General features: G+C 61.3%; 93 protein-coding genes and 1 pseudogene (1 of these 94 running past the window's edge). 57 read left to right on the plus strand and 37 right to left on the minus strand.

Features of this window, described 5'->3' with window-relative positions; genetic code table 11:
• The 4 genes from ACD590_RS29135 to ACD590_RS29150 form a co-directional block, all read left to right on the plus strand.
• Nucleotides 1-478: the final stretch of a heparinase II/III domain-containing protein gene (locus ACD590_RS29135; RefSeq protein ID WP_439003985.1), read on the plus strand. The gene continues 1,319 nt to the left of window position 1, outside the view; only the last 478 of its 1,797 coding nucleotides appear in the window; its start codon lies beyond the left edge, outside the window; its stop codon occupies nt 476-478.
• A gap of 124 nt (nt 479-602) precedes the next feature.
• A complete protein-coding gene (locus ACD590_RS29140; protein ID WP_439003986.1) occupies nt 603-1,511 on the plus strand; it encodes a carbohydrate-binding protein in 909 nt (302 codons plus the stop codon).
• A gap of 99 nt (nt 1,512-1,610) precedes the next feature.
• Nucleotides 1,611-2,279, plus strand: coding sequence for a response regulator (locus tag ACD590_RS29145; protein WP_439003987.1), 669 nt, complete (start codon nt 1,611-1,613; stop codon nt 2,277-2,279).
• A complete protein-coding gene (locus ACD590_RS29150; RefSeq protein ID WP_112907240.1) occupies nt 2,269-3,669 on the plus strand; it encodes a sensor histidine kinase in 1,401 nt (466 codons plus the stop codon). Before ACD590_RS29145 ends, ACD590_RS29150 begins: the two co-directional genes overlap by 11 nt.
• An 82-nt stretch (nt 3,670-3,751) precedes the next feature.
• Here the strand turns inward: ACD590_RS29150 and ACD590_RS29155 are convergent, their stop codons facing one another.
• The 7 genes from ACD590_RS29155 to ACD590_RS29185 form a co-directional block, all read right to left on the minus strand.
• A complete protein-coding gene (locus ACD590_RS29155; protein ID WP_003549874.1) occupies nt 3,752-4,633 on the minus strand; it encodes an ABC transporter permease in 882 nt (293 codons plus the stop codon).
• An 11-nt stretch (nt 4,634-4,644) separates the two neighbouring features.
• Entirely contained in the window at nt 4,645-5,463 is an 819-nt protein-coding gene (locus ACD590_RS29160) for an ABC transporter ATP-binding protein (protein ID WP_112907804.1), read from the minus strand.
• Between the two features lie 95 nt (nt 5,464-5,558).
• Nucleotides 5,559-6,572 carry an ABC transporter substrate-binding protein gene (locus ACD590_RS29165; protein WP_210069474.1) on the minus strand — a complete coding sequence of 338 codons (1,014 nt, stop codon included), beginning with the start codon at nt 6,570-6,572 and terminating at the stop codon, nt 5,559-5,561.
• Between the two features lie 346 nt (nt 6,573-6,918).
• Complete coding sequence (locus tag ACD590_RS29170) at nt 6,919-7,929, minus strand: GlxA family transcriptional regulator (RefSeq protein WP_210069473.1); 1,011 nt, start codon at nt 7,927-7,929, stop codon at nt 6,919-6,921.
• Nucleotides 7,926-8,504 carry an isochorismatase family protein gene (locus tag ACD590_RS29175; RefSeq protein ID WP_018245925.1) on the minus strand — a complete coding sequence of 193 codons (579 nt, stop codon included), beginning with the start codon at nt 8,502-8,504 and terminating at the stop codon, nt 7,926-7,928. Before ACD590_RS29175 ends, ACD590_RS29170 begins: the two co-directional genes overlap by 4 nt.
• 123 nt (nt 8,505-8,627) lie before the next feature.
• Nucleotides 8,628-9,410 (minus strand): FadR/GntR family transcriptional regulator, encoded by a 783-nt coding sequence (locus ACD590_RS29180; protein ID WP_020493439.1) that lies wholly within the window; start codon nt 9,408-9,410, stop codon nt 8,628-8,630.
• Nucleotides 9,411-9,550: 140 nt separating this feature from the next.
• Nucleotides 9,551-10,558 carry a LacI family DNA-binding transcriptional regulator gene (locus tag ACD590_RS29185; RefSeq protein ID WP_018517828.1) on the minus strand — a complete coding sequence of 336 codons (1,008 nt, stop codon included), beginning with the start codon at nt 10,556-10,558 and terminating at the stop codon, nt 9,551-9,553.
• A 210-nt stretch (nt 10,559-10,768) separates the two neighbouring features.
• Here ACD590_RS29185 and ACD590_RS29190 point away from each other — a divergent pair, with 210 nt between their 5' ends.
• The 6 genes from ACD590_RS29190 to ACD590_RS29215 all read left to right on the plus strand — a co-directional run bounded on the left by ACD590_RS29190 (nt 10,769) and on the right by ACD590_RS29215 (nt 18,582).
• Nucleotides 10,769-12,088 (plus strand): alpha-L-fucosidase, encoded by a 1,320-nt coding sequence (locus tag ACD590_RS29190; protein ID WP_439003988.1) that lies wholly within the window; start codon nt 10,769-10,771, stop codon nt 12,086-12,088.
• A 50-nt stretch (nt 12,089-12,138) separates the two neighbouring features.
• Nucleotides 12,139-13,362, plus strand: coding sequence for an ABC transporter substrate-binding protein (locus ACD590_RS29195; protein ID WP_182564763.1), 1,224 nt, complete (start codon nt 12,139-12,141; stop codon nt 13,360-13,362).
• Nucleotides 13,363-13,444: 82 nt separating this feature from the next.
• Entirely contained in the window at nt 13,445-14,419 is a 975-nt protein-coding gene (locus ACD590_RS29200; RefSeq protein WP_439021025.1) for a carbohydrate ABC transporter permease, read from the plus strand.
• Nucleotides 14,409-15,293 (plus strand): carbohydrate ABC transporter permease, encoded by an 885-nt coding sequence (locus tag ACD590_RS29205; RefSeq protein WP_018245919.1) that lies wholly within the window; start codon nt 14,409-14,411, stop codon nt 15,291-15,293. The genes ACD590_RS29200 and ACD590_RS29205 overlap by 11 nt, the downstream gene beginning before the upstream one ends.
• Nucleotides 15,294-15,491: 198 nt before the next feature.
• Nucleotides 15,492-16,421, plus strand: coding sequence for a substrate-binding domain-containing protein (locus ACD590_RS29210; protein WP_018245918.1), 930 nt, complete (start codon nt 15,492-15,494; stop codon nt 16,419-16,421).
• 16 nt (nt 16,422-16,437) lie between these two features.
• Nucleotides 16,438-18,582, plus strand: coding sequence for a methyl-accepting chemotaxis protein (locus tag ACD590_RS29215; protein WP_112907228.1), 2,145 nt, complete (start codon nt 16,438-16,440; stop codon nt 18,580-18,582).
• Nucleotides 18,583-18,652: 70 nt separating this feature from the next.
• Here the strand turns inward: ACD590_RS29215 and ACD590_RS29220 are convergent, their stop codons facing one another.
• Both ACD590_RS29220 and ACD590_RS29225 read right to left on the minus strand, forming a co-directional pair.
• On the minus strand, nt 18,653-19,915 hold the full coding sequence (locus ACD590_RS29220) for a DUF3422 domain-containing protein (RefSeq protein WP_439003989.1): 1,263 nt from the start codon (nt 19,913-19,915) through the stop codon (nt 18,653-18,655).
• A gap of 245 nt (nt 19,916-20,160) precedes the next feature.
• Nucleotides 20,161-21,444 (minus strand): ABC transporter substrate-binding protein, encoded by a 1,284-nt coding sequence (locus ACD590_RS29225; protein ID WP_032994176.1) that lies wholly within the window; start codon nt 21,442-21,444, stop codon nt 20,161-20,163.
• A 190-nt stretch (nt 21,445-21,634) separates the two neighbouring features.
• Here ACD590_RS29225 and ACD590_RS29230 point away from each other — a divergent pair, with 190 nt between their 5' ends.
• The 6 genes from ACD590_RS29230 to ACD590_RS29255 are packed head-to-tail and all read left to right on the plus strand — an operon-like array spanning nt 21,635 to nt 29,769.
• Complete coding sequence (locus ACD590_RS29230; RefSeq protein ID WP_439003990.1) at nt 21,635-24,157, plus strand: hypothetical protein; 2,523 nt, start codon at nt 21,635-21,637, stop codon at nt 24,155-24,157.
• 16 nt (nt 24,158-24,173) lie between these two features.
• Complete coding sequence (gene bglB, locus ACD590_RS29235) at nt 24,174-25,268, plus strand: beta-galactosidase BglB (RefSeq protein WP_018445027.1); 1,095 nt, start codon at nt 24,174-24,176, stop codon at nt 25,266-25,268.
• Nucleotides 25,265-26,629 (plus strand): polygalacturonase PglB, encoded by a 1,365-nt coding sequence (gene pglB, locus ACD590_RS29240; protein WP_439003991.1) that lies wholly within the window; start codon nt 25,265-25,267, stop codon nt 26,627-26,629. The genes bglB and pglB overlap by 4 nt, the downstream gene beginning before the upstream one ends.
• Nucleotides 26,617-27,723, plus strand: a complete 1,107-nt coding sequence (locus ACD590_RS29245; RefSeq protein ID WP_439003992.1) for an ABC transporter ATP-binding protein — start codon at nt 26,617-26,619, stop codon at nt 27,721-27,723. Before pglB ends, ACD590_RS29245 begins: the two co-directional genes overlap by 13 nt.
• A gap of 2 nt (nt 27,724-27,725) precedes the next feature.
• A complete protein-coding gene (locus ACD590_RS29250; protein ID WP_439003993.1) occupies nt 27,726-28,721 on the plus strand; it encodes a carbohydrate ABC transporter permease in 996 nt (331 codons plus the stop codon).
• A gap of 1 nt (nt 28,722) precedes the next feature.
• Entirely contained in the window at nt 28,723-29,769 is a 1,047-nt protein-coding gene (locus ACD590_RS29255) for a carbohydrate ABC transporter permease (protein WP_003562795.1), read from the plus strand.
• Between the two features lie 258 nt (nt 29,770-30,027).
• Here the strand turns inward: ACD590_RS29255 and ACD590_RS29260 are convergent, their stop codons facing one another.
• Together ACD590_RS29260 and ACD590_RS29265 are read right to left on the minus strand one after the other, a co-directional pair.
• On the minus strand, nt 30,028-31,065 hold the full coding sequence (locus ACD590_RS29260; RefSeq protein ID WP_047620873.1) for a LacI family DNA-binding transcriptional regulator: 1,038 nt from the start codon (nt 31,063-31,065) through the stop codon (nt 30,028-30,030).
• Nucleotides 31,066-31,179: 114 nt separating this feature from the next.
• Nucleotides 31,180-31,815: a TetR/AcrR family transcriptional regulator gene (locus ACD590_RS29265; protein WP_018245908.1), complete on the minus strand. Its 636-nt coding sequence runs from the start codon at nt 31,813-31,815 to the stop codon at nt 31,180-31,182.
• A 110-nt stretch (nt 31,816-31,925) separates the two neighbouring features.
• Here ACD590_RS29265 and ACD590_RS29270 point away from each other — a divergent pair, with 110 nt between their 5' ends.
• The 5 genes from ACD590_RS29270 to ACD590_RS29290 all read left to right on the plus strand — a co-directional run bounded on the left by ACD590_RS29270 (nt 31,926) and on the right by ACD590_RS29290 (nt 40,002).
• On the plus strand, nt 31,926-32,999 hold the full coding sequence (locus ACD590_RS29270; protein ID WP_439003994.1) for an efflux RND transporter periplasmic adaptor subunit: 1,074 nt from the start codon (nt 31,926-31,928) through the stop codon (nt 32,997-32,999).
• A complete protein-coding gene (locus ACD590_RS29275) occupies nt 32,996-34,081 on the plus strand; it encodes an efflux RND transporter periplasmic adaptor subunit (protein WP_439021026.1) in 1,086 nt (361 codons plus the stop codon). The genes ACD590_RS29270 and ACD590_RS29275 overlap by 4 nt, the downstream gene beginning before the upstream one ends.
• Nucleotides 34,078-37,152, plus strand: a complete 3,075-nt coding sequence (locus ACD590_RS29280; protein ID WP_247265648.1) for an efflux RND transporter permease subunit — start codon at nt 34,078-34,080, stop codon at nt 37,150-37,152. The genes ACD590_RS29275 and ACD590_RS29280 overlap by 4 nt, the downstream gene beginning before the upstream one ends.
• Before the next feature lie 76 nt (nt 37,153-37,228).
• Entirely contained in the window at nt 37,229-38,398 is a 1,170-nt protein-coding gene (locus tag ACD590_RS29285) for an alpha/beta hydrolase (protein WP_439003996.1), read from the plus strand.
• Between the two features lie 152 nt (nt 38,399-38,550).
• Nucleotides 38,551-40,002, plus strand: a complete 1,452-nt coding sequence (locus tag ACD590_RS29290; protein WP_439003997.1) for an NCS1 family nucleobase:cation symporter-1 — start codon at nt 38,551-38,553, stop codon at nt 40,000-40,002.
• 65 nt (nt 40,003-40,067) lie between these two features.
• Here ACD590_RS29290 and ACD590_RS29295 read toward each other — a convergent pair whose 3' ends face one another.
• Nucleotides 40,068-41,951 carry a HAMP domain-containing methyl-accepting chemotaxis protein gene (locus tag ACD590_RS29295; protein WP_439003998.1) on the minus strand — a complete coding sequence of 628 codons (1,884 nt, stop codon included), beginning with the start codon at nt 41,949-41,951 and terminating at the stop codon, nt 40,068-40,070.
• A gap of 199 nt (nt 41,952-42,150) precedes the next feature.
• Here ACD590_RS29295 and ACD590_RS29300 point away from each other — a divergent pair, with 199 nt between their 5' ends.
• Nucleotides 42,151-42,861, plus strand: a complete 711-nt coding sequence (locus ACD590_RS29300; protein WP_439003999.1) for a DUF4272 domain-containing protein — start codon at nt 42,151-42,153, stop codon at nt 42,859-42,861.
• A 162-nt stretch (nt 42,862-43,023) separates the two neighbouring features.
• Complete coding sequence (locus ACD590_RS29305) at nt 43,024-44,067, plus strand: magnesium and cobalt transport protein CorA (protein ID WP_439004000.1); 1,044 nt, start codon at nt 43,024-43,026, stop codon at nt 44,065-44,067.
• A 21-nt stretch (nt 44,068-44,088) separates the two neighbouring features.
• Here ACD590_RS29305 and ACD590_RS29310 read toward each other — a convergent pair whose 3' ends face one another.
• Genes ACD590_RS29310 through ACD590_RS29320 form a run of 3 tightly spaced genes read right to left on the minus strand, consistent with a single transcriptional unit; the run spans nt 44,089 to nt 46,195 of the window.
• Nucleotides 44,089-44,859, minus strand: coding sequence for a phosphotransferase enzyme family protein (locus ACD590_RS29310; protein ID WP_112907194.1), 771 nt, complete (start codon nt 44,857-44,859; stop codon nt 44,089-44,091).
• Nucleotides 44,856-45,734 carry an MBL fold metallo-hydrolase gene (locus tag ACD590_RS29315; protein WP_439004001.1) on the minus strand — a complete coding sequence of 293 codons (879 nt, stop codon included), beginning with the start codon at nt 45,732-45,734 and terminating at the stop codon, nt 44,856-44,858. Before ACD590_RS29315 ends, ACD590_RS29310 begins: the two co-directional genes overlap by 4 nt.
• Nucleotides 45,735-45,766: 32 nt before the next feature.
• Nucleotides 45,767-46,195, minus strand: coding sequence for a hypothetical protein (locus ACD590_RS29320; protein WP_112907800.1), 429 nt, complete (start codon nt 46,193-46,195; stop codon nt 45,767-45,769).
• Between the two features lie 235 nt (nt 46,196-46,430).
• On the opposite strand from ACD590_RS29320, the gene ACD590_RS29325 reads away from it, so the two are divergent.
• Genes ACD590_RS29325 through glgB form a run of 3 tightly spaced genes read left to right on the plus strand, consistent with a single transcriptional unit; the run spans nt 46,431 to nt 55,144 of the window.
• Nucleotides 46,431-49,655, plus strand: a complete 3,225-nt coding sequence (locus tag ACD590_RS29325; RefSeq protein ID WP_439004002.1) for an alpha-1,4-glucan--maltose-1-phosphate maltosyltransferase — start codon at nt 46,431-46,433, stop codon at nt 49,653-49,655.
• Entirely contained in the window at nt 49,656-52,937 is a 3,282-nt protein-coding gene (gene treS / locus ACD590_RS29330) for a maltose alpha-D-glucosyltransferase (protein WP_439004003.1), read from the plus strand.
• On the plus strand, nt 52,934-55,144 hold the full coding sequence (glgB, locus tag ACD590_RS29335; RefSeq protein ID WP_439004004.1) for a 1,4-alpha-glucan branching protein GlgB: 2,211 nt from the start codon (nt 52,934-52,936) through the stop codon (nt 55,142-55,144). Before treS ends, glgB begins: the two co-directional genes overlap by 4 nt.
• Before the next feature lie 75 nt (nt 55,145-55,219).
• Here the strand turns inward: glgB and ACD590_RS29340 are convergent, their stop codons facing one another.
• The 7 genes from ACD590_RS29340 to ACD590_RS29370 form a co-directional block, all read right to left on the minus strand.
• Nucleotides 55,220-55,981, minus strand: coding sequence for an ABC transporter ATP-binding protein (locus tag ACD590_RS29340; protein WP_439004005.1), 762 nt, complete (start codon nt 55,979-55,981; stop codon nt 55,220-55,222).
• Nucleotides 55,978-57,018 carry a FecCD family ABC transporter permease gene (locus ACD590_RS29345; protein WP_018245892.1) on the minus strand — a complete coding sequence of 347 codons (1,041 nt, stop codon included), beginning with the start codon at nt 57,016-57,018 and terminating at the stop codon, nt 55,978-55,980. The genes ACD590_RS29340 and ACD590_RS29345 overlap by 4 nt, the downstream gene beginning before the upstream one ends.
• Nucleotides 57,015-58,040, minus strand: a complete 1,026-nt coding sequence (locus tag ACD590_RS29350) for an ABC transporter substrate-binding protein (protein WP_439004006.1) — start codon at nt 58,038-58,040, stop codon at nt 57,015-57,017. Before ACD590_RS29350 ends, ACD590_RS29345 begins: the two co-directional genes overlap by 4 nt.
• A gap of 153 nt (nt 58,041-58,193) precedes the next feature.
• Nucleotides 58,194-58,832 carry an RES family NAD+ phosphorylase gene (locus ACD590_RS29355; RefSeq protein ID WP_439004007.1) on the minus strand — a complete coding sequence of 213 codons (639 nt, stop codon included), beginning with the start codon at nt 58,830-58,832 and terminating at the stop codon, nt 58,194-58,196.
• The gene (locus ACD590_RS29360) at nt 58,832-59,443 is read right to left on the minus strand and encodes a helix-turn-helix domain-containing protein (protein WP_439004008.1); all 612 of its coding nucleotides are present in this window, start codon (nt 59,441-59,443) and stop codon (nt 58,832-58,834) included. Before ACD590_RS29360 ends, ACD590_RS29355 begins: the two co-directional genes overlap by 1 nt.
• A 156-nt stretch (nt 59,444-59,599) precedes the next feature.
• The gene (locus ACD590_RS29365; protein WP_018245888.1) at nt 59,600-59,881 is read right to left on the minus strand and encodes a hypothetical protein; all 282 of its coding nucleotides are present in this window, start codon (nt 59,879-59,881) and stop codon (nt 59,600-59,602) included.
• Nucleotides 59,882-59,957: 76 nt separating this feature from the next.
• Nucleotides 59,958-60,422, minus strand: coding sequence for a hypothetical protein (locus ACD590_RS29370; RefSeq protein ID WP_439004009.1), 465 nt, complete (start codon nt 60,420-60,422; stop codon nt 59,958-59,960).
• A gap of 209 nt (nt 60,423-60,631) precedes the next feature.
• Between ACD590_RS29370 and ACD590_RS29375 the strand changes: the two genes are divergently transcribed.
• The 5 genes and pseudogenes from ACD590_RS29375 (at nt 60,632) to ACD590_RS29395 (ending at nt 72,768) form a co-directional block, all read left to right on the plus strand.
• A complete protein-coding gene (locus ACD590_RS29375; protein WP_018245886.1) occupies nt 60,632-66,931 on the plus strand; it encodes a HAMP domain-containing protein in 6,300 nt (2,099 codons plus the stop codon).
• A gap of 11 nt (nt 66,932-66,942) precedes the next feature.
• Nucleotides 66,943-68,617, plus strand: a pseudogene (locus ACD590_RS29380) (response regulator).
• 152 nt (nt 68,618-68,769) lie between these two features.
• Nucleotides 68,770-70,530 (plus strand): malto-oligosyltrehalose trehalohydrolase, encoded by a 1,761-nt coding sequence (treZ, locus tag ACD590_RS29385; RefSeq protein ID WP_439004068.1) that lies wholly within the window; start codon nt 68,770-68,772, stop codon nt 70,528-70,530.
• A 29-nt stretch (nt 70,531-70,559) separates the two neighbouring features.
• Nucleotides 70,560-72,413 (plus strand): 4-alpha-glucanotransferase, encoded by a 1,854-nt coding sequence (gene malQ / locus ACD590_RS29390; protein WP_439004010.1) that lies wholly within the window; start codon nt 70,560-70,562, stop codon nt 72,411-72,413.
• A 193-nt stretch (nt 72,414-72,606) separates the two neighbouring features.
• Nucleotides 72,607-72,768, plus strand: a complete 162-nt coding sequence (locus ACD590_RS29395) for a hypothetical protein (protein ID WP_012755472.1) — start codon at nt 72,607-72,609, stop codon at nt 72,766-72,768.
• Nucleotides 72,769-72,862: 94 nt separating this feature from the next.
• Here the strand turns inward: ACD590_RS29395 and ACD590_RS29400 are convergent, their stop codons facing one another.
• The 3 genes from ACD590_RS29400 to ACD590_RS29410 form a co-directional block, all read right to left on the minus strand.
• On the minus strand, nt 72,863-74,050 hold the full coding sequence (locus ACD590_RS29400) for a hypothetical protein (protein WP_439004011.1): 1,188 nt from the start codon (nt 74,048-74,050) through the stop codon (nt 72,863-72,865).
• A gap of 393 nt (nt 74,051-74,443) precedes the next feature.
• Nucleotides 74,444-74,800, minus strand: coding sequence for a hypothetical protein (locus tag ACD590_RS29405; protein WP_439004012.1), 357 nt, complete (start codon nt 74,798-74,800; stop codon nt 74,444-74,446).
• 146 nt (nt 74,801-74,946) lie between these two features.
• A complete protein-coding gene (locus tag ACD590_RS29410; RefSeq protein ID WP_245368994.1) occupies nt 74,947-75,123 on the minus strand; it encodes a DUF5086 family protein in 177 nt (58 codons plus the stop codon).
• 308 nt (nt 75,124-75,431) lie between these two features.
• On the opposite strand from ACD590_RS29410, the gene ACD590_RS29415 reads away from it, so the two are divergent.
• From ACD590_RS29415 to ACD590_RS29435, 5 genes are all read left to right on the plus strand, one after another.
• The gene (locus ACD590_RS29415; RefSeq protein WP_026188716.1) at nt 75,432-75,722 is read left to right on the plus strand and encodes a hypothetical protein; all 291 of its coding nucleotides are present in this window, start codon (nt 75,432-75,434) and stop codon (nt 75,720-75,722) included.
• Between the two features lie 126 nt (nt 75,723-75,848).
• On the plus strand, nt 75,849-76,256 hold the full coding sequence (locus ACD590_RS29420) for a hypothetical protein (RefSeq protein ID WP_026188715.1): 408 nt from the start codon (nt 75,849-75,851) through the stop codon (nt 76,254-76,256).
• A 67-nt stretch (nt 76,257-76,323) separates the two neighbouring features.
• Nucleotides 76,324-76,572 carry a hypothetical protein gene (locus ACD590_RS29425; RefSeq protein ID WP_018245879.1) on the plus strand — a complete coding sequence of 83 codons (249 nt, stop codon included), beginning with the start codon at nt 76,324-76,326 and terminating at the stop codon, nt 76,570-76,572.
• 124 nt (nt 76,573-76,696) lie between these two features.
• Nucleotides 76,697-76,927 (plus strand): hypothetical protein, encoded by a 231-nt coding sequence (locus ACD590_RS29430; protein ID WP_026188714.1) that lies wholly within the window; start codon nt 76,697-76,699, stop codon nt 76,925-76,927.
• A gap of 132 nt (nt 76,928-77,059) precedes the next feature.
• The gene (locus ACD590_RS29435; protein WP_439004013.1) at nt 77,060-77,320 is read left to right on the plus strand and encodes a hypothetical protein; all 261 of its coding nucleotides are present in this window, start codon (nt 77,060-77,062) and stop codon (nt 77,318-77,320) included.
• A 570-nt stretch (nt 77,321-77,890) separates the two neighbouring features.
• Here ACD590_RS29435 and ACD590_RS29440 read toward each other — a convergent pair.
• Together ACD590_RS29440 and ACD590_RS29445 are read right to left on the minus strand one after the other, a co-directional pair.
• A complete protein-coding gene (locus tag ACD590_RS29440) occupies nt 77,891-78,994 on the minus strand; it encodes a LuxR C-terminal-related transcriptional regulator (protein WP_439004014.1) in 1,104 nt (367 codons plus the stop codon).
• A 176-nt stretch (nt 78,995-79,170) separates the two neighbouring features.
• Nucleotides 79,171-80,241 (minus strand): LacI family DNA-binding transcriptional regulator, encoded by a 1,071-nt coding sequence (locus tag ACD590_RS29445; RefSeq protein WP_439004015.1) that lies wholly within the window; start codon nt 80,239-80,241, stop codon nt 79,171-79,173.
• 182 nt (nt 80,242-80,423) lie between these two features.
• Here ACD590_RS29445 and ACD590_RS29450 point away from each other — a divergent pair, with 182 nt between their 5' ends.
• From ACD590_RS29450 to ACD590_RS29460, 3 genes are all read left to right on the plus strand, one after another.
• Nucleotides 80,424-81,251 carry an ABC transporter substrate-binding protein gene (locus ACD590_RS29450; RefSeq protein WP_018444990.1) on the plus strand — a complete coding sequence of 276 codons (828 nt, stop codon included), beginning with the start codon at nt 80,424-80,426 and terminating at the stop codon, nt 81,249-81,251.
• Between the two features lie 90 nt (nt 81,252-81,341).
• Entirely contained in the window at nt 81,342-82,880 is a 1,539-nt protein-coding gene (locus ACD590_RS29455) for an amino acid ABC transporter permease/ATP-binding protein (RefSeq protein ID WP_439004016.1), read from the plus strand.
• Between the two features lie 95 nt (nt 82,881-82,975).
• Nucleotides 82,976-84,112, plus strand: a complete 1,137-nt coding sequence (locus ACD590_RS29460; protein WP_439004017.1) for an NAD(P)/FAD-dependent oxidoreductase — start codon at nt 82,976-82,978, stop codon at nt 84,110-84,112.
• A gap of 47 nt (nt 84,113-84,159) precedes the next feature.
• On the opposite strand, the gene ACD590_RS29465 is transcribed toward ACD590_RS29460, so the two are convergent.
• Nucleotides 84,160-86,667, minus strand: a complete 2,508-nt coding sequence (locus ACD590_RS29465; protein WP_439021027.1) for a methyl-accepting chemotaxis protein — start codon at nt 86,665-86,667, stop codon at nt 84,160-84,162.
• A 424-nt stretch (nt 86,668-87,091) separates the two neighbouring features.
• On the opposite strand from ACD590_RS29465, the gene ACD590_RS29470 reads away from it, so the two are divergent.
• Complete coding sequence (locus ACD590_RS29470; RefSeq protein WP_018444986.1) at nt 87,092-87,598, plus strand: hypothetical protein; 507 nt, start codon at nt 87,092-87,094, stop codon at nt 87,596-87,598.
• A gap of 23 nt (nt 87,599-87,621) precedes the next feature.
• Here ACD590_RS29470 and ACD590_RS29475 read toward each other — a convergent pair whose 3' ends face one another.
• Complete coding sequence (locus tag ACD590_RS29475; protein ID WP_018444985.1) at nt 87,622-88,350, minus strand: endonuclease/exonuclease/phosphatase family protein; 729 nt, start codon at nt 88,348-88,350, stop codon at nt 87,622-87,624.
• A 123-nt stretch (nt 88,351-88,473) separates the two neighbouring features.
• On the opposite strand from ACD590_RS29475, the gene ACD590_RS29480 reads away from it, so the two are divergent.
• Nucleotides 88,474-89,436 carry a lysylphosphatidylglycerol synthase domain-containing protein gene (locus ACD590_RS29480; protein WP_439004020.1) on the plus strand — a complete coding sequence of 321 codons (963 nt, stop codon included), beginning with the start codon at nt 88,474-88,476 and terminating at the stop codon, nt 89,434-89,436.
• Here the strand turns inward: ACD590_RS29480 and ACD590_RS29485 are convergent.
• Complete coding sequence (locus ACD590_RS29485) at nt 89,383-90,909, minus strand: phospholipase (protein WP_439004021.1); 1,527 nt, start codon at nt 90,907-90,909, stop codon at nt 89,383-89,385. The genes ACD590_RS29480 and ACD590_RS29485 overlap by 54 nt on opposite strands.
• A gap of 104 nt (nt 90,910-91,013) precedes the next feature.
• On the opposite strand from ACD590_RS29485, the gene ACD590_RS29490 reads away from it, so the two are divergent.
• Nucleotides 91,014-92,258 carry a DUF763 domain-containing protein gene (locus tag ACD590_RS29490; protein ID WP_439004022.1) on the plus strand — a complete coding sequence of 415 codons (1,245 nt, stop codon included), beginning with the start codon at nt 91,014-91,016 and terminating at the stop codon, nt 92,256-92,258.
• 21 nt (nt 92,259-92,279) lie between these two features.
• Here the strand turns inward: ACD590_RS29490 and ACD590_RS29495 are convergent, their stop codons facing one another.
• The 4 genes from ACD590_RS29495 to ACD590_RS29510 all read right to left on the minus strand — a co-directional run bounded on the left by ACD590_RS29495 (nt 92,280) and on the right by ACD590_RS29510 (nt 95,865).
• Complete coding sequence (locus tag ACD590_RS29495; protein WP_112907127.1) at nt 92,280-92,729, minus strand: pyridoxamine 5'-phosphate oxidase family protein; 450 nt, start codon at nt 92,727-92,729, stop codon at nt 92,280-92,282.
• Between the two features lie 98 nt (nt 92,730-92,827).
• Nucleotides 92,828-93,745: a DMT family transporter gene (locus ACD590_RS29500; protein ID WP_112907125.1), complete on the minus strand. Its 918-nt coding sequence runs from the start codon at nt 93,743-93,745 to the stop codon at nt 92,828-92,830.
• A gap of 183 nt (nt 93,746-93,928) precedes the next feature.
• Nucleotides 93,929-95,230 (minus strand): MFS transporter, encoded by a 1,302-nt coding sequence (locus tag ACD590_RS29505; RefSeq protein WP_204361394.1) that lies wholly within the window; start codon nt 95,228-95,230, stop codon nt 93,929-93,931.
• A gap of 182 nt (nt 95,231-95,412) precedes the next feature.
• Nucleotides 95,413-95,865 carry a MarR family winged helix-turn-helix transcriptional regulator gene (locus ACD590_RS29510; protein WP_018245861.1) on the minus strand — a complete coding sequence of 151 codons (453 nt, stop codon included), beginning with the start codon at nt 95,863-95,865 and terminating at the stop codon, nt 95,413-95,415.
• A gap of 201 nt (nt 95,866-96,066) precedes the next feature.
• Here ACD590_RS29510 and ACD590_RS29515 point away from each other — a divergent pair, with 201 nt between their 5' ends.
• The 15 genes from ACD590_RS29515 (at nt 96,067) to ACD590_RS29585 (ending at nt 112,927) form a co-directional block, all read left to right on the plus strand.
• Nucleotides 96,067-96,606, plus strand: a complete 540-nt coding sequence (locus ACD590_RS29515; RefSeq protein ID WP_018245860.1) for a flavin reductase family protein — start codon at nt 96,067-96,069, stop codon at nt 96,604-96,606.
• Nucleotides 96,607-96,616: 10 nt separating this feature from the next.
• Nucleotides 96,617-97,849 carry a flavin-dependent monooxygenase gene (locus tag ACD590_RS29520; protein ID WP_018245859.1) on the plus strand — a complete coding sequence of 411 codons (1,233 nt, stop codon included), beginning with the start codon at nt 96,617-96,619 and terminating at the stop codon, nt 97,847-97,849.
• A 47-nt stretch (nt 97,850-97,896) separates the two neighbouring features.
• Entirely contained in the window at nt 97,897-98,877 is a 981-nt protein-coding gene (gene tsdA / locus ACD590_RS29525; RefSeq protein WP_018245858.1) for a gamma-resorcylate decarboxylase, read from the plus strand.
• Nucleotide 98,878: 1 nt separating this feature from the next.
• Complete coding sequence (locus ACD590_RS29530) at nt 98,879-99,937, plus strand: maleylacetate reductase (RefSeq protein ID WP_018245857.1); 1,059 nt, start codon at nt 98,879-98,881, stop codon at nt 99,935-99,937.
• A 19-nt stretch (nt 99,938-99,956) separates the two neighbouring features.
• Entirely contained in the window at nt 99,957-100,805 is an 849-nt protein-coding gene (locus ACD590_RS29535; RefSeq protein ID WP_439004023.1) for a dioxygenase, read from the plus strand.
• A complete protein-coding gene (locus ACD590_RS29540; protein WP_018245855.1) occupies nt 100,802-101,098 on the plus strand; it encodes a YciI family protein in 297 nt (98 codons plus the stop codon). Before ACD590_RS29535 ends, ACD590_RS29540 begins: the two co-directional genes overlap by 4 nt.
• Before the next feature lie 414 nt (nt 101,099-101,512).
• Complete coding sequence (locus ACD590_RS29545; RefSeq protein ID WP_018245853.1) at nt 101,513-102,541, plus strand: substrate-binding domain-containing protein; 1,029 nt, start codon at nt 101,513-101,515, stop codon at nt 102,539-102,541.
• 69 nt (nt 102,542-102,610) lie between these two features.
• Entirely contained in the window at nt 102,611-104,149 is a 1,539-nt protein-coding gene (locus tag ACD590_RS29550; protein ID WP_020493436.1) for a sugar ABC transporter ATP-binding protein, read from the plus strand.
• A 28-nt stretch (nt 104,150-104,177) separates the two neighbouring features.
• Nucleotides 104,178-105,170, plus strand: a complete 993-nt coding sequence (locus tag ACD590_RS29555) for an ABC transporter permease (RefSeq protein ID WP_018245851.1) — start codon at nt 104,178-104,180, stop codon at nt 105,168-105,170.
• Nucleotide 105,171: 1 nt separating this feature from the next.
• Entirely contained in the window at nt 105,172-106,176 is a 1,005-nt protein-coding gene (locus ACD590_RS29560) for a sugar-binding transcriptional regulator (RefSeq protein WP_011649510.1), read from the plus strand.
• The gene (locus ACD590_RS29565; RefSeq protein WP_439004024.1) at nt 106,173-107,168 is read left to right on the plus strand and encodes an aldo/keto reductase; all 996 of its coding nucleotides are present in this window, start codon (nt 106,173-106,175) and stop codon (nt 107,166-107,168) included. Before ACD590_RS29560 ends, ACD590_RS29565 begins: the two co-directional genes overlap by 4 nt.
• A gap of 12 nt (nt 107,169-107,180) precedes the next feature.
• Nucleotides 107,181-108,929, plus strand: coding sequence for a glycerol-3-phosphate dehydrogenase/oxidase (locus tag ACD590_RS29570; RefSeq protein ID WP_018245849.1), 1,749 nt, complete (start codon nt 107,181-107,183; stop codon nt 108,927-108,929).
• Entirely contained in the window at nt 108,902-109,744 is an 843-nt protein-coding gene (locus ACD590_RS29575; protein WP_439004025.1) for a class I fructose-bisphosphate aldolase, read from the plus strand. Before ACD590_RS29570 ends, ACD590_RS29575 begins: the two co-directional genes overlap by 28 nt.
• Before the next feature lie 31 nt (nt 109,745-109,775).
• Nucleotides 109,776-111,305, plus strand: coding sequence for an FGGY-family carbohydrate kinase (locus tag ACD590_RS29580; protein WP_131702034.1), 1,530 nt, complete (start codon nt 109,776-109,778; stop codon nt 111,303-111,305).
• A complete protein-coding gene (locus tag ACD590_RS29585) occupies nt 111,302-112,927 on the plus strand; it encodes a GMC family oxidoreductase (protein ID WP_439004026.1) in 1,626 nt (541 codons plus the stop codon). The genes ACD590_RS29580 and ACD590_RS29585 overlap by 4 nt, the downstream gene beginning before the upstream one ends.
• Before the next feature lie 95 nt (nt 112,928-113,022).
• Here the strand turns inward: ACD590_RS29585 and ACD590_RS29590 are convergent, their stop codons facing one another.
• The 3 genes from ACD590_RS29590 to ACD590_RS29600 all read right to left on the minus strand — a co-directional run bounded on the left by ACD590_RS29590 (nt 113,023) and on the right by ACD590_RS29600 (nt 115,295).
• Nucleotides 113,023-113,226 carry a cold-shock protein gene (locus tag ACD590_RS29590; protein ID WP_003550088.1) on the minus strand — a complete coding sequence of 68 codons (204 nt, stop codon included), beginning with the start codon at nt 113,224-113,226 and terminating at the stop codon, nt 113,023-113,025.
• Between the two features lie 112 nt (nt 113,227-113,338).
• Nucleotides 113,339-113,851: a hypothetical protein gene (locus tag ACD590_RS29595; protein ID WP_018245845.1), complete on the minus strand. Its 513-nt coding sequence runs from the start codon at nt 113,849-113,851 to the stop codon at nt 113,339-113,341.
• 520 nt (nt 113,852-114,371) lie between these two features.
• The gene (locus ACD590_RS29600; RefSeq protein ID WP_439004027.1) at nt 114,372-115,295 is read right to left on the minus strand and encodes a LysR family transcriptional regulator; all 924 of its coding nucleotides are present in this window, start codon (nt 115,293-115,295) and stop codon (nt 114,372-114,374) included.
• Nucleotides 115,296-115,343 lie beyond the last annotated feature (48 nt).

Raw genomic sequence — 115,343 nt, forward strand, 5'->3', positions numbered from 1 at the left:
TTCGGCGCGGCGCTACGAGATATGGACGATGCAGTCGGCTTTCCACAACCTGCCGACATTCGCAGGCGTCATGCAGTCGGCCGGCGAAGCCTTTGGCGCGCGCGATGTCGAGGTCGAGTTTGACGAGGAGCACGCGCGCATATCGCTCGATATATCAGGCGCCTATTCCCCCGAGGCGCAGCTGCACAGCTACCGGCGCGTCGTTTCCCTGCTGCGCGGCCGCCACGTCGAGATCGTCGATACCTATGACGGGGGCAAGCCGGCGGTCCTGTCTCTGATGACATGCGTGGTGCCGACTGTCGGCCCCGACAGGATCGATCTGGCCGACCTCGGCAGCATTTTCGTCGATGGCACCGGCGAGATCGAAATTGATGAAATCGTCGTGGACGACGCCCGGCTGAGATCGGCCTGGCCCGAGAAAATCTATCGGCTGCGCCTGCCCTTTGTCGGCAGGCTCCTGAGATTGCGGATCGTCTAGAACAGGATGATTTTAGGCCGGGTCGGCCTGAAATCTGAATCCTGTTCTAAATTAAAGAGTTAGAACATGATGTCGTCCGAAAATCGCTCACACTTTTCGGCATCATGCTCTGGGGAGGACGAGCATGGAATTGACGCTGAAGATCGTGGATGCCGATGGGGCGGTGCTGGCGAGTTCCGCAGGCCGGGACGAGACGTTCCTGGTCTATCGCCAGAGCTATCGCGAAGGCGATCGCGTGGTCGTGGAGGTCTCCGAGCCCGGACATGTCTTCCTCTCCCTTGATGGCGCGATCCAACCCGGCCTGGTCTATATGAAGGAATGTGCCTATTCGCTCGCTGTGCCCTTCGGCGACAAACGCAAGCCCTATTCCCCGAATGCCTTCAGGGGCGATATCCACCGGCTATCGGCGCGAAGCACGCGGCCGGACGAGATCATTCACCGGCGCAATCTCGCTCTCAACCCCTGGGACGATCACGCCAATCGGACGCTGTTTCCGCATGCGCGCGCCAATGTCGAAACCCGGGGCGAAGCGGTCTTTGCCGCGCGCAACGCGATCGACGGTGAAAAGGCCAACGATGATCACGGCTTCTGGCCCTATACGAGCTGGGGCATCAATCGCGATCCGCAAGCGGCATTGACTGTGGAATTCGGCAGGCCGGTCAGGATCGACGAGATCGTTTTCTATCTCCGGGCCGACTTCCCGCATGATTCCTGGTGGGAAAAAGCCAGCGTCACCTTCTCGAACGGCAAGACCTCCTGTTTTCCGTTGGTGAAATCGGGCGTCGCTCAAGCCTTTCCGATAGAGCCCTGCATCGTCGAATGGGTGGAACTGCACGGCCTGATCAAGGCCGAGGACGCCTCGCCCTATCCGGCGCTGACCCAGATCGAAATCTGGGGAATCGAGGCGCCGGGCGCCGGAGACCAGGACGTCCCGGTTGCGGTCGAAAGAGATTCCGGGAGCGCTCATGGGCGCCTGAAAACTTCCGTTCCTGTCAGCGTTCGTCTTGACGACGCGGAGACCGATCGCAGGTGATACCATCTCCTTCTGCTTCGGTCGGGAACAGAGGCCAAGCATCCGCGGTGGAAACTGTGTCACGCTTGTCAGACCGTTTGCACGTGCTAGGAAGGTCAGATGAGACTGCTTGTGGTGGAGGACAACAAGGATCTGGCGGCCTGGCTGGGTAAAGCCCTGCGACAGGCGCAATACGCTATCGACATTGCCCATGACGGCGAGGACGCGGAGCATATGCTCAAGGTGGCGGAGTATTCGGCGATGATCCTCGATCTGGCGCTGCCCAAGCTTGACGGATTGACGCTTTTGAAGCGATTGCGGCAGTCCGGAAACAAGCTGCCGGTCATCATCTTGACCGCGAATGCGAGCCTGGACGGCCGTGTTGCAGGGCTTGACAGCGGCGCCGACGACTATCTCGCCAAACCCTTCGAAATCGCCGAGCTCGAAGCGAGGATTCGTGCGGTGGTCCGCCGCGGCCAGGACCGGGCATCATCCGAGATTACCGTCGGCAACCTGCGCTTCTCCGGCGGGACGCGGCAGTTTTTCGTCGCAGGCGAGCTGCTGCAACTGACGCCGCGTGAATATGCCGTGCTTGAGCAACTCGTCATGAAGCTTGGCAACACAGTCTCGAAAGCCGCCCTTTCCGAAAGCGTGTTCGGTTTCGACGACGAGGCGGATCCGAGCGCCATCGAAATCTACGTCCACAGGCTGCGAAAGAAGCTCGAGGGCAGTTCGGTTCAGATTGCCACGTTGCGCGGGCTTGGCTATCTCCTCAGACATGTCCAGTAGCCTCGTCACAAAGGTCGGAGCGACGATCGCGCGGCTCAGCCAGAGCCTGAGGGTGCAACTGCTCTGCTGGGTGCTGCTGACCCTGTTCGGCGCGATCGGCTTCAATCTTTACGACAGCTTCTGGACGGCTGACGCCACAGCAAAGCTGGTGACGGATCGAACACTTCTGGCATCGGCGCGCGTCATTGCCGAAGCCGTCCGCGTCGACGAGGGCGGCAATGTTCAGGTGGACGTGCCGCCTTCCGCGCTGGAGATGTTTGATACGGGCTTCGGCGACCGAGTGTCTTATCAGGTGATTACCGCATGGGGCAGTCTGGTCAGCGGCTTTCCCGACCTGCCGTTGCCGGCCGTCCAGCGCACCGGTGAGGATCGCACGTTCCACGGTGCCGATGTGCGCGTCATGATGCTCGACCATCCTGTCGTCGGCCTTCCCGATGACGGCGCGATCTCCGTGACCGTCGCCGTTACGCATAACAGCCAGTATGCGATGCGAAGGCAATTGTGGCTCTCAGACTTTTCGAAGCAGTTCGTGCTCGTCTTCGTCGCAAGCCTGGTGACCATCCTCGGCCTTCAGCGTGGCCTGGCCCCTGCGCTGAGGCTACGGGACGCCCTGCGCCAACGCGGGCGCAACCGTCTCGATCCGCTGTCGCCGGAGATGGTGCAGAGCGAGCTGCAGCCGCTCGTTCACGCCCTGAACGACTACATGGAGCGCGTCCAGAACCAGATGGCCGCGCAGCGACGGTTCGTATCGAATGCTGCGCATCAACTGCGAACCCCCCTGGCGCTGATTTCGACGCAGGCGAGCGTGGCGGCCCGCGAAGCCGATGCGGCCCGCCGCGACGAGGCGCTTTTCGCCCTTCGCAGCAGCACGAAGCAGATTTCGCGTCTCGCCAGCCAGCTTCTTACCTTGTCGCGCGCCGAGCCCGGAAGCCGGCGCCCGCGCAGCGATGCGACCGACCTTACGAAGGCTGCCCGCGAGATCCTGGAAGCGCATGCCGAAGAGGCGCTCAAGCGCAACATCGACGTCGGCCTGGAAGCCGTCCGCCCGGTCATTGTCGACGGCGACGCGACGATGTTGCGCGAGATGTTGGTCAACCTCATAGACAATGCGATCCGCTATACCCGCCCGAATGGGCAGGTGACCGTCGCGGTCGGGGAGGCGGACGGCAACGCCGTCGTGACCGTCGAGGACAACGGGCCGGGTATTCCGAGCGGGGAGCGCGAACAGGTTTTCGAACGCTTCTACCGGATCATGGGGACCGAAGCCGAGGGGAGTGGTCTGGGGCTTGCGATCGTTCGGGAGGTCGTCGAAGGCGCTGGAGGTTCAGTCTCGCTCGATGACGCGGAAGGCGGTGGGCTCGTCGTGACGGTGCGGCTGCCGCTCGCTTAGACCTAAGTGCATCAAATGAAAATAAGGCCGGGCATCGCGCCCGGCCTTCTGGTCGATCTGCCTTGGGAGGAGGTCGATTTGATCACTGGGTATCGAGGTGCTGCTGCGGACGCCATTTCGCAAGGCGGTTCTCGATCAATGTCATGATGTATTCGGCAAAAAGCGTGACGACCATGACGAGGAGGATTGCCGCGAACATGCCGGCGGCGTCGAACGTACCCTTGGCGATCGAGATGAGCTGGCCGATACCGAAGCGGGCGCCGACGAATTCGCCGACGATTGCGCCGATGATCGCGAAACCGAAGGACACGTGCAGACTGGCGAAGATCCAGCTCATGGCCGATGGGATGACCACGGTGCGGGTGACCTGCCAGTCCGAGGCGCCGAGGATACGCGCGTTGGCGATCATATTGCGATCGGCCTCGCGCACGCCCTGGAAGGCGTTTGCAAACACCACGAAGAAGACCATGATGAAGGCGAGAGCAACCTTGGAGGGCAGGCCGAGACCCATGATCATGATGAAGATGGGGGCGAGAACGACGCGCGGTATCGAGTTGATCGCCTTGATGTAGACGGAGAAAATGTCCGACAGGAAGCGGTTGCGGCCAAGACCAATGCCGACGAAGACGCCGGTGATCGAACCCGCGAAGAAGCCGATCAGGGCCTCCTCCATCGTCACCCAAAGATTATACCAGAGCGAACCCTCCGTGGTGCCCTCGGTTGCCCATTCGTAGAGGCGCTGAACGACGCCGCTTGGGCTCGAATAGAAGAACGGATCGATCCACTGCATGTTGGAAGACAGCTCCCACATGCCGATCACGAAGACCAGGATGGCGATCTGCCAGAAGCGCACCAGCGTCTTGCGCCGGCGCATCGCCTTCAGCGCCGATGCCTCGATTTCCGTGTCCGACGTGCCCGGCCGAAACATGGTGGCCGAACCGGCCTCAAGTGTGGTGTGTGCCATGATATCCTCCCTCAGGCCGCTTCGCTTGCGCGGCGGTAGCTGGTCTCGACCTCTTCGCGCAGGTCCTCCCAGATCGTCTTGCAGTAGTCGATGAAGCTCTGCTCGTAGCGGATTTCCGATACGACGCGCGGGCGGGGGAGATCGATCGTGTAGACCGACTTTACCGTCGCAGGGCCGGCGGTCAGGACGTAGACCTTGTCGGCAAGGGCGACAGCCTCTTCGAGGTCGTGGGTCACGAACACCACCGAGGCCTTGCGCTCCGCCCAGAGCTTTAAGAGCTCTTCATGCATGACCGTGCGGGTCTGCACGTCGAGAGCCGAAAACGGCTCGTCCATCAGCAGGATTTCCGGCTCGTTGATGAATGTCTGGGCCAGGGAGACGCGCTTGCGCATACCGCCAGAAAGCTGGTGGGGATAGTGATGGAGAAATTTCGAAAGGCCGACGCGGGCCAGCCAGTCGCGTGCGCTCTTTTCCGCTTCAGTGCGCGACTTGCCCCGAAACAGCGGGCCGGCCATGACGTTGTCGATCACGTTCTTCCAGGGAAAGAGTGCGTCGGTCTGGAACGCGAAGCCGACACGCGGGTCAATGCCGGTGATCGGCCCGCCCATCAGCCGGACTTCACCGGCGCTCGGGCGTGCGAGACCCGTCACAAGATTGAGCGTCGTCGATTTACCACAGCCGGTAGGGCCGACGACGGCGACGAACTCTCCGCGGGCGACCGTCATGTTGAAATCGCGCAAGGCCGTAAGGGACTTGCCGGTCGGCGAGACGAAGCGGCGGCTGACGTTGATCAGCTCGATCGCCGGGATCTGGTTCTTGTCATATTGCATGATGATACCTGAGGCGTGCTTTGGGCGCGTGCACGCAATGCCCATGGATCGATCGGGAGGTCGCTTCCGGTTGGGGCCGGAAGCGACGCGACGCCTTACTTGACGTTCTTGACGAACTCCGTCGTATAGGTCTTGGAAAGGTCGATCTGCTTGCCCTTGACGTTCTTGGAGAACTCCGAGAGCACGGCAAGCACGGTCTTCGGACCGTCTTCCGGCATGACGCCATCCGATGTGAACATGCCCTTGCCGTCGTCGAGAGCCTTGATGTAACCGTCCTTGTCGCCGACGTAGAAGTCTTTCGGCATCTTGTCCGCGATCTCGGCAGCTGAATGCGTGTTGATGTAGCGCAGCGTCTTGACGAAGGCGTTGGCGAGCTTCTGCGCTTCTTCCTTGTGTGCATCGACCCAGGAGGCTTCCATGTAGAGCGAGGCGGCCGGATAGGTGCCACCAAGCGCCTGACGGGTCGACTCGACCGTGCGCATGTCGACGAGCACGCTCGCCTCGCCGGTCTTGATCATGCGCGAGATCGTCGGCTCTGTCGTCATGCCGGCCTGGATCTGGTCCTGTTGCATGGCGGCGATGAAGGTGCCGCCGGCGCCGACTGGAACCGTGACGACGTCGCCGGGCTTCAGGCCGGCCTTCGAGGCCATGAAGAGGGTCAGGAAGTTCGTGGACGAGCCGAGACCAGTGACGCCGAGGCTCTTGCCCTTGAAGTCGGCCGGCGACTTGATGTCAGGGTGCTTGCTCGAAACCATCTCGACTTCGCCCGGCGCCTGGCTGAACTGGACGATGGATTCGACGAATTTGCCTTTGGCCTGCAGGTCCACACAATGGTCGTAGAAGCCGACCACGCCCTGGACGGCGCCGGCCAGAAGCTGGTTTTCGGCATCGACGCCGGCGGCTTCATTCAGCAGTTCGACGTCGAGACCCTCGTCCTTGAAGTATCCGAGCGATTCGGCAAGCTTGGCGGGCAGATAGATCTGCTTCTCATAACCGCCGACCATGATGGTGATCTTATCGGCCGCATGTGCGGCGCTGGTAGCCAAAGATGCTGCGGCGAGAAGCGTCGAAAAAGCGACGGTGTGAAAAAGGCTGCGTGAAGAACGCATGGAAATCTCCTCCTGTGGTTTGCTAGCATCGTCGTCTCGCCACCTTGACCGTGTCTCCTCCACGATGCTGCCCCTTCCTATGACGTCGAAGCTTTCAACTAGCTTTCAGTCACGGATGGGTAAGCAGCCCGTGGAATTCCATCGATGCATCCCCCGACAGGACGCAACGGGCGCGCAGTCATTTCATAAGTCAGGTGCGCCGCCCCTTCCACAGATGCGTGCCCAGACGGATCTCATTACGGGGCGCATGCAGCATCGAGCCATCGCGGCAAGAGCTTCAAAGTGAAAATAGGGAGAGAATATGTCCGCGACCGTCATCGCGATCTGGTGACCGGTGGTGAGCAGCCTATGAACCTGCCGGCAGCCTTGCCCGCGCCGCGCTCGGCGGGCCGTCATTCAAACGGTTCCAGGCGCGGCGGAGCTGCCGCGCCGAGCCGAAGCCGGCGCGCATCGCGACGGCCTCCATGTCCAGCCGCGAACCAGAGAGCATCTCGCGGGCAAGAGCCACGCGCATGCGGTTGACGAAATCCGTAACGCTCATGCCCGTCTGCTCGTTGAACAGCCGTGAAAGGTTGCGCGGGCTGGCGCCGCTGAGGCGGGCGAGGGACGCCACCGACCAGTCCTGAGTGGGGTTGGCGACCACCGCATCCTGTGCACGGTGAATGACCGGGTGAATATGGTTGCGACCTTCAAGCCAGGGCGAAAGCTGCGGATCCGAGCCGCCGCGCCTGAGATAGACGACAAGATATCGCGCCACCGCAAGCGCGCAGGCATGCCCCGCCGCTTCGGCGACGATATGCAACATCAGGTCTATGCCGGCGGTGATGCCGGCACTCGTGAGGCGGTCTCCGTCCTCGACATAGAGCCGGTTGTCCCGGACGCGCGCGGTGGGCGCGAGCCTGATCAGATCTTCCATACAGCCGTGATGGGTGGTGCATTCGCGACCGTCGAGCATTCCGGCCTCGGCAGCGAGCAATGCGCCCGAGCAGATCGAAGCCAGTCGAATTCCCGGACGGATGGCGCGCTTCAGCCATGCGATAATGGTAGCCTGGTCAGCGCGTTCCTGTTTGTCCCACGGACGACTGTTTGCCATCGGGGCGTCGGCGCTGCCGGCAATGACGACAAGCGCGCTATCGGGCAAGCGTTCCGGCAATGCGACGACGCCCGTAACGGCAAGACCGATCGAACTGCCGACCGTCGCTGATGGGCCGATATAGGTGACGGTAAAGCGGACTGTGCGCTGTTCGAGGTTCGCCTTGCGCAGCACTTCGATCGGGCCGGCGACGTCGAGCAGCAGCACGCGCGGCGGCACGACGACGAAGACCGGGATATCGAAGGGCTGCGCGGCGTCCGTCATGCGGCGAGTGACTTTTCGCGCCCCGCCAATGCCTGTTCGACGGTCGCGATCCGAGCGAAACGGCCTGAGAGGACCAGTTCGGTCCGGTCCCGGATTTCCCTTGCGCTCCAAGTGCGTCCCGTTGCGTCGGTCATCGGGAAGGTCAGGGTCGCTTCGCCGACATAGTCGACCTGATAGCCGAGATCGGAGGCGTGGCGGGTGGTGGTCTCGCAGCACTGTTCCGTGCGAATGCCGGAGACGAGGATACGACGGACGCCGTTCTCGGTCAGCCACACGTCGAGACCGGAACCGACCAGGGCGCTGTGGCGCCCCTTCCTGAACGTCGCCTTGGGAGTGATCCTGAGCGGGGCGAGTGTGCTGACGAATCCGGATGCTTCCGAAAACGGCCCGTTTTCATCGACATGGAAGATCTGGATGATGGGTATTCCATCGGCTTCCGCGCCGTCGATCAGAGCCTGCTGACGATCGATGTAGGCGGAAGCGAGGTTTTCATCCCAGTAATCGCGTTGTCTGAAAGACTCTTGGGCGTCGATAACGAGAAGGACAGTATCATGGCCGGACATTTTTTGCTCCATGGCGGTTGATCATGAAGCCATATTCGGCAATTTGATGGTACGAGAAAATGCGCGCACCGGACAAATAGCGGGCAATTCGCGCCAATCGCTGCGGACGCTTCCAGACAGTTCCGGGATCAACTATCAGCTCGTAAAGCTTCGCAGATCCTTCAGCAGGTTGCGGTACCTTGCCTGGCTGCCGACCAGGTGCTCACGCATGGCGTTGCGGGCAGCCTGATCGTCCCTGTCGGAGATGGCGATGACGATCGCTTCGTGCTCCCTGTGTATCAGCTTTCGGTAGGCGGTCTGCTCGGCTGTCCTTGTTTCAGGGACCAGCCGCGACTGCGGGATGATCGCCGAGCCCTGGGACTCCAGGAACTGCCGGAAGAGCGGATTGTTCGTGGCTTCGGCGATGGCGGCATGGAGTTCCAGATCCGCCTCGCGAATGGAGTGATCGCTCTCGATGCACAGGAGGATTTTCCGGTGGCATTCGAAAATCGCCTCCTCCTGCGCGGGCGAGCGGCGCAAGGCCGCAAGACCGGCGGCTTCGATTTCGACAGGCGTTCTGATCTCGAGCACTTCCAGATCGGAAACAACGCGGGCCTTGTCGGCTTTCCCAGCGGAGAGAACCGGATCGGCGCCGAGGACGAAGATACCCGCTCCCTGACGCACCTCGACAAGCCCGTCGGAGCGAAGCGCGGCCACGGCCTCGCGCACGACGGTGCGGCTGACGCTGTGCGTTTCGGTCAGTTCATGCTCACTCGGAAGCTTGTCGCCGGCCGAATACTGGCCGCTCAATATGGCTTGCCGGAGGCTTTCGCCGACCTGTGAGACCAGCGACCCGGAGCCTTTGCTGCGATCCTTCATCTGCATAGCCACGCACGCCCCCGCATCGGCTTTGATCCGCATGCCGTTCAAACGCGGCATTGCGAAATTCACAATTCATCACACATGTATGACAAATTTTTCCGACTTTCAATGGATAACGGCCGGCCAGTGAAAATCCGGCACTGCGCTTACATCTCTCGACGCGGCTTTCGCATATGCGTGAGGACCGGTGGAAGCACTCACAGCCGCCTGGTCGATTCCCCGCGCACGAATCTCGGCGTCAGGATGAAATCCTGCGGCGGTGCGGCGGCGCCCTCCGGGCTTGCTATTCTAGCCAGCAGACGCTGCGCCGCCAATTCCCCGAGCTTCTGCGCATCCTGCACCACCATGGTGATGCGGGGCGTGATGACATTGCTCCAGGGCACGTCGTCGACCATCGCTAGCGACACGTCGTCAGGGCAGCGGAAACCCATCTCCTGCATCACCTGAAGTGCTGCGAGGCCTGTCATATTGTTGGCGCCGATGATGGCGGTCGGCCGGTCGCGGCGGGTCAAGAGCCGCATCGCCTGTGCATGGCCGCCGGTCCTGGTGTAGCCGCCTTCGACCACCAGCGAAGGATCGATGTCCACACCGGCGCCGGCCATCGTGTTCATGAAGCCCTTCAGGCGCTCGTCGGCAGTGTGCAGGCCGCTCGGCCCGGAGATGAAGCCGATGCGCCTGTGGCCGAGCTGCAGCAGATGTTCCGTCAGGATGGTGGTGGTCAGCGGATTGTCGGAGCCGACAAAATCACGCTCGGCGCCCTCCACCTTCTGGTCGAACATCACGATCGGAGTTTTGAAGTCGCGCAGGAACGTGGCGTACTCCTCGCCCCGCCCATTTGCCGCCAGCGCAATGCCGGCGATCTTCTGCGCCTCCAGCCGCTCCAGCAGCGCCCGTTCGAGATCGGCCCTGCCGGAGGAGTCGGCGATCAGGACGAAATAGCCGTGGTCGAGCGCCTGGTGCTCGATCTCTCGCCGGATGTCGCCGAAGAACATGTTTCCGAGATTGGCCGAAACGAAACCGATCAGCGAACTGCGTCCGCGCGCCAGCGTCTGGGCCACCGGGTCGATGCGGTAACCGGTCGATTTTATCGCCTGCTGGATGCGGTCAAGCGTCTCGGCGCCGACCCGCTTCGGGCTATTGAGCGCCAGCGAGACGGTCGAGATTGAAACCCCCGCAAGGCGCGCGACATCTCGTATGGTGGTCATAACGATCGAACCGGTTCTAATGTCTTGTTATGTCCGATTTTATTGGTCGGCGCAACATGCATGCTTCAAATCGCCTGTTTTGCAGGGTTTGCTTTTCTGATCTTGTGATCGCGAATTTCGGCTTGACAGATATAGGATCAGGCGAGATGATCATTTACCGAACCGGTTCGATATGACGTTCAGCCGGAAAACAGGGAGGAGAAACCTGTCATGAGTTCGGAACGCCAGCCGGAAAATCCGGCATCGGGAGGGGCGGGCAAACACGCCTGGTTCAGCCAGGATCGCCTGGGCATGTTCATCCATTGGGGCCTCTATGCCTTGGGAGCCCGGCACGAGTGGTTGAAGAACCGCGAAGAGCTGACCGACGACCACTACCAGCGCTATTTCGACAATTTCGATCCCGATCTCTACGATCCCAAGGAGTGGGCGCGGCGGGCACGTCTTGCCGGCATGAAATATGTCGTGGTGACGACCAAGCACCACGAGGGTTTCTGCCTCTGGGACAGCAAGGTGACGGACTACAAGGCGACGAACACGCCCTGTGGCAAAGATCTGCTCACGCCGCTGGTCGACGCCTTCCGCGCCGAAGGGCTGAAGATCGGCTTCTACTATTCGCTGCTTGACTGGCACCATCCCGATTTCCCGATCGACGTTCACCATCCGCTACGCAACCATCCCGACGCCAAGGCGCTGAACGCTGGCCGAAACATAGCCAACTACGCTGCCTATATGCGCGAACAGGTGCGCGAGCTTCTGACCGGCTTCGGCCGCATCGACATCATCTGGTTCGATTTCAGCTATCCCGGGCGCGAATATCGCGGCCTGCCCGGCAAGGGGCGCGCCGACTGGGAGAGCGAGCGCCTGGTCGATGTGGTGCGCGAGCTGCAGCCTGAAATCATTGTCAACAACCGCCTCGACCTGCCGCCCGGCAACCTGCCTGACGTCACGACGCCGGAGCAATATACGCCGCGCGTGGCCCCCGCCATCGCCAGCCAGGGGGTACTCTGGGAAGCCTGCCACACCTTCAGCGGCTCCTGGGGTTATCACCGCGACGAAGATACCTGGAAGAGCCCGGAACAGATTATCCAGCTGCTGATCGATTCCGTCGCGCTCGGCGGCAACCTCCTGATGAATGTCGGCCCGACCGGCCGGGGCACGCTCGATGCGCGCGCCATCAGCGCGCTCGAGGTCTATCAGAACTGGATGGCCGTCAACGGACGTTCCATCTATGGGGCAGGGCCCTCCCGCTATCCGGTGCCGGCTGGCTGCCGTTATACCCAGCGCGGTAACCGCCTTTATCTGCATGTTTACAACTGGCCTTACCGCCACATCCACATCGAAGGTCTCGCCGACAGGATCGCCTATGCGCAGTTCCTGCACGACGCCAGCGAGGTGCACTGGCTGAGCCATGCCAAGGATGTGGATTCCAATATCGGCGTGACGGTGCCGGAAGGCATGATCACGCTCGAACTGCCGGTCCGGCGCCCGGACGTTACCGTGCCGGTGATCGAGATCGTCCTGAAGGCGTGAGCTCGATCGCACTCGCGTGTCCTTTGCGTTCATGGAGGGAGGAGAAACCCATGAAGGTTCTGCAGAAAACGCTTTTGCTTGCCGCTATCGGCAGCAGTCTTTTTGCCACTGCCGCATCGGCGGAACAGGTCACCCTGACCTGGCAGATGTGGACCGGCTCCGAAACCGACACCAAGAGCTGGCAACACCTGGCAGAGATGGTGACCGCCAAGTATCCCGACATCAAGGTAACGCTGACGACGACGGGCTGGGTCGATTATTGGACGAGGCTGCCGGTGCTGGCGGCATCGGGCCAACTCGCCGACATCGTTTCCATGCAGTCGCTGCGCATGCCGAACTTCTATTCGCTGCTCGAGCCCCTGAATGACCGGATCGAGGCTGACAAATTCGACGTCGGCGCCTTTACCCCCTCGATCATTGGCGGCATGTCCGTCGAAAAGCAGCTTTACGGCCTGCCCTACGATGTCGGTCCGTGGGTCATCTATTATAACCAGGACGCGCTCGAAGCCGCCGGCGTTCCGCTGCCGAAGCCGGGCTGGACGCTTGCCGAGTTCACCGATGCCGCCAAGAAGCTGACGAAGGACGGCAAGTATGGCTTCGGCATCACCCCGACCAACTATTCGGTCCTGGCCGCGGCCTGGGGCGATAAATACGTCAACGATGCCGGCGAGCTTGACTTGACCAGTGCGAGTGCAGTTGCCGCCGCCGAGAGAGTGGTCGGTTTCGCCGCCAAGGATAAGATCGCGCCGCTGGTTCCCTCGGGTGGCGCAGATCCCGGTGATGTCATCCAGGGGCGGTTCAATTCGGGCAATGTCGCCATGTATATCGACGGCCCCTGGTCGATCATCGGCATGAAGGATCAGGCCAAGTTCAAGATCGGCCTCACCACCCTGCCGCGCGATGAGGGCGAACTTTCCGCCGTCACCGCAGGCTCCGGTTTCGGCATCGCCACGACGAGCAAGAACAAGGATGCTGCCTGGAAGGCGATCCAGGTGCTGACCAGCCCTGAAGCCTTATCCTATCTCGCCGAGCAGGGCCGTGCCCTGCCGGCGCGCACGGCGTCGCAATCCGCCTGGTACAAGGTGGCGGCCAAGGACATCACCAATGGCGGCGAGGCCATCGACTATTCCCTGGCGCACTCCGTGCCCTACGTGATCACCAACAACTGGGCGGCGGTGGAAAACCTGTTCAACCAGTATTTCCCGCCGGCTTTCGCCGGCAGCGCCGATGCCAAGCAGACGATGGAGTCTATCCAGAGCCTTGCACAGCAATAGAGCCAGCGCGTCCGACAGGACGCGCGGTCGCTTTGAAATCTGCGCATGATCCTATCGGAAAATCGATTCCGATTTTCGGGTCATGCGCCAGCTCGCGCTGCGGCAGGTTCTGCCGCGCATGGAGGAAGACATGTCGCAAAGCGCTGTTGCCGCAGTTCCCTTGCAGCCCGGTCAGCCACGGCGCTTCCTGAAGCCGGAGACGCAGACAGCCATGCTGTTCCTGCTGCCGAGCTTCCTCGGCTTCATGGTCTTCATGGCGCTGCCGATCCTGGCGTCGCTGGCGCTCAGCTTTACCAATTGGCAGCTGATCTCGACGCCATCCTTCGTCGGCTTTCAGAATTATATCAGGCTCTTCACTGTCGATCCGGCCTTCTACACCGTATTGAGCAACACGCTGTTCTTCGCCGTCGAGTATCTGGCGCTGAATATAATCGTCTCGCTGACGCTCGCGGTCTGGATATCGAGCCTGAAGCGCGGCAAGGCGATCTTCCGGGTGATCTTCTTCCTGCCGACCTTCACGCCCACCATCGCCGCATCGGTGGTATGGCTGCTGATCTTCACGCCGGACGGGCTGGCCGAGAGCATCATCCGCGCGCTCGGCCTCGGTCTGCCGAATTTCCTGTTGAGCTCGAGCTGGGCCATGCAGGCGGTCGTGCTCGTCACCCTGTGGGCGAATGTCGGCTACAACGTTGTGATGTTCAACGCCGCGCTCGACCTCGTGCCGAAGCATTACCTCGAGGCGGCGACGATCGACGGTGCCAATGCCTGGCAGCGCTTCTGGCGCATCCGCCTGCCGCTCATATCGCCGACCATCTTCTTTGGCACCGTGATGACGGCGATCACCTCGCTGCAGGTCTTCGACGAGATATTCGCGATGACGCGCGGCGGCCCGGGCTCGGCGACGGCCACGCTCGGTTTCGCCATCTACCAGAAGGGCTTCACCAACTTCCAGATGGGCTATGCCTCCGCATTGGCCTGGGTGATGTTCGTCATGATCATGGCGCTCACCATCCTGCAATTCCACATGCAGCGCAAATGGGTGCATTATGACGATTGATCCGACCTCACGGCATCCGCATTCCGTGTCCCAGCATCGTCACCGCATATTGCGGCGCGTCGGCGCCTTCGTCAGCTACACGGCACTTTCGCTGATCGCGCTGCTTTTCCTCTTCCCCTTCTTCTGGATGGTGTCGAACGCGGTGCGCTCCAATGCCGAGGTGATGGCCGTGCCGGTCCGCATCTTCCCCGAGGAGTATCGTTGGGGAACATTCGTCGAAGCCCTGGTTTCCCTGCCGTTCGGAACCTTCCTGTTGAATTCCTTCGTGGTCGCCTGCGGCGTCACGGCGATCGTGATTGCGGTATCCTGCCTGTCTGCCTACGCTTTTGCCCGGCTAAAGTTTCCCGGCCGGGAGGGGTTGCTGCTCACCTATCTCAGTACGCTGATGATCCCGCAGGTGATGCTGGTCATCCCGCTGTTTCTCATCGTCAGCAAGTTCGGCTGGATCAACACCTATCACGGCATGATCCTGCCGGTCGCCTTCAGCTCCTTCGGCACCTTTCTGCTGCGACAGTTCATCCTCGGCATTCCCAAGGATCTCGACGAGGCGGCGATGATGGACGGGGCTTCGCGCCTGCGCATCCTGGTCACGGTCATCGTTCCACTTGCCATGCCGGCCATCGGCCTCTTGTCGCTGTTCACCTTCATCGCGCAGTGGAAGAGCTTCCTCTGGCCGCTGATCGCCACCAGCGGCGTTGAAAAAGCCACGCTGCCGCTCGGGCTCACCCTGTTCCAGACACAGCAAGGCACCGCGTGGAACTACATCATGGCGGGTGCGACGATCTCCATGCTGCCGGGCGTCGTCCTGGCCATCGTGCTGCAGAGGGTGATCTACAAGGGTATCACCGTCAGCTCCGGCTTTGGTGGACGCTAATAGTTAAAAAACAAAGATTTAAGCGCATCGCATCAAGTTTGTTGTGATGCCCTTCAAGTCCGCTCGGTTGCCGCCCAAGAAGGCGCTCGTGCCGTCGCAATCATAGCCTCGCGTTTAACTTTTGCTTCCGGCCGAAAAGTAAAATTTAACCAAAATTTGAAATAACGCATTTCATATCCGAATTGTGCAGGGGAATTCATGAAAACGGCCACGCTTGCATCCATCGCCTTGGCGATATCGATCTCTGCTGCCCATGCCCAGACGATCGGGGTTTCGATGTCCGATCTCGACAAATTCAGAACGGTGCTTCTCAACGGCGTCGTCTCGCATGGGCAGACGATATCCGGCCTCAAGCTCGTCACCGAGAATGCCAAGGGCGACAACGAAGTCCAGAAGCAGCAGGTGCAGAAGCTCATTGCCGACAAGGTCGACGCGATCATTCTTGCGGTCTCCGATGGCGACCTCGGGCCGCAAATGACCAAGATGGCGGCAGATGCCGGCATTCCGCTGATCTATATCAACAACGTTCCTTCCAACCTGTTGGACCTGCCGGACAATCAGGTGGTGGTCGCCTCCAACGAGAAGGAATCCGGAACGCTGGAGACCAAGCAGGTCTGCGCGCTCCTCAAAGGCAAAGGCCGCGTTGTCGTGCTGATGGGCGAACCCTTCCACGCGGCCGCCCGCGCCCGCACCCAGGACATCTCCGACGTCATCGCCACGCCGGATTGCAAGGGCCTTCAGATCGTCGAGCGGCAGGCCGCCTATTGGTCGCGCGATTATGCCGACCAGCAGATGCAGGAATGGCTGTCGGCCGGCGTCAAGTTCGATGCGGTCATCGCCAATAATGACGAGATGGCGCTCGGCGCGATCCGGGCCATGAAGAAAGCCGGCATGCCGATGAAGGATGTTGTCGTCGCCGGCGTCGATGCGACCGACGACGCGCTCGCCGCGATGGTGGCCGGCGATCTCGACGTCACCATTCTCCAAAGCGCCGTCGGGCAGGGCGCTGCCGCTGTCGATGCCGCCGTCAAGCTTATTCGCAAAGAGAAGGTGCCGCGCGAAAACAACGTTCCCTTCGAACTCGTCACACCTGAGAACATTGCCACCTATCTGCCGAAGAGCCAGTGAGCATAAGAGGACTATGATGTTGCATATCTGGAATAAATTCGGCATTCGCGCGCAGATCACCTCCGGCTTCGTGCCGCTGATCCTGTTGATGAGCCTGCTCACGGTCAGCGCGATCTCGGGCATGAACGGGCTCGCCTCCATCTTCGCGTCCTATCGCGCCACGGCTGGTCAAAGTCTCGCCATCTCGGACTACAGCGACCAGCTGAACGAGATTCAGATGTCGGCGGAAGCCTTCCGCTCCACGCCGACGCAGGATGTCGTCGACCGCTTCCGCGCCGGTGTGAAAGCGTTCGACGCCGACGACCCGCGTTTTGCCGGCAACAAGGACCTGCAGTCCGGCCTTGCGGCGATCCGCCAAGACATTGCCGCCTACGGCATGGCTTTCGAACAGATCGTCTCCCTTCAGGCCAGGCGTGACGCCTTGATTTCCAAGGTCACCGAATTCGGCCCCTGGACCAGCATCGCGCTCAACGACGTCGTGCGCAGCGCCTGGCGCCAGAACGATGTGGCCCTGTTGCAGATGACGGCAGCGACGCTGGAGGCTTTGAACCGCAGCCTCTATTTCTCCGAACGCTTCGTGCATTCCAACGATTTTGCGGCCTATGACACCGCGCAGGCGGCACTCGCCGAGGCGGTCACGCTCAACGAAGCCGCCGCCAAGGCCGCGAAGAACGAGCTGCAGAAGAAGCGCCTGATGGGCGCCGGCCAGCTCATGCAGAACTACACCGCCCGTCTCGGCGACATGAAGGACGTCTTGCAGGCCTCCGGCAATATTCGCCAGACGCAGCTCAGCGTGCTCGCTCCGAAAATATCAGGCGGCTTCAAGGACCTGCAGGCCACCGTCACGGGCGCGCAGAAGACGCTGGACGGTTCGGTGGACGCAACGGTTGCCTCTGCGACCAGCACGACGCTTGTCATCAGCGGGCTGCTGATCGTGATCGGTCTCGTCCTTTCCTATTTCGTCGGCCGGCTGATTTCCTCTGCGGTCCGTAACATGGCACAGTCCATGGAGCAGCTTGCCCGCGGCGAGGAAGGGATCGTGATAACGGGCGTTGAGCACCGCCACGAACTTGGGGCCATGGCGCGTTCGCTGAAGGTTTTCCAGGAAACCGGGCGCGCCAAACTGATCGCGGAAGCCAATGCCGAACGCGCTCGCCTGGCCGCCGAGGAAGAGCGGCTCCGCCAGGAGGCCGAACGGCTCAGCGATGCGCAGGTGATGGAACATGCCTTCCGCCAGATTTCCGTCGGGTTGGACGCGCTTTCCAAGGGCGATCTCACTGTCCGCGTCGGCGAAGTCGACCATCGCTATGTCAGGATTCGGGATCATTTCAACAATTCGGTCGCGAGCCTCGAAGAGGCGGTCGACTCGGTCATTCGCGCCGTCGCCACCATCCGGTCCGGCCTTGCGGAAATCTCCACGGCGTCCAACGATCTCGCCCGCCGCACCGAGCAGCAGGCAGCCTCGCTGGAGGAGACCGTCGCGGCGCTGGGTGACGTCACCCGCGGCGTCAACGGAACGGCGGAGGGCGCAAGCCGCGCCCAGGGTGTCGTGGCAACCGCTCGCACCAATGCCGAAAAGGGCGGCGAGATCGTTGCCCGCGCCATCGACGCGATGACGGAAATTCAAAATTCGTCGTCGAAGATCGGCAACATCATCAGCGTCATCGACGAGATCGCCTTCCAGACCAACCTGCTGGCGCTGAACGCTGGGGTGGAAGCGGCGCGCGCCGGTGAGGCAGGCAAGGGCTTTGCCGTCGTCGCCCAGGAAGTCCGCGAGCTCGCCCAGCGCTCCGCCAACGCGGCAAGGGAGATCAAGCAGCTGATCTCCACCTCCTCTGCGCAGGTCAAGACCGGCGTCCAGCTGGTGGGTGAATCCGGCCTCTCGCTCGAACAGATCGTCGAGCAGGTCACCGCCATGAATGCGACCGTGGCCGAGATCGCCGTTGCCGCCCGCGAGCAGGCGACGAGCCTGCGCGAGGTCTCGGCCGCCGGCGACCAGATGGACAAGGTGACGCAGCAGAACGCCGCGATGGTCGAAGAGACCACGGCGGCCGCCCAGAGCCTGACACATGAAACCGAAAGCCTGGCCGAGCTGCTGCGGCGGTTCAGGACGGGCAGCGGCCGGGCGTCGGAGCATCGCCACTACGCAATGGCATCCTGACGTTCTGCCGATACAGGCAAGCAAACGCCGTCGCCTCGAAAGGGCGGCGGTGAGCGAATGTCTGGCGCCTTCAGTGGCTTCCGGATGCTGGACCGGCGGAGTGGCCGGCAATGCTCTTGCGAACGTGACGAACCGCTGTCCAGACGGCAAAGAGCACGAGCGGGATGGCGCCGAGAACGGCGAGCTTCGCCACGTGCGGATCGACACCCAGTTCGGAAATACTTTCGAGGCAGATCTTCGCCAGGCCGACGGTGTAATAGGTGATGGCGATGACGGAGAAGCCTTCGACCGCCTGCTGGATATGAACCTGGATGCGCGCCCGTTCTTCCATCGACGTCAGCAGCGACGCGTTCTGATCTTCGAGCTGAACCTGCACGGTGGTTCTAAGGAGGTCTCCAGCCAGGCTGACGCGTTCGGCCAGTTCGTCGAGGCGGCGTTCAGCGGCTTCGACCGAGCGAACGGCTGGTTGAAACCGCCGATCGATAAAGGTGCCGAGCCTCTGGCGCTGCTCGACGCGTTCCTCACGAAGCTCCGACACTCTGCTCGCCACGATCTCGGCATAGGCTTTCGTCGCGCCGAAGCGGTGGCGGGCGAGGGCCGAGAAGTTGAGAACGTCCGAAGAGAGCCTGGTCACCTCGGAAAGCAGCGCCTTGTCGACCTTGATCGCACTCTGCATATGCCCGATCAGCAGGTCGAGGCGCCGGTCGAAGATGGAGAGCTTCGACACCGTCTCGCGCGCCATCGGCAATGCCAGCAGCGCCATCATCCGATATGTCTCGATCTCCAGGAAACGCCTGACCATGCGGCCGGTGCGATAGGCATTGAGGTTGCGGTTGAAGAACAGAAATTCGACGAAACCGCTGTCGGTCAGCCGGAAGTTCGAATGCACTTCCGCATCGCCGCCGCCGACCTGAGAGGCGACATAGTCGAGCCTCGGTTTTTCCGGACGCTGCCCGTCCTTCTCGTCCCGCACCAGCACCCGAACGGCCGCGATGATCTTCCCGTCGATCTGGCGGCAGCAGGCCTGAAAGGCTTCAGGCGGATTGCTGCCGGGTTCGGCCGACGCGGGAACGACGAAGGTCAGGGTGAGGAACTCGGTATGCGCCTCCCACTTCAGCCGGCCGTCGCCGATGCGGCCGATGCCGTGGTTGCCCTCGCGGGTCGTGGAGACATCCTCCAGTCCCGGCAGGGAATTCGGTATCTGAGGAGGGGCATTTTCTCCGACGATAGCGACGTGCCACACATCCGTGTCGCCATCGAAGTAAAGCGACGGCCGCGCGTGGAGCTCGTTGTGAAGTTCCCTTCGCAGCGGATGCTCGGAGCCCATCGGCATGGAAATGCACCTCTATAAGGTAGACAGTCGCTGGGTCGCCGGACGTAACCGGGTTGCCGGCATGTGTGAGTTGACCATGGCGCCCGCGAGCCGGCGAAGGCTGACAACGCCTATAGCCTCTCCCGAACCGGATGTCACGACGCCTTCGCCAGCGGAGGCGCCATGCACGAAACGAAAAAGCCACGGCCCTGTTGCGAGGCCGTGGCTGCAGCATGCGCGCATTGTGCGGGACAACGCGTGACCGGTTACTTGGCGGCGAGCGCCTCGTTGACCTTGTCGACGTCGGCACTCATTGCCTTGAAGGTCTCGTCGAGGGAGAGTTCGCCGACGATCAGCTGGCTCATCCTCTGAACGATGAGCTGATAGATGGCGGAGGATCCCTTGAGACGTTCCAGGTCCCGGGCTGCCTGCGGCACGCTATTGCGGCTTCCGAGGAAGACGGCCATCGCCTCCTTGGCATTCTTGCTCTCAAGCTTGTATTGCGGGTCCTTGATGTCGGCGCCCGTCAGGATGACGTAGTTTTCAGCGATTTCACGCTGGACCTTTTCAGAGCCAAGGAATTCGATGAACGCGGCAACGGCCTCCGGAGACTTGGTGCGCTTGAAGCCGACGATCGCGGTGCCGCCCGGCATCGCATAGCAGCCGGCATCGCCGCACGGCGCGCTGATCGCCGTCCAGTCGAAGGCGTCGCCGATCTTCTTCTGGAACGGATTGACCATCCAGTTGCCGGCGAGATAGGTCACGACGTTGCCGTTGACGAACTCGTCACCCATGTTCTTGTACTGGGTTCCGCCGGCAGCACCCCACATTTCCTTCGGGAAGGAGCCGTCCTTCGTCCAGCCGTAGAGATCCGTGACATAGCGCTTGGCGGCATCGTCGGGGAAGAAGAACTTGCCGTCCTTGACGTAGTTCGAGCCGTAGGAGAATGCCGCGCCGGAGAAGCGATGGCCCGAGCGATCCATCGTGAAGGGGATCTGGGCACCGGTCGCCTTGGCAACACGCGCCGAAGCTTCGACGATGTCCTTCAGCGTGGCGGTGGGCTTCGGAAGCGGTTCGCCGGCCTGTTCGAACAGCGTCTTGTTGACGAAAGGCAGGTTGAAGGTCTGCGACGCGATATAGCCGTTGATCGACTGCGGATCGTTGACGCCGGGGAAGCGAAGTGTGTTCAGGCTGTCGCCGTGCAGCTTGGCGAAGCCATCCGGGTCCTTCATGTAGGGACGCATGTCGAGGTAATAGGGGGCAAGCTGCCAGTCGGTGATCTTGGCGATGTCAGGGCCTTCGCCGACGGCAAGCTGTACCGGCAGCTGCTTGGCGACCGCATCATAGCCCGAAGAGACGAAATTGACCTTGATGTCTGGATGCGCCGTCTCGAATTCCTTGCTGAGCGCTTCCATCCGCTCGACGTAAGCCTGGTCGTCGTCGGTGAACAGAAAGGTGATTGTCTTGGTTTCCGCCATGGCCGCGCCGGACCATGCGAAAGAAGCGGTAGCCAGCGCCACTGCGAGGGCACCTGAAAGATAGGTTTTCATTTTCATCCTCCCATGAAAACATTTTCATCAATCGCGGCCTCGGCCATCGATAAATCAACTTCATATACTTGACATTCGTTCCGTCAAGCTATTTTCTGCGGCAATAGCGATGTTTTTGAGCAATATGCAAAAATAGCGCGCACAAAAACCTAATGAAAATATTTTCATAGGATTGCGGAGGAGGCGGTCTGTGAAAACGGAATGCATCAAGCAGCCGGACGATATGGCGCCAGCATACAGCGTGGCTGCGGGGCAAACGATCACGGCATGGGCCGTTTCCGGCCTCATCGCCAGCTATTTTCCCGGCGAGCCCGCGCCGGCCGAAGACCGCGTGAACTATCGTTTCATCAACGGTTTCGTCGATGTCGGCGACCTGCCCTGCCGCAAGGCGTTCTGGTCAACCATGGTGGGCCGGCCGCTCTCGCCCGACAGCTCCTGGCCGACCGAAAGCCTCAATCTTCCTGGCTCGAACCGCCGCGTTGAGTTCACCGGCTTCTGGCATGTGCCGACGCATCTCAGGCGATGGCTGAAGGGCACGTTCAGGACGGAGACTGCGCGAACGCTCAATCTCAGACTGAAGACCTGCGGCGGCGTTCGCATATGGGTCAACGGGCAGGAGGCGGTGCGCTTCGAACCCTTCAAGCGCAATGTCGAGAGCGCGACCGACATAAGCCTGTCCCTTGAAACTGGCGACAACCAGATTCTCGTTCACACCGAAGACCTGGCCGAGCGCGACACGACGTGGTTTTTCGAGCTCGAGATGCTGGACGAGGAGCCGCTCTGCGTATTACTGCCCGTATCGCTGGATCAGAATGAGGTCCGCGAGCTGGAGGCCCTTGCCCGTGGCGTCCGCCCGGCCCGCGACGTCTTCGTCAATCAGCCGCTGGAGATCATATTCGGCACCGCGCCCGAACGCGACTTGCCTGTCGAGATCAAGGTCATCGGCCATGGTCACGAACGGCCCGTTCTCGCGCACTCACGATTGACGCTGCGCGCCCATCAGAGCAGCCTCACGGCCGACGATGTCTGCGGCATTGCGGACGGTTATCACGGCGTCCACATGACGATCGGCTCCGGCACGGGCTCGGTCACCCGCGTCATCGATGCTGCCTTCATGAGCAGCATTTCACCGTTGCCGCCAGAGACCTCGCTCGCCGCCCGCAAGCGGCAGGCGCTGGAATACAGCGCCCGCTTCGGCGCAAACCGCGTCGGGCGCCTCATTGCGATGATGGAAACCGGTCACCACGACCTGGAAAGCTTCGACCGCATCATCGACGCGACGCTCGCCTCCATCGATGCGCGGGAGGATTGCTCGGATTTCATCATGGTGCCGCTCTTGTGGCTGCTCGGCGCCTATGCCGACCGGATGCCCGATGCCGTGGTCGCTCGCATTCGGCATTCCGTTCGCTCCTATCGTTACTGGGTCGACGAGCCGGGCAACGACGCGATGTGGTTCTGGAGTGAGAACCATGTGCTCTGCTTTCACACGAGCCAGCTGCTGGCGGGACTTCTTCTGCCCGACGAGGTGTTTTCAGCCTCGGGCCGGACGGGGCGGCAGCAGGCGGAAATCGCCGGCGAGCGGCTCGGGCGCTGGTTCGACAGCGTCGAAGCCCATGGATTGGCGGAGTGGAACTCGGCGGCCTATTACCCGATCGACTTCATTGGCCTGCTGGCACTGGAGCGCTGGGCCGAGATGGCGATGTCAGCGCGCGCCCGCGCCCAGATCGATCTCATCTTCCGCATGATCGCCCTGCATACGCTCGCAGGCGTTCCGGCCGGATCGCAGGGGCGCGCTTACGACAAGGAACTGCGTGCCGGCCCGCTGACCGAGCTTGCGCCCTTCGCCCAGGTCGCCTTTGGAACCGGCTGGCTGAACAACGGCGTTGCGGCATTGACCATGTTCTGCGCCGGCGGCTACGAGCCGCCCGCCGATCTGGCCGAGCTTGCAGCGCTTGCGCCGGGAAGATGCGTCGAGGCGCGCTACAGCCAGGGGCTCGAGAGCGGAAAACTCGTGCTGTTCAAGAACGAAGCGGCGCAGCTTTCGACGGTCGTCGATCACAAGACCGGCCTGAAGGGGCACCAGCAACATGTCCTCGACATCCGGCTGGCCGGCCACCCGATGGCAAGGTTGTGGGTCAATCATCCCGGCGAGGACGATCCCTGGGGCAATCAAAGGCCATCCTATTGGGCCGGCAACGGCATCCTGCCGCGCGTTGCCCAGCATCGCGACGTCGCTCTGCTGGTCGAGGACACAAGCGACGCACGCCATGCATGGACGCACGCCTATATCGGCCGCGACGGCCTGGACGATCTCATCATCGAAGACAAGTGGCTCATCGCGCGATCGGGCAGGGGATTTTCCGCCCTCTGGGCGTCGAACGGGCTGGAGCTGATCACCGACGGCCCGACCGCCGGCCGCGAGGCACGCTCCCACGGACCGCTTTGCGGCTGGGCTGGTATCGTCGGATGCGGCGATGGCGACGCTTTCAAGGCATTCACCGAACGCCTGTGCCGGACGACGGTTTCCTTCGATCCCGGGCTTCGGCGCCTCTCCCTGACGCCGCCGGGTGGCCCGGCGATCTGCCTGTCCTATGCCGACGGTCTTTCGATCGGCTGCGAGGCGAGGCCCTTCACCCACGATCAGCCGCACCCGATCCTCACACACGACAGTGCTGCCTCCGGCGCCGGCACTGACGGACCCTTCTACTCTTGAAACATAGGTCTCCAGCATGAACACAACATCTGTCGATAACGCCGCGCTCCTGACGACGATCGATCGCGTGGCAACGGCTTTCAGCCGGCTCAGGGGCATCAAGGAAGGTCTCGTGACGGGAAATTCCGCCTCCGGAATCCAGTTCGACGAATGGGACTGGGAAGTCGGCGTCGGTCTCTACGGCTTCCTGCGGCGCGCCATTTCCACCAATGATCAGAAAGCGCTGCAGGAACTGGTGACCTGGTATGCCGGACAGATCGAACGCGGGCTGCCGCCGCGCCAGATCAACAGCACGGCGCCGATGCTGCCGCTAGCGATCCTCGTCCAGCATGTCGACCGTCCCGATTTTCGCGCTCTCGTCGAGGACTGGGCGGAATGGCTCGTCAAGGAACTGCCAAAGACCGAAGACGGTGGCTTTCAGCACGTCGTCAAGGAGCGCCTCAACGACGGCGAATTGTGGGACGATACGCTGTTCATGGCCTGCCTGTTTCTCGCCCGGGCCGGCGTGCTCTGCGAACGCAGTGAATGGATCGACGAGGCCGTCTATCAGTTCGTGATCCACACCCGCTACCTTTCCGATCCGGTCAGCGGGCTCTGGTATCATGGCTGGACCTTCAACGGGCGGCACAATTTCGCCAATGCCTTCTGGGCGCGCGGCAATGCCTGGATCACGGTCGCCATCCCTGAGCTCTTCGATCTCGTTCCGACGCTCGGCGAGAAGGACCGGCGTTTTCTGTCGAACGTCCTCGTCAGCCAAGTGCGCTCCTTGAAAGCATACCAGCGGCCGGATGGCATGTTCACCACGCTTCTGGACGATCCGTCTTCGCCGTTGGAAACCTCGGCCACGGCAGGCATTGCCTATGGCATATTGCGCGCCATCGATGCCGGCATTCTCGACAAGGACGACAGGGCCTATGCGGAGCGCGCGCTTGCGGCGGTGTTGGCGCAGATCGACGAAGAAGGCGTCGTCCACGGCGTCTCGGACGGCACGCCGATGGGCCATGACCTCGATTTCTACAGGCGCATTCCCAACGTGCCGACGCCTTATGGCCAGGCGCTGACCATGCTGCTTCTGACGGAAGTCTTTCTCGAGAACGGCGAGCGCCAATGAGCCCGGTGTCTCTTGTCGCGATCGAGCCGGCGGAGGGCGACGATACGATCCGCCTGCAGGCGGCCATCGACGGCTTGTCGGCTTCGGGCGGCGGACGCGTGGAGCTCATGGCGGGTATCCATGTCTGCCGCGGGCTCCAGCTCAAATCCGGCGTCGACCTTCATCTGGCCGCCGGCGCGATCCTGCGTCCCGTTCCGGATTATGCCGCCTACACGCATACGACCGTTTCGGTGATTGCCGAAAAGTCGGATCGCGGCATGATCGTCGCCAAGGATGCGCGGCGGATCAGCCTGACCGGGGCGGGTCGCATCGAAGCCGGTTGCGATAGCTTCATTGTGGGGGACGACGAGACCGTCGGAACCTTCATCCCGGCCGAATTTCGGCCCCGCGTTGTGGTGTTCGAAGGCTGCGACGAGGTCGAGATCAGCTCCATCCATATCAGCCGCTCGCCGATGTGGACGTTGCACTTCGTCAACTGCACCGATGTCGCCGTCAGGAACGTGACCATCGACAATGACCGCCGCCTTCCCAATACCGACGGCATCGTTCTGGATGCCTGCCGCGGCGCCGTCATCGAGGACTGCCGGATATCGACGGCCGACGATGGCATATGCCTGAAGACGAGCATCGGTCCCGACCGTGTCGCCATCGGGCGATGTGAAAACATTCTCGTCCGCCGCTGCTCCGTTCAGAGCCTCAGCTGCGCGCTGAAGATCGGCACGGAAACGCATGGCGACGTCACCAACGTCGTGTTCGAGGATTGCAGCGTCTCATCCTCCAACAGGGCGCTCGGCGTCTTTTCGCGCGACGGCGGCCGGATATCCAACGTGAGGTTCTCGAGAATTGCGGTAGAGTGCCGCGAGACCCCCGATGGATTCTGGGGCTCGGGGGAGGCGCTGACCGTCAATGTTGTCGACCGTGTCACGGAACGCACGGCGGGCGCCATCGAAAATCTCGTCGTCGAGGACATAACCGGGCGGATGGAGGGGGCGATCACAGTCATCTCGACCTCGTCGGCCGGCATCGGCAACGCATCGCTGGCACGCATCGCCTTGGACCAGCAGCCAGGGCAGCTCGGCACCGCGCGGTCCTACGACCTGCGTCCGACAAACGCGGACCTTTCCCCGAAAGCCGATGGCGGCGGCCGCGCCAATGCCTGGACCCGCGGGTCGGACGGCCGGGTGATCGGTCTTGAGCACTATCCGGGAGGAATGCCGGCCGTCTACGTGGCGGGGGTCACCGGGATCTTGATGAACGAGGTGCGGGTCACAAGGCCGACACCGCTGCCGCAAGGCTGGAACAAAAACGACGCCGTCTTCGAAACGGCGGCACCTGATGGGAGTGGGGCATGGCAGAACTGAAGCTTTCCAACGTCAACAAGTCGTATGGCTCGGTCAAAGTCCTGCATGACGTCGAACTCGATATCAAGGACGGCGAGTTCGTCGTCTTCGTCGGTCCGTCGGGATGCGGCAAGTCTACCCTGCTGCGCGTCATCGCCGGCCTCGAAGAGGTGACGTCGGGCGCAATCGCGATCGGGGCGCGCGACGTCAGCGCGCTCTCGCCGGCCGAGCGCAAGATCGCGATGGTCTTCCAGTCCTACGCGCTCTATCCGCATATGAGCGTTCGCAAGAATCTCGCTTTCGGCCTGGAGAACCTGAAGTTCAAGCGCGCCGAGATTGAGGCGCGGATTGCCGAAGCTGCCAGGATGCTGGCAATCGAGCCCTATCTGGACCGACGCCCGAAGCAGCTTTCGGGCGGCCAGCGCCAGCGCGTGGCGATCGGCCGGGCCATCGTGCGCGAACCTGACATTTTCCTCTTCGACGAGCCGCTGTCCAATCTCGACGCGGCGCTGCGCGTCCAGACCCGGGCCGAGATCACCAAGCTCCACCGCGACATCAAGACGACGATGATCTACGTCACGCATGACCAGGTCGAGGCGATGACGATGGCCGACAAGATCGTCGTGCTGCGCGCCGGGCGGGTCGAGCAGGTTGGGGCACCGCTTGATCTGTTCGACAGCCCGCGCAATCTCTTCGTCGCGGGCTTCCTCGGCTCGCCGCGCATGAACATCATCAAGGGCAAGGTATCAGGCATCGACGAAAGCGGCGTCACCATCGATGTCGGCAATGGCGGCAAGATCGTCAGCGACGTCGATCCTGCCGGCATTGCTGTCGGCCAGGCCGTTCTCGCCGGCATCCGGCCCGCGCATTTTTCACGCTCCAGCGAGCAGGGCCTGCCGTTCATCGTCCAGTATCACGAGGGTCTCGGCACTGAAACCTATGTCTACGGCAACCTTGCAGGACAGGACGAGCAGATCATCATTCATGAGGCCGGCCATTTCGCGCCGGCGCCAGATGATCACATCCTGATCGACGCCGCCCCGGGGCGGGTTCATCTGTTCGATCCCGAAAGCGGCCTGGCTTTTGCCCGGCGGCCCGGACAGGGGAGGCGCTGAATATGGCGGCGCTCAAGACAGGTGCATTGCTGTCCCAGGCAGGCGAAGCGGCGATGAGGGTGGTCGAAGCCCCGATGAATGCGATCGAGCGCATCTTCGGCCGCAAGCGCATGCCATGGCTGTTCCTAGCGCCGAACCTCGTTCTGTTCGCCATCTTCACGTTCCTTCCGATCGCGATTGCGATTGGTTACGCCTTCACCGGCGGCACCAATCTTTTCGTGTCGGAGCGTCCCTTCGTCGGCTTGGACAATTTCCGCACGCTGCTTTCCTGCGGCAATTATCTGCAGCCGGGAACCTGCCAGGAATCGCTGTTCTGGACGGCCGTGTGGAACACGCTCTGGTTCGTGGCGTGCAATGTCGTCGCCACATTGCTGGTGGCGCTGATCACGGCGCTGATCCTCAATCGGGCGATCGTCGCGCGTGGCTTCTTCAGGGCGATGTTCTTCTATCCCGTCTTGCTGTCTCCCGTCGTCATCGGCCTCATCTGGAAATGGTTCCTCGATCGCAACGGGCTGCTGAACGCCTTCTTCCAGATGATCGGCGTTCCCCCTGAAATCTTCCTGCTCGACGTCGGCTGGTCGCGCTTCTTCGTCGTCGTGGTATCGGTCTGGTTTCACATGGGCTTTTACACCCTCATCCTCCTCGCCGGCCTCCAGGCCATTCCGAAGGAGCTCTACGAGGCTGCTTCCATCGATGCCGCCTCGCCACGCCGCACGCTGTTCAGGATCACGCTTCCCCTGCTGGCGCCGAACCTGCTGGTCGTGTTCATTCTGTTGATGATCAAATCCGTCCAGATCTTCGACGAAGCCTGGGTTTTGACCAATGGCGGCGGGCCCGGCACGGCCAACAGCTTCATCGTCCAATATATCTACCAGATGGCGTTCGGCAGCGATCTTCGGCTCTTTGGCCTTGCATCCGCGGCATCGGTTCTCATGGGGCTGGTGCTTCTGGTTCTCACCCTCATACAGCTGCGCATCGGCAAGCGAATGGAGTCCTGAGATGAACCCGATCAGCTTTTTCACGCGCACACGCCGGGCCGGACGCATCGATATAACCGACATATTGTCATGGGTCTGGCTGATCGGCGGAACCTTCGTGGTGTTGCTTCCGGTTCTCTGGGCGGGCCTCTCCTCGCTGAAGCCGGCGGCTGAGATCACCCGGTTTCCGCCGACGCTGCTCCCCCGGGCTGCCGTCGAACAGACCGTGCCCGGCTTCGACAAGCCGCTCAGCCTCTGGCAGGTCACTGTCGACGGCCAGCAGCGTGAAATGGCCATGGTCCGCCGCATCGGCCTCAAGGCCCAGATGGTCGACCCTGCAAATCCGGGACCACCCGTCAGCGTCGACGTCAAGGGGATGACGCCGGTGCAGAAGCTGACGGTCGCCACGCAGAATTACACCGATCCGCTGACGCGCTTCAACTTCCTGACCTTCCTCAAGAATTCGGTGTTCGTCACCTTCGTCGCAACGCTCCTGACGCTGATCGTCAACGCCATGGCGGCCTTCGCCCTGTCGAAATACAAATTTGCTGGTGATACGACGGTCTTCGTCATCATCATTTCGACTTTGATGATCCCGCTCGCCGTCGTCATGGTGCCGGCCTATCTCGTCATCGTCGGGGTCGGGCTTGCCGACAATCTCTGGGGCGTCATCCTGCCGACGGTCGCCTCTCCGACCGCCGTCTTCCTGCTACGGCAATATATGCTGACCATACCAGACGAGCTGATAGAGGCGGCGCGCGTCGATGCGGCGAGCGAATTCTGCATCTTCTGGCGCATCATCCTGCCGCTGACGGCACCGGCTCTCGCGGTGCTGGCGATCTTTTCGGTGCTCTGGCGGTGGAACGATTTCCTCTGGCCGCTCATCGTCCTCAATAGCCGCGAGAATTTCACCCTGCAGGTCGGTCTGAACGCGTTCCAGGGCGAGTTCTCGGTGCAGTGGCACTATATCCTGGCGATGACGTTCCTCAGCCTGCTGCCTGTCACCGTCGTCTTCCTGTTCCTGCAGAAATACATCACCACGGGCATCGCCGGAACAGGCATGAAATGAACGGTGCTGGCGTGGAGAAAGACCTCCTCGCAGCCGCCGAAGAACCATACTGTCTTCCTCCCGGCTGAGGCGCGTCGCATTGAACTTGTTTCATGCGGCGCGCTTCGGTCTTTGTCTTGGACATGCTCTCAAGCGGTCGTCCATTATTGAGTGACATGCGCCCTTGCCTGGGCAGTAAAGTTCACACCTATTCGTCTGAACCGCTCCAATTTTGAGGCAAACGCCGGGAGTTGAGCACAATCCCCGGCACTCAAACATCTAGCGCGGCGGCGCGATGCTGCCGCGCAGGACAAGATGGCATCCGAGTTCCAGGCGATGGGCGGGTCGCTGCGGATCGTTGGCAATCAGCCGCTGTTCGATGAGCGCCAGGGCGGCGGCACCGAGCCTGTCGGTGGGAACGCTGATAGTCGAAAGCGGCGGACGGCTGAATTCGCCGGGGACGATGTCGTCGAAGCCCAGGACGGAGATCGCTTCGGGCACGCGTATGTCGCGATCGGCCAATGCCTTCAGGCAGCCAAGCGCCAGGTTGTCGGCGGCGCAGAAGACGGCGGTCGCCCCTTTCATCGTGGGATCGCGGTCGAGCAGCGTGTTGATGGCAGCCTCGCCGTGCCTGGGCTCATATCCCTCGGCCTCGACGATCATATCGTCCGGCACGGGAAGCTGGGCGGCGAAAAAGGCGTCGGTAAAGCCGTCATATCGGCGCTGGATCGTCGTGCGGCCCTTCCAGGTCAGGTGCAGGATGCGGCGATGCCCGAGTGCGAGCAGGTGCTCGATGCCGAGCCTTGCCCCGAAGCGGTTTTCGGGGGTGACCGTATCGACCAGCATGGCTGGGTCTTCGCCGTTGACGATGACGACGGGCATATCAGGGGAGGCGAGGCTACGGATCAGTTCCGGCTGATCATCGTTCAGAACCACGATGCCGTCGGCGCGCTCGGAGAGCGCGATCTGCCTGACCTGGGCGCCGTCGATGCGCCGGCCGGTGCTGACAAAGGGCACGATCCTGATGCCGCGGCGCTCGCACTCCCTGCGAAGGCCGTTGAGGATCGTCCAGCTCACCAGGTTGAGGTCGCTCTCCGGCGCGGCATCGTCGGGAATGGCGAGAAGCAGGACGCGTAAGGTCGCGATCGTTGCCTTCTTCCTCCGGCGGTCGAGGTAACCCAGGCGTTTTGCCGAATCCAGAACCCTCTCGCGCACCTCGATTGTCAGCGGTGCGGTTCCGTTCAGTGCGTGCGAGGCCGTACTCAGCGATACGTCAGCATCGCGCGCGACATCCTTGAGATTGACTTTGCGTTCCACTTTTTCCGTCACGAATTGAGGCCATACCTTCGAAGGCACAGCTAACTCGATGTTTTTACATAAAAACTTGAGAAAAGCTACGTGCCTTGCGCGGTATTTTTCGTCATTCGGCGATCAGTTCTTGGCAAGCAGGCCGTTGAGCAACAGGTCGAAATAGGCCCGCAGGAAGGCCTCCTTGTTGGGAGTGGGCACGCGGCGGTCGTCGAATATCAGCCGCAGAACTGTTGTCGTCAGGATGGGGGCGACGACGATTTCCGAGAATTCCACCGGAATTTCGCGAAACTCCCCTGACGCCACACCCTCCAGAATGAGAGCGTCGACCTTGGCGATGATCGGCTCAATGAACTGATCGTGGTGGCGGTCGATCAGGTCGGGGAACCGGTGTCCTTCGGCAATGACGAGCCGCGTCAGCTCGCGTGTCGTGCGATCCTCGGCGATTTGGTCGTAGAGCAGGCCGAGAATGGAAAGCAGCCGGTCGGTGGCGCTGCCGCTGAGGCTTGCGGTGATCCCCAGCAGCTCCTGAAACGGCACGGAGAAGTGGTTGATCATGGCTTCGAAAAGCTTCTCCTTCGTCTCGAAGTAGACGTACACCGTACCCTTGGTGACGCCGACCCTGTCGGCGATGTCTTCGACGCGCGTGCCGGTGAAACCGCTTCTCACGAACTCCTCGAAGGCGGCATCCAGGATCTGGATGGGCCGCAGCGCTTTCTGTTCCGCGCGCGTGATCTTCTTCTGATTCTGAGCTGCCATTTGCCTCGCCTCCCGTGTTGCGCACGCCCTCGTTCCTGCGGCACAAAGTTTCATTGACTAATGCGTCAGTCAATTATATAGGAGCTGCCGTTGAGAGCAAGAGGTCAACTATGAGAACCATTCTGGTCGCCACAGCGATCGTATGCGCCATCGGTCTCGGATCATGCAGCGATGAGCGCGGACCGACTGAGCCAACCCCGCGGCAGGTCGGCGTTGTCGTCGCCAAGCCTGAGCCGTTGGTCCAAGGTGGCGCAATCACCGGAGATGTCCGCGCCCGTGTCCAGACCGATCTGTCCTTCCGCGTCAGCGGCAAGATCATCGAGCGGCTGGTGGAGGTCGGGCAGTCCGTGAAGGCGGGGCAACTCCTCGCGCGCATCGATCCGGAAGAGCAGAAGGCTGACCTGGATGTGGCGGCAGCCAATCTTCAGTCGGCTGAGGCGCAACAGACCCAGGCGCAGCTCGCATACGACCGCCAGCAGAGCCTGTTTCGAACGCAGGTGACGACGCGTGCGGCACTCGACCAGGCGCAGGAGGCACTTCTGACCGCGCAGGCATCGACGAAGTCGGCGCAGGCGCTTTTCGAAACCGCCCAGGATACCCTGTCTTATACGGAGCTGAAGGCGGATGCCGACGGGGTGATCACCGCGCGCAACGCCGAGGTCGGGCAGGTGGCGCAGGCCGCCCAGGTCGTCTTCACCCTTGCCCATGACGGCGACCGGGATGCCGTCTTTGAGGTGGTCGAAAGCGCGTTCCTGCGCCCGATCGACGGCGACGGGACCGTGACCCTTCTGTCGAACCCGACGCAGAAGATCGCGGCGAAGGTTCGCGAGATTTCGCCGACGATCGATTCTTCCACCGGAACCATCAAGGTCAAGGTCGCGATATCGAGCGACGCTCCGATCCCTCTCGGCGCTCCCGTCGTCGGAAGATTCAATTACGTCTCGCAGGACGTCATCCAGCTTCCCTGGTCGGCCATGATGTCCAAGGGCGGCAAGCCTGCCATCTGGATCGTCGATCCCGCATCCTCTGCAGTTTCGGCAAGGGCAGTGGATGTCGCTGGCTACGAGACCGGCAGCTTCATCGTGAAGTCGGGCGTGTCGGAAGGAGATGTCGTGGTGACCGACGGGACCAAGTTCCTCAGGGCGGGTGAAATCGTGTCTTATGTCAAGGAAGCTTCCAAGTGAGTATTCGTTTCAACATAGTCGCACTGATGGTGGGCACGGCCCTGATTTCCTCTTGCGCACCGCAGGAGGAAAGCAAGGACGAAGCGCCCCGTCCCGTGCTGTCGATGACAGTCAAGCAGATGGCCGCTACGAGCCTAGGCCTGACCGGTACGATCGAGCCGACGATCGAGACCGAACTCGGCTTCCGGATTCTCGGACGGATGATCGCCCGCAACGTCAATGTCGGAGATCTCGTCAAGAAGGATGATGTCGTTGCCGCGATCGATCCGCTGGCGCTGGAGCTTGCCGTGCGCAACGCGCAGTCGGACGTGGAAAATAGCGACGCCCAGCTCAGAAACGCGGTGACGACGGAGCAGCGCCAGCGCGCGCTGCTGGAGTCGCGCTCCGGCACCGAAGCCTCGCTCGAGGAGGCCGAGCAGGCAAGGCGAACCGCCGCAGCCGCCGTCGCCAAGGCGCAGGCCAATCTCGACAAGGCGAGGGAGCAGCTCGGCTATGCGCAGCTGCGGGCGGAATTCGATGGCGTGGTGACGGCGACCTCGGCCGAGGTCGGCCAGGTGGTGTCGGCCGGCCAAACGGTCGTGACCATCGCCCGGCCGGACAAGCGCGACGCTGTGGTCGACGTGCCCCAGGCCGCCGCCCAGAAACTGAAAATCGGCGCGCCCTTCGAAGTGACGCTGCAGCTCGCCCCGACGATCCGCACGTCGGGCGTCGTGCGCGAGATCGCCCCGGAGGCGGAGACCGCTACCCGCACGAGCAGAACCAAGATCGCGCTCACTGATCCGCCCGAGGCCTTCAGACTCGGCTCGGTCGTCACTGCTTCTGCAACCATCGCTGCAGATCCTGAGATCGTGCTGCCTTCCTCGGCAATCCTTGCCGGCAGCGACGGCCCGAGCGTCTGGATCGTCGATGCTCCCGCCAGGAAGGTATCGCTCCGCCGCGTGAAGATCGACGGCGACGTCGAAGACGGCGGCACCGTTCGCGTCACCGAAGGGCTCGTCCCCGGAGAAAGGGTAGTCGTGGCAGGCGTGCATAAACTTGAAGATGGCCAGACCATCAGGATCGACCAGGAGATCAGCCAGTGAAGTCCTTCAATCTTTCCGACTGGGCGCTCGAACACCGTTCGCTCGTCTGGTACTTCATGATCGTCTTCATTCTCGCAGGCGCCTTCTCCTACGTGAAACTCGGCCGCGAGGAAGATCCGAACTTCACGATCAAGACGATGGTGATCACCGCGCAGTGGCCCGGCGCCTCCGCCGATGAGGTGACGCGGCAGGTGACCGACAGGATCGAGAAAAAGCTCCAGGAACTGGAATCGCTCGACTACACGAAGAGCGAGACCGTTGCCGGCCAGACGACCGTCTTCGTCGAGCTGCTGCCGACCACCAAGGCAAAGGATGTCGCGCCGACCTGGCTGCGCATCCGCAACATGATCGCCGACATCAAGGGCGATTTTCCCACGGGGGTCGTCGGTCCTTTCTTCAACGATCGCTTCGGCGACGTCTTCGGAAACATCTACGCCTTCACCAGCGATGGGCTTACCCAGCGCCAGCTTCGCGATCTGGTGGAAGATGCCCGTTCCAAGGTTCTGACCGTGCCCAACGTTGGCAAGGTCGATGTGGTCGGCGCTCAGGACGAGGCGATCTATCTCGAATTCTCCACACGCCAGATCGCAGCGCTCGGGATCGACCAACAGTCGGTCATCCAGACCCTGCAGGCGCAGAATGCCGTGACTCAATCCGGCTTCGTTGACGCCGGGCCGGAGCGCATCGCGTTGCGGGTCAGCGGACAATTCACCTCCGAGGACAGCCTGAGATCGATCAATCTCCGAATAAACGACCGCTTCTTTCCGCTGAGTGACGTCGCCACGATCAAACGCGGCTACGTGGATCCGCCCTCGTCGCTGTTTCGCTTCGACGGCCAACCGGCGATCGGGCTTGCCATCGGCATGAAGCAGGGCGCCAATCTTCTGGAGTTCGGCGAGGGGCTCGACGCGCAGATGAAGCGTGTTGTCGCTGACCTTCCGATCGGCGTGGACGTCCACCGCGTTTCCGATCAGCCGGCCGTTGTCGACGAAGCGGTGTCCGGATTTACCCGCGCGCTGTTCGAAGCGATCGTCATCGTGCTGATCATCAGCTTCATCAGCCTTGGTCTTCGCGCCGGCATGGTGGTGGCGATCTCTATTCCGCTCGTCCTGGCGATCACCTTCGTGGTGATGGAATATTCCGGCATTTCGCTTCAGCGCATCTCGCTCGGCGCGCTCATCATCGCGCTCGGGCTGCTTGTCGACGACGCCATGATCGCCGTCGAGATGATGGTGGCCCGCCTGGAGGCGGGCGACGATCTGAGGAAGGCCGCCACCCACGTCTATACATCGACCGCCTTCCCGATGCTAACGGGAACGCTCGTCACCGTTGCCGGCTTCATTCCGGTTGGTCTCAACAACAGTGCTGCCGGTGAATTCACCTTCACGCTTTTCGTGGTCATCGCAGTTTCGCTGATCGTTTCCTGGGTGGTGGCGGTGTTGTTCACGCCGCTTCTCGGCGTCACGATCCTGCCGAAGACGATGAAATCGCATCACGAGAAGAAGGGCCGCTTCGCTTCCATCTTCTCCTGGCTTCTGGGGCTGGCAATGCGCTGGCGCTGGGTCACCATCATCCTCACGGTCGGCGTCTTCGGGCTTTCCATTGGCGGCATGGGGCTGGTGCAGCAGCAGTTCTTCCCGAACTCGGACAGGACCGAGCTCGTCATCGACTGGAACCTCCCCCACAACAGCTCGATTGCCGAAACCAACAGGCAGATGGCCAGGTTCGAAAAGGAGATGCTGGCCGACAACAAGGATATCGATCATTGGACGACCTATGTCGGCCAGGGTGCGCCACGCTTCATCTTGTCCTTTGACGTGCAGACGCCCGACGTGTCGTTCGGACAGACGATCATCGTCACCAAAGGGCTGGACGTGCGCGACAAGGTGCGGGCGGAACTGCAGGACTATCTGACGAAAACCTTCCCCGGCACCGACGCCTTCGTCAAGCTTCTCGACATCGGTCCGCCGGTGGGCAAGCCGGTCCAGTACCGGGTCACCGGCCCCGATATTCAAAAGGTCCGCGATCTCTCGCAGCAGTTTGCCGGCGTCATGGGATCACACCCGCTTCTGGCAAACCTGGTCCTGGACTGGAACGAGCCGTCCCGCGTGGTGAAGGTCGATGTCCTGCAGGACAAGGCGCGCCAGCTCGGCGTATCCTCCGAAGACATTGCCACCGCCCTCAACGGCATCGTCGAAGGCTCGACAGCCACCCAGGTTCGAGACGACATCTACCTGGTCAACGTCATCGGCCGCGCCAGGGCATCCGAGCGCGACTCCATCCAGACGCTTGAGAATCTGCAGCTCTCCACCTCCAACGGCAAGGTCGTGCCTCTCTCCGCCGTGGCGAATTTCCGCTACGAGCTCGAGCAGCCGACGATCTGGCGTCGCGACAGGCAACCCACCATAACGGTCAAGGCAGCCGTCGTCGGTCCGACGCAACCGGCCACGATCGTCGACCAGCTCAAGCCCAAGGTGGAAGAGTTCCAGAAAAACCTTCCGGTGGGATACAAGGTGGAAGTGGGCGGCGCGGTCGAATCCAGCGCCGAGGCTCAGGGGCCGATCGCGGCGGTTGCTCCGCTGATGCTGTTTGCGATGGCGACGATCCTGATGATCCAGCTGCAAAGCTTCAGCCGCCTCTTCCTGGTGTTCGCCGTCGCGCCGACGGCGCTGATCGGCGTGGTCGCGGCGCTCTTGCTGAGCAATGCTCCTATGGGCTTCGTCGCGATCCTCGGCGTGCTGGCGCTCATCGGCATCCTGATCCGCAACTCCGTCATTCTGGTCGTCCAGATCGAGCATCTGCGCAGTGAAGGAATGGCGCCCTGGCAGGCCGTCATCGAGGCCACCGAACACCGCATGCGGCCGATCATGCTGACGGCCGCGGCGGCCACGCTGGCGCTGATCCCGATCTCGCGCGAGATCTTCTGGGGCCCGATGGCCTACGCCATGATGGGCGGCATCGTCGTCGGAACGGCGCTCACCCTGCTGTTCCTGCCTGCGCTCTACGTCGCGTGGTTCAGGATCCGGCGGGATGAAGGCGTCGTCCAGGCCGATGCCGTGGCAGAGGCGTGAGCACGGGCTTCGACGTCCATCGCATGCGGCCGTCGCGGCGGCCGCTGCAGGTCCTGGCTTCCAAGGAGAGAACTCGATGACGGGCCAGCGGTTGAATGAGTTTCCGTTGGGGGCCAAGACGATGCTGGCCGCGATCGGCCTGGCGATGCTTGTCGGTTGCGCTACACGACCGTCGCCTGATGTGTTGAACCCGGTCCATCTGCCGGTTCATCTCAATGCATCGCTTCGTTCCGATGAAGCCGCCTCGAGCCGCGTAAACGTGCTCGCTGCGACAAACAGGAACCCCGATACCGCGCGCGGCGGGTTCGGGAGCGCCTGGGCTGACAATCTCACCTACGAGCAATATGCGTTTTCGGTCCCTCCCAACCGGAAGGACACCGCGATCACATATCCGACCTCGAGGCCGGATCCCGAACGCCAATTTGTCGTCATCCAGCGCAAGCAGCTTCCAAGGGACGCATTCGTAGAGGAGGCGCTCCGCTCCACGCAGTCCGATGGCACCGTCGGCATCTTCGTCCATGGCTACAATTATAGTTATCAAGAGGCGTTGTTTCGCACCGCGCAGATCGCCGCGGACGCCAATATTCCGGGCTCTCCGATTCTGTTTTCCTGGCCATCGGCCGCCGCCGTCGCCGGCTATGTCGCCGACCGCGATGCGGCGCTGTCCTCGCGCAGCGACCTCGACTCGCTTGTCACCTCGCTCTCGGCTTCAGGAAAGGTGAAACGCATCATCCTTTTCGGACATAGCATGGGAGGATTCCTGGTCATGGAGACCGTGCGCCAGCTCAAACTGCAGCATCGTGACGACATCATCGATAAACTGGCGGTGATCCTGGCCGCCCCTGACATTGACATCGATGTTTTCCGGTCCCAGCTGAAGGATATCGGGCGGATGCCGATCCCGATATCTCTTGTCGTTTCGAAGGACGACCGGGCGCTGGTGGCCTCGAGCTTCATAGCGGGAGAGCGGGCGCGCGTCGGACGTCTCGATATCGACGATCCCGTCATCAGGGAGGCTGCCTTGAAGGAAAGGCTTCGGGTCATCGACATTACGTCGATCCAGGCGTCCGACGGGTTGGGGCACGACCGCTACGCATCGCTTGCCAAGTTCGGCGCCCAGCTTGCCTCCTTCGAAAGCGGGAGACGGTCGAGCGCCGGCGACGTTGGCGCCTATGTCTTCGATGCCGCCGGCGCCGCAGTCGCAAGTCCGTTTCGCCTGGCCGGACGTGTCGTCGGCTCGCAATGATGAGAACTGGCGTCTCGGGCGAGCGCCCATGGCTAATCCTGAGGCATCGTCAAGAGATGTGTACAATGTGACTATTAAATTGTCAGCTGCACAAATGAAGAGCAGACTTCCGCCTGTGGTCGATTTGGCCTCAAGGATAGGGGAGGGCATTCATGAGCGTACGAAATCCGTCTCCCTCGTTATACAACGAGGATCTTGCACCCGCCGAGGCGCGCAAATGGGGTGCATTCAGCATCTTTAACGTCTGGACATCAGACGTCCACAGCCTGTGGGGCTACTATCTGGCGGCGAGCCTGTTCCTGCTGTGCGGCAGCTTCGTCAATTTCGTCATCGCCATCGGCATCGGATCTCTGGTCATCTTCTTTTTGATGAGCCTGGTCGGCAATGCCGGCGTGCGCACCGGCGTACCCTTTCCGGTCCTGGCGCGCGCCTCCTTCGGCACGTTTGGGGCGAATGTTCCGGCACTGGTCCGGGCGGTGGTCGCCTGCTTCTGGTACGGGGCGCAGACCGCCGCCGCATCCGGCGCCATCGTCGCCTTGCTGATCCGCAACGACAACCTGCTCGCCTTTCACCAGAACAGCCACTTCCTCGGCCACTCGACCCTCGAGGTCATCTGCTACGTCATCGTCTGGGCGCTGCAGCTACTGATCATTCAGCGTGGGATGGAAACGGTTCGCAAGTTCCAGGATTGGGCCGGTCCGGCCGTCTGGATCATGATGCTGGTGCTCGCAGTCTATCTGGTCGCCAAATCAGGCACCTTCTCCTTCGGGTCCGAAATCCCGCGCGACGTGCTGATCGAAAAGACCAAGGATGCAGGCGTGCCGGGTGAGCCTGGTTCGATTGCAGCGCTTGCCGCCGTGGCCGCCACATGGATCACCTATTTCGCGGCTCTCTACCTGAATTTCTGCGATTTCTCGCGCTACGCAACGAATGAAAAGGCTCTCAGGAAAGGCAACCTCTGGGGGCTTCCGATCAACCTTCTGGCGTTCTGCCTGGTCGCAGGTGTTACGACCACCGCCGCCTTTACGGTCTACGGAGAGGTGCTGCTGCATCCGGAACAAATATCGGCGAAATTCGACAGCTGGTTCCTGGCGCTCCTGGCCGCGCTGACATTCGCGATCGCAACGCTCGGCATCAACGTCGTGGCGAACTTCGTGTCGCCGGCCTTCGACTTCGCCAATGTCTTCCCGCGCCAGATCAACTTCAAACGCGGTGGATATATCGCCGCCCTGATCGCTCTCGTGCTTTACCCGTTTGCTCCCTGGGAGACGGGTGCGGCGCATTTCGTCAATTTCATCGGATCGACGATGGGGCCGATCTTCGGCATCATGATGGTGGATTACTATCTCATCCGGAGAAGCCAGTTGAACGTCGAAGCGCTCTATCATGAGAATGGCGAGTTCCGGTTCCAGAACGGATGGCATGGCAATGCCTTCATCGCATTTGCGGTTGGCGTGCTCTTCTCATCGATCCTGCCGACCTTCACCACCATCCTGCCGGACTGGTGGGGAACCTACGGCTGGTTCTTCGGCGTCGCCATCGGCGGGGCGATCTATTTCGTGTTGAGAATGGGCGCGCGGCGCAATCCGGCCTTCGCGGCATGATCGAATGAAAGCGCCCGGCAATCGCCGGGCGCCTTTTCATGTCTGGTTTTCTGCTGCCGCCTGGTTCAACGGCGAGCGGCAACCGCATGCACGGCTGCACGAGCAGCGGGCTGCGCCATCGTTCTCGCCGTCGAGCGAAGGGCCGAGGAATGGCTGGTGGCCACATCGTCGAGCTTGAACTGGGCGATGAGCTCGCGAAGCTTCTGGGCTTCCTGCGCGAGCGAATCGGATGCCGCCGTCGACTGTTGCACCATGGTTGCGTTCTGTTGCGTGGTCTGGTCCATCCGGTTGACCGCGACGTTGACTTCGCTGAGGCCGATGGACTGCTCCTTCGCTGAGGTGGCGATCGAATCCATATGGTGATTGATCTGGGTAATGAAGCCGCCGATGGTCTTCAAGGCCTGGCCGGTATCGCGCACCAGCTTGACCCCGCCTTCCACCTCCTTCGAGGAGTTCTGGATCAGGCCCTTGATTTCCTTGGCCGCACTTGCCGAGCGCTGGGCGAGTTCGCGCACTTCCTGGGCGACGACGGCGAAGCCCTTGCCGGCCTCGCCGGCTCTCGCCGCTTCCACGCCGGCATTCAATGCGAGTAGGTTGGTCTGGAATGCAATTTCGTCGATGACGCTGATGATGTTGGAGATCTGCTGCGACGACGTCTCGATGCGTCCCATCGCCTCTTCGGCGTGGGAAACGACTTCCGCGGAGACCCCGGCGCTGCGATTTGCCTCCGTGGCCACCGTGCGCGTCTCCTCGGTTCGCTTGCTGGAGTTCGACACGTTCGCCGTGATCTCTTCCAGCGCGGCCGCCGTCTCTTCGAGCGAGGCGGCCTGCTGCTCCGTGCGCTTTGCAAGATCGCTCGCCCCGGAAGAAATTTCCCGCGTGCCTTCGTCGATCGTGCCGATGCTGTCGGATATTGCTCTCAGCGTCGCGCCAAGCTGGTTGACGGACTGGTTGAAGTCATGGCGTAGCGCCTCGAAGTCGGGGGCGAAGGTCTCGCTGAGCTGGAAGGCGAGGTCGCCTGCGGCCAGCCGCTTCAAACCGGCGGCGAGACCCGAGGTAGCGATGCGCAGCCGTTCCGAGGCGTCAGCCTCCGCCTGCTGCTGGGCGGCAAGGCGGTCGGCCTCCGCCCTGTTGCGGTTTTCGTCGGCTTCGATTGCCATTCGCTTGTTGGTGATCGCGGCCTGGCGGAAGATCTCCACCGCTCCCGCCATCGATCCGATTTCGTCGGCGCGGTCAGCGAACGGAATCTCTGAACCGGTGTCTCCCTCGGCCAGCCGCCGCATCGAGGCGGTGATGCCGGTAATCGGATTGGCGATGCCCGTCAGAACGAAGACGACGGCGCCGAGAACGAGCAATCCCGCAAAGCCGATCGCGGCAAACAGCTCGAATTCTATCGAGGCGAAGGTCTCCTTGCTGAGTTCGGCGGCCTTGTTGCTGCCGCTGACGTTCAGTTCGACCAGGGCCGCAGTTGCTTCTTTGAGCTTATCCGAATGCGAGCGCATCTCTCCACCCAGATATTGCCCGGCTTCCTCGGTCTTGTTGGCCCGGGAGAGGACGAGCAGTTGCGAGCTGCTGGCGATGTAGCCACCAACGCTCTCCTTGATCGTCTTGATCAGTTCGCGCTCGTGGTCGGACGAAGCCAGCGGGAGATAGGCGTCTACCGCTTTGCCAACTGTATCCTCGGCGACTTTAATGGCCTCTTCGCGCGTTTTCTTTTCTGCATCCGACTGCGCGATGATGTGATCACGATAGGCGAGGCGCAAATTCGTCATGGCGAGATTGATCGCTTGCGACGCCTGCACGCTCGGCAGCCAGTTGGTCGCAATTTCTTCGGTGGAGCCGTTCGTATTTCGAAGACCGTCGACCGCGAGATAAGCGACAAGCCCGAAAAGAAGAGCTATGCCGCTGAAAATCAACAGCAAACTCGATTTTATGTTTGGACGACGCATTGAAAGCCCCCATCGAACATCCGGTTTCATATCGGATTGGCCAAGGACTTTTTTATCCAAAAAAATTTAACGATTTGTTCCATATGTAAAAACGCCGTTTACCAGTTTTCCGGAAAACTGCTGCCGCCTTCGCGCTCCGGCTCCCGCTAAAGCAGCAGAATGCCTATCGATGCTGCGGCACGGATGACAGGAGCCAGAGATGATGAAGCGCATATTTTCCGCCCTTCTTGCATTGATTCTTCCGGTGCAGGCAGCCGTTTCGCAACCCGCTGACGAGGCGGGGGCACGCAAAGCCCGGTCTATCGCCCAGCTTCAGTCGGAAGGCGTGCCGATCATCGATCATCTGCCGACCATCGAGCCCGAGAGCGAGAGCACTCGCCGAAATACAAAGGCTGTCGTTCAGCGCACGATTGCGCTTGCGATCGTTGCCGTGAAAGGCGAGACCGGCGACCACGAAATGGGTCAGGCTCTCATCCGGCAGTTCGACGCCGCAAGTTTTTTCACCCCGAAAGAACGGGTCTTCATGGACGATCCCGATCCCTCGGATCAGGACCGGACCAACTTCGCCTGGCGCTACGAGGGCGTGCACGTCATGTTATGGGCGCTCGGGATCACTTCCGATCTTGAACGCCCCGACCATATTTGCGACGTGCCATTCATTGCCAACACACTTCGCGAACTGGGAACCGACGGCCTGATGCGTCGTGCCAAGCTGCGTCCGCAGAAAGAACTGCTCGACGCTGCCGATCTCATTTACCGCTACGATTGGGCCGCAGTGAACGCGCGGCTGAAGGGAGAGGAGCCACCTGCCGGATTGGACAAGGGCGTGGTTTACGAACGGCATTATGCCCTCAACTGGCTGACCGGCTACATGGATCAGGATTGGGACGATATTTCCAAGGACACATGACGCCGCCCGGCGCCGGGCCACGACGAAGGCGCCTGGTCAGGCCACGTACCGACGCGGATGATGCATGTTTTACGAAATAGCATTATGATCGGCTGAGCGCATGGACTGGCGGAGGGGCTGGCCGCGGATTTGTGATCCGCGCGGAATGGAGGACGGCAGGATTTGGAACGGCTAAAGGATCTGGACAGTATTTCCGCGCAATCAGGTGGCGGTTCCACATCGCTTCCGTATGAACGGCCCGGCGTCGTGGCTGCTGCCGTTTACCAGCATGGGCAACGCATTCGCGACATCAGGATAGAAGAGGCCGGCGAATGGCGAAGCAGGGAGAATGCCATCGTCTGGATCGGCCTGCACGAGCCGGATGAAGTGCTGCTGCACCAGGTCCAGGCCGAGTTCAATCTCCATCCGCTGGCGATCGAGGATGCAGCGCAGCCCCACCAGCGCCCGAAGCTGGAGATTTATGGGGACGCGATGTTCATCGTCGCCCGGACCGCCCACATGAAGGATGACGAAATCATCTTCGGCGAAACGCATTTGTTCGTCGGTCGCGGTTATGTCGTCTCCGTTCGCCACGGGGACTCGTCCTCGTATCTCGCGGTGCGGCAGCGATGCGAGGCCACGCCGACAGCGCTTGCCCACGGCGAGAATTATATTCTCTATTCCATCCTCGATTTCATCGTCGACAATTATATGCCGGTGATCGAGGTCGTGCAGGAGGAGGTCGAGAAGCTCGAGGATCTGGTGCTGCGCGAACAGCTGGCAAAGTCTGACATCGAGCGCCTTTACCTGTTGCGGCGCAAGCTGCTGCGGCTCCGCAATGCCGTGGTGCCGCTGGTAGACGTCTGTCGGCGATACGAGCACATCGATCTTCCCGGCATGGATCCGACGCTCCAGTCGCTGTTTCGCGATGTGACGGATCACGTGCGCCGGGTTCAGGAAGATATCGATGCGCTACGCGAGGTTCTCGCCTTTGCCTTCGAGGCCAGCGTGATGATTGGCCAGACGGAGCAGACGGCGATCGCCCGCCAACTCGCCGCATGGGCGGCGATCCTGGCCGTTCCCACCGCGATCGCCGGTATCTACGGGATGAATTTCAGCGATATGCCCGAACTGAAATTCCAATATGGCTATTTCGTCGTGCTTGGTGTTATCGCCTTCTTGTGCCTGTTTCTCTTCAGTTTCTTCCGTCGGAGGAAGTGGCTCTAGATATGAAGCCTGGCGAAGGCGTCAGCACAGAGCTTCGAGCAGTCGATCCCGATGGCTTCTGATATAGTCGATATCGCTTAGATAGAGCCGGGCATCTCCTGTGGCGACGTCCTCCGCGAATGTCGCCTCTCCAGCCGAGGCGTTCGCCAGCATGAAATCGACCAGCGCCTGAAGCCGCCTGCAGATCATCTCTGGGAGCTGGAGCCGTTCGTCCACCGTCGCCCCATATGCCTCACAGAAGAGTTCCGCTCGCCGCAGCTGTTCGTCGAGGTTGAATGCCACATGTGGGTTGGCGGGATCGGATAGGGGCGCCCAGCGGTAGACCGAGTAGGCCAAATCCCAAAGGCGCGACGCGGGATGGGCGGCGTCGAAATCGATGATGCCGACAGCCGCCTGACCTGCTGTGGCGACATTGTAGGGCGCATAATCTCCGTGGCATACGATCTCGCGCGGCTCCTGTGGCGGCAACATCCATGTCTGGACCTCGCGATCCGATTCCAGAAATCCTTGAGATGCCGAATGAAAGTCGCGCAGAAGCCTGGCTGCGGAAAGCAGCATGGGCTCCGATCCGACAAATTGGTCGCTCAAATCTTCGCAGACGCGCCCGGCGACATAACTGATGACCTCCTGGTTCCCCGTTATTTCAATGGGATCCGGCGCTCCCGAAAAGCCTCTGCTCCTCAGATGGCGCAAAAACCGGTGCACCGTCGGCGTCCACGCGCCGGAAGGCCTGATCACGGTATCGCCATCACGCCAGATCTGCCCGGTTCGGCCGCCCTCCAACAGTTTCATTTTCCGGTCTCTTCGATATGGGCCTGAACCGTCGCGCCAAGGTTTGTCTCATGGCAGTTCCGGTAGAACGCCACCACGTCGGAAGGCATTCCGTCGGGGATGGGGACGAAGTCTTCAAGCCGCAGGCCGATTGAGCTGCCGAGTTGTGGATCCGCTAGCTGGCTCTCGCTCAAACTGCCGATACGATCGGCCAGGGCTTGGAAATAGGCGAGGTTCGCATCCACCGTCGAAGGGGAGTACGTCCGGCCGTGCGCAGGGATGATCAGCCTTGCATCCAGGTCACGTATTCGCTCCAGCGAGGAACGGATAAGGCGGAGATCATCAGCACTTTTGCTCCAGACTTCGGGAACGGGATACTCCACCGCGTCGACGGCCAGGCAGATGCGAAGTTCGGGAATCCATACGGCGATATGGTCGGGCGTGTGACCCGGCGTATGAATGAGTTCCAGCGTCAGATCACCGCCATTGAGGGTCATCGAGCCGGAGAACGTAATGTCGGGACCGATGAGGTCGACGTTCCGAAACCTCGAATCCTGACTTGCCTTGTCCCTCAGGACCTCGCGTGCGGAAGGGTCACGTAAACGGTCGAGCCCTGCGGCATGCGCGATAATCGGAGCGCGCCCCGCAACGGCGGCATTCCCCCAGAAATGATCCCAATCCATGTGCGAATTGATGACGATCATCGGGCGTGCTTTCGTCTGTTCCTCGAGCAGGTCCAGCGCCGCCCGGCATAATTCGGGCGTTCCGAGCGTATCGATCAGGACATTGAGCCTCTCGGTCTGGACGAACACGGCATCAACTTCGTCCCCCGCCCTGACGATCACGATCCGATCATCGAGGTCGGGGTATGAACACAATTCCACCAATGGATTCACGTCTGGTCGCCTTTATTGCAAATCGCAGAGATTCATTCGGATACATCAAGTCCCGTTCGGGCGCCTGCTCTTTCCGAACGGTGCGGGGCGGCGGGGCTTCCCGTCAGATTTGGCTTGCGCTCTGCCGGAACATGGACATCCCAACGTCTCATCACGCTGTTCGGCACCGCGACCGTGCATATCACCATCACGCTCAGTTTCGAGCGGCCAAGGCTCTTCGGCGTCCACTGTGTTTCGAGCGGCACCGCACAGCGGGGAACCAGCGTCTTCAGGTTGGGCTCCAGCACGTCCCATTGCTGATGCCCCTTGGCGTTCTCGTGCGAAATGAAGCGCCTGGCCTCCTCGCGGATTTCGAACAGGCCATGGGTGTTCTCAGTGGAACGATCGGTGTCGATGCTCCAGGAGGCCAGGCACAGCGCGCAGGCCGACAGGGCGGCGGTGAGGAGTGTCGATCGAAGCAGTGAGCCGTCAGCGGCCAAATTGGTCATCCTCCCAGGGAGGGGAAGACTACCGAAATGCGGTACGCCTTCAAGGGTTCTCGTCAGAAACAAGCGCCTTTGATGCTCGAACGAAACGCGTCCGATCGATCCCGCTTCAATGCGGCCCACGATGTCCAGCGCATCGCGAATTGGCAGTTTCGGTGGAACAACCGCCGCCAACAGAAGTTTGCCTGTAAAGCAACTCGAGCGGCGGCCGATGTTATCCTCTCCAAAACAGGGTGTGTTGAGCACCCCACCCCGGATCTATTATGTCAATCCACTCCTTCTTCAGGGTATCGATGCGTGGCGCGAAGTTTTCGACCATGCAGCGGATACGGGTTTCGACCTTGTGCTGACGGCGCCTCTTTTCGACCGGGGCGGGGAGCGCAGCGTCTTTGCCTCCCGGGACCTAGGCCGCCTCGATCCTCAACTGTCGCTCGGAAGCGCAGTCGAGGAGGGGGTGGGACGCTTGGCGGAGGCCGCTCGTAAGAGTGGCGTCGCCTTGATGATGGACCTGATGCTCGACGGTAAGGCCCGGGATCCCAAGGCGAGCTTTCACCCTGTCGATCCGAGGCGCTCGCCGTTGGACCCGGCGGAACCGATGACTGCGATGGGGGCGGAGTCTCAATCCAGGCTGTTGGAAGAATGGACCGAACGGCTGCGAGGACTGACTGGTCTCGGCATCTCCGGCTACCGGGCGCTCGGGATCGATCGCATTGCGCCGGCGGTTTTCAAATCACTGATTTCGGCGGTGCGCGAGAAGGCGGACGCGCAATTCCTCGCCTGGACGCCCGGCACTGATTTTGGCACCAGGGCCGCGGTCAAGGATACAGGCTTCGACGGATGTTTTTCATCGATGGCTTGGTGGGATTTCGATGAGAGATGGTTCATCGAAGAACACCGCGTCCAGAAGGAGTTTGGCTGGCAGATCGCTTTTCCGGAACCACCCTTCACCAGGCGGATCGCCCACGGAACCGAAAGCCGCGAAACCCTCGAACGGCGCGCTATAAGGGCGCTCCGGCTGGCTGCTTCACTCGGCGGCGGCCTGATGGTTCCGATGGGCTTCGAATATGGCGCAGTCACGCCGCTCGATCCGACCCATGGGAATGGAGCGGGCTTGCGGAGGATGCGCCATGACCTTGCCTTCGATATCTCCTCCGAAATTCGCCTTGCGAACACCGAGATCGGCAAGAAACCCCATGCGCCGACCTCATCGCTTCGGCTCATCCGCAACGCCAACGGACCGGTCTCAGCGCTGCTGCAGGCTGAGGTGGAAGACCTTCGCAGCACTGAGAATGTGCGGTTCATCCTGCTCAACAGGGACCTTCGGAAAAGTGCGCCCGCTCCGGTGAGCGCACTGCGCGAAGCGGCCTCCGGTTTTCTTCCCGCCGCGGCCGACGGCACGGCACTGCGGCTGCGGGCAGGGGAGACCCTGGTGGTCGAAGGCAAGGCGCCGGCGCCGATCACATCCCGGCCGATCCTCGACGTCGCACAGGCGATAGCATCACCGCGGCTCGCCATCGAAAACATCATGCCGCGGGTCGATGAAGGGCGCTTTCCCGTCAAGCGGGTGGTCGGCGACATCGTCACCGTCGAGGCGGATATATTCGCCGACGGCCACGACCCGATCGCCGCGGTCCTGCTCTGGCGGCCGCTCGATGCGGCGGACTGGAATGAGACGGAGATGCAATTGGTCGAAAACGACCGCTGGCGCGCCGAATTCCTGCTGGAGCGCATTGGACGTTATGAATTTGCCGTCGAGGCATGGAAGAACCCGTTTGCGATTTTCCGCTACGAACTGACGAAGAAGAACGATGCCAGGCTGGATCTGAAGCTCGAACTCCAGGAGGGGTTGAACCTCGTCCGCTCGGCCGAGATGCATGCCGGCCCAACGCTCAATGCCGAATTGAAGGCCCTCGGCGACAATCTCGAAAGGGCGTCCGATGCCGAGCGCACGGCGATCCTGCTCGATGCCGGAACATCCGAATTGATGAACAAGGCCGACAGGCGGCCGTTTCGGCTTCGCTCGACGGCAAGCGCCGTCGATGCCGAACGCAAGGAGGCTGCCTTTGCCAGCTGGTACCAGATCTTCCCGCGCTCGCAGAGCGGCGATCCGGACCGACACGGCACCTTCGACGACGTCATCCCGCGACTGCCCGCCATCCGCGACATGGGTTTCGACGTGCTCTATTTCCCGCCGATTCATCCGATCGGTTCGACCAACCGGAAAGGCCGCAACAACAGCCTGAAAGCCGGGCCGGGCGACCCCGGAAGCCCCTATGCCATCGGCTCCGAGGATGGCGGCCATGACGCCATCCATCCCGAGCTCGGCGAGTTCGAGGATTTCCGCCGGTTGGTCGAGGCGGCAGGGCGGCATGGCCTGGAGATCGCTCTCGACCTTGCGATCCAGGCGTCGCCGGATCACCCCTGGTTGAAGGAGCATCCCGGCTGGTTCGACTGGCGTCCCGACGGCACGATCAAATATGCCGAAAACCCGCCGAAGAAATACGAGGACATCGTCAACGTCGATTTCTACACGAAAGATGCCCTGCCTTCGCTTTGGGTGGAGCTCAGGGATGTCGTGCAGCTTTGGGTGGACCAGGGCGTCAAGCTGTTTCGCGTCGACAATCCGCACACAAAGCCCTTTCCGTTCTGGGAATGGCTGATCGGCGATATCAGGGCCCGTCATCCCGACGTCGTCTTCCTGTCGGAAGCCTTCACCAAGCCGAAGGTGATGTACCAGCTGGCAAAGATCGGCTTCTCCCAGTCCTACACCTACTTCACCTGGCGCAATGCCAAGTGGGAGCTCGAGCAATATATGCGGGAGCTGACCGAGACGGCGCCGAAAGAATTCTTCCGCCCGCATTTCTTCGTCAACACCCATGATATCAATCCGGATTTCCTGCAGAACGCACCGCGCCCGGCCTTCCTGATCCGCGCTGCACTTGCCGCCACTCTTTCGGGATTGTGGGGCGTCTATAACGGTTTCGAACTTTGCGAGGGGCGACCGGACGCCAAGCGCAAGGAATATGCCGACAGCGAAAAGTACGAAATCCGCGCCTGGGACTACGACCGGCCGGGCAATATCATTGCCGAAATCAGGACGCTCAACCGCATCCGGACCGAAAACACCGCGCTGCATTCGCATCTCGGCCTGACGCTGCTGAATGCGCGAAATGACAATATCTTGTTCTTCGAGAAGGCAAGCCGCGCCCGCGACAACGTCCTGCTGATCGCCATCAGCCTCGACCCCCATAATTTCCAGCAAAGCGACGTCGAGCTGCCGCTCTGGCACTGGTCGCTCGGAGACGACGGCACGCTGGATGCGGAAGATCTGATCGGCGGCCATCGTTTCAAGTGGACCGGCAAATGGCAGAGCATCGGGCTCAATCCTGAGATCCTGCCCTATGCGATCTGGCGTATTCGCTCAAGGGAGGCATGAATGGACACGATGAATGCAGATAGCGCGCCGCAGCCGCTCTGGTACAAGGATGCGATCATCTACCAGCTGCACATCAAGTCGTTCTACGATGCCAATGGCGACGGGGTCGGCGACTTCGCCGGCCTGCACCAGAAGCTCGATCATATCGCAGCGCTCGGCGTCAATGCCATCTGGCTCCTGCCTTTCTTTCCCTCTCCGCGCCGCGACGACGGCTACGACATCGCCGACTATGGCAATGTCAGCCCCGATTACGGGACGATGGAGGATTTCCGAGCCTTCGTCGACGCCGCCCACCAGCGCAATATTCGCGTCATCATCGAACTCGTCATCAACCACACCTCCGACCAGCATCCCTGGTTCCAGCGCGCCCGCCAGGCGCCGGCGGGATCGCCGGAGCGCGACTTCTACGTCTGGTCGGATACCGATCAGAAATTTCCGGAAACGCGCATCATTTTCATCGATACGGAAAAATCCAACTGGACATGGGACGCGGTGGCCGGCGCCTATTACTGGCACCGCTTCTATTCCCATCAACCCGACCTGAATTTCGACAGCCCTCTTGTCATGGAGGAATTGCTGAGGGTGATGCGCTTCTGGCTGGAAACCGGCATCGACGGGTTTCGTCTCGATGCGATCCCCTACCTCGTCGAGCGCGAGGGGACGATCAACGAAAACCTGCCGGAAACCCACGGGATCCTCAAACGCATACGCGCCGCGCTCGATGCCACTCATCCCGGCGTGATGCTGCTTGCCGAGGCCAATCAATGGCCGGAGGACACGCGCGAATATTTCGGAGAGGGCGACGAATGCCACATGGCCTTCCACTTCCCGCTAATGCCGCGCATGTATATGGCGATCGCCAAGGAGGATCGGTTTCCGATCACCGACATCCTGCGCCAGACGCCGGAGATTCCAGACAACTGCCAATGGGCGATCTTCCTTCGCAACCACGACGAACTGACGCTCGAAATGGTGACCGACGCCGAGCGGGATTATCTCTGGGAGACCTATGCATCCGACAAACGTGCCCGCATCAATCTCGGCATCAGACGGCGCCTTGCACCTCTGATGGAGCGCGACCGCCGGCGGATCGAGTTGATGAACGCGCTTCTTCTATCGATGCCGGGAACGCCGGTGATCTATTACGGCGACGAGATCGGCATGGGCGACAATATCTATCTCGGCGACCGGGATGGAGTGAGGACGCCGATGCAATGGTCTCCGGACCGCAATGGCGGTTTCTCCAGGGCAGATCCGGCGCGTCTCGTCCTGCCGCCCGTCGCCGACCCGCTCTACGGTTTCGAGGCCGTCAACGTCGAGGCGCAGAGCACGGACGCGCATTCGTTGCTCAACTGGACGCGCAGAATGTTGGCGTTGCGCGGCAGGCATCCCGCCTTCGGGCGTGGCACGCTGCGGTTCCTTTCACCGGAAAATCGCAAGATCCTTGCCTATCTCAGGGAGTATGAAGGCGAGGTCTTGCTTTGTGTTGCAAGCCTCTCGCGGCTGCCCCAGGCCGTCGAACTCGACTTGTCGAGCTTCGAGGGGCGCGTGCCCATTGAACTGACCGGCATGTCGCCGTTTCCGCCGATCGGCCAGTTGACCTATCTGCTGACCTTGCCGCCCTACGGTTTCTTCTGGTTCCAGCTGACGGCTGATGCCGACCCGCCGGCGTGGCGCACCGCACCGCCGGAACAGCTTCCCGATCTGTTGACGATGGTCATCCGGCGTAGCCTGCTCGACCTCGTGGATGAACCGGGTCATGCGCGCATTCTGAGCGGCGAAATCCTGCCCGCCTATCTCTCCAAGCGGCGATGGTTCGGGGCAAAGGACCAGGCGCTTCAGGCCGCCCGACTGATCTCCGCGACACCAATCCCATTCGCCGACGGCGTCGTCCTCGGCGAGTTGGAGGTCGTGCTGCCGAACCACAGCGAATCCTATCAACTGCCGCTCGCGGTCGCCTGGGACGATGCGCATCCTTCCGCGCTTGCCCAGCAGCTTGCGCTTGGGAGGATTCGCCAAGGCAGACGCGTCGGTTTCCTCACAGACGGATTTGCCGCGGAGGCAATGGCGCGTGGCATTCTGCACGGACTTCGCGACCGCTCGCGCACCACCGGCCGGACCGGCACGCTCGAATTCATTGGGACAGAACGGCTCGACAGTCTCGAGATTTCAGACGAGCTGCCGGTGCATTGGCTATCGGCTGAACAGTCCAACAGCTCGTTGCTGGTCGGCGACGTAGCGATGATCAAACTGATCAGGCACATCTTCCCGGGCATCCATCCGGAAGTCGAGATGACGCGCTATCTCACCCGCGCCGGCTATGACCACACGGCGCCCCTGCTCGGAGAGGTCGCGCATACCGATTCCAGCGGACGCCGTTCCACCTTGATCATCGTCCAGGGCGCGATCCGCAATCAGGGCGACGCCTGGAACTGGATGCTGAACAATCTGCGCCGCGGGGCCGACGAACTCGTGCTGAACGATCCGGCGGTCCAACCAGACGATGACGTCTTCCGGTCGCTGATCAGTTTCGTCGCGATGGTGGGTCTCAGGCTCGGCGAATTGCATGTCGTGCTCGCTGCGAAGACCGGGGACGAGGCCTTCAGCCCGGTGGTATCAGGCGACAGCGAAGTCGAGGCGATGAGGAAGGCCGTTGCCGGGGAGCTCGCCTATGCGATGTCGAAGCTCGAGGAACGCGACGAGAATGCCGACCCCGCAATCGACCTGCTCGCAAGGCCGCTACTCGACCGTCGTTCCGAACTCGCAGAGCTCGCCGGGACGCTGGCGGAGAGCGCCCGCCATACGCTGATGACACGCACGCATGGCGACTTCCATCTTGGCCAGATCCTCGTCAGCGAGGGTGATGCCGTCATCATCGACTTCGAGGGCGAGCCTGCGAAAAACCTAGCCGAGCGCCGCGCCAAGACGAACCCGCTGCGCGATGTCGCCGGGCTTTTGAGATCGCTGAGCTACCTCGTGGCCACCGCCCAGCTCGACAACGACGCGGTCATCGAACACGACAACGAGGTCCGCCGCGAGGCGATCGCCCGCTTCGGGCGCCATGCCGAGGAGGCCTTTCTCGATGCTTATTCGCAGGCGGTTTCCGTATCGAAGGAGCTTGACATGCCACCCCACCAAAGACGCAGGGTTCTCGATGCCTTTCTACTCGAAAAGGCCGCCTACGAGATCGCCTATGAAGCCCGCAACAGGCCGAAATGGCTTCCGATCCCGCTATCCGGCCTTACCGAAATCGTAGCGCGTCTGACGGGAGTCAAGGCATGAATGTTGAGCGCTCGGAACTTCTGGCGGGCATCGGACAGGATGCGCTATGGGCCCTGATCGAGGGGCGCCATGGCGATCCCTTTTCGATCCTCGGTCCCCACCAAAGCGGCGGCATGACGATCGTGCGGGTGTATCTGCCCGGAGCGGAAGCGGTCGATCTCATCGATGCGACGAGCGGCCGGGTGGTGGCGCCGTTCAGCATCGCACACCCGTCCGGCCTGTTTGCGGCGGTGGCGGCCTCGAGGACGGGATACCGGCTGCGGATCACATGGCCGGATGCAGTTCAGGTCACCGAGGACCCCTACAGTTTCGGTCTGCTGCTCGGAGAGCTCGACCTCCATCTGATATCGGAGGGCACCCACTACAGTCTGAGCCGGACGCTCGGCGCAGTTGATATGTCGATCGACGGGATATCGGGCGTTCGTTTCGCCGTCTGGGCCCCGAATGCGCGCCGCGTCTCGGTTGTCGGCGACTTCAACGCCTGGGACGGGCGGCGCAATCCGATGCGGCTGAGACCGTCGGCGGGCGTCTGGGAGCTGTTCGTTCCGCGCCTCGCCCCCGGTGAAAGATATAAGTTCGAGATCATCGATGCTGAGGGGACCTGCTTGCCGCAGAAGGCCGATCCGGTCGCGAGGGCGAGCGAGGCGGCTCCGTCCACCGCCTCCATCGTCGCATCGTCGACGCCGTTTCGATGGAGCGATGACGGCTGGATGAAGGGCCGGTCCCGCCAAGACAGGCTGGAGGGCGCGTTCTCGGTCTATGAGGTGCACGCCGGCTCCTGGCTTCGAGATCTAAAGGACGGCAACAGGTCGCTCGACTGGGTTGAACTCAGTCAGCGGCTGGTTCCCTATGTCAGCGATATGGGCTTTACCCATATCGAGCTGCTGCCGATCATGGAGCATCCGTTCGGCGGGTCCTGGGGTTATCAGCCGCTCGGGCTATTCGCGCCCACCGGCCGATATGGGACGCCTGAAGATTTCGCCTATTTCATCGACCGATGCCATGGCGCCGGGCTCGGTGTCATCCTCGATTGGGTGCCTGCTCATTTTCCCACAGACGTCTGGGGGCTTGCCCGCTTCGACGGCAGCGCGCTCTACGAGCACGAAGATCCGCGCGAAGGCTTTCACCGCGACTGGAACACGCTGATCTACAATCTCGGCCGCAACGAGGTGAAAGGGTTCCTGATAGCCAGCGCGCTGGAATGGCTCGAGCGCTACCATATCGACGGTTTGCGGGTCGACGCCGTTGCCTCGATGCTTTACCGCGACTACAGCCGCAACGAGGGCGAATGGATCCCCAACCAATATGGCGGCCGCGAGAATCTGGAAGCGGTCGAATTCTTCAAGCACCTGAACAGCATCATTCACGAGCGCTGCCCGCACGCGATGACGATCGCCGAGGAATCGACGGCCTGGCCCGGCGTGACGAAGCCGCCCGAGCAGGGAGGGCTGGGGTTCGACATCAAATGGAACATGGGCTGGATGCATGACAGCCTGAGCTACATCGAGAAGGATCCGATTTACCGGAGCTACGCGCATGGCACGATGACCTTCGGAATGATCTATGCCTATTCCGAACACTTCATTCTGCCGATTTCACATGACGAGGTCGTCTACGGAAAGGGCTCGCTGCTGACGAAGATGCCGGGCGACGAATGGCAAAAATTCGCCAATCTGCGCAGCTATCTCGCCTTCATGTGGGGTCATCCTGGCAAGAAGCTCTTGTTCATGGGGAGCGAAGTCGCACAGCCGGGCGAGTGGAACCATGATGGTTCGGTGACCTGGGATGTGCTGGACCGGCCCCAGCATGTGGGGATCCAGCGGCTGGTGAAGGATCTGAACGGCCTCTACGCGGACGCGCCGGCATTGCAATTCGGCGACTTTCATCCCGAGGGCTTCGAATGGGCGGCAGCCGACGACGCCGTCAATTCCGTGCTCGGGATGCTCCGTTATGCACCCGATCGTGCTTCGTCGATCCTGGTCATGTCGAATTTCACGCCGGTGCCGCGTTACGGCTACAGGGTGGGCGTGCCCAGCGACGGTGTGTGGATCGAGCGGATGACGACGGATGCGCGGGAATATGGCGGCTCGGGCCTTGTCAATGGCGCGGTGTCGACCGAACCGGTGCCCGCCCACGGCAGGCCCGTCTCTCTGTCGCTGACGCTGCCGCCGCTGTCCACGATCTTTCTGCAGGGGCCGTCGCCTTGACAGTGGTCACGTCGATGACGGTTCCACCGTCATCTGAGACGACCGTAGATAGTCAACTCGGTGACAGTTTCACCGTCACCTGAGATAATGGATATGCGGGCGCGAGTGATAGGGAGAGGCTTCGACACGGGCCTCGACGGAAAAGACATTCCTTAGAAGATCCTCGTTCAACACGTCCTGGGGCGCGCCGGAGGCGACGATCCTGCCATGCTGCATGATGATCAGCTGGTCGCAGAACATGGCAGCATGATTGAGATCGTGCAGGGCGACGATGCTGGTGATCGGAAGGCCGGAGACGAGCCGCATCAGGCCGATCTGATGCTGGATATCGAGATGGTTCGTGGGTTCGTCGAGGATCAGCTCCTGGGGCGACTGGGCGAGCGCCCTTGCGATATGGGTGCGCTGCTTCTCGCCGCCCGACAGGCTTTGCCAGCGATCGTCGCGTTTCTCCGCCATGCCGGCGCGCGCCAGCGCGGCTTCGACCGCCTCTTCGTCGGTCTTCGTCCAGCCTGAAAACATCGACCGGTGCGGGAACCGGCCGAGCTTGACGACGTCGACGACCCGCAGATTGGCATTTGTGGTGGCGTGTTGCTCGACGAAGGCGATCCGCCGGGCGATCGAGCGGCGGCTGATCGTGGCGACGTCGCTCCGGTCGAGCGTGATGCGGCCGGAATGCGGCCGCTTCAGGCCGGCGAGAAGCCGCAGGAGCGAGGTCTTGCCCGAGCCGTTCGGCCCGAGCAGGCCGAGCATCTTGCCCGGCGGCGCGTCCAGGGAAACGCCGTCGAGAATGGTCTTCCTGCCAATCTTCCAGATGAGGTTTTCGGCCTTGATGCTCATGATGCGCGCTGGAACCGGTAGAGGATGATCGAGAAGAAGGGGACGCCCACCAGGGCCGTGACGACGCCGATCGGCAGGATCTGGTTCGGAATGAGGGCGCGCGCGGCGATGTCGGCGAGCACCATGAAGATCGCCCCTGTTATTGCGCAAGCCGGCAGGAGGCGGACATGCAGCGGCCCGACGACAAAGCGCGCGACATGCGGCACGACAAGGCCGACGAAGCCGATCGACCCCACCATGCTGACGATCGTCGCCGTCATCATTGCCGTCAGCGCAAAGAGCGCCATCCGCGCGCGGCCGACATTGACGCCGAGTGATGATGCCGCCTCGTCGCCGAAAGCGAAGGCGTCGAGCACGCGGGCGTAAAACAGGCAGCCGACGAGGCCGACGCCGACAACGATCGAGACCAGCGCGAATTCCGGCCAGCGCACGCCGCCGAAGCTGCCGAGCAGCCAGAACATGACGTCGCGGGCCTGCTGGGCGTTGGCCGATGTCGTGACGATGTAAGACGTCGTGGCGTTGAAAAGCTGCGAAGCGGCGACACCGGCGAGGATGGTGCGATCGGCGCCGCCGCGCGTGCCGTTCGACAGGAGGGCGACGAAGAAGAAGGCCGCGAAGGCGCCGGCAAAGGCGCCGGCGGAAAGCGAGACCGCGCCGGCGCCGACGCCTAAAATGACGATCGCGACGGCGCCTGTGGAGGCGCCGGCCGAGATGCCGAGAACATAGGGTTCGGCAAGCGGATTGCGCAGCAGCGACTGCATGATCGCGCCCGATAGCGCAAGGCCCGCGCCGCAGAAAGCGGCAACCAGCGCCCGGCTGAGACGATAATCCCAGATGACAGTCTCGTGGATGCGGTTCAGTTCGACCGCGGTCCATCCCAACCGGTTGGTGACGGCCGAAAACGTGGTTGCAAGCGGGATCGGCAGGTCGCCGATCCCGACGCTGACGCCAATGGCAACAGCGATGAGGCAGAAAGAGGCCAGGAGCACTGCGAGGACGGCTCCCAGCTGCCGGAAGATACGGCCCGCTTCCGTCACTTCAACAGACCGAGAGCCTTCAGCTGGCCGGCCACCTGCTCAGCGCCGTAGACCGTGCGGACGGTCGGGTTCATGGCCTGGCCGTCCATGATCACGATCGCCTTGTTCTTGACGGCAGGGATCTGGCTGACGGCCGGATCGGTGTTCAGGAAATTGATCTTGGCCTCCGGCTTATCGAGCTCCCAACGATTGCGGTCGAGACTGGCGACGACAATGACGTCGGGATTGGAGGCGATGATGCCTTCCCAGCCGAGCGTCGGCCATTCCGCTTCCGCTGATATCGCGTTGTGTCCGCCGAGCAGATCGGCGATGAAGCCGGACGCGCTGTTCTTGCCGCCGAGATAGGCGTCGGCCGACGGGCTGGGGCTGGAGAACCAGAAGACGTAGGAAAGGTTCTTGCCGTCCTTTGAAACGCTGGAACGAAGCTTGGCTTCGCGCGCCTTGAAGTCGGCGATCAACGCCTGGCCGCGATCGGCGACATCGAAAATCTGCGAGAGTTCGTCGATCTCCTTGTAGAGAAGATCCATGTTCCACAGCTCGGCGCGGCTGCCGTACTGGTCCTTGACGTCCTTGGTGCTGAGGCAGGTGCTGGGAGAAAGATAGGTCGCGACGCCGACCTTGTCGAAATCCTCGCGCTTGGCGACCTTGCTGTTCGGTCCGACCAGGCTCGGCAGAGCTGCCGCCACGAAGTCGGGATTTTCGGCGAGGATCGATTCGAAGGTCGGCATCTCGACGGTCAAAAGCTTGACCTTGGCGTTGGCTTCTGCGAGCTGCGGCAGAACCTTGCTCGGCCAGAAAGCCGTGCCGGCCATCTTGTCCTGAAGGCCGAGCAACAGCAGGATTTCAGCGCTGTTCTGGCCGAGGCCGATCGCCCGTTCGGGCGCCTTCTGAAAAGTCACCTGCGCGCCGCAGTTTTCCAGGGTCAGCGGGTAGGTCGTCGAAGCGGCCAAAGACGGATCTGCGGCAAGGCCGATCATGGTTGAGAGGCCGCAGGCGGCCAGAAGCGATTTGAGGCTGGTCACGAAGAAATTCCCGGTGCGTGAGTATATGCGGCCGTATAGCCTCAGAAACGGCCAGAAAACAAGACCAAACAAATCAACTTATCGCAAAATTGACAAGGCATTGCTGCGGGAACAACGTGCCACCGCCTGTCGAACGGCAGCCGCGTTCGCCGTCTAAACGGGGCCGACCGGTGACAGCGACTTGCCGTAGACCTCGAGGATCGCCGCAATCTCCTGGAGGATGCCGGAGAGCGGAAGCGTGCCTTTTCTGTCGAACGCCATGTCGCTGCGTTCGAAAAGGGCGAGGCAGATCTCGCTCGAATCATGGCGCGATTGGTAGGCAAGGCCATCCGGCCGGTCGGCATGGTCCCAGAGCGCGTCGGTCCAAAGGCCGCATGGTCCGTAGGGGCCGGTGGAGATGGCATTATCAGTGCCGAGGGTCTGCAGGCCGGTTCCGTGCATGCGCACGATCCTCAGTGGTCTGATACAGCTGAGTTCACTGATGGCGCGTGTGGTGATTTCGGTCATGGACACCATCAACCGCTGGGGATTGCGCAGGATCGTTTCCGCAAGCGCTCCCCTGCGGCTCATCCCGACATAGAGAATTCCGAAACGTCCGCTGGCGCTGTCGAAACGATTGGTGGCGGCAATCCCGGGGCCGGGTCCAAAGAAGATGGGGTCGAGATGCGTCCGATGGACCCTATGGAGAACCTGCCCGACCGGAATGAGGTCGATCGGCAACGACGAATGGGCGAGCCAAGCGGGCGGGGGCAGTGCAGCTCCCGACGGCCCTCTGCCTGCATTTGCCGGCATCAGGCAAAGCCGTCGGAGGTTTCGATCCGGATCAGACGCCGGACTGCTTCACGATCGCCGTCGCGCAGCGCCTGCAGAGCTGTCCGACCACCGAGAACCGTATCGGAAGCAAGCAGAAAATCCAATGCGATCCAGGGACCGGCGGCGGCAAAACCACGCACGACATCGGAAATCCCTGCGATCACCTCACCTTGATCCAACTGGCAGAGCGGATAGCGCCAGTCGCTGCCTTCGCGCATGGCAAGCAGCGTGCCGGCTCGCCGCCTTTTGTCGACGGCCTGTCTGCTGATGCCGAGGATCCGTCCGGCGTCCTCGGCTGACATCGTCCCGCCGGCCCGTTCGACGAGATTTTGCCGATGCTCGACGTTGCGAGCCAACGCCGGAACCAGCGGATCGAGATTGTTTATCGCCGCGCCCACCATATCCGAGCGGCTGAGAAGCTGCGCCAACGATCCGGCGTCGGTCGGGGCTGAAAGCGCATCGGCCAGATCCTTTGCCGGCACGTTTGCAGAAATGCGCTCGAGCGCCGAAGTCGCGCGTCGCATAAACGCGGCTCTGATGGAATTCGGCTCTTCCTGTGCGGTGACGGGAGTGGATGCGTGGCGGGCCATGGAGCGGCTCCTTGGTTGACAAGGTATTTATATGGCTCATGCCGATATGAAGTCAACCACATGTGTAGAGGCCACGCGCATCAATAAGCTTCCAGAAAGCCCCGATTGCCCGGGAGAGAACATACGGGTTCTCGTCAGCGAAGCCTTCGACATTGTTCAGGTCATCTTTCCTACAAGCTTGGCATAGTCCGAAAACGTCAACCGTTCGCCTCTCCTGCCTGCCTCTTCGGCAAGCTGCAGCACACGGATGGGGAACAGGATCGCGGCGCGATTGGCATCCGACAGTTCATGGTCGTCGTCATCCTCGACTGCCTGCTTGGCTTTCGCGAGCGCGGCATTGAGTTCTCCGCTGGTCAGCAGTTCCTTCTCGACGATCGCATCACATATCGACGCCATGGCCATGATGAGGCCCTTGAGCTGGAGGTTGGCCGTATTCATGAGAACTCCAAGGGAACGAGGGACCTATGATGGTGACGCCGTAGCGCCTCGCCGATTGCGTCTGTAAATTGCTACGTCAGTCCGATTGAATCGGCCGGATCGTGTCGACAGCGATGGCGCCTTCGAGGATCCCTCGCTCAACATCGCGCTTGTTCCGCTCGATCTCAATGACGGTGTAAAGCTTGTCGTCCCGAAAGGCGCTGGCATTGACCGTTGTGACATCCTCGGCGGGAGCTGCATCCACTTCCATGAAATCGAGCTCACGAGCCGCAGCGACGATCCTGGCGTCGCCGGCCGTTCTGGCGGCGACGACGACGGTACCATGTCCGGGGGAGTTGTCCCATCTCGGATCGTCGGGCGCCGCGATCGGCTCCAGCCGATAGATGTTGAGCATCTCGTCGCCAGCGTCGGCCGACGATTGCGAAGTCGCATTGACAATTTGCGCCTGGCTCTCGACCGACTTCCCAAACGTGTTGGGATTGGTCGCGTTGTTGATCTCTTCCTTGCCTGTCCTTGAGACGTTCGACATGTCGTTCTCCATTCAGGACGGAAACGACGGCCGGCAGCCAAGTGTTCCCCCACGCACGAAAAACCGCAAATTCCACTGAGACGATGTCCGGCGCGCACTTTGGATATCTGCAACTATCAGGCTCATTTTGGGCGCTGAATCATGTTAGGATCGACGCGGGACGGCCATACCATTTTCCCAGTCGAGCACTAAATTACCAGTCGTCGAAGAGGGGGATTCTCGTGAACAACCAAACCAGCGAATTCGCGCGCGACAATGCCGCGGCAGATAACCTCAATGGTCAAGTCCACAAAGCAATGGCGTTGGACGAGGCGAGCGCCCTTCTGGAGGTGCTGGTTGCGGTAAGACGGGGCGATTTTTCGGTGCGGATGCGGTCGGATCTGACCGGTGTCACCGGCAAGGTCGCCGACGCTCTCAATGACATCATCGCCGCCAATCAGCGCATGGCCCAGCAGCTCGAGCATGTCGGGCAGGTGGTCGGCCGGGACGGGCGAACGAGCACGCGCGTGCGCTTCGGCCTGTCGGACGGTTCCTGGTCCGAAATGGAAGGATCGATCAACGGTCTGATTGACGACCTTCTGTGGCCGACGACAGCTGTCACGCGCACGATCACTGCGGTCGCCAAGGGAGATCTTCTGCAGACCGTGCCGCTCGATGTCGACGGTCGGGCGCTCAAAGGTGAGTTCCTACGCTCGGCCGATATCGTCAATACGATGATCAAGCAGCTGAGCGTCTTCACATCGGAAGTGACGCGCGTCGCGCGCGAGGTCGGCACCGACGGAAAGCTCGGCGGCCAAGCGCAGGTGCCGGAGGTGACGGGCGTCTGGAAGGACCTCACCGAAAGTGTGAACTCGATGGCGTCGAACCTGACGGCGCAGGTGCGCAACATCGCGGAAGTGACGATCGCCGTTGCGAATGGCGATCTTTCCAAGAAGATCACCGTCGACGTGCGCGGCGAGATCCTGCAGCTGAAGGAGGCGATCAACACCATGGTCGACCAGCTCAGGTCCTTCGCCTCGGAAGTAACGCGCGTCGCGCGCGAGGTCGGCACCGAAGGCAAGCTCGGCGGACAGGCGCTGGTGCCAGGCGTCGCCGGAACCTGGAAAGACCTCACCGATTCCGTCAACGCCATGTGCGGCAACCTGACGGCTCAGGTCCGCAACATCGCCCAGGTGACGACGGCCGTGGCGCGCGGCGACCTGTCGCGCAAGATCACCGTCGACGTCTCCGGCGAAATCCTGGAGCTCAAGGAGACCATCAACACGATGGTCGACCAGCTCAACGGCTTTGCCGGCGAGGTGACGCGTGTGGCGCGTGAAGTCGGCACCGAAGGTCGGCTCGGCGGCCAGGCGCAAGTGCCCGGTGTGGCGGGCACCTGGAAGGACTTGACCGACAACGTCAATTCCATGGCCTCGAACCTCACGGCGCAGGTGCGCAACATCGCCGAAGTCTCGACCGCGATCGCCAATGGCGACCTGTCGAAGAAGATCACGGTGACGGTGTCGGGGGAAATCCTCGAGCTGAAGGAGACGATCAACACAATGGTCGATCAGCTCAATGCCTTTGCGTCCGAAGTGACCCGTGTGGCCCGCGAAGTGGGCACGGAGGGCCGGCTTGGCGGCCAAGCCAATGTGCGCGGCGTCGCCGGTACCTGGAAGGATCTTACCGAGAACGTCAATTCGATGGGCGGCAACCTGACGGCGCAGGTGCGCAATATCGCGGAGGTCTCGACCGCCATCGCCAACGGCGACCTGTCGAAGAAGATCACCGTCGACGTGAAGGGGGAGATCCTCGAGCTGAAGGAAACCATCAATACGATGGTCGATCAGCTCAATGCCTTCGCTTCGGAAGTCACCCGCGTCGCCCGCGAAGTGGGCACGGAGGGCCGGCTCGGCGGTCAGGCCAATGTGCGCGGCGTCGCCGGCACCTGGAAGGATCTGACCGACAGCGTCAATTCGATGGCGTCCAACCTCACCGGCCAGGTGCGCAACATCGCCGAAGTCGCGACTGCCGTCGCCCAGGGAGACCTGTCCAAGAAGATCACCGTCACCGTGTCTGGCGAAATCCTCGAACTGAAGGAGACCATCAACACGATGGTCGATCAGCTCAACGGCTTTGCCGGCGAGGTGACGCGTGTGGCGCGCGAGGTCGGCACCGAAGGGCGGCTCGGCGGCCAGGCGAACGTGCTCGGCGTCGCCGGCACCTGGAAGGACCTGACGGACAGCGTCAATTCCATGGCGGGCAACCTGACGGCGCAGGTGCGCAACATCGCCGAAGTCTCGACTGCGATTGCTAATGGCGACCTGTCGAAGAAGATCACGGTGTCGGTCTCGGGTGAAATCCTCGAGCTCAAGGAAACGCTAAACACCATGGTCGATCAGCTGAACCGCTTTGCTTCCGAAGTCACGCGCGTTGCCCGTGAAGTCGGCACCGAGGGCAAGCTCGGTGGCCAGGCGCAGGTGCCGGGTGTCGCGGGTACCTGGAAAGACCTCACCGAAAACGTCAACTCCATGGCCTCCAACCTTACCGGCCAGGTTCGAAACATCGCCGAAGTCACGACAGCCGTGGCGCGTGGCGATCTGTCGCGCAAGATCACCGTCGACGTGAAGGGGGAAATCCTCGAACTGAAGAACACCATCAATACGATGGTGGACCAGCTCAACGCCTTCGCCGGCGAAGTGACGCGCGTCGCCCGCGAAGTCGGCACCGAAGGCAAGCTTGGCGGCCAGGCGCAGGTCTCCGGCGTCGCCGGCACATGGAAGGACCTGACCGACAGCGTCAACTCCATGGCGGGCAACCTGACGGCGCAGGTGCGCAATATCGCCGAGGTCGCGACCGCAATCGCCAATGGCGACCTGTCGCGCAAGATCACCGTCGACGTGCGCGGCGAAATCCTGCTCCTGAAGGATACGTTGAATACCATGGTCGATCAGCTTCGCTCCTTTGCCGGCGAAGTGACCCGTGTCGCCCGTGAAGTCGGCACCGATGGCAGGCTCGGCGGCCAGGCTGTCGTTCCGGGCGTCGCCGGCACCTGGAAGGACCTGACCGATAACGTCAACCTGCTCGCCGCCAATCTGACGACCCAGGTTCGAAACATCGCCGAAGTCACGACAGCCGTGGCGCGTGGCGACCTGTCGCGCAAGATCACCGTCGACGTGAAGGGGGAAATCCTCGAACTGAAGAACACCATCAATACGATGGTGGACCAGCTCAACGCCTTCGCCGGCGAAGTGACGCGTGTGGCCCGCGAAGTCGGCACCGAAGGTAAGCTCGGCGGCCAGGCGCAGGTGCCGGGCGTCGCCGGCACCTGGAAAGACTTGACCGACACCGTCAACGTCATGGCCGCCAACCTGACCGAGCAGGTCCGCGGCATCGTCAAGGTGGTGACGGCGGTGGCGAACGGCGACCTCGAGCAAAATCTCACGGTCGCATCCAAGGGCGAGGTGGCAGCCCTTGCCGAGACCATCAACAACATGACCAACACGCTCGCGACCTTTGCCGATCAGGTGACCACGGTGGCGCGCGAGGTGGGCGTGGAAGGCCGTCTCGGCGGTCAGGCGAATGTTCCCGGCACCGCGGGAACCTGGAAGGACTTGACCGGCAACGTCAACCTGCTGGCAGCCAACCTGACGACGCAGGTGCGCGCCATCGCCGAGGTGGCGACCGCCGTCACCAAGGGTGACCTGACGCGCTCGATCAAGGTCGACGCGCGCGGCGAAGTGGCTGAGCTCAAGGATAACATCAACACGATGATCGACAACCTCAGGCTCACCACCGAGCGCAACACCGAGCAGGACTGGCTGAAGACCAACCTGGCGCGCTTCACCAACATGCTGCAGGGGCAGCGCGACCTGACGCTGGTCGGCAAGATGCTGCTGTCGGAGCTGGCGCCTTTGGTCGGTGCCCATCAAGGGGTTATCTACCAGGTGGATGCCGACGAGCGGCAGCCGATCTTGTCGCTGCTCTCCGTCTACGCGAAAGGGGGCGAGGCGGCGCACCCGGCACGTCTCGAGTTCGGCCAGGGACTTGTCGGCCAGTGCGCCAGCGACGCTCGCCGCATCCTGGTCACCGACCTTCCCGACAATGTCGTTCCGATAAGCTCCGGCGTGTTCACGACCTTGCCGAGAAGCGCCATCGTGCTGCCGGTGCATTTCGAGGGGCAGGTGAAGGCCGTGATCGAGTTGGCCTCAGCCGGCGAATTCACCGAGTTGCAGCTGTCCTTCCTCGACCAGTTGACAACATCGATCGGCATCGTCCTCAACTCGATCGAAGCGACCATGCAGACCGAAGGCCTGCTCAAGCAGTCCCAGCAGCTTGCCGCCGAGCTTCAGACGCAGCAGCGCGAGCTGCAACAGACCAACGAGCAGCTCGGACAGAAGGCGCAGCAGCTGGAGGAACGCAACGTCGAAGTTGAGGCGAAGAACCAGGAGATCGAGCAGGCCCGGCGCGCGCTGGAGGAAAAGGCAACCGAGCTCGCGCTGACATCGAAGTACAAATCCGAATTCCTCGCCAACATGTCGCATGAGCTGCGCACGCCGCTGAATTCGATCCTCATCCTCGGCCAGCAGCTGGGAGAAAATCCGGATGGCAACCTGTCGGGCAAACAGGTCGAGTTCGCAAAGACGATCCACGGCGCGGGAACCGATCTGTTGAACCTCATCAGCGACATCCTCGACCTGTCGAAGATCGAGTCCGGAACGGTCTCGGTCGATGCCGAGGAGATTTTTGTCAGCAACCTGCTCGAGATGATGGCGCGGCCATTCCGGCACGAGGCCGAAAACCGGAACCTGTCGTTCTCGGTCGACGTCGGCGCCGATGTCGCGAAGAGCCTCATCACGGATTCGAAGCGACTGCAGCAGATCCTCAAGAACCTGCTGTCGAATGCCTTCAAGTTCACCGCGCAGGGCGGCGTGACGCTTCGCGTCGCTTCGGCAACGAGCGGCTGGTCGTCCGATCACCCCTCGTTGAAGCATGCGCCTTCTGTCATCGCCTTCGAAGTCGTCGACACCGGCATCGGCATACCGCCTGAAAAACAACGCATCATTTTCGAGGCCTTCCAACAGGCGGATGCCTCGACAAGCCGCAAATATGGCGGCACCGGCCTCGGCCTGGCGATCAGCCGCGAACTGGCAAACCTCTTGGGCGGCGAGATCCAGCTGCGCAGCACCCCCGGTGTCGGCAGCACCTTCGTTCTCTACCTGCCGCTCACCTATGTGGGCGCCGGCGCGGTTGCGCCGAAGTCGGTTCCGCCGGCAAATGTCGTGGAATTTGCCGAAGCGGCAGCAAACCGCCGCGCCGACAAGCCGACCGAACATGTCGAAGACGATCGCCACCACATAGCGGCCGGCGACTCGGTGCTGCTCGTCGTCGAGGACGACGCGCACTACGCCCGCGTCCTGGTGGATCTCGCCCGCGACAACGGATTCAAGGTTCTGGTGGCGATGCGCGGTAGCGATGCGCTCGCACTCGCGCAGGACTACAGGCCGGCGGCGATCTCGCTCGACATCTTCCTGCCCGACATGCTCGGGTGGACGGTGCTGAGCCAGCTCAAGCAGAATCCGCAGACGCGGCATATTCCGGTCCAGATTATCAGCCTCGACGAGGATCGTCAGCATGGGCTGACCCGCGGCGCCTTCGCTTTCATGAGCAAGCCGACGACGCCGGAAGGCCTGGGCAAGGCGCTGTCGCGATTGAAGGCCTATGCGCAGCCGCGTCGCAAGCATCTGCTGCTCGTCGAAGACAACGAGGCCGAGCGTTTGAGCGTCACCGCCCTTCTCGGACACGACGACATCGATATCACCAGCGTCGGCTCCGGATCGGAGGCTCTCGCCGCTCTTCGGCAGAATGCCGCCGACTGCGTGGTGCTCGACCTTTCCCTTCCCGACATGTCCGGCTTCGAAGTGCTGGAGCAAATACGCGACGACGCCGAGATCGGCGAGGTGCCGGTGGTCGTGTTCACCGGCCGGGAGCTTTCCGCTGAGGAAGACGCGACACTGCACAGCATGGCCCGCAGCGTTGTGGTCAAGGGGGTCGAATCGCCCGAGCGTCTGCTGGATGAGACGGCCCTGTTCCTGCACCGGGTTGTCGCCGACCTGCCGGCGGCAAAGCAGGCGACGCTGCAGGACCTGCACAGCTCGGACGAGGATCTGGTCGGCGAGACCGTGCTGCTTGTCGACGACGATGCCCGTAACATCTTCGCGCTGAGCAGCGTCCTCGAACGCCGGGGAATGAAGGTCCTGACCGCGACGACCGGTAGCGAAGCCATCGACGTCATCAACAACGAACCCTCTGTGGCGATCGTGCTGATGGACATCATGATGCCCGGAATGGACGGCTACGAGACAATGCAGGTCATCCGTTCGGAGCCCCGGTTCCGGCGGCTGCCAATCCTGGCGCTGACGGCCAAGGCGATGAAGGGCGACCGCGAGAAATGCCTGGAAGCGGGCGCGTCCGACTACCTGGCGAAACCGGTCAATACCGAACAGCTGTTGTCGGCTCTTCGCATGTGGCTGCATCGCTGAGGATTCTCGCCATGAACCCCGTCAACATCCTCCTCGTCGACGACCAACCGGCAAAGCTCCTGAGTTACGAGGTCATACTCGAAGAGCTCCAAGAAAACCTCATCAAGGCGCAATCCGCACGCGAAGCTTTTGAGCACCTGTTGCGCACCGAAATCGCGGTGATCCTCGTCGATGTCTGTATGCCCGAACAGGATGGGTTCGAGCTCGTCAGCATGATCCGGCAGCATCCGCGCTATCAAAACACGCCGATCATCTTCGTTTCCGCCGTCATGCTGGCGGAACCAGACCGGCTGCGCGGCTATGCGGTGGGCGCGGTCGACTATGTCTCCGTCCCGATCGTCCCCGAAGTGCTGAGAGCCAAGGTTCGGGTCTTTGCCGATCTCTACAGGAAGACGAGGGAACTCGAACGCCTGAACGCCGAGCTGGAGGCCCGGGTTCACCAGCGCACCGCCGAACTCGAGGCCTCGGCAGCGCAGTTGCGTGAGCTCAACGAGGAGCTCGAGCATCGGATCGATCAACGGACACGGGAGCGCGAAGAGGCGCTCGCACAGCTGTTCGAGGCGCAGAAGCTCGACACGATCGGTCACCTGACGGGTGGCGTGGCCCACGACTTCAATAACCTCCTGATGGCAGTTCTCGGCAGCCTGAATCTTCTGAAGAAACGGCTTCCGGCCGATGAACGCAGCGAACGCCTGGTGACGAACGCGATTCAGGCGGCCGAGCGCGGCACCGCGCTGACCCAGCGCCTGCTTGCCTTCGCACGCCGCCAGGAGCTCAAACCGCAGGCGGTCGACTTCCTCCGGCTGTTCGAAAACGTCGAGGATCTTCTCGCCAAGGCGGTAGGGCCGCGCATCGAAATCCACAAGAGCATCCCGGCGGATCTCGCCCCTCTTCTGGTCGACAGCAACCAGCTGGAACTGGCGCTGCTCAACCTGTTCGTCAATGCCCGGGATGCGCTCGAAAGCGGCGGAGCCGTGACGGTGGCCGCGGCGGCAGCCGAAGAAGCCCTGCCGACCAGCCTCGCAGGCGGAAATTACATCAGGATATCGGTGTCGGACGATGGCGAGGGGATGGACGAGGCAACGGTCTCGCGTGCCGCCGAACCGTTTTTCACCACTAAGGGCGTCGGCAAGGGCACCGGTCTCGGCCTGTCGATGGTGCATGGCCTGGCAGCGCAATCCGGCGGCTCGATCCAGATATCGAGCGTCAGGGGCAAGGGCACGACCGTTTCCCTGTGGCTCCCCGTCGCCGAGACATTCGTCAAGGTGCAGCCGGTCGTCGAGCCTCCGGCGACGGAGCCTTTGAAACCGGCGTCGCGGCCGCTCGCCATTCTCGTCGTCGACGACGACGCCCTTGTCAGGACGGGAACCGTGGCAATGCTGGAGGATCTCGGGCATCTGCCGCAAGAGGCGTCTTCCGCTTCCCAGGCTTTGGAATTCTTTGCTGACGGACAGGGTTGTGATCTCGTCATCACCGATCATGCCATGCCGGGGATGACGGGCGCAGAGCTTGCGCGTCACCTTCGCTCCTCCTTTCCAGGCCTGCCCATCATCCTTGCCTCGGGCTATGCCGAGTTTTCCGAAGACCATGGCCTCGGCCGGATGCTGCGGATGAAGAAGCCATTCACACAGGAACAGCTTCAGGCGGCGATGGACCAAGCGCTCGGGTAAAATCGCGGCGGCCTGACGATCAAAGCGTAAACATGCCGAGGCGACCGGCGCGGCCATGCTGGTGACAGCGACCGCTTTCGCGCGTCCGCTTGCGGACGAAACTTTTTCCTCCCGCAAAAGTTACCCAAATCCCATCCCAATTTCATCGAAGGCTTTCTCTTGACCAAAATGACATTCGGACCGGCATTCACCGAAGGGGGCATTCTATTCCGCCTCTGGGCTCCCCTGCATGAAAGCGTGTCGTTGAAGATCGAAGGCGCTGATCCGTGGCCGATGCAGGCGACTGAGGACGGCTGGCACCGCTGCACGGTCGCGCAAGCCCATACCGGTACGCTTTATCGCTTTGTCCTGCCGGACGGTTCCGAAGTTCCCGATCCCGCCTCGCGGTTCCAGCCACAGGATGTGCGCGGGCCGAGCGAAGTGGTCGACCTTTCCACCTATCGCTGGACGACGAGCGACTGGACGGGTCGACCGTGGGAGGAGATGGTCATCTACGAGATGCATATCGGCTGCTTCACGCCGGAGGGGACTTTCAAGGCCGCGATCGAGCGGCTCGACCATCTGCAAGCGCTGGGCGTTACGGCGCTGCAGATCATGCCGCTTAGTGAATTTCCCGGCCGTTACAGCTGGGGCTATGACGGTGTCCTTCCCTATGCTCCAGACAGCAGCTACGGCCGGCCGCAAGATTTCATGGCGCTGGTTGACGCAGCACACCTGCGCGGCATCTCGGTTTTCCTGGACGTGGTCTACAATCACTTCGGACCTGACGGCAATTTTATCCCCGCCTATGCGCCGCTCTTTACCGAGCACCACAAGACGCCCTGGGGCAACGGCATCAACTACGACGGCGACGGATCGGAGATGATCCGCGAATTCATCATCCAGAACGCCATCTATTGGATCACCGAGTTCAGGCTCGACGGTTTCCGCTTCGATGCCGTCCACGCCATCAAGGACAACAGCGCCGAGCATCTGCTTCACGCGCTTGCGCGCCGCGTCAAGGCAGCGGCCGGCGACCGGCTTGTTCATCTGATCGTCGAAAACGAGGAAAACGACAGCGATCTGTTGAAGCGTGACGAAAACGGGGAAGTGAGGTTGTTCACCGCCCAGTGGAACGATGACGTGCACCATGTGCTGCATATCACTGCTACGGGCGAAACCTTCGGCTACTATGCCGATTACGTCGGTGACGCCGGTAAGCTCGGCCGGGCGCTGGCAGAAGGTTTCGTGTTTCAGGGGGAACATATGCCCTACCGCGGCGGAAGCCGCGGCCGGCCGAGCGGTCATCTGCCGCCCACCGCTTTTATCTCCTTCATCCAGAACCATGACCAGATCGGCAACAGGGCGCTGGGAGACCGGGTTCTGGCTTCGAGCCCGGCTGATGTCGTCAAGGCTGTGGCTGCCATCTACCTGCTGGCGCCCGAGATCCCGATGCTGTTCATGGGCGAGGAATGGGGCGCTACAGAACCTTTTCCCTTCTTCTGCGATTTTGATGAGGACCTGAACGAGAAGGTCAGGAAAGGCCGTCGTGAGGAGCTCTCCCGTCTGCCGGGCTTCGACGCCGACGACCTTCTCGACCCGACGGCGCCATCGACCTTCGCGGCTGCCAAGTTGGACTGGTCGAAACTCGCCTCCTCCGATGTCTTCGATTTTTACAGGACGCTTCTCGACCTCCGACACCGGAGGATCGTGCCATTGCTCAAAGGCGCTGGCGCCGGAAACGCGGTCTATCGCTCGGCGGGAAGCGCACTCGCGGTGGATTGGACCCTGGCGCAAAACCGGCGTCTGCATCTGCGCGCCAACCTCGGTACCGAGGCGGCGACGCTCGTCTCGCAGCAGGGCGACGGCGAGACGATCTTCCATCTCGGCGGTAGCGATGGCGGCAATCTCGCGCCCTGGACGGTGATCTGGAGCATCGGCGAGGCGTGACGGCGTGCTGACAGGAAGGCGATCGAACGATGAAATCTGCTGAGCTCGACAAGCTCGCCCGCCGGCACGGTATCAGCCCGACCAGGCCCAGTCCCGACAATCGGGAGGTAGCGATCTCAGGCGAGACCAAGCGCAAGATCCTCTCGGCATTGAAGATCGACTTGCCGGGAGCGGTCGATCCCGAGACCGGCGCGATGCGGCGGGAGCCAAAGCCGGCGGCTAAGAAGATCGCCAGGTCATTTCTGCCGGAGTTCTTTTCCAGCACGCGGGTCTGGGGTGTGAGCCTGCAGCTTTACGAACTCCGTTCGGGACGCAACTGGGGCATAGGAGACTTCGAGGATCTGGCCGATATGGCGGATCTCCTGGGATCGCTGGGCGCCGATTTCATCGGTCTCACCCCGCTTCACGCGCCATTTCTCGCCGATCCCGAGCGTTGCAGCCCCTATGAGCCCTCGAGCCGCCAGCATCTCAATCCGCTCTATATCGCGGTTGACCGGCTGCCGGGTTTTGCCTGTAGTCCGGAACTCGAACGGCAATTGGCACGCCTTCGCCAAACCGATCTCGTCGATTACGCCGGCGTCGCACAGATAAAGCTTAGGGTCCTGCGCGATCTCTGGCCGGCCTGGCGACAGTGCGATACCTATGATCCGGCCGATTTCGACGCTTTTATCGCGCAAGGCGGTAACAGCCTGCGGCTGCACGCGCTTTTCGAATGCCTCTCTCTTTCCATGGTCGAGCGCGGGGCAGGCGCCGGCTGGCAACGGTGGCCGGCCGATTTCCAGCGCTTCGACAGCGCCGCTGTCGCCGAATTCGAGCGCGGACACGCGGAGGATGTCCGCTTCCACATGTGGCTGCAGTGGCTCGCCCACCGCCAGCTGATGCAGGCGGCGGACCGGGCCGGGAAGGCCGGCCTACGGATCGGGCTCTATCTCGATCTTGCCGTCGGGGAGGCGGTCGATGGCTCGGCGACATGGAGTGAGCCGGATATCTATGTCTCCAAGGCCACGATCGGCAGCCCTCCTGATCCCTTCGCCATAGATGGGCAGGACTGGCACCTTGCCGGATACCTGCCTTCCGCGATCGCCGCAGGCGAGATGTCGCCTTTCCGGCGTATGCTAAGTGCTGCCATGCGATATGCCGGCGCCATCCGCATCGACCACGCCGCAGCGCTTCGCCGCATCTTCCTGGTGCCATTGGGCAGCAGGCCGGACGGCGGCGCCTATGTCCGCTATCCCGCGGATCGGTTGCTGCAGATCCTCGCCGACGTATCCGCCGAGCATCGGTGCCTCGTCATCGGAGAAGACCTGGGACTGATCCCCAAGGGATTGCAGGACGACCTGGCCGCGGCCCACATTCTCTCCTACCGCATCCTTTCCTATGAACAGGATGAGAAGGGCTTCAAGCCGGCGGACGTCTATCCAGTCCTGGCTTTGGCCTGCATTTCGACGCACGACCACCAGACCCTTGCCGGCTGGTGGCGCGGCGCCGACATTCAGGCCCGGTGCGAGCACGGCATCGTGCCGCCCGATCTCACCGAGGCACATCTCGAAGACCGCAAGCGCGAGCGGAGGAACCTGAAAGCGGCGCTGAAGGCTGCCGGCCTCGACCTGCCGGCCAGGCTTTCCCAAGCGCGGGCAAGCGAGGAGACGCTGAGGGAATTGACCGTCAGCGCCTATCGCTTCATCGCCAGAACGCCCTCGCTTCTCGCCGCGATCCGTCTCGCCGATCTCACCGACGAAAAAAGGCCAACCAATGTGCCAGGCACCAGCGACAGCTATCCGAACTGGAAGCCGAAGCTATCGGTTTTGCTCGCGGATCTGATGTCGAGCCCGCTGCTGAAGAGCGTGACGGCGGCAATGCGGGAGGAAAGGCCGCGGGAGTGACCGATGCCGGGCGGCCATCAGCTTCGTCATTGTCGTTCGATCGGGCTCGTCGCGCATGTGGAAATCGATCGAGGAGGGAACGAATAGGAAGCCGGCGAATTTTGAAGGAATAGGGACAGGCATTGCCGAGATGAGGACCTGTCCGCTTTCGCCGCTTCAGTTGCGGCGACCAATATTGATGGAAAACAAGACCATGACGAGCGCATTCATTCTTATCGCATTGGCTCTCATCATCATCTACGCCGGTCCGACATTGCTGTTCATCTGCGTCGGATATGCCGATTATATGCTGGAGCGGCGAAGGCATATGGTGGCGTTGAAGCACGCCGTGAAGCGTCGCAGCGACGAGTTTTAGTTGGACGTTGCTCGGCTTTCCCAGGGGATCCAGAGGCAGGTCGGCAAAACCCGCCTCCGGCAGCCGGCGCTTCGTGAAGCGTCTCTGCTATTCGTTAGTCGTTCGCCGTGACCTTGACGCCGAGCACGGAAGGAATCGTGTTCGGTGCGCCCATGGCCGCGCCGATGATCATCGGGACGGGAACCGGCTTTTCCGGTGCGGCGCTGATTGTCAGGCTTTTCGGTCCGTCGAGATAGGCGTTGACGGCAGCCGACACCTGGTTTTGCAGCTCGGGCATGTTGAGCTGTGCCATCATCATCGGCACGAGACCTTTCAGCGATTGCGCCAGCTGGTCGCCCGTGACGCCCTGCTGCGAGCCGGCATAATCGAGCGCCTTCTTGGTGATCGAGGCATCGTCGAAGCGGATCGAGGCACTGTTGATCGTCAGCTGCTGTATCAGCCCCAACATCGCAAGGCCCACGGCCTGGTTGGCCTCTTCCTTGTTCGGATTGGCCTCGGCGGTCTTCACCGCCTGCTGCAGCGACTTGATGAAGCCCAGCGTGTAACCGGAGAAGTCGACGGCGAAATTCAGCCGGCCGATATTCTTGAAGTCGAAAGCATATTCGTCGACAGCGACCTTGCCGCTTTCGATTTCCCAGATGCCCTTCATCGTCACCGTGCCGTCGAGCGTCGTCAGGCCCAGTTTCTCGATGGCCTCCTTCGCATTCGCATCCTCGACCTGCGACAGGTCGGCCTTGAGACCGGCGACATTGGCGTCATAGGAAAAGCCGCTATCCTGGCGTCCCAGGTTCGACTCGATGCTCTCGATCGCAAGCACGTCCTTGCCCTTGATGTTGAGAGCGATCGGTCCGGTGCTGACCGTTTCATAGAGGAGGATGTCGTTCAGCGTATCGCCCGTCGCATTGGCGGGGATCGTGAGGCCGGTGATCTGGATCTCCTTTGCGGAAAAACGTCCTTCCTCCTGGCTGATATCGATATCCGGGAAGGAGACGGTCTTGGCGTGATAGCCACCGCCTTCGATTTCCTCAACACCCTCGAAGGTGAGATCGCCGATCTTCAAAGTATCGCCGGGCAGGCTCGAAGATCCTACCTGGACACCGGTCGCCGTTACCGTGTCGCCATCGGCTTCCGCCTTCTCGAAGGTGATGACCGTACCGCCGGCACTGGTTGCGGCATTGAGCTTCTTCATCATGTCGGTGCCATCAAGGGCAAGCGCCGGGCCGGCCAACGTCAGAAACGCGGTGCTTGCCATCATCAGGTGGAGATTACGCATATGCTTCATGGAGATGTCCTTATGTAGAAAATAGATGCGAGGATTTCGAAATTCCCAGATGTGCCACCTTCCACTCTCAGATCGGAAAGGCGGGGGACACGAAGAGCGCCGCTGGATATCACGGCTTTCATCTGGTCAGCTAATTTGGGGGTGGTGCAGTTAGGATCAGCCGGAACGCTGAGGCTGAAAAAATATAGTCATCCTTCCGCCAGCGACGGGCGGCAGTATTTTCTCTAGCAGGGGTAGCGTTTCGACTCATCCGCTACACAGAAAGTGTATTTCCTCGATTCTTGCAACCCTTCGAATCGGATGCCAAACCGGGAAGTGTTCGACTGGATTTAGTGCGCATTTCGAACGCCCGCGGAAACGGCCAGTCCGGCTGAATGCCACCTTCCAGTGTCCCTACGCCTGCGACACCCGCCCGCGCAACAGATAGGTGAGCGCAAAGATCACCAGGAAGGGGTAGACGAGCACGATCAGCGGCAGACCGGCAGCCAGCGCATCGTCTTGAAGATAGATGTTGAGGACTCCGGCTCCGAGCACCAAAGGATAGAGCGGGGCAAACTTGTCGAACCACATCCTGAAAGGCCCCGCCAGAAGCAGAACGAACGCCGGTAGAATAAAAATGCCGAGATTTCTCGCAACATTCAGGAACTCAGGACCAAACGGTTCGGTGGAGGAATAAAGTCGGGCGACTTGGCGGGCCGCCCACAGAGCAGCGATTGTGGCCCCTGCATATCCTGCTGGTCTTGCCAACATGGCCGAACCTCCCTTTCGTTCACACTCCCGCGTCGATGCGGCCCGTTCCTGTGACCATATCCGCGCGCCTGCAGCGCCGCGCGTCTTTTCAGTATGCACTGACGTTCATGGGTGCATATTGTCAGCGGCGCCAACGCATTCAAGAATTATCGTGCGGCAAACGCCGGCCTCCTGCCGCATGACAGGTTGCGCGCGCCAGGCCCGTAGGCGATCCGGAATTCGATGTCCTTGTAAAAATAGGTCCTGGCTTTTCGTCTCAGGCGGCTCCTGTCGAAAGCGTCTGCCGTTACGACAACATGTGCGGCAAGCCGTTTGAATTGCATGGCGGAGAACCTCGCTCCTTCACGATCAGCTCGACATGGTAATAGGGATCGTGATCGGCGGGCTCCGGATGCTTTTAGACGGTGGCCCAACGAACGGTCCGTGGTGAGACGGAGAGAATGACGGTGAAAACATCTGGTGGTTCCACCGCTCCGGCACACGCGAAGACCGGTGCGCCCAAAATGGTTGCGACAGCCAGAAGGATAGCTCCAGGACTTATTCGCATGTTCTGGAACAATGTCTGTCGTCCCCTGTTACATTGACGATGAAAACGAGTGCCGCGCGAAAGACGAAGCAGCTGGAGGGCTCGATGAAGCGGAGCATAGGATTTGGGCTGGTTTTTGCCGTTGTGCTGACCGGCTGCACGACCAGCGCAGGCAGTTATTCGTCGGCGGGACTGGCCCCCATTCCCGGCAGCATCACGTATAATGGCCAGCCTCGCACGAAGTTGACGAAATCGCCCGTGGGTTCTTCCTTCCCGCATGATTTCACAGATCAATGGGGACGCCAGGTTGAGGAGATCTACATCATCCGGCCCGACAGGAGCTTGCTGATCGCCGAGCGCCACTACCGGCCGGTCTTCGCCCTCGACGATGACTAGACAGGATGACTTTAGGCCCGGTTGGCTAAAGTCTGAATCCTGTTTTAAATTCAATAGTTAGAGCATGATGTCGCCCGAAAATCGCTGACATTTTTCGGCGTCATGCTCTAGGAAGGAGAAATGATCATGCCGCGCCGCAAGAGCACTGAGACGACGACCCTCGATAGCAGAGGAGCCAAGATCGGCGAGCCGGTTCCGAAAGCCGTCATCGATACGAACACAGCCTCCGTCGGCGTTCCCCGGCAGCCTGATCATGACCTGGGCGAAGAACTGAGCGTGCTGCGAAAGCAGATCGGCGCGCTTCAGGATCAAGTCCTCGATGCTGCCCGGTCGGCAAAAGGAAGTGCCGGCAGAGCAATGCGTCAGACGGAAGCGGCGGTGAAGCTCTACCCGGCCTCGACGCTCCTCCTCGTCGCGGTGATCGCCGGCGCGCTCGCATTCGCCGGACGTCGCGCCGCACTACCGCGCCATCGGCCCCAACCCGCACTGCGTGAGTTGAGGGATCTCTACGACATGATCCGAGGCCGCGTCTGACAAGATTTCAGGATTGTCAGCGTCACGATTATGGCCGACGCTTCGTTATCGAAGCGAGGGGACATTCATGTTGGATATCATCATACGCAGCGCTCTTGATGTCGTTGGGCGCACTGAGCGCCTCGTCGAAGCAATGAGGCGACTGCTGCAGAGTGACGACCTCGACGAAGTCGAGGTCTATGAGCTCGATTATGAGATCGAGCGGCTCGGGGACGTGGTTTTCAATGTGGACGAGGCCGTTCGATCGCTAGCTCGCACGGTTGAATGCTGGTCGCAAACCGCTCTCGCACACGAGATCCGTGGGACATTGCATTGACGGCTGATTCTGCGTGTCACGCTGATGTCACGCGACCGTCGCAGCAATATGTGCTTGATTGGCGCAGTTAGGCTCAGACCAGGGCAGGGTCGAGCCAAAATTGCTTTTTCGTTGGGGCATCGCAATGAGCTTGAACACTTCGGGGGAGGAATCTCAACCCCATGAATTCATCTTTCCGGTTCACACCCGGACGATCGCAGAGATCAGATACGATAGTCTGAGCCGCGTCATGACGGTGGTCTATCACGACGGCCACTCGTGTACGACTTCCGGCATACAAGGCCCGGCGATGCTGAGAATCCTCGCCCAGCGTCCGTTGGAGCGCTCTCCGTTTCTGTTGAAAACGGTCATCTGAGGCGGAAAGACGTCGCCAGTCGTTGCCGGTATGGCGGGGCAGGGCATCGGTTTGTTAAATCAGCATGGTCGTGCATCCATTTCCGCTGGGCCGCGTTCATCCACAATAGCCGGACCTATGGAGGGAACGCCGATGACCTTTCCACCGCCGAAGACCGAATCTCCCGCGAAGCGCTTCGAAGAGGCGACCGTAGCCGCGCGCGACGCGTTGGAAAGGCTGATTGCAGCCGCCAATGAAGCCGGATGGGGCACCGAGGAGATAACCGCGGCACTCCTTAAGGCCGCGCAGTTTCTGAGCGATGCCAACAAGAGAGAGCCAGATCCGACCGATGACCCCTCAATCAGCGATGCGCCTGCCAGGGAGCAGATTGGTCACGGCGAGCTCTATGACTAGTGTAGACGGTGTTCCCAGGCCACGTCTTCGAACGGTTAGTTCACAGACTAGAAACTTGTGAAGTTTCGTAAATGTGGACAATAACTGATCTTATACCGTGGGCGTTTGCGCTGCCTCCCGCTCTTTGGGAATTACGGAATGTGTGGAGACGGCATGGCTGGATTTTGGGAGCCTGTGCAGGCTTAATCGTCTTCGGCGGCATATTCGTCTGGATTTATGTTGTCCAGCAGTCAGTTCACAATATGAACTATGGAGCGCTAGGTGTTGTGCAAGCGCTCGGTTTGCTGCTTGGACCACTAGCTGCCGCAATCGTTATCACCAAAAGGACGAGCTTGGCTGCTGGGGTTTTTGCTGGGGTAGCCGTTGGATTCTGCGTTTACGTCGCCACTGCCACCATTGGAATTGCCATCTACGGCGAGTGAAGCCCAGGTGGTTCTACTGGGCTGCGGGTTCGAGCTTTGCGGTATAGGCCCACGGTAACACTAGCCGTGTTCCAGACTTGCTAGGTCGTATTAACCCGTTCGCAATATGAGCCATGCGGGCGGTAGGAGACGAATTGCAAGTCTATCGTCAGCGCATGAGCAGCGCGACCAAACCAACCCGGGAGTTTACCCCGAGCTTGGAATAGATGTTTCTGAGGTGGGTTCTGACCGTTTCGTAGCTGATGTGATCGGCTATGGCCACCTCCTTTGGAGAATGGCCGGAGGCAATGCTTGAGGCGATCCGAATCTCCGTCGCAGTCAGTTTGTAGGCTTCCATTAAGAAGTCTCGCCGCTCATTGAGTGGCGTGGCCACCATCGGCTCGACAATGACGGCCACGGTCGGCCCCTCCAAGAACTCGGTGAATGCATCGGACTGGAGCCGAAGGAGTGTGATGCGATAACTGGCCTTGTCCTTCCCCTTTGCGATCGCCGTATGCGGCCTTGATTGCACACCCTTTCTTGACGTCAGGAAATCGAGAACGGCAGTCGACTTCTCGCATTGAAGTTCGAGCTTGCCGCTTGGGGCGACATGCATAGGAAAGCCAGCCGCCATTAAGGCTTCTGCGCTCTTATTCCATTGGCGTGCTCGCCCATGCTCCGAAACGTAGATCAGTCCGACGCCGATGCTATCAAACAGGGTTTGCGTTGTCTGTCTTTCCGGGGCGAGCAGATCGCGCTTCCGGATGAAATCGAAAGCCCTTTTCAAATGGGGAGCGAGTAGCGTGTAGCGCCCGGCTGCTTCTTTGTTGAAATCGGGGTCTGCTGACGACGTGCAGGTCGATAGGACGAAGGTGCGGGTTTCCTCCCGAATGATGGAGACACCAATGCTCGTCTCGCATTGGGCCTGTCCCTTCAGCCAATCATTGTAGAATTCCGATTTGAGCAAGTCCTTGCGTGGAAAGATTTCGTCTCCGCAGACACCCTGACCGACGGGCACAAAGCTCAATCTCGGAATCCAGGGGTTCACTGCGGCAAAGTGGCTGCTGAATTGGTCGACCTCGGTCCTCGAGAACCCCGATACGTAAGGAACATGGGCCACAGGCGAGGCCAGATCGTGGTAATGGAGGGCGGCTTTTCCATTTGGCAAAGTTTGCGCCACGCGATCCAGAAAATCCTGCCAATCGCACTCACCGAATAGACTTCCATAGATCAAATCTATCAGCTCAGATGAAGCGTCTTTTGACTGGAGCATGATCTTTCTGAAAATCCCACAGCGAGTATTTCCGGTATTAAATAACGTTGCTCAGGCAAAGACAACAGCAGCCCCATGTAATATCAAATCGGCGGCCATGGGCATTCGTGACCAATCGCAATGCGGTACTACTCGCTACTTCGCAAGCGATGCAGGTATGGCCAACTCCATAGTTCTCACCGGTCGATAGTTGCGACGGAGCCGCGCACGACGAGGCTCGTGCTGACGCGCAGGCGTTCGACGGCAAGCGGGGCGCGTTCGATACGGGCGATGAGCCGCTCGCCGGCGAGCTTGCCCATCTCATAGACGCGTTGGTCGACGATGGTGATCGGCGGAACGGTAACGCTGGTCCAGTCGGCGTCGAGAAACGAAATCATCGACACGTCCTTGGGGATCGACAGGCCAAGCGACTGCATCGACTTGAAGATGCGCAAGCCGACGAGGCTGTCTGAAGCCAGCAGTGCCGTTGGCGGCGATCCCTCCGAGAGCAGGCGTTTGATCACGCTGTCCGTCTGTTGCTGGTTCGTGGCGCCGAGCCTGATATAATGAAGAGGGTTCGGCAAACCCGCCTCGGTCAGGACGCTGACAAAACCCTCCACGCGTTCGCGGACGGCGGAATTCGAGATCCGCCCGATATCGGTGAGCCCACCATCCTCGGCATCCATGGCAGAGACGTAGGCGAGGCGGCGATGTCCTTGCGCGATCAGATAGCGGGTGGCGGTGATGGCCGCATCCCGGTCGTCGCCGGTCACGGCGTCGACATCGAGTTCCGGGATAGCCCGGTCGAACAGGACCAGCGGCACGCCGGCGCGGCGGACGTGCTGCAGATGTTCGATGCTGTCGCAGCGGGCTGGCGTGACGATCAGGCCATCGACACGTTTGCCGATCAGGAGGTCGACGGCTGATTTTTCCGCATCGAGCTCTTCGCCCGAATTCGCGATGATGACGTTGAATCCCGCAAGACGGGCCGCATCGCTGATGCCGCGCACCGCCAGACTGAAGAAAGCGTTCTCGATATCGCCGACCACCACCCCGATGATGCCGGACCTTCCGGTGCTCATGCTCCGGGCGAGCTCGTTCGGGCGGTATTCGAGGGCGGCGGCTGCTGCCGTGACCTGATCTGTGATCTTGGCGCTGACCACGCCGTAGCCGCCGAGCACACGGGCGGCCGTCGCCTTCGAGACCTTTGCGGCCCTCGCGACGTCGGCGACCGTAACTGCACGTTTCGAATGAGCGGAATCTTCCATGAGCCGAGGACTACAAGAGTTATTGACGACCGGTCAATTGACGGATATCAAATATGTTGTGATACCGGTCTCTTTATACAGGAGACCGGTATCTTGTCCAGAAGGCTCTATCGCAATGCGCGGTGGGGCAGGGCGACCCGACGATGCCGACAAGAGCATTCCTTTCAGAGCGGAGAACGAACATGAAGCCTTTTGAATCATTCGTGGCCACCCTCGCCCCATTGCGGGCCGGCCTTTTGACATGCCTTCTTGCGATGGGCGCAGGCTCTGCGGCCGCCGCCGACAATCCCTATAACCTCATCGAGCCCGGGGTGATCAGCGTCGGGACGATGGGCGATTCCAAGCCCTATACGTTTGCGACGGCGGACGGCCAGTTCACCGGTTTCGATATCGAGCTGTTTCTCAACGTCGTCTCCCGCCTCGGCTTTCAAAAAGACACGGTGACGTTTACGGGCCAGGAATTTTCAGCACTCCTGCCGTCGGTCGCAAACGAACGGTTCGACGTTGCCGTTGCGGCGATCGGGACCACCGAAGCCCGCAAGAAGACCGTCGACTTTTCCGACGGCTATCTTGCCGGTTATCTCTCTGTCCTGACCCCGGATGCCGGTATCAAGGATGCCGATGGCCTCAAGGGCAAGCGTCTCGGCGTCGTGCAGGGAACCTTGCAGGAAGTCTACGCAGCCAAGAATTTCGGGGGGACTGATCTGGTGAAATTCCCCGACAACAATTCTGCCGTGGCCGCGCTCAACAACGGGACGGTCGATGCGCATTTTCTCGACTACGAGGCCGCCAAGCAATATGGCGAGCGCTATCCCGCGCTGAAGGTTGCCGTGAATATCCCGTCCTTCGATGCGCCTGCTGGCTTCGTGGTCCGAAAGGGAAATGATGCCTTTCGCACGGCGTTGGACGGCGCGCTTCACGATGCGATGCAGGACGGCACCTGGAAGACTCTTTATGAAAAATGGTTCCCCGGCTCACCGATGCCGGAACAGTATCTTCCCAAGAAGTGACGCCGCAAGCCGCCCGCTCATGGCGGGCGGCTTACCAAGGCTCTGCCGGACGGCGGCGTCTGCGCCGGGCACGAATTCATGGGGATCTGAATGAACTGGCTTGAAAATCTGCGCCGCAGCTTCCTGGACTGGGACGCCATGGCGGAAGTTCTGCCGAGCATGATCAGCGTCGGCCTGAAGAATACGCTGATCCTGGCCGCCGCGTCGACCGTGCTCGGCGTCGTCATCGGCATGACTCTCGCCGTGATGGGCATCTCGCAGTCACGCTGGCTGCGGCTGCCGGCACGCATCTACACCGATGTTTTCCGCGGGCTGCCGGCGATCGTCACGATCCTGATCATCGGCCAGGGTTTTGCCCGGATCGGGCGTGAGATCTTCGGTCCATCGCCATTTCCGCTCGGCATCCTGGCGCTCAGCCTGATCGCCGGAGCCTATATCGGCGAAATCTTCCGATCGGGCATTCAAAGCGTCGAGCGCGGCCAGATGGAAGCCTGCCGGGCGCTCAGCATGAGCCACGGGCAGGGCATGCGCCTGATCGTCATCCCGCAAGGCATCAGGCGCGTTCTGCCGGCGCTGGTCAATCAATTCATCGGAAACGTCAAGGATTCCAGCCTTGTCTACTTCCTGGGATTGCTCGCCTCCGAGCGGGAGATATTCCGTGTCGGGCAGGATCAGGCTGTCGTCACGGGCAATCTGTCACCACTGCTGCTGGCGGGTGTCTTCTACCTCGTCATCACGGTGCCGCTGACCCACTTCGTCAATTATATCGATGCGAGACTGCGGCTCGGAAAACAAGGCCGCGGCTCGGGTGCTGCGAGCGGATTAATCGAGGTGAGCGAGCTGCAGGCCGCCACCGGCCCTCGCCCCGCTGTTAAGGCGTCGGAGGAGAGTACGCCGCACTTCAAAGGCGGCGCCCTGAACATCGGGGACCTCACCATGGCCTATGGCGATCTCGACGTGCTGAAGGGGGTCGATCTCGACATCGCCGCCGGTACCGTCACCTGCATCATCGGCCCTTCCGGCTCGGGCAAATCGACGCTGCTGCGCTGCATGAACAGGCTTGTCGAACCGAAGGGTGGTGACATCCTGCTCGATGGCGAGAGCATCCTGGCGATGAAGCCGGAGAGGCTGCGCCGGCGGGTGGGGATGGTGTTCCAGCACTTCAACCTGTTTCCCGACCACACGGCACTCGAGAACGTCATGCTTTCGCTGACCAAGATCAAGAAGATGCCGAGGCAGGAGGCGCGGCGCATCGCCGAGGCACGTCTGGCCGATGTCGGTCTTGCAGGGCGTAAGGATCATCGGCCCGCAGGTCTGTCGGGTGGGCAACAACAGCGCGTCGCCATCGCACGCGCGCTGGCCATGGATCCGGAGGTCATGCTGTTTGACGAAGTGACGAGTGCGCTCGATCCCGAACTGGTGAAGGGCGTGCTCGACCTGATGGCCGCCCTCGGCCGCCAGGGCATGACGATGGCAGTGGTGACGCATGAGATGGGATTTGCGCGCAGGGTGGCCGACCAGGTCGTCTTCATGGATGAGGGCCGCATCGTCGAGGCCGGCTGCCCGAAGCAGATCTTCGACAATCCCCGAAGCGAGCGACTGAAGCGCTTCCTTGCGGAAGTTCTCTGAAGCGCCCGAGGCAACGCATGGTGCCCCGGTCGTCCTCACACCGGCTGCGCCGGATTTCACCCGCTGTAGCAAGAGCAGAAAACAAGGTTATCGACATGAATGCTTCCACCAAACCCTTGAAGGTCGTCGTCATCGGTGGCGGGATCTTTGGCGTCTCGACATCAGTCCATCTGGCGCGGCTCGGGGTCCGCACCGTGCTCATTAACGACGGTCCGCTTGCCAACGGCGCCTCCGGCCGTTCGCTTGCCTGGCTCAACTCGGCGCGTAAACGCGCCGATGCCTATCACCGGCTGCGTCTGGCCGGCATAGATCGGTATCGCACGCTGGCCGCCCGATATCCCAATGCGCCGTGGCTGCGCTTCGACGGCGGCCTGACCTGGGATGCGGACGATGGTAGCAACGAGATCGCCGAGATCTTCGACTATGAGCGCGATCTCGGCTATCACGCGCAATGGCTCGCCCCGGCAAGGATTGCCGCGACGACGCCGGGTGTCGACGCAAGCGCCGTGACGCCGCAAGGCGCGATCTTCAATCCCGGGGAGGGCTGGGTCGATCTTCCGTCCTTGATCGGCACGCTTACGGAAGAATTCCGCACGCTGGGCGGCGAGATCGTCACGGACGCCGGTCGCGCGACGGTCGATATCGAAGGCGGGCGTGCCCGTGGCGTGATCACGGCCGACGGCATGCGCCGCAATGCGGATGCCGTGCTGCTTGCTGCGGGCGGTGACGTTCCCGCAATCGTGGCTGAGGTCGGCCAGCATATCGGCGATGCAACGCCTGTCGCCCTTCTCGTCCGGACCAAGGCAATCCGCCATCCGCTGAAGGCTGTGCTCAACACACCTCGCATTGCCATCCGTCCGACGCCCGGCGGCGGCTTCGCGCTCGATTCCGCCTGGTCCGAGGAAGAAGTGAGCGTGAAACCCGATGGCAGCTACGAAGTCAGGCAATCGACGCTGGAGGGGCTGCTGCGCGAGGCCTCAAGGGTTCTCGAAGGCAATCCGCAACTGGAGATCGAAGATTATGGGGTCGGCCCGAAGCCCATTCCGGGCGATGGCGAGCCGGTCTTCGGCGAGTTGCCGTCAATCCCTGGTTATTTCGTTGCCTTCAGCCATAGCGGTGCCACCCTCGGCCTGATTGCCGGCGAACTGCTGGCGGATGAGATCATTACTGGACGCCGCCATCCACTGCTGGCGGACTTTCGGCCGGAGCGTTTCAGCGCGTCGCGACGGTGAAGGTCGCCATGCGGAAACTTGAGCCGCTCGCCAAGCGGATGACCGTTCTATGCCGCGGCGGTTCGACGAAGCGCCCCCGTTTGCTCCAATTGGAACTGATCGATCAACTGGAGGAGTATCGTCGTCTCGTCGGCAAGTTCCTTCGTCGCCGCGCTGGTTTCCTCGACCATGGCCGCATTCTGCTGCGTCATCTGGTCCATCCGGTTGACGGAAGAATTCACTTCATGGAGGGCGTTGTACTGCTCTCTGCTCGAGCGAGCGATCACGTCCATCTGCTCGGAGGCGGTGACCACTTTCGCCGAAATGCTTTCGAGGACTTCGCTCGTCTCGCGGACGACACGCGCTCCGTTGGTAATCTCCGTCTGCGAACGTCCGATGAGCTGTTTGATCCTTTGGCCGGCCTCCGCGGAGCGTTGAGCCAGATCGCGCACTTCCTGAGCCACGACCGCAAAGCCTTTTCCGGCCTCGCCGGCGCGGGCCGCTTCGATGCCGGCGTTCAGGGCAAGTAGGTTCGTTTGGAACGCGATTTCATCGATGACGCCGATGATTTGAACGATCTCGTCGGATGCCGCTTCGATCTTGCCCATCGCGTCGATGGCGCTTGCAACGACCTGGGATGACGAATCGGCCACCTGTTTGGTATCCGTGATGATCTGGTGGGCATCATCGGCGCAGGCCGCCGACGAACGAACCGTAGTAGTGATCTCTTCGATAGCTGCGGCTATCTCTTCCAGTGCGACGGCCTGTTGTTCGGTGCGCCGCGAAAGATCGTTCGCGGCAAGATCCATCTGACCGGCGTTCCCTTCGATCATCCGGGTGTTGGTGCGGATCTGGTCGATCGTTTCTTGCAGCCGGAGGAGCGACGAGTTGAAATCGTTACGAAGCTGCTCCAATCGGCCGAAGAAGGGGGTTGCGATCGTCTGAGAAATGTCGCCCCGTGCCAGACGTCCGAGACCTTCCGCCAGCGCCGTAACCGCGAAGTCTATCTGCTCTTCGACCGTGCGTTTTTCTTCATCATTGCGATGCCGCTCCTCCTCGGCCCTCGATCGCTCGACCTCGCTACTCTCCTCGATCTCAACTTTGGCGATGGCATTATTCTTGAATACGCCCAGGGCGCGGGCCATATCGCCGATTTCATCGGCTCGGCTGTCACCGACGATGGATGTTTCGAGTTTGCCGTCCGCCAAGCGCCTCATAGCCGAGGTGATCTGATTGATCGGCCCCTTGAGCGTAACGGTCAGCCCGACGCCTGCGAGGATTGCGATCACCACGCCGAGGATCGTCGTTCCCAGGGACATCGAATTGGCATCCGCGCGTTCCTCAGCAGCATTCTGCCGCTGCATTTCGGCGAATGCAGTCAACTGAGACCACATCCGGTCCACGTCGGCCGCGGCCAAATGGAATTCGTCCTGGCGCTGCGCGCTGATGCGAACGAGGTCGGTGGCAGCCTTCTGCATTTTGTCCAGCGCCGGCAGAAGCTTGGCTTTGAGATTATCGAACTGCGCGACACCGCCGGCATTGGAAATCAGCGTGTCCAGGCCCTTTCTGACAGCCGCGATTTCCTGCGAAAGCCGCTGGAGATTGGCGTCCGTTGGCGCCAAGGTCAGTTTCGCCATAACGATCTGAATCACGTAAGCCGAGGTCGTGAGTTTCTGGCCGTCTCTCTGGCTGGTTTTGGCGCGCTCGACCGTTTTGGCGGTCTCGGCCGCCTTATCCGTTACCGCCTTCACGCGCCGTGAGGCGACCTCCTGCAATTCGGGCAGCCTGCCGACGATATGGCTCGTCGCATTCCTGAGACCGGCTGTACTCTCCTCGGTCTGGCTGGAGGCTTCGACAAGCGGCTTCAACGAAGCAATGGCATCGTCAATCGCCTTTTTGGCTTCCGGTGCCTCGCCGCCAAGCGCCATTCCCACGATGCGCTGCTGCCGGGCGAGTTCCTCCATATCGGGGCCGCCGATAGGGGCGGCGGCTTGAGCCTTGTCGTTTAGCGATTGGGCGAAGGAGGCGAAGTCCGAAATGCGCTGTGCATCGCCCAGTGTATTGCGGGCTTCATCTTCCTGCATGTCGGCGGCGCGCTGGAGGACCTTGGAGCGTTCAACGATATCCGTCTGGGACGACACGACGATGCTCTGCGCCTTCTGGAGATCGGTAAAGAGCGCCGACCGAGTTTCCTGAAGTTGCCACAGTGCATCCATGCGGGCCGAAATTCCGTCGATGGAAGACAGCGCTTGCTCCAGTTCCTGCTGACCGCTGCGATCCGCGGCGAGCTTGTCGATGCCGGATTTCAGAAGAACGCGCTGATCGGCAAGTTTGCGGGTAACAACATCGCGGTTTTCTTGCGTGGCACTGGCGAGGAATTCGCCCATCGCGGCCGACAAATCGCGAAATCCGCTCAACGACTGCAGAACGGAATTGGAAATATCCATCCGCCCCTGAAGCAAGCTCGACGCATAGAAACCGGTCGCACCCACGGCCATGATGCTGAAGACGAAGGGAACGATGAACACCATCACCTGCGTCTGGATGCGAACACGTGACAACAGCCTTCCCAACATGAGTCCCTCCTCGGCTCACAGCGTCTCGTTGCGGCGCCTTGGCGCAGGGCTGTTGCAGATCGCCTCCCTTCGAGTGAAATCCTCCTTCCGCCTGAGGCGGCAGCCACGGGTTTGCTCGCAACCAACGGCTGCTCGCCCCTTCCTCTTGACCTTCCGAAATTCCTATATCCGTCGGAAGGAAATGGCTTGAAGCAGAACAATCAATCTCGGGTGAAGATACCAGTCCCCTCGAACCGGCTTTGCACATAATCCCTGCCGGACGCATGACGCATCAGTGGAATAAATATTTCATACTGCACGAATCGTGAAATATTCGTTTCAATATTCGCCGAAACCAGCATTTTGTCCAGCCCGACGGCGGGCAGCCGATGCATCCTTCTGAGCCGTCGGGCGTTCTATCGCCAGGAACAACTGGAGACGCATCATGTTCAAGGACGAACACGGGGACATCGGCACAGACAAGGGTATGCGCGACGGTGTGGAAACCGCACCGGCCTCCTTCGAAGAGGCGATCATCAACCCTGATCTCATCAGACGCGAGGGTTTTACCAGCGAGGCCGAGTATCGGGCGTATATTGCCACGCTCGGTGGTCATACCCCGGTTGAAGGCACCGTCGAGGAACCTCTCCTGGTCTCCGATGGTCATGCCCTCGAAGGCCGGCTGCGAGAACTGAGAGAAGAGATCGAAAACCTTCGCGCTCGTCTTCACGTGATCCAACATCAGGCCGCGACCGTCGTTACGGAGAACGTCCGATGGGCCGATGCAAGCGCTCATGCGCAGCTCGGCAATCAGCCCTGGCTCAAGCTGGCAGCCGCAATGGCGGCGACCTTCGTCGTCACGAGGGGCATCAGGCGACTGCCTCTGGGTGCCGTGGCGACGACGGCGTTGCCGTTGGTGGCGGCGGCGATGAACCGAAAGTTCGCCCGGTGAAAATCGTCAGCAGCAATGACTGATCAGGCGAAGCCGATTTCGGCAAACAGAGGGAGGTGGTCAGAGGCAACCCTTGTCAGGCGGTTTTGCAGGACCGCCGCTTGCTTGACGATGAGATCGTCGCTGACGAAGATGTGGTCGAGGCGCATTAGCGGGTAACGGGAGGGAAAGGTCGCTCTTGCCGCGGCGCCGCCTGCGAGCTGGGCGTCCTTCAATGACCGGGTGGCAAGTCGGTAAGTCGCTGATGACGGAATGGCGTTGAAATCGCCGCAGAGAATGGTGGGAAGAGGCTGGTCCGCCGTGCCGCGCAGCCAGCCCGAGTTCAGCAGCGTCGTCATCTGCCGGACGCGCTCGCGGCCGCGAAGGCCGAGATGGGTGTTGACGACCAGCAGTTTTCTGTCGCCGACCAGTATTTCGACGGATAAGGCGCCGCGCTGTTCGCCGATGGACGGCAGCGGGCCGGCCTTGACCGCGCCTGTCGGCAGCGAGGTGATGATCGCATCGCCATACTGCTCCTCGGCAATCGACAGGGCCGGATGGAAATGCGCCTGCATCTTCAGAAGCGAGGCGATCGCGTGGGCCTGGTCGACGCCGCCGGTCCTGCGCCTGAGGACATCGACCTCCTGAAGCGCGACGATATCGGCCTCAGCTTCAGCGATGACGGAAGCGATGCGGCCGGGATCGAGCTTCCGGTCACTGCCGATGCAACTGTGGACGTTATAGGTCAGGAGTCTGATTGATTTATCCGGCATAGGCCCGCTGAAAGCTCGTTCCCCCGGGGGAACATAGAACTTGTTCTCCGGGGGAACACAGAACTCGTTTGATCGTTCCAGATGATCGAGCCGTGGCGCTCGCATCTCGGAAATGGACAATCGATGAGCTTGAAAAGCATAATATGGAATGGACTGCTCGTTGCCGCCCTTTGTCTCGCGGTCTTTCTCCTCTATCGGATCTTCGAGCAGTATAGTCTGGGAGAGATCGTCCAATCGGTCCGCAGCATACCTCTTTCGACCTTTTGCACAGCACTGCTCTTCGCGGCGGCATCCTATCTGTGCCTCGGCTGTTTCGATCTCCTGGCGATCCGTTCGCTCGGCAAATCCTTGCCCTATTCCTGGATTGCGCTGGCGTCCTTCATCAGCCTCTCGCTCGGCCACAATATCGGCTTTGCCGGGCTGAGCAGCGGCGCCTTCCGTTATCGTTTCTATTCGCGCTGGGGACTGACAGCGGAGGACGTGGCGAAGATCATCCTGTTTTGCGGTGTCACGGTGGGGCTCGGGCTGATCACGCTGGGTGGTCTTGCGATGATCGTCAATCCCGGCGATGCCGGACGCCTGCTGCGCATCGATCCGGCAAGCGTCCGCATCTTCGGTGCGATGGCGCTGGTTGTGCCGGTCCTCTATGCCGGCCTGGCGTTCTTCATCCGGGGCACGCTGCGGCTATGGCGCTGGTCGTTTCAGCTGCCGCGATTTTCGATCGCGGTTGGGCAGGTCGGGGTCGGGACGGTCAACTTCATGCTCGTGTCGGCCTGTCTGCACCAGATGCTCTCGGCCTTCGGCGACGTCGCCTTCTTCAGGTCGGTGACGGCTTACGTCCTCGCCAATTCGGCAATCCTCGCAACGCATGTTCCGGGCGGTCTGGGCGTGCTCGAGGCAACCGTCTCCTATGCCGTGCCGAAGGAGGCCTCGATCGGCGCGTTGATTGCGTTCCGCTGTGCCTATTTCTTCATTCCGCTGGTGCTCGGCACAACGCTTCTCGTCATCAGCGAGGTGATCTTCCGCTGGAGATCACGCGGGGCGGATGAGGAGGCGGACGAGCGCGCCGAGGCCCAGTCGGTCTAGAGGGGCGAAGGGTCGAACCGGGTCGAAGAGCGCGGTGCCTGAAATCGGCGAAATGCTGCCCGGCAGCTCGACGGTGAATTCCCGCAAGCCCCGAGGGCCATCATTGAGCGCGTCGACCGCCTCGATCAACGAGCCGCTTTGCATAAAGGCTGCGGCAAAGCTTTCCGGGGTGGTTCCGAGATATTCCGAAAGCAGGCGATTGCGCAGATCCGCGATCGCGCGGCGATGCTCGTTGTTGCCGGCCTCGAACAGCATGTCGCATTCGCAATCCAGTCCTTCCGAGCGATTGTTGAGGTTGGAGGAGCCGATGCGGACCAGCTCGTCATCGGCGATCATCAGTTTGGAATGGACGAGCACCTCGACCTCGCCATTCTCTCCGGGCGTGACTGGCTCGGGTACGATTGGCCCGGGCACGACGGCATAATAGACGCGCAGGCGGTCCGCACGATCGGCGCGTTTCAGGCGGCGGATGACCCGGTCGCGATTGCCGCCCATGACAAGCTTTTCGATCAGCCCGTGAGAGCTGCGCGTGCAGATGATGACGACTTCAGGCCCGTCTTCCTCCTGCAGTCGCGCGGCAATGGCGTCGGCGACGCGGAAGGAGGCGAGATATTGCGCCTCGATGTAAAGCTGCCGCCGAACCCGGGCGATGACGTCCAATGTCATGGCGATGCCGTCGCTGATGCCGGGGCGAAGTGCGGTCGACGGCTCCGTCAGCGCGAAGCTGACCGCGATCTCCCTCATCGAAACGGCGAGATCCTCCGGCCAGGCGAAAGGGACGTCTTCGGCCAACGACAGGTGGTTTTCGCCGGTAGCGTTTTCCCAGCGCTGCCTGACGATATCGCCGATCAGCCTTGCGGCGTCGCCGGTGACCATTGCCTGAACGTCATGCAGCGGATCGTAGGAAACGCCCTTGGGGTCACGTCGCAATTTATCCTTGGCGCGGTGGAGCCAGGTGTCCCACCGGCGCGACGTCAGGTCTATGCCGCCGATGAAGGCGACGGCATCGTCGATACAGACGAGTTTCTGATGGTGACAACCGCGCAATGTTGGCTGAGGCTCGAAGCGTAAATCGATCCGCCCATTTCTGGGAAAGTTTTTCTTCCGCAGCACCCGCAGGGACTTGTCAGAATAGACGGGGCCGAGCGCCCAGATGAGGATGCGTATTTCGAGCTCCGGATTTACCGCTGCCAGGGCATGCAACAGGTCGGCCAGCGTTTCGTCGGACTTCTCGGGTTCCAACCGGATGTTCGGATTGAAATCCCACCCGACGATCCAGATGGTGCGCCGCGCCTGCCGCAACGTGCGCGCCAGCTCGGCGAAATAGCTGTTGCCGTTGATCAGGAAGGCCGCCTTGGCAGCACTCCCTTTCAGGCGCAAGGCGCTGCCCTCCTGTTCTTGGCGGTCGCCCGGCCGTTGTGATTTTGTCTGGGGTAAGCTCGGGTTATTGAAGATGGTTTCGAATGTCGTCATGATTGCCTCGGCCTCTAACTGGAGCACAAACGCCCGGAATTTGCCTGGGTTCCCCGATGGCGTCGGACGACGGCCGCCTGCGATGCAGAATGCAAGGAAACGAGATGTCACAACGAGCAGGCAGCGCCGATCTTCCCCTTCACGGGGGACGCGTGCCGCATTGGCTGGGCGACCGTATGACGCGGTTGGGAATACTGATCACCGAGGCGATCGTCCATCACTATGGCCGCGACGAATTCCTGCGCAGGCTTGCGCATCCCTTCTGGTTCCAGTCCTTCGGCGCGGTCATGGGTATGGACTGGCATTCCTCCGGCATCACGACCAGCGTCCTCGGCGCGCTGAAGCGCGGGCTGAAGCCCCGTGCCGGCGAGCTCGGCCTGCATGTCTGCGGCGGTCGTGGCGCGCATTCTCGCAAGACGCCGCAGGAACTCGTCTCGATCGGCGAGCGTGTCGGCCTCGACGGGGAGGGGCTCGCGACCACGAGCCGTCTCATCGCCAAGGTCGACAGCGCCGCCCTTCAGGACGGGTTCGACCTTTATCTGCACGGGTTCATCGTCGCCGATGACGGCCATTGGGTGGTTGTTCAGCAAGGCATGAACGGCGACAAGCGTCAGGCCCGGCGGTATCACTGGCTGTCCGAAGGGCTGGAGAGCTTCGTCGACTCGCCGCATGCGGCAATCGAGGGACGGAGCCAGGGCGAGATCGTCAATCTTGCCGACAGGCGCGCCGAACGCTCGCGGCGCGGTCAGCTCGATCTGCTGGCGACCCTCGGTCCCGACCGGATCATCCGTGAAGCCGCCGCACTGCTGCGTGCCGAAGCGCCGGCGCCCGAACCCGCCGAACAGCCGATGCTGCCGCACCTGATCATGCCTGCCCATCACGATGTCCGCGAGAGTGACGTCAACATGCGGCGCCTGCACGGAAATCTGGCCGCCGCGGCAGACCGCGGGCCAGCGGATTTCCAAGAGTTGCTGCTCGTCCCCGGCGTCGGTGCCCGCACGGTGAACGCTCTGGCGATGGTGGCGGAAGTCGTGCACGGTGCGCCCTGCCGATTTTCCGATCCGGCGCGCTTCTCGATCGCCCATGGCGGCAAGGATCGCCATCCTTTTCCGGTCCCGCTCAAAGTTTATGACGAGACGATCGCCGTGATGAAATCGGCGGTGCAGAAGGGCAGGCTGGGACGCGAGGAGGAGTTGCAGGCGCTCAAGCGCCTGGACGACCAATCCAGGCAGCTGGAACGCTATGTGACGGGTCCCGACCTCAAGGAAATCATCGCCGGCGAATTTCGCCAATCCGCCGATTTCGGCGGCCGGAGCGTCTTCGGCTGGGAGGAGCCGTCCGCGGAGTAGGGCACCCTTTATGCCATTACCTTAACTCGCTGAGCCAGCCAGGGCGACCTCGCCGTTTTCCTCACCATCCCAGTACCGGATGGAGGACGCTGAAACCTTGATGAGAACGATCCCAGGAGTGTCCACTCCGTCAGGAAACCACCGCTCGAGATCGGGGATCCAATGTTCTTCGAGTGCCGCCTTATCCCGTACCAGCGAAGCGACGCCCTCGACAGCAATGAAAATCCCCGGCTTGCCGAGGAGGCTGGGAGGCGCCGTGAACGTCAGCGAGACGGTGTCGACGCCTTCGATCTCCGTGATTTTTCTGCTGTCTTCATAGGAAAAGAACCAGGAATCCCCATCATATTCGACGTCGCCGTTGTTGCTCATCGGTCGGGCCGAGATGCGGCCCGACCCGGCGTTCGTCGACAGCATGCAGAAATCGATCTTCTTCAGTTGCGAGGATAGGTCTTCGAGGGTCATGGATGCCATTGAAATCTCCCATGTTTGAATGCTCGGGAGTAGCGTGCAAGCGTCCAGATTGTTCCGTGGAAAGTCCACGGAAGCTACAGATACGCAGCGCTATAGCTTCAATGGCCGTCGGGCGGGACGGCCTCAGTCGGAACCGTCTCTTTCAGATTCTTCCGGTGGAAGATGAACAGCCCTGCAACGACGATGATCGCGGCACCGATGATGATCTGCATATCGGGAACATCGTTGAAGAAGAGGTAGCCGAGGACGATTGCCCAGAGCAGCAGCGTATATTGAAGCGGCGCGAGCAGCGATGCCGGTGCGAGCTTCAGCGAGCGCGTGATGAGCAGATGCGCGCAGGAGGCGACGATCCCGAGCAGCAGCATGCCGGACCAATCGACGAGCGTTGCCGGCTGCCAGTGGCCAATGCTCAAGACGATACCGATCGCGAGGGCCGCAATCGTCTGCCATGTCACCAGAGTGGTATCGCTGGTCGAGCGCAGATAGCGGCTCATCACCAGAGACAGCGCAAAGGCAAAGCTGCCTACAAGACCGAAGAGCGATGGAAGCGACAGCATCGCCGTGGATGGACGCAGCGCGATGACGACGCCTGCAAAGCCGATCAGAACAGCCAGCCAACGGCGCCAACCGATCTTTTCTCCGAGAAAGAAATGCGAGAGCGCCGCGATATAGATCGGTCCCGCCATATAGAAGGTCATCACATCTGCGAGCGGCAGATAGGCGACGGCAGCATAAAACAGCGCGACATCGCAAGTCGCCATCAAAACACGTATGAACTGGAGGCCTTTCTGCTCGACGCGGAACAAGGCCATCGGCCCTTGCCGGAGGATCATTGGTCCGAGCACGATGAAAGCGCCGACCGAGCGGATCACCAGCACCTGGCCGACGGCAAAGCTCGCGACCAGCCATTTGCCCATTGCATCGTTCAGTGCAAAGAGCAGATCGCCGAGCAGCATCAGCACGACGCCTGTTATGATCAGGTTTCCGGCGTCGGCGACACCCGTCTGGGTCTTCATCTGTGGCATCCTCGCAAAAACGGCCGCGCATGCGCGGCCGACTGCGGCTTCTGCCTTAACACTGCCGATGTCAATGGTCAGTTTGAAGCGATTGCACTCGAATTGGGCAGCGAGATGTCTCTTTAGGCACTTGTGCCCACTTGTCGGCAGGTTCTGGATGCAGGCCTGCCGACAATCTGGCCGTCAATCAGCCGTTTTTCGATACAGCAACGTCATGAGTGCGAGCATGCATCCCAAGGCTGCTACCGATGCGAAGATGTAGAAGTTCCACTGCGGAGCCAGGCCTGCACCCAGAACCGCACCGCCGATGGCCGGTCCTATCATGCCTCCGATACGGCCGATGCCGAGCGAGAAGCCAAGGCCGGTTCCACGGATTTCGACCGGATAGAGGTTTCCAACGAGAACGTTGGCGAGGATCTGCGTGCCGATCGTTCCCGTACCGGCAAGTGCGACGAGACCATAGACCTGGAGGCCCTGATCCACCTGCGTCAGTAACCAGATCGAGCAGGCTCCGAGAAGAAACATACCTGCAACGACTATCTTGACGTTTCCGCGGTCGGCAATCCTTGCGCCAATCAGGAGGCCGACTGCGGCTCCGAGATTGAGCGTTACGGAGAAGAGCAGGGCGGAACCGAGGTCATAGCCCATCTTGTTCATGATGGTCGGAAGCCAGTTGACCATGCCGAATGTGAGCAGAAGCGAACAGAAGTGGATGCCCCATGCGTTCAATGTCGGCAGCAGGCGACCTTCGGAAAACAGCGACCGGATGCCGACCTGGCGTGACGCAACAGGCCTGGCGACGGGATCGGGCAGCCCGTACTGGTTTGCAATCTGATTGGCTTCGGTCTGGCGGTTCTTCGTTGCCAGCCATTCGGGGGATTCGGGGATGAGGCGGATGAAGAAGGGCAGAAGCAGGATCGGTGCGCCGCCGATGATCATCAGGGGACGCCATCCGTATGTCTGCACCAGCAGCATTCCGAGGATACCCGAGATGATGCCGCCAGCCAGATAACCGAGAAGAGCAATCGAGTAGGCTATTGCCTTCCGCTTCGGCGGAGAAAACTCGATGATTAAAGCGGTTACCGTGGGAAAAAGAGCCCCAAGGCCCAGACCGGCGAGAAAGCGTGTTCCCTCGAAAATGAGAAAGCTCGGCGCAAGACCGCTGCCGATCATCATAACGGAGAAGCTCAGCAGACTGCCTATGATGACCTTGCGGCGACCTATCCTGTCGGCGAGCGTTCCGGCGACGAGAGCGCCCAGCAGCATACCGAACAGGGTGATGGAGGCAGCGCGTCCCACCAGGCCGGGCGTCAGGCCCCAGCTGGCTTCGGCGAGCAATGCCGGCGCGACTGCGCCATAGACGATCAGGTCATAGCCGTCGAACAGGATCAGCAGACCGCAAAGAGCGATGATGATATTCGGGCTGCGAACGTGTTCCTTAATAATAGCGAGATCTTGTATGGCCAATTTTCCCTCCCCATACATTTGAGTACAAGAAGTACGCTCCTGCCAGCGGCAGGTCCGCGTCGATCCATGTACAAATCCTCCTGGATCGTTGCCGGCGTGGTTCCTCCCAGCGCCAGACTCGCCCGTGAGAGGGCGATGTCAAGACAACGATGACACGCTATTAAATACTTGCGAATAAAATATTTGCAACTGCAAACTTTTCAGCTCGCAACTTTTCCTTTTCCGGATATTGCCGGCAGGTTGCTGTGCATGCGGCGCAGCGCCTTCTTCAGGGCTGCGACCTCTTCGTCCGACATGTCCTGCACCGCGGTGCGTTCAAGTTCCACGGCAAGCGGCATAAGCCTTTCCGTCATCGCCTCGCCCTGCGGGGTCAGCCTTACGATGACGATACGGCCGTTATCTTCCGGACGTGTTCGCGACACCAGCTTGCGCTTGGCCAATGTACCGACGAGGCGCGAAAGCGTCGAAATCTCGACAGAGACGACGTCGGCGAGATCCCCCAGGGTGCTCTCCCGGCGTTCCTTGAGCATGGCCAGGACCCGGTACATCGCCACGCTGAGATTGTCTTCGGCGATTCTCTGCGCGAATACCTCGGCTATCCGCACGCCGGCGCGATTGAGAAGATAGGGAACGGAATCGGTAAGTTTGTACATGTCTCTGTCTGCTGGCGGGATTCGGCTTGCTGAGGGCTCCCTCCGACATGCACCTAAATTACCGGGATGACAACACGATTGGCTTTCTGCTGCCGAGAACGGCTGGGTAGATCAAGCATTTTCCCGTCTAATTTCTAAATTTGCATTGACAATAGTTGCAAATGCAATAATTTGGACACCAAGGAGACACGGGAGGAAATCATGTCTGCCACTGCTGCCCTCGGCATAGCGCCGGCCCCCGCACCGATCAGCGATGCGTTTCGATCGACCATGCGCCGTTTCCCGGCAACGGTGACGGTCATTTCCGCCTGTCGCAACGGTGCCGATCATGGAATGACGGCTACTGCCGTCACATCACTTTCGATGGATCCGCCATCTCTCATTATCTGCCTGAACAATCGCACCTACCTGCACGACATGCTGCTCGAGGTGCCGGAATTCGCAGTCAGCGTTCTGACCGACAGACAGGCAGCCGTATCGGAAGGGTTCAGCGGCAAGATTGCGCCTGAGCGTCGCTTCGATGCTGCCGATTGGGTTCGCCATGAGCGCGGCATGATGGTGCTGGGCTCCGCTCATGCCTCGGTTGTCTGCCGCCGTATGGGCGCGGTTCCCTATGGAACGCACACGATCTTCATCGGGCAGGTGGTGGATACACGCCATTCCGACGACACGACCGCGCTGATGTACGAGAACTCGAAATATTGCGCGCCACAGCACGCGCTTCCTGCATCCCAGAACTGAAGGTAGTTCCATGAACAATACAGCTGCCCTGTTTCCCGCCTCGGCGCGGGTTGAGAACGCATGTCTTGCAGATCGTATCGCCCCGGTGTTGGACGAGATCAGTGCCGGCGCGCGCGACACGGAAAAATCCGGCCGCGTGCCGGCACGCAATATTGATCTGCTGCGCTCCGCCGGCTATTTCGATATCGTCAAGCCTGCCCGTTTCGGTGGCGACGAAGGATCGTTTGCCGAGCTTGTCGATGCAAATATCCAACTGTCGTCGGCCTGTGCCTCCACCGGCTGGGTTGCCGGCCTCCTTTCGGCGCATCAATGGCTCCTCGCCATGTTCGATGAAAGGGTTCAGCAGGAAGTGTGGGGCAGCAATCCGGATGCGCTGCTCTGCGGTTCCTATGCGCCGGTCCGCATGGCGGAACGCGTCGACGGTGGCTTCCGGTTAACCGGCGATTGGGCCTTTGCAAGCGGATGCGAAAATGCCCAGTGGGCGCTCTGTGCGGCGATCATTCCGCCAAATGGCGAGGGGGAGCGTCCTGTGCCGGCGTTCCTTCTGGTTCCCGCCAGCGATTATGCCATTGCCGAGACCTGGGACGTTGTCGGCCTCGCGGGCACCGGCTCAAAAAGCCTGATCCTCAAGGATGTCTTCGTTCCGGAATACCGCATGCTGAGCTTTCCGGATGCGACCTCCGGCAGAACGCCGGGCGGACGTGGCTACAAGGGTATCGGCCTTTTCAACATTCCGCTGCTCATGGGGGTTCCGTTCTGCCTCGGCAGCGCAGCCGTCGGTGCGGCGAAGGGCGCATTGGAGAGCTATATCGACCATATGGGGGCCCGTGTGACACGTGGTGCAGTGGCCGGTGGCAACAACAAGATCGCGGAATTTCCGACGATCCAGCTTCGCGTGGCGGAAGCCTCCGCATCCGTGGATGCCGCCCGCGAAATCATTCTGCGCGATATTGCCCGGGCGCAGCAACTGGCCCAGGCCCGCGAGGATGGCACCGGCGAGATCACCGAGGACGATCGGATTCTCGCCCGTCGTAGCCAGTCCTTTGCGGTCAGCCTGGCCCTTCGGGCCGTGGAAGCACTCAATGCATCGACAGGCGGCCTCGGCCTCCAGATGTCCAATCCTGTCCAGCGGGCATGGCGCGATGCAAATGCCGTCGGGCGCCATATTTCCATGAACTGGGATGCCGTGGGCACCATGGTCGGCCAGCAGCTGCTCGGTCTACCGCCCAAGGGACAATTCTGATCCGCCATCCCCATTGTTTCGACTTAAGACAGGAAAGAGAGCATATCGTGCAAGGCAAGATCGCGCTTGAAGAACATTTCGCCATTCCCGAGACGCTACAGGATTCGGCTGGATTCGTGCCGGGCGACTACTGGACGGAACTGTCCGCCCGTCTTCTGGATATCCAGGACAAGCGTTTGCGGCTGATGGATGCCCACGGCATTGAGAAAATGATCCTGTCGCTGAACGCTCCGGCCGTGCAGGCGATCCCAGATAAGGCAAAGGCCCTGGAAATTTCCCGGCGCGCCAACGACTTTCTGGCGGAGCAATGCGTCAAGAACCCGAACCGTTTCCTGGGATTTGCAGCTTTGCCCCTGCAGGATCCAGATGCGGCCGCGCAGGAATTGCAGCGCTGCGTGACAACGCTGGGTTTCGTCGGCGCACTGGTCAATGGCTTCTCGCAGGAAGGCGACGGAACGACGCCGCTCTACTACGACCTGCCGCAATATCGTCCGTTCTGGGCGGAAGTCGAAAAACTCAACGTTCCCTTCTATCTGCATCCGCGCAACCCGTTGCCGCAGGATAGCCGGATCTATGCCGGCCATTCCTGGCTGATGGGTCCGACATGGGCGTTCGCGCAGGAGACCGCTGTTCATGCGTTACGTTTGATGGGATCCGGCCTGTTTGACGAACATCCGGCTTTGCGGATCATCGTTGGTCACATGGGCGAGGGGCTGCCGTACATGATGTGGCGCATCGACAACCGGAATGCGTGGGTCAAGGTGGAAAAGAATTATCCGGCCAAACGCCCGATTGCCGATTATTTCAACGAGAATTTCTACATCACGACGTCGGGGAACTTCCGCACGCAATCGCTTATCGATGCTATGCTGGAAATCGGCGCGGACCGAATTCTGTTCTCGACAGACTGGCCATTCGAGAACGTCGACCATGCTGCAAACTGGTTCGACAGCACGACCATCTCCGAGGCCGACCGTCTGAAGATCGGTCGCACCAACGCGGTTTCGCTATTCAAACTCGATCGATAGCATGGTTGCACCTTTCAGATACACGGCCAGCGCGGCCCAGGTCTTCTTCGGGAGCGGCTCGTTGAACCGTCTCGCCGAGGCGATTGCAGGGCAGGGCGGCAAGCGCGCGCTGATCCTTTCGACCCCGCACCAGAAAGCGGAGGCCGAACGGATCGCTGCTACCCTCGGTCCGCTTGCGGCGGGACTATTCCACGATGCGACGATGCATACGCCGGTCGATGTGACCGAGCGCGCGATTGCGGCATACAACTTGGCCGGCGCCGATTGCGTGGTCGCAATCGGCGGCGGATCTACGATCGGTCTCGGCAAGGCGATCGCCTATCGCAACGACGCGCCACAAATCGTGGTGGCGACGACCTATGCGGGATCGGAGGTTACACCGATCCTCGGCCAGACAGAAAACGGGCAGAAGACGACGGTCCGCGGGCCTGGCATCCTGCCCGAAGTGGTGATCTACGACCCAGAATTGACATTGGGATTGCCGGTCAACATCAGCGTCAGCAGCGGGCTCAATGCAATGGCGCATGCGGTCGAAGGTCTCTATGCACAGGATCGCAATCCAATTTCGTCGATGATGGCGGTCGAGGGCCTGCGCGCGCTGAAGCAGGCTTTACCTCAAATCGTCAATGCCCCTGGGGACATCGAGCCGCGAAGCGAAGCGCTTTACGGTTCCTGGCTGTGCGGCACGGTGCTCGGAGCGGTAGGCATGGCCCTGCATCACAAGCTCTGCCATACGCTAGGCGGTAGCTTCGATCTGCCGCATGCGGAAACCCATGCGGTCATTCTTCCCCATTCTGCCGCCTACAATGCGGAGGCCGCAGCGGATGCGTTAGAACCCGCTACCGATCTTTTTGGCGGCTCGCTGGGCGGCGGTCTTTATGATTTTGCCGCTTCGATCGGCGCCCCCTTGGCGCTGCGCGATCTGGGTATGAAGGAAGCCGATCTGGACCCTGCGGCGGAACTCGCCGCCCAGAACCCCTACTGGAACCCGCGCCCGATCGAACGGGAAGCGATCCGGGTTTTGTTGGAGAGCGCCTGGGAGGGCGCGCGGCCGCGTTAACGCTTTGGAGGATGGCCACGTGCCCGAATATTTCAGCGAAGAGAGATCCGCGGAGGCCGTCAACTCGCGGATGGGGCGGGACATTAATCCGCGTCTGGCCGAAATCATGGCGTCGCTTGTCAGGCACCTGCATGCCTTTGCCAAGGATATCAGCCTGGCCCAGGAGGAATGGGAGTTGGCCATCGGCTTTCTGACCCGAACCGGCCATCTCTGTCATGACGAGCGACAGGAGTTCATCCTGCTCAGCGATACGCTGGGTTTGTCGATGCTGGTGGATGCAATCAACAACCGGCGTCCGCCGGGCGCCACGGAAAATACCGTGTTCGGGCCGTTCCATGTCGAAGGCGCGCCCATACGGCAGATGGGTGAAAACATCTCTCTCGACGGCAAGGGCGAGAGCTGTCTCTTCATCGGGCGAGTGCTGGATCTTAACGGCAATCCGATCGAGGGAGCCCAGATCGATGTATGGTCGGATAATTCCGATGGCTTCTACGATGTCCAGCAGCCGGACATCCAGCCGAAGTGGAACAACCGGGGCATCTTCGTCACCAGCGCAGATGGCACCTATAGTTTCGTCGGCATAAAGCCGGTTTCCTATCCGATTCCGGATGACGGCCCGGTCGGCCAGATGCTGACCTCCCTCGGCCGCCATCCCTACCGTCCTGCCCATACCCATTACCTGATCACGGCTTCAGGTTATCGGAAGCTGGTAACCCACACCTTTGTCGGAGACGATCCCTATCTGGGATCCGATACGGTGTTTGGGGTGAAAAACAGCCTGGTTGCGCCTTTCGAGCGTGTCGATCGTGCGACGGTCTGGCGTTCCGATTTCGATTTCGTGCTGACGCCAGTGGAGAGTGGAGAATGATCGTTGCCCGCTATGCGGTATCCGACCCCGGCAAGGCTGCCGAACGTTCCCGATTGATCGACGAACACAAGGCCTATCTGCGAGGCGCGGCGATCCGCATCCTGCTTTCCGGACCCTCTACACCGTCGGCGGAGGGCAAGGGTTCTACCGCCTTGGTGATCGCGGAAGTCGAAACGCTCGCGGAGTTCGAGGCGTTCAGCGCAGGAGATCCCTTCGTCCAATCCGGTGTTTACGGCAGCGTCGATATCTACGAATGGCGGCCTACTTTTGGGGTTCTTCTAGAGAGTCTCTGACCAGCGTTTCGACCTGCCGAAGGCGATGAAATGCAGAACTTGCGGGGCCGAGACAATCGTCCATCAAAGGCTCCGGCGGTCTTAGTCTTTACCCTTCAGATTCTTGCCAAAACGGCTGCGCGTGCGAGGAAGGTCCGCTTCGGCCTTCGAGCGACCGTCTTCAGGCAAATCGATGCAGCGACATCAATGCCGCTTCTCGATGTCTTCGAGCGCCGGAAGGCGGCATCAATCGCCATTCAGAACGTCGATACCTGAAATATATTTCACAGTATGAATTATATTGACAGAGCTCTGCCGTTGCGATTATCTGCCCATACCGGACTTCGAGGAGGAACTCCGGTCTTCAATGGATCATCGGCAGCCGCTGAGGCGCCGCCGGATATTTGGGAGGGGCTTCGGCCTCGAGGAGGAAACTTGCGCAAATTTCTAAGCACGACCGCGTTGGCGGTCCTTGCATCGACGCTTTTGGCCGGCGTGGCCAGCGCGGGCACGGAAAATCCGTTCCGCTGCAAGCCGGGTGAAAAATACGTCATGAACGTCATGGTATCGGGCGTCGAATATTGGTTCCCGGTCTATGAAATGTTCAAGCAGGCCGGTCAGCAGCTCGGCTGCGAGACCGCCTATACCGGCACGCCGGAATATGACGTCAACAAGCAGATCGCCACCTTCGACCAGGCGCTGGCCCAGAACCCGGCCGGTATCCTCGTTCATCCGATGAACTCCGATCCGTTCATCGAGCCGATCAACCGGGCGATCGACCAGGGCACGGCGGTCGTGACCTTCGCGGCCGATGCGCCGCTTTCCAAGCGCATCTCGTTCGTCACCTCGGACAATACCCGCGAAGGCACCTATGCGGCCGACGCGATTGCCGAAAAGATGGGTGGCAAGGGTGAATATGCCGTTCTGGAAAATCCGGGCCAGGACAACCACGACAAGCGTATCGCCGCCTTCATCGCCCGTATGGAGGAAAAATATCCTGATATGAAGCTGGTCGGCCGCGCTGCGTCCAACCAGGACCCGAACAAGGCCTATCAGGGCCTGATGAGCTTGGTGCAGGCCCATCCGAATATTGGGGCCGTCTTCATGCCGGAAGCGAATTCGGCCATCGGCGCTTCGCAGGCCAACAAGGAAAGCGGCGGCAAGATCCTCGTGATGTGCGCCGACGTCAATGCCAACATCCTCGACATGATCAAGGCGGGCGAAGTGTTCGGTTCGATCAATCCGAACCAGGGCATGCAGGGTTACATGGGCTTCATGCTTTTGTGGCTTGCCAAGCATCCGGAACTCATCGACCCGATGAACGACGCCAAGCGCGCCGGCTTCAACCCGATGAGCATTCCGTTCGTCGACAACGGCCTGTCGATCGTCACGGCTGATAATGCCGACGATTTCTACTGGGACAAGTATCTGAAGCGGCGGGGCACCAAAGGCATCGAGGAGTAAGCCTTTGTGCCGGCTGTCCGGGGGCAGGAAACTCCGGACAGCCACCGCGAGCGTGAGGAGGAGACGATGATGGCGTCGGTGCCGGTTCTGGAAATCCGCAATGTCAGCAAACACTTCGGGGCGGTGAAGGCGTTGACGGATGTGAGCTTCAGCCTGGAGAAGGGCGAGGTTCATGCGCTTTGCGGCGAAAACGGCGCGGGCAAGTCGACGCTGATGAACATCATTGCCGGCGTGCTGCAGCCGACCGAGGGCGACGTTCTCGTCGATGGCGCGCCGGTAAAGGTGACGTCGCCGGCCGTGGCGCAATCGCTCGGGCTTGGCCTCGTGCATCAGGAAATCGCGCTCTGCCCCGATGCGACGGTGGCCGAGAACATGTTCATGGCAGCGACCAACCGCCGCCGCTCGCCTTTCATGAATTATGGCCGGCTGGAGCGGGATGCGCAGGTCGTGATGAATCGTCTGGCACCAATCGACGTGCGCCGCAAAGTCGGTGATTTGTCGATTTCCAGCCAGCAGCTTGTCGAGATCGCCAAGGCACTGACGCTCGATTGTCGCGTGCTGATCTTCGACGAACCGACGGCGGCTTTGACGGAATCGGAGACCCAGATCCTGTTCGAAATCATCCGCGACCTCAAGGCGCAGGGTATTTCGATCATCTATATCAGCCACCGCATGGCCGAAATCTTCAGCCTGTGCGACCGGGTCACCGTCTTTCGCGATGGCCGCTATGTCTCGACGGAAATGGTGGCGGAATTGACGCCGGATGATGTGGTGCGCCGCATGGTCGGACGCGAGATCACCCAGCTCTATCCGGAAAAGCAGGCGCTGGCGGAGCGGACCGACGAGATCATTTTGAGCGTCCGCGATCTCGGCGACGGTAGCCGCTTCACGGATGTGAGCTTCGACCTGCGCAAGGGTGAAATTCTCGGCATCGGCGGGCTCATCGGCTCGGGCCGCACCGAGATAGCCGAAGGCATTTGCGGATTGCGGCCGGTAATCGACGGCGAGGTGCAATTGCATGGACAGCGGCTGTGGGCGCACTCCTATGCGCAGGCCGCGCAGGCGGGTGTCGTCTATCTGTCGGAAGATCGGAAAGGCTCCGGCATTTTCCTTGATCTTTCCATCGCCCAGAACATTGCCGTTCTCGATTTGAAATCGCTGACCGGACCGCTGGGACTGTTGAATTCCAAAGCCGAGGCGGATCGGGCCCACGACCTAGTCCGGCGGCTCGGCGTGCGGATGGGTGGCATCGACATGCCGGTCTCGTCGCTGTCGGGCGGAAACCAGCAGAAAGTGGCGATTGCCAAGCAGCTGGCGGTCAATCCCAAGGTCATCCTGATGGACGAGCCAACCCGCGGCATCGATGTCGGCGCCAAATCGGAAATCCATCGGCTGCTGCGCGATCTCGCGGGCTCCGGCATCGGCATCGTCGTCATCTCGTCGGAACTGCCGGAGCTTCTTGGTCTGTGCGACCGGGTGCTGGTCATCCACGAGGGCACGGTTGCAGGCGAGGTCGAGGGCGAGACGATGACGGAAGAAGCGATCATGCGGCTCGCGTCGGGTATCGGCGGTCATAACAATTCGAAGGCATCAGAGCATGCCGCATAAAGAAAACGCAGGGGCAGGAGACAAGGTCATGGCGGACGCTACGTTGGCAGCTGTACATCAGGCACGCACGCCCGGCTGGAAACGGCTGGGAACGATGCGCGAGGCGGGATTGATCGCGATCATCCTGGCGCTCTGCATCGTCATGAGCTTTGCCTCGCCGCATTTTCTGACGCTCGGCAACTTCCGGGCGATGCTGATGTCGTTCTCGGTGGAAGGGATCGTCGTCGTCGGCATGACCATCCTGTTGATCGTCGGCGGCATCGACCTGTCGGTCGGCTCGGTCGTCTGTTTCTCGATGGTGCTGTCGGGCTCGCTGTTCCTGATGGGGCTCGATCCGTGGAGCGCTTCCCTGATCGGGATCATTGCCAGCGGCCTGATCGGCTGTGTCATGGGCTTCTTCGTCACGGTGGTCGGCCTCAACCATTTCATCACCTCGCTTGCGGCGATGGTGATCGTACGCGGTATCTGCCTGATCATCACCAAGGGCACGCCGCTGTCGCTGTTCACCTTGCCACCCTCGTTCAAGGCGGTCGGGCAGGGCACGTTCTACGGCGTTCCCTATGTGATCCTGATTTTTGTCGCGGTCGTCGTGCTGTTCGATTTCCTGCTGCGCCGGGCAACCGCCTTCCGCAAGGTGTTCTACACCGGCAGCAATGAGAAAGCGGCGCTCTATTCCGGGATCAAGACCAACCAGGTGAAGTTCTGGGTGACGGTGCTCTGCGCCACGCTGTCCGGTGTTGCCGGTGTGATCTACATGTCCCGCTTCGGTGCCGCGACCCCGACCTTTGGGGTCGGCATGGAGCTCAACATCATCGCAGCCGCGGTGATCGGCGGTGCATCGCTGAATGGCGGCTCCGGCACGATCTTGGGGGCAATTCTCGGCATTGCCCTGCTGTCGGTCGTAACAAGCTCGTTGATCTTGCTCGACGTGTCCGTCTATTGGCAAGACATGATCAAAGGCTGCATTCTGCTTGCCGCCGTCTCGATCGACCATTTCCTGCACAAGCGGAAGGCTGCCTGATATGCCGATAGCCAAACTCAAACCCGCAAACGCGCCGCGCGAGGAAATCGTCATCGCCCGACAGATGCACCAGGCTCTGGTTCTGCATTTCCTCGAGGGACTGACACAGGCGCAGATTGCCGATCAGCTGGGCATCTCGCACGCCACCGTCAACCGCCTGATCAAGCGCGGCCGCCAGCTCGGCCTGGTCGAGATCAAGATCAAGTCGCCGGTCGAGCCGCTGGTCGACATGGAAGAACGGCTACGGGCGCTTGGCGGCATCGGCCGCGCCGTGGTGGTGCCGACCGTGTCCGACAATCCGCAGACGGCGCTCCAGGCCGTCGGCGAAGCGGCAGCAAGGTTGCTGCTGGAAGAGATCACCGACGGCGATACGATCTGCATCACCGGCGGCAAAGGGGTGAGCGCCGTCGTTGCCGGTCTGCAGCCGCCGCGTCGGTTCAATGTCGAGGTCATTCCAGCAACCGGCTGCGTGCAGGGTAAACACTATACCGACGTCAATCATGTCTCGACCTTGATGGCCGACCGGCTTGGGGGACGTTCCTACCAGATCCATGCGCCTCTCTTTGCCGATGATGCCGAGCAGCGGGCGATGCTGATCAACATGCGTTCCGTCGCTGACGTTTTCAAACGGGCGCGCGAGGCGAAGGTGGCGGTGGTCGGCATTGGCTCGATCCTGTCGGACGATTCGAGCTATTACGACCTGCATCCGTCCTCAAGCACCGACCGCGCCGCGATCGAGCGGTCCGGCGCCTCCTGCGAATTGCTGGCGCATCTGCTCGATGATCATGGCCAGGTCTGCGACTACAGCCTCAACCGTTCGCTGGTGTCGCTGACGCTGCCGGAATTCGCCTCGATCCCCACCAAGATCGGTGTGGCGAGCGGGCCGAACAAGGCAGGCCCGATCCTCAGCGTTCTCAGGGGCAATCATCTCGATACGCTGGTGACCGATGAGGCGACGGGTGCGCGGGTGCTGGCACTGGCGAATGGCGAAGGAAAATGGGCATGAGCGGGCAGCAATTGACACGTGAGATCGGCAAATCCGGCGTTTCCGCCTCGGCGGTGGGACTGGGCACCTGGGCGATCGGCGGCTGGATGTGGGGCGGGACCGATGAGGCCGAATCCATTGCTGCGATCCAGGCATCGCTCGATGCCGGCGTGACGCTGATCGACACGGCGCCAGCCTATGGGCTCGGACGTTCCGAGGAGATCGTCGGCAAGGCACTGGCTGGGCGCCGCGACAAGGCTGTCATCGCCACCAAATGCGGCCTTGTCTGGCATACGCAGAAGGGTCGTCATTTCTTCGATCAAGACGGCAAACCGGTCCACCGTTATCTCGGCCGCGACGCGATCCTGCACGAGGTCGAGGAAAGCCTGAGGCGGCTCGGGACCGACTATATCGATCTCTACATCACCCATTGGCAGGATCCGACGACCTCGGTCGAGGAAACGATGCGGACGCTGGAAGACCTGCGCACATCGGGCAAGATCCGGGCAATCGGCGCAAGCAATGTCAGCCCCGACGACCTCAATGCCTATATCGCTGTCGGTGGTCTCGATGCGATCCAGGAGCGGTTCAGCATGATCGACCGGGAGATCGAGGCGGAGCTTCTGCCACTGACCAAGGCCAACAGCATTGCGACGCTGAGCTACTCGTCGCTGGCGCTGGGGTTGCTGTCCGGCACCATCGGTCCCGACCGTGTGTTTTCCGGCGATGACCAGCGCAAGGACAATCCGCGCTTTTCAGTCGACAACCGCCAGAAGGCGACGGCGCTGGCCAACGCCATCCGGCCGGTCGCAGAAAAACACGGCGCGAGCATCGCCCAAATCGTGATTGCCTGGACGCTGGCGCAGCCGGGCATCACCTTTGCACTTTGCGGGGCGCGCAATCCGGCACAAGCGCTCGACAATGCGCGGGCCGGGACCATCCGGCTGGATGCGGCCGATCTTGCGACCATCGATACGGCCATAGCGGCGAAACTGACTGACATGGACAGGTAGCGGATCGCCATCATGAAACGGCAAGAGATTTTGGACGGGCTCAGCCAGAGCCCGAAGGTGGACGTGTGCGTCATCGGTGGCGGCATCAACGGCATCAGCGTCTTTCGGGAACTGGCGCTGCAGGGACTGAGTGTGCTGCTCGTCGAGAAGCACGACTATTGCTCCGGGGCCAGTTCGGCGCTGTCGCGCATGGTGCATGGCGGGCTTCGCTATCTTGAGAACGGCGAATTCAAGCTGGTGCAGGAATCGCTGGTCGAGCGGGACCGGCTGTTGCGCAACGCGCCCCATTATGTCGCGCCGCTGCCGACGACGGTGCCGGTGTTCGATAACTTTTCCGGCCTCGGCAATGGCATCGTCCGCTTTCTGGGCCTCAGCCGTCGCCCGAGCCGGCGTGGCGCCGTCGCCATCAAGGCGGGCCTGAGCATCTATGATTTCCTGACGCGCAAGCGGGCACTGATGCCGCGCCACCAGTTTCGCGGCCGGCGCACGACGCTTGCCAAATGGCCGGCGCTCAATCCCGACATCAAGAGTTCCGCCACCTATTTCGACGCCTGGGTCAGCCATCCGGAGCGGCTAGGCATCGAGCTTCTGCAGGATGGTCTTTTAGCAAAGTTCGGGGCGATGGCGCTGAACTATGCCGAATTGCAGCGGACAGAGGATGGCCAATATCGTGTCGAAGACCAGATCGGCGGCGCGTCCGTTAGCGTCGAACCGGCGCTGATCATCAACGCCACCGGCGGCTGGATCGACCTTGCCAATCAGACCCTGTTTTCGCCGGAAGCGCGGCCGTCACCGCTGATGGGCGGCACCAAGGGCTCGCATCTCATCATCGACAATGCGGACCTGCGCGATGCGCTCGCGGATCACATGATCTACTACGAGAACGAGGACGGGCGGATCTGCATCCTGTTTCCTTATCTCGGCAAGGTTCTCGTCGGTTCCACCGATATCCGCGTCGATGATCCGGAAACGGTGCGCTGCGAGGCGGACGAGCGGGATTATATCCTGCAGTCGCTCGCCTTCGTGCTGCCGGGCATTCCCATCCGGCCCGAACAAATCGTTTTCCAGTTTTCCGGCGTGCGGCCGCTGCCGGCCAGCACCGACAGTTTTACCGGCCGCATCCCGCGCGATCACTTCTGCACCGTGCTGGAGCCTTCCAAGGGTGGTCCGCCGGTATTCTGCATGATCGGCGGCAAGTGGACGACATTCCGGTCCTTCGGGGAACTGGCGGCCGACATGGCTTTGGCAAGGCTCGGCAGGCGCCGCCGCGTTGCGACAACCGATCGGCCGATCGGCGGCGGGCGGGCATTTCCGGCCAACGCGTTCGCCTGGCTAACGCAGATGGCAGCCAACAAAGGCCTTTCCGGAGGGCGCATGGCTGAGCTGTTTGCCCGATACGGCACGGATGCCGAGGCAATTGCCGGCTTCACCGCGGCAGGCCCCGATGCGGCGCTGCCGCACGCCGGCTACTCGATACGCGAATTGCAGTTCCTGATCCGCGAGGAAGCGGTGGAACATCTCGACGACCTGCTTTTGCGGCGCACGACGCTTGCCGTTTCCGGCGAGCTTACGCTCGACATGATGGATGCCGCACTCGACCTGCTGGCGCAGGAAAAGCGCTGGACGCTCGCGCATCGCGCCCGTGAGCGCGACCGTTTTCTCACCCTTCTCAACCAACGCCACGGCGTCGACGAAGACATGCTTTCCGCAAGGAACGAACCAAGGAGCACAGAATGCGACACAACAGCAAAGTCCGGATGAACCGGCTGTTCGGCGGCGGCCGCTGCCTCGATGTGGCGATCGATCACGGCGTCTGCAACGAACCATCCTTCCTCAACGGGCTGGAGGACATTCAGGCCGTCGTCAAGGCGCTGGTTTCTGCAGGGCCGGACGCGATCCAGATGAATTACGGCCAGGCCGACCTGCTGCAGCATGTGCCCGGCAAGGACAAGCCGGCGCTGGTCATGCGCATCGACATGGGCAATCCCTATAACCGGGTCCGCCACCGCGACATGTGGGCGGTGCTGCAGAACGAGGCCGAACCATTGATCGGCGCGATCGAGATGGATGCAGCCTGCGTCGTCGTCAACCTGTTCATGCTGCCGGACGAGCCGGACCTGTTCCGCCAGTGCGTTGAGAATATTTCCCGCGTCCGGGCCGATTGCGACAAGTATGGCATGCCGCTGATGATCGAGCCGTTGGTGATGCAGCCGGTGACGGAAAAGGGCGGCTACATGGTCGACGGCGATGCCGACAAGATCGTTACGTTGACGCGGCTCGCCCGCGAGATAGGTGCGGATATCGTCAAGGCGGACCCAACCACCAATGCCGAGGATTTCCACAGAGTGGTGGAAGCAGCCCGTTGCCCGGTTCTCGTGCGCGGCGGCGGCAAGGAGGATCTTCGTGCCGTCTTCGACAAATCCGCGGCCTTGATGCGGCAGGGTGCAATGGGCATGGTCTATGGCCGCAACATCTATCAGCACGCCAATCCGAGTGCCGTGGTGCGCGGGCTGATGGCGATCGTGCACGAGGACGCGAGCAGCGAACAGGCCTTTGCGCTCTATCAGCAGGGCTGAGCAGCGATTTCGAATCTCGGGAGGGTTCTGCATGGGAGAGTATCTTTTGGGGCTCGACGCCGGAAACACCGTTATCAAGGCGGTGATTTTCGACCGGCACGGCAACGAGATCGCGGCTGCGTCCGAAGAAGGACACAGCCGCATGCCGAGCCCGGGGCATGTCGAGCGAGGGTTGGACGAACTCTGGACAAATGCACGGCAGGTCATCCGCGCCTGCATCGAAAAGGCAGAGATCCAGCCGGAGGAAATCGCCGCGATCGGTTGCGCCGGGCATGGCAACGGTCTTTATGCGCTTGATCGCGACGGCGCTCCGCTCATCGGCATCCAGTCGCTCGACACGCGGGCGGCCGGGTTGGTCGATGAATGGCGAGATGCCGGCGTTGGTGACCGGACCTATCCGATTGCCCGCCAGCGTCCGTGGCCATCCCAGACGCCGACATTGCTTGCCTGGCTGAAGCGTCACCGGCCGGATTTGTTTAACCGCATCGGTACGGTGTTCTTCTCCAAGGATTTTGTCGTCAACCGCCTGACCGGCCTGCGTGTCAGCGAAGTGTCCGACATGTCGGGGGCCGGTCTGCTGGATCTTGCCGCGCGCCGCTACGACAAGGCGCTGATGGAGGCCTATGGACTGGACGATTGCATGGACCTCTTGCCGCCGCTCATCGAAAGCGCCGACATTGCCGGGACGGTGACGGAAGAGGTGGCGGGGCAAACCGGGCTCGCCGCTGGTACACCTGTGGTCGGCGGACTGTTCGACGTCGTCGCCTCGGCGCTCGGCTCCGGCGTTGCGCGCACCGGCAGCGCCTCGATCATTGCCGGCACCTGGAGCATCAACCAGGTCATCATCGACAGCCCCGACCTCGACGAGCCAGTCTTCATGTCCTCGACCTTCGATCGCAGCCGCTACATGGCGATGGAGAACAGCGCCACCTCGGCTGCCAATCTCGAATGGCTGGTGCGGGAGTTCTTCGAAGGCGAGCATGCTGAAGGCGTTTCGCCCTTTGATGCCTGCTGCGCGCTGGCCGGGGCGATCGAGCCCACGACAGACGATCCGATCTACCATCCATATCTCTATGGCGCCCAGCAGGACGGCCACGCGCGCGCCGGCTTCTACGGTCTTGCCGGTTGGCACACCAAGGGACATCTCGTTCGCGCGCTTCTCGAAGGTGTCGCCTTCGGTCATCGCCAGCACATCGAGACGATCCGAAAGGCGGGCGCGGTCTTCAACGAAGCCGTGCTGTCCGGCGGCGGCTCGCGCAGCCTGATCTGGCCGCAGATCTTCGCCGATGTGCTCGGCGTTCCGGTCAGCGTTGCCCGCTCGCGTGAAACCGGTGCGCTGGGAGCGGCTATTGCGGCCGGAACCGGCGTCGGCATTTTCGCGGACTTCGGCGCTGGTGCTGCGGCCATGGTTCGGGCAGAGCGGTATTATCGTCCGGATGTCTCGCTCGAGGCACACTATGCGCGGCGTTACGCTCTCTATCAGGATATCGCCGAAGCGATGGCACCGCTCTGGCGGCGTCTGACAGCGGTTCCGCCGGCGGCAGCGGGGGCGGCGGCATGAACATGCGTATGAATTATGCGGCCATTGATGCGGGAAGCTACGATTTCATCATCGTCGGCGCAGGATCGGCGGGATGCGTTCTGGCCAACCGGCTGTCGGCCGATCCGAAAACCCGCGTCCTGTTGCTCGAAGCCGGCGGCAGCGACCGGTATCATTGGGTGCATGTGCCGATCGGCTATCTCTACTGCATGGGCAATCCACGCACCGATTGGATGATGAAGACGGCGGCGGAGGCCGGACTGAACGGCCGGTCATTGCCCTATCCGCGCGGAAAACTGCTGGGCGGCTGCTCGTCGATCAACGGCATGATCTACATGCGCGGCCAGGCGGCCGATTACGACGGTTGGCGGCAGGCGGGCAATTCCGGCTGGGGCTGGGACGACGTGCTGCCCTATTTCCTGAAATCCGAGGACAACTATCGCGGCAAGTCGCGGATGCACGGGGCAGGCGGCGAATGGCGGGTGGAAAAGCAGCGGCTTTCCTGGCCGATCCTCGATGCCTTTCGTGATGCCGCAGAAGAACTCGGTATCCCGAAGACCGACGATTTCAACGATGGCGACAATGAGGGCTCAGGCTATTTCGAGGTCAACCAGCGCGGCGGCCTGCGCTGGAATACGACCAAGGCCTTTTTGCGCCGGGCAATGAAGCGGCCCAATCTATATGTGCTGACCAGCGCCGAAACCGAGCGGCTGGAATTCGACGGCAGAATGGTGACCGGCGTGCGATTCCGGCTGAACGGGCAGAATCATCTGGCTCGCGCCGGTCGCGAGGTCATTCTGTCTGCCGGTGCGATCAATTCACCGAAAATCCTGGAGCTTTCCGGGGTCGGTCGCCCGGATGTGCTGTCGGCTGCCGGACTCGACGTCGTCCATGAACTTCCGGGTGTCGGCGAAAACCTGCAGGACCATCTGCAAATCCGTACGGTCTTCCGCATCGAGGGCGCAAAGACGCTGAACCAGCTCTATCACAACCTGTTCACCCGGGCGGGCATGGGGCTTGAATATATGCTGCGCCGGTCAGGGCCACTGTCGATGGCGCCGAGCCAGCTCGGTATCTTTGCCAAGAGCGACCCCGCTGTTGCGACCGCCGATCTCGAATATCACGTACAGCCCTTGAGCACCGACCGGCTCGGCGAGCCGCTGCACAAATATCCCGCCGTCACCGTCTCCGTCTGCAATCTGCGGCCGGAAAGCCGGGGGACCGTGCATGTTGGCGGCCCGGACCTTTCCGTGGCGCCGGAAATCCGCCCGAATTATCTTTCGACCGTCGGCGACCGGTTGCTTGCGACGAAATCGGTTCGGCACGCCCGCCGGCTCATGGAGGCCGGCGCCATTCGCAAGTACCGGCCGCAGGAAATGCTGCCGGGCCTGGAATACCAGAGTGACGAGGAACTGATCCGTCGCGTCGGCGATATCGCCACAACGATCTTCCATCCGGTCGGCACCTGCAAGATGGGCAACGACGTGATGGCGGTTGTCGATCCGCAATTGCGGGTGCATGGGCTGGCGAAACTGCGGGTGGTCGATGCATCGATCATGCCGACGATCGTGTCGGGAAACACCAACTCGCCGGTGATAATGATTGCCGAGAAGGCCGCGGAGAGCGTCCTATCAGGGGCGTAATTAGCCCCTCGCATTCTCTAAAGTGAATGCGTGGAATTGCGGCTCGTGACGATGAGCCCAACCCGCTCAATGCAGGTTGGGCCATCGATTTTCGATCAGAGAGTCGAGACGTTCTCAGCCTTCGATTTTCCGGTCTTGCGATCCTGGCCAACTTCGAAGCTGACCTTGTCGCCTTCGCGGAGCGACCCGCCGCTTTGCAGCGCAGACACGTGAACAAAAACGTCCTGCCCGCCACCCTCAGGGGTGATGAAGCCGAAGCCCTTGTCGTCATTGAAGAATTTAACGGTACCTGTCGGCATGAGATAAATATTTCCTTGTATCGTTCGACGATTTGCGAAGGCGAAACTATAGCTTCGACGCTTCTCTATCAACCCTTTAGCACACTCGTGGCTTTTTGAACGCAAAAAGACGTCAGCTCCGACGAAGCTCAATGCGGCTCGTAACAACCGATCGACCGGTAGCAGGGTCGGTATCGATGGTTGTGAGGCGCATGCCCGATGCTCCGGTTTTTTCGATCGTCATCTGCGCACGCCGATCGCCGTTGACTTCTTTCGCCCATCTGATCGCGAGACTTATGGCATTACCAGCGCGCTTTCCGCCAAGACCCGCGGTGCCGGTGCCCGCGCCCACGTAGGAGCCAGTGTAGGTGTCACCAGTGGCCTTGAGGTTCGCGCTGATGACGCGGGAAAAAACGACAAGGCTGGTACAACGCCCATTGAGTGCGAGGGAGCTTGCATTCGCATCCGATTTGAAACGGCAAGTGACTTTAATGGTGGGTGCATTTGTCCGCACTTTCACGGTCCCGTTACCGCTCCAACTTCCCGCCAGTGTTTTCAAGAAGGCGGATTCGTCGGCGTGGGCGGCGCCTGCCGTTGCCATTGCGGCCGTCGCAACGGCGATGGAGCATGCAAGGACTTTGATCATGTGAATCACTTTCGATCGCGCTACATCAGGACCGCCACGCTCGGTTGTTGAGGAGGAAGGCGGTCATATAACCGCCGCACGTGGTTTTCGTTCCATACGGGAAGCATCGATTGGGCTCGCAGCCACCACCATCTCCCGAGCAGGAACCTTCGCCGGGGCCTTCGCGGGCTCGTCCGCACGGCAGCCTGAAATCAAAAACACCCATCAGTCGCCTCGGCCTCAACCGAGACAACCTCTTGAGGATCCACACCTAGAGCCTTTCCGGGTTAGATTGAAGCATTCTGTTGGCTCAAACGGAGTCGGATGGTCGACCGGCCGGCGCGCGTCGTAGCCCAGCTCTACGGCCAAGCCGGCCGGTCGATCAGCCGGCCCGTTTCAGCCAACCCGAAGGGCCGGGCATCTTTCCGCCAGGGCAAAGGCGATCGGCTCGGACGTACCAAGAGGTATGCCCGTCGCCAATCGCCTTTGCCCTGACGAAAACCTGCTCCGGCAGAATGCTTCAATCTAACCCGGAAAGGCTCTAGAGCGCCCAGTCCTCCCCATTTTTGACTTCGGCAGCTTTATCCTCGCGGCAAATCGTTTCCAGCGCCAATGAGGCACGGCTGGAGTGCCTTTGCTTATGCCGCAGGATTGCAAATTGCCGGGACGGCAGAGGAAAGCGCACCTTCACCAGAAGACCTTGCGTCAAGAGCGGCGCCGCCACGGCACCTGAGACGACCGTCGCGCAGAGGCCTTCTCTTGCTGCCGATATGACCGCCTCGTTCGACGGCAGTTCAAGCGCGACAGCCAGATTTCCGGGGGCTATGCCGAGATTGGAAATCGCCGCCTCGAAAGCCGACCGGGTTCCGGACCCTCTTTCCCGCATGACCCATTTCGTGCCTGAAACCAGGTCCGTCGGTGCAATTGCCTTGCCACGCGCCCAGGGATGACGCGGACCTACGACGACAAGCAGTTCGTCCTCGGCAAGCGGCTGAATATTCAGCGCCGGCTCGTCAACGCTGCCTTCGACGAAGCCGACTTCGGCCAATCCATCGAGAACCGCTTTTGCCGCCGTGGTCGTGTTGCCAATCATCAGCTTCAGGTCAATGCCCGGGTAGCGGATCTTGAAACGCATCAGCATCGCCGGCAGCCAGTAGCTTGCGATCGTCTGGCTTGCAAAAACGACCAGTTCACCCTTTTGCAAGCCGCCGAGATCGGACAAGACAAGCGCCGCGGCCTTGGCGCGCGCCAGCGTCGCTCTTGCCTCCCCTAGAAACACCCGTCCTTCATATGTCAGCTCTATGCGGCGTCCGACGCGGTGGAAAAGCTCGACGCCATAGGAGGCCTCGAGATTGCGGATCGCCGAACTGACGGCCGATGGCGTCAGCCCGATCGCGGAGGCAGCATTGGTCAGATGCTCGCGTTCCGCAACCGCGACGAAAATGGAAAGCTGTTCAAATGTCATGATCAATCGTTCGATTTTACCGAATGAATCATAATAAACTATTCAATG

Source organism: Rhizobium sp. 862_C5_N1_2 (assembly GCF_051811205.1).
In the GTDB taxonomy this organism is placed as follows: domain Bacteria; phylum Pseudomonadota; class Alphaproteobacteria; order Rhizobiales; family Rhizobiaceae; genus Rhizobium; species Rhizobium leguminosarum.

Coding starts and splice junctions, on each gene's coding strand:
- ACD590_RS29140 (WP_439003986.1), top strand. CDS start 603: ATGGAATTGACGCTGAAGATCGTGGATGCCGATGGGGCGGTGCTGGCG.
- ACD590_RS29145 (WP_439003987.1), top strand. CDS start 1,611: ATGAGACTGCTTGTGGTGGAGGACAACAAGGATCTGGCGGCCTGGCTG.
- ACD590_RS29150 (WP_112907240.1), top strand. CDS start 2,269: ATGTCCAGTAGCCTCGTCACAAAGGTCGGAGCGACGATCGCGCGGCTC.
- ACD590_RS29155 (WP_003549874.1), bottom strand. CDS start 4,633: ATGGCACACACCACACTTGAGGCCGGTTCGGCCACCATGTTTCGGCCG.
- ACD590_RS29160 (WP_112907804.1), bottom strand. CDS start 5,463: ATGCAATATGACAAGAACCAGATCCCGGCGATCGAGCTGATCAACGTC.
- ACD590_RS29165 (WP_210069474.1), bottom strand. CDS start 6,572: ATGCGTTCTTCACGCAGCCTTTTTCACACCGTCGCTTTTTCGACGCTT.
- ACD590_RS29170 (WP_210069473.1), bottom strand. CDS start 7,929: ATGACGGACGCCGCGCAGCCCTTCGATATCCCGGTCTTCGTCGTCGTG.
- ACD590_RS29175 (WP_018245925.1), bottom strand. CDS start 8,504: ATGGAGCAAAAAATGTCCGGCCATGATACTGTCCTTCTCGTTATCGAC.
- ACD590_RS29180 (WP_020493439.1), bottom strand. CDS start 9,410: ATGCCGCGTTTGAACGGCATGCGGATCAAAGCCGATGCGGGGGCGTGC.
- ACD590_RS29185 (WP_018517828.1), bottom strand. CDS start 10,558: ATGACCACCATACGAGATGTCGCGCGCCTTGCGGGGGTTTCAATCTCG.
- ACD590_RS29190 (WP_439003988.1), top strand. CDS start 10,769: ATGAGTTCGGAACGCCAGCCGGAAAATCCGGCATCGGGAGGGGCGGGC.
- ACD590_RS29195 (WP_182564763.1), top strand. CDS start 12,139: ATGAAGGTTCTGCAGAAAACGCTTTTGCTTGCCGCTATCGGCAGCAGT.
- ACD590_RS29200 (WP_439021025.1), top strand. CDS start 13,445: ATGCGCCAGCTCGCGCTGCGGCAGGTTCTGCCGCGCATGGAGGAAGAC.
- ACD590_RS29205 (WP_018245919.1), top strand. CDS start 14,409: ATGACGATTGATCCGACCTCACGGCATCCGCATTCCGTGTCCCAGCAT.
- ACD590_RS29210 (WP_018245918.1), top strand. CDS start 15,492: ATGAAAACGGCCACGCTTGCATCCATCGCCTTGGCGATATCGATCTCT.
- ACD590_RS29215 (WP_112907228.1), top strand. CDS start 16,438: ATGTTGCATATCTGGAATAAATTCGGCATTCGCGCGCAGATCACCTCC.
- ACD590_RS29220 (WP_439003989.1), bottom strand. CDS start 19,915: ATGCCGATGGGCTCCGAGCATCCGCTGCGAAGGGAACTTCACAACGAG.
- ACD590_RS29225 (WP_032994176.1), bottom strand. CDS start 21,444: ATGAAAACCTATCTTTCAGGTGCCCTCGCAGTGGCGCTGGCTACCGCT.
- bglB (WP_018445027.1), top strand. CDS start 24,174: ATGAACACAACATCTGTCGATAACGCCGCGCTCCTGACGACGATCGAT.
- pglB (WP_439003991.1), top strand. CDS start 25,265: ATGAGCCCGGTGTCTCTTGTCGCGATCGAGCCGGCGGAGGGCGACGAT.
- ACD590_RS29245 (WP_439003992.1), top strand. CDS start 26,617: ATGGCAGAACTGAAGCTTTCCAACGTCAACAAGTCGTATGGCTCGGTC.
- ACD590_RS29250 (WP_439003993.1), top strand. CDS start 27,726: ATGGCGGCGCTCAAGACAGGTGCATTGCTGTCCCAGGCAGGCGAAGCG.
- ACD590_RS29255 (WP_003562795.1), top strand. CDS start 28,723: ATGAACCCGATCAGCTTTTTCACGCGCACACGCCGGGCCGGACGCATC.
- ACD590_RS29265 (WP_018245908.1), bottom strand. CDS start 31,815: ATGGCAGCTCAGAATCAGAAGAAGATCACGCGCGCGGAACAGAAAGCG.
- ACD590_RS29270 (WP_439003994.1), top strand. CDS start 31,926: ATGAGAACCATTCTGGTCGCCACAGCGATCGTATGCGCCATCGGTCTC.
- ACD590_RS29285 (WP_439003996.1), top strand. CDS start 37,229: ATGACGGGCCAGCGGTTGAATGAGTTTCCGTTGGGGGCCAAGACGATG.
- ACD590_RS29290 (WP_439003997.1), top strand. CDS start 38,551: ATGAGCGTACGAAATCCGTCTCCCTCGTTATACAACGAGGATCTTGCA.
- ACD590_RS29295 (WP_439003998.1), bottom strand. CDS start 41,951: ATGCGTCGTCCAAACATAAAATCGAGTTTGCTGTTGATTTTCAGCGGC.
- ACD590_RS29300 (WP_439003999.1), top strand. CDS start 42,151: ATGATGAAGCGCATATTTTCCGCCCTTCTTGCATTGATTCTTCCGGTG.
- ACD590_RS29310 (WP_112907194.1), bottom strand. CDS start 44,859: ATGAAACTGTTGGAGGGCGGCCGAACCGGGCAGATCTGGCGTGATGGC.
- ACD590_RS29325 (WP_439004002.1), top strand. CDS start 46,431: ATGTTATCCTCTCCAAAACAGGGTGTGTTGAGCACCCCACCCCGGATC.
- treS (WP_439004003.1), top strand. CDS start 49,656: ATGGACACGATGAATGCAGATAGCGCGCCGCAGCCGCTCTGGTACAAG.
- glgB (WP_439004004.1), top strand. CDS start 52,934: ATGAATGTTGAGCGCTCGGAACTTCTGGCGGGCATCGGACAGGATGCG.
- ACD590_RS29340 (WP_439004005.1), bottom strand. CDS start 55,981: ATGAGCATCAAGGCCGAAAACCTCATCTGGAAGATTGGCAGGAAGACC.
- ACD590_RS29355 (WP_439004007.1), bottom strand. CDS start 58,832: ATGCCGGCAAATGCAGGCAGAGGGCCGTCGGGAGCTGCACTGCCCCCG.
- ACD590_RS29360 (WP_439004008.1), bottom strand. CDS start 59,443: ATGGCCCGCCACGCATCCACTCCCGTCACCGCACAGGAAGAGCCGAAT.
- ACD590_RS29365 (WP_018245888.1), bottom strand. CDS start 59,881: ATGAATACGGCCAACCTCCAGCTCAAGGGCCTCATCATGGCCATGGCG.
- ACD590_RS29370 (WP_439004009.1), bottom strand. CDS start 60,422: ATGGAGAACGACATGTCGAACGTCTCAAGGACAGGCAAGGAAGAGATC.
- treZ (WP_439004068.1), top strand. CDS start 68,770: ATGACATTCGGACCGGCATTCACCGAAGGGGGCATTCTATTCCGCCTC.
- malQ (WP_439004010.1), top strand. CDS start 70,560: ATGAAATCTGCTGAGCTCGACAAGCTCGCCCGCCGGCACGGTATCAGC.
- ACD590_RS29395 (WP_012755472.1), top strand. CDS start 72,607: ATGACGAGCGCATTCATTCTTATCGCATTGGCTCTCATCATCATCTAC.
- ACD590_RS29400 (WP_439004011.1), bottom strand. CDS start 74,050: ATGAAGCATATGCGTAATCTCCACCTGATGATGGCAAGCACCGCGTTT.
- ACD590_RS29405 (WP_439004012.1), bottom strand. CDS start 74,800: ATGTTGGCAAGACCAGCAGGATATGCAGGGGCCACAATCGCTGCTCTG.
- ACD590_RS29410 (WP_245368994.1), bottom strand. CDS start 75,123: ATGCAATTCAAACGGCTTGCCGCACATGTTGTCGTAACGGCAGACGCT.
- ACD590_RS29415 (WP_026188716.1), top strand. CDS start 75,432: ATGAAGCGGAGCATAGGATTTGGGCTGGTTTTTGCCGTTGTGCTGACC.
- ACD590_RS29420 (WP_026188715.1), top strand. CDS start 75,849: ATGCCGCGCCGCAAGAGCACTGAGACGACGACCCTCGATAGCAGAGGA.
- ACD590_RS29425 (WP_018245879.1), top strand. CDS start 76,324: ATGTTGGATATCATCATACGCAGCGCTCTTGATGTCGTTGGGCGCACT.
- ACD590_RS29430 (WP_026188714.1), top strand. CDS start 76,697: ATGAGCTTGAACACTTCGGGGGAGGAATCTCAACCCCATGAATTCATC.
- ACD590_RS29435 (WP_439004013.1), top strand. CDS start 77,060: ATGACCTTTCCACCGCCGAAGACCGAATCTCCCGCGAAGCGCTTCGAA.
- ACD590_RS29440 (WP_439004014.1), bottom strand. CDS start 78,994: ATGCTCCAGTCAAAAGACGCTTCATCTGAGCTGATAGATTTGATCTAT.
- ACD590_RS29445 (WP_439004015.1), bottom strand. CDS start 80,241: ATGGAAGATTCCGCTCATTCGAAACGTGCAGTTACGGTCGCCGACGTC.
- ACD590_RS29450 (WP_018444990.1), top strand. CDS start 80,424: ATGAAGCCTTTTGAATCATTCGTGGCCACCCTCGCCCCATTGCGGGCC.
- ACD590_RS29455 (WP_439004016.1), top strand. CDS start 81,342: ATGAACTGGCTTGAAAATCTGCGCCGCAGCTTCCTGGACTGGGACGCC.
- ACD590_RS29460 (WP_439004017.1), top strand. CDS start 82,976: ATGAATGCTTCCACCAAACCCTTGAAGGTCGTCGTCATCGGTGGCGGG.
- ACD590_RS29465 (WP_439021027.1), bottom strand. CDS start 86,667: ATGTTGGGAAGGCTGTTGTCACGTGTTCGCATCCAGACGCAGGTGATG.
- ACD590_RS29470 (WP_018444986.1), top strand. CDS start 87,092: ATGTTCAAGGACGAACACGGGGACATCGGCACAGACAAGGGTATGCGC.
- ACD590_RS29475 (WP_018444985.1), bottom strand. CDS start 88,350: ATGCCGGATAAATCAATCAGACTCCTGACCTATAACGTCCACAGTTGC.
- ACD590_RS29480 (WP_439004020.1), top strand. CDS start 88,474: ATGAGCTTGAAAAGCATAATATGGAATGGACTGCTCGTTGCCGCCCTT.
- ACD590_RS29485 (WP_439004021.1), bottom strand. CDS start 90,909: ATGACGACATTCGAAACCATCTTCAATAACCCGAGCTTACCCCAGACA.
- ACD590_RS29490 (WP_439004022.1), top strand. CDS start 91,014: ATGTCACAACGAGCAGGCAGCGCCGATCTTCCCCTTCACGGGGGACGC.
- ACD590_RS29495 (WP_112907127.1), bottom strand. CDS start 92,729: ATGGCATCCATGACCCTCGAAGACCTATCCTCGCAACTGAAGAAGATC.
- ACD590_RS29500 (WP_112907125.1), bottom strand. CDS start 93,745: ATGAAGACCCAGACGGGTGTCGCCGACGCCGGAAACCTGATCATAACA.
- ACD590_RS29505 (WP_204361394.1), bottom strand. CDS start 95,230: ATGTATGGGGAGGGAAAATTGGCCATACAAGATCTCGCTATTATTAAG.
- ACD590_RS29510 (WP_018245861.1), bottom strand. CDS start 95,865: ATGTACAAACTTACCGATTCCGTTCCCTATCTTCTCAATCGCGCCGGC.
- ACD590_RS29515 (WP_018245860.1), top strand. CDS start 96,067: ATGTCTGCCACTGCTGCCCTCGGCATAGCGCCGGCCCCCGCACCGATC.
- ACD590_RS29520 (WP_018245859.1), top strand. CDS start 96,617: ATGAACAATACAGCTGCCCTGTTTCCCGCCTCGGCGCGGGTTGAGAAC.
- ACD590_RS29530 (WP_018245857.1), top strand. CDS start 98,879: ATGGTTGCACCTTTCAGATACACGGCCAGCGCGGCCCAGGTCTTCTTC.
- ACD590_RS29540 (WP_018245855.1), top strand. CDS start 100,802: ATGATCGTTGCCCGCTATGCGGTATCCGACCCCGGCAAGGCTGCCGAA.
- ACD590_RS29550 (WP_020493436.1), top strand. CDS start 102,611: ATGGCGTCGGTGCCGGTTCTGGAAATCCGCAATGTCAGCAAACACTTC.
- ACD590_RS29555 (WP_018245851.1), top strand. CDS start 104,178: ATGGCGGACGCTACGTTGGCAGCTGTACATCAGGCACGCACGCCCGGC.
- ACD590_RS29560 (WP_011649510.1), top strand. CDS start 105,172: ATGCCGATAGCCAAACTCAAACCCGCAAACGCGCCGCGCGAGGAAATC.
- ACD590_RS29565 (WP_439004024.1), top strand. CDS start 106,173: ATGAGCGGGCAGCAATTGACACGTGAGATCGGCAAATCCGGCGTTTCC.
- ACD590_RS29570 (WP_018245849.1), top strand. CDS start 107,181: ATGAAACGGCAAGAGATTTTGGACGGGCTCAGCCAGAGCCCGAAGGTG.
- ACD590_RS29575 (WP_439004025.1), top strand. CDS start 108,902: ATGCGACACAACAGCAAAGTCCGGATGAACCGGCTGTTCGGCGGCGGC.
- ACD590_RS29580 (WP_131702034.1), top strand. CDS start 109,776: ATGGGAGAGTATCTTTTGGGGCTCGACGCCGGAAACACCGTTATCAAG.
- ACD590_RS29585 (WP_439004026.1), top strand. CDS start 111,302: ATGAACATGCGTATGAATTATGCGGCCATTGATGCGGGAAGCTACGAT.
- ACD590_RS29590 (WP_003550088.1), bottom strand. CDS start 113,226: ATGCCGACAGGTACCGTTAAATTCTTCAATGACGACAAGGGCTTCGGC.
- ACD590_RS29595 (WP_018245845.1), bottom strand. CDS start 113,851: ATGATCAAAGTCCTTGCATGCTCCATCGCCGTTGCGACGGCCGCAATG.
- ACD590_RS29600 (WP_439004027.1), bottom strand. CDS start 115,295: ATGACATTTGAACAGCTTTCCATTTTCGTCGCGGTTGCGGAACGCGAG.